At 72.9% G+C, this 107,731-nt stretch carries 93 protein-coding genes, 1 tRNA gene and 1 pseudogene; 36 read left to right on the top strand and 59 right to left on the bottom strand.

Features of this window, described 5'->3' with window-relative positions; translation table 11 throughout:
• Both ACZ7RU_RS05480 and ACZ7RU_RS05475 read left to right on the top strand, forming a co-directional pair.
• Positions 1–2,534, top strand: a pseudogene (locus ACZ7RU_RS05480) (hypothetical protein); the annotation flags it as partial.
• Positions 2,535–2,651: 117 nt separating this feature from the next.
• Positions 2,652–3,581 carry a coiled-coil domain-containing protein gene (locus ACZ7RU_RS05475; RefSeq protein WP_387750353.1) on the top strand — a complete coding sequence of 310 codons (930 nt, stop codon included), beginning with the start codon at positions 2,652–2,654 and terminating at the stop codon, positions 3,579–3,581.
• A 111-nt stretch (positions 3,582–3,692) separates the two neighbouring features.
• Here the strand turns inward: ACZ7RU_RS05475 and ACZ7RU_RS05470 are convergent, their stop codons facing one another.
• Together ACZ7RU_RS05470 and ACZ7RU_RS05465 are read right to left on the bottom strand one after the other, a co-directional pair.
• On the bottom strand, positions 3,693–4,013 hold the full coding sequence (locus ACZ7RU_RS05470; RefSeq protein WP_387750350.1) for a hypothetical protein: 321 nt from the start codon (positions 4,011–4,013) through the stop codon (positions 3,693–3,695).
• On the bottom strand, positions 4,010–4,807 hold the full coding sequence (locus ACZ7RU_RS05465; protein ID WP_470339612.1) for an alpha/beta fold hydrolase: 798 nt from the start codon (positions 4,805–4,807) through the stop codon (positions 4,010–4,012). Before ACZ7RU_RS05465 ends, ACZ7RU_RS05470 begins: the two co-directional genes overlap by 4 nt.
• Before the next feature lie 185 nt (positions 4,808–4,992).
• Here ACZ7RU_RS05465 and ACZ7RU_RS05460 point away from each other — a divergent pair, with 185 nt between their 5' ends.
• Both ACZ7RU_RS05460 and ACZ7RU_RS05455 read left to right on the top strand, forming a co-directional pair.
• Entirely contained in the window at positions 4,993–5,997 is a 1,005-nt protein-coding gene (locus ACZ7RU_RS05460; protein ID WP_470339611.1) for an ABC transporter ATP-binding protein, read from the top strand.
• 1 nt (position 5,998) lies between these two features.
• Positions 5,999–6,766: an ABC transporter permease gene (locus tag ACZ7RU_RS05455; RefSeq protein ID WP_470339610.1), complete on the top strand. Its 768-nt coding sequence runs from the start codon at positions 5,999–6,001 to the stop codon at positions 6,764–6,766.
• A gap of 20 nt (positions 6,767–6,786) precedes the next feature.
• Here the strand turns inward: ACZ7RU_RS05455 and ACZ7RU_RS05450 are convergent, their stop codons facing one another.
• Entirely contained in the window at positions 6,787–7,110 is a 324-nt protein-coding gene (locus tag ACZ7RU_RS05450) for an ATP/GTP-binding protein (protein WP_470339609.1), read from the bottom strand.
• A 390-nt stretch (positions 7,111–7,500) separates the two neighbouring features.
• Here ACZ7RU_RS05450 and ACZ7RU_RS05445 point away from each other — a divergent pair, with 390 nt between their 5' ends.
• Complete coding sequence (locus ACZ7RU_RS05445; RefSeq protein WP_470339766.1) at positions 7,501–8,649, top strand: LLM class flavin-dependent oxidoreductase; 1,149 nt, start codon at positions 7,501–7,503, stop codon at positions 8,647–8,649.
• A gap of 76 nt (positions 8,650–8,725) precedes the next feature.
• Here the strand turns inward: ACZ7RU_RS05445 and ACZ7RU_RS05440 are convergent, their stop codons facing one another.
• Entirely contained in the window at positions 8,726–9,118 is a 393-nt protein-coding gene (locus ACZ7RU_RS05440) for an SCO5389 family protein (RefSeq protein ID WP_470339608.1), read from the bottom strand.
• A gap of 481 nt (positions 9,119–9,599) precedes the next feature.
• Here ACZ7RU_RS05440 and nucS point away from each other — a divergent pair, with 481 nt between their 5' ends.
• Positions 9,600–10,259: an endonuclease NucS gene (gene nucS / locus ACZ7RU_RS05435; RefSeq protein WP_030057515.1), complete on the top strand. Its 660-nt coding sequence runs from the start codon at positions 9,600–9,602 to the stop codon at positions 10,257–10,259.
• 4 nt (positions 10,260–10,263) lie between these two features.
• On the opposite strand, the gene ACZ7RU_RS05430 is transcribed toward nucS, so the two are convergent.
• The 5 genes from ACZ7RU_RS05430 to ACZ7RU_RS05410 form a co-directional block, all read right to left on the bottom strand.
• Positions 10,264–12,546, bottom strand: a complete 2,283-nt coding sequence (locus tag ACZ7RU_RS05430; RefSeq protein WP_470339607.1) for an ATP-binding protein — start codon at positions 12,544–12,546, stop codon at positions 10,264–10,266.
• Positions 12,547–12,798: 252 nt separating this feature from the next.
• Positions 12,799–13,128 carry an STAS domain-containing protein gene (locus ACZ7RU_RS05425; protein WP_470339606.1) on the bottom strand — a complete coding sequence of 110 codons (330 nt, stop codon included), beginning with the start codon at positions 13,126–13,128 and terminating at the stop codon, positions 12,799–12,801.
• 352 nt (positions 13,129–13,480) lie between these two features.
• On the bottom strand, positions 13,481–14,350 hold the full coding sequence (locus tag ACZ7RU_RS05420; RefSeq protein ID WP_470339605.1) for a 3-hydroxyacyl-CoA dehydrogenase family protein: 870 nt from the start codon (positions 14,348–14,350) through the stop codon (positions 13,481–13,483).
• Between the two features lie 222 nt (positions 14,351–14,572).
• On the bottom strand, positions 14,573–15,223 hold the full coding sequence (locus ACZ7RU_RS05415; RefSeq protein ID WP_470339604.1) for a response regulator: 651 nt from the start codon (positions 15,221–15,223) through the stop codon (positions 14,573–14,575).
• Positions 15,220–16,437, bottom strand: a complete 1,218-nt coding sequence (locus ACZ7RU_RS05410; RefSeq protein WP_470339603.1) for a sensor histidine kinase — start codon at positions 16,435–16,437, stop codon at positions 15,220–15,222. The genes ACZ7RU_RS05415 and ACZ7RU_RS05410 overlap by 4 nt, the downstream gene beginning before the upstream one ends.
• Before the next feature lie 148 nt (positions 16,438–16,585).
• Here ACZ7RU_RS05410 and ACZ7RU_RS05405 point away from each other — a divergent pair, with 148 nt between their 5' ends.
• A complete protein-coding gene (locus ACZ7RU_RS05405; RefSeq protein ID WP_470339602.1) occupies positions 16,586–17,206 on the top strand; it encodes a hypothetical protein in 621 nt (206 codons plus the stop codon).
• A gap of 76 nt (positions 17,207–17,282) precedes the next feature.
• On the opposite strand, the gene ACZ7RU_RS05400 is transcribed toward ACZ7RU_RS05405, so the two are convergent.
• The 26 genes from ACZ7RU_RS05400 to ACZ7RU_RS05275 all read right to left on the bottom strand — a co-directional run bounded on the left by ACZ7RU_RS05400 (position 17,283) and on the right by ACZ7RU_RS05275 (position 45,390).
• Positions 17,283–17,855, bottom strand: a complete 573-nt coding sequence (locus tag ACZ7RU_RS05400) for a cob(I)yrinic acid a,c-diamide adenosyltransferase (protein WP_470339601.1) — start codon at positions 17,853–17,855, stop codon at positions 17,283–17,285.
• Between the two features lie 110 nt (positions 17,856–17,965).
• Complete coding sequence (locus tag ACZ7RU_RS05395) at positions 17,966–18,466, bottom strand: DUF2550 domain-containing protein (protein ID WP_396303046.1); 501 nt, start codon at positions 18,464–18,466, stop codon at positions 17,966–17,968.
• 148 nt (positions 18,467–18,614) lie between these two features.
• Complete coding sequence (locus ACZ7RU_RS05390; protein ID WP_030057524.1) at positions 18,615–18,998, bottom strand: F0F1 ATP synthase subunit epsilon; 384 nt, start codon at positions 18,996–18,998, stop codon at positions 18,615–18,617.
• Positions 18,999–19,184: 186 nt separating this feature from the next.
• Positions 19,185–20,630 carry a F0F1 ATP synthase subunit beta gene (atpD, locus tag ACZ7RU_RS05385; RefSeq protein ID WP_470339600.1) on the bottom strand — a complete coding sequence of 482 codons (1,446 nt, stop codon included), beginning with the start codon at positions 20,628–20,630 and terminating at the stop codon, positions 19,185–19,187.
• 2 nt (positions 20,631–20,632) lie between these two features.
• Entirely contained in the window at positions 20,633–21,547 is a 915-nt protein-coding gene (locus tag ACZ7RU_RS05380; RefSeq protein WP_470339599.1) for a F0F1 ATP synthase subunit gamma, read from the bottom strand.
• 32 nt (positions 21,548–21,579) lie between these two features.
• Entirely contained in the window at positions 21,580–23,154 is a 1,575-nt protein-coding gene (gene atpA / locus ACZ7RU_RS05375) for a F0F1 ATP synthase subunit alpha (protein WP_387750308.1), read from the bottom strand.
• 156 nt (positions 23,155–23,310) lie between these two features.
• Positions 23,311–24,126 (bottom strand): F0F1 ATP synthase subunit delta, encoded by an 816-nt coding sequence (locus ACZ7RU_RS05370; RefSeq protein WP_470339598.1) that lies wholly within the window; start codon positions 24,124–24,126, stop codon positions 23,311–23,313.
• A complete protein-coding gene (locus ACZ7RU_RS05365; RefSeq protein ID WP_387750302.1) occupies positions 24,123–24,683 on the bottom strand; it encodes a F0F1 ATP synthase subunit B in 561 nt (186 codons plus the stop codon). Before ACZ7RU_RS05365 ends, ACZ7RU_RS05370 begins: the two co-directional genes overlap by 4 nt.
• Positions 24,684–24,718: 35 nt before the next feature.
• On the bottom strand, positions 24,719–24,955 hold the full coding sequence (gene atpE, locus ACZ7RU_RS05360) for an ATP synthase F0 subunit C (protein WP_031074289.1): 237 nt from the start codon (positions 24,953–24,955) through the stop codon (positions 24,719–24,721).
• 91 nt (positions 24,956–25,046) lie between these two features.
• Positions 25,047–25,859, bottom strand: coding sequence for a F0F1 ATP synthase subunit A (atpB, locus tag ACZ7RU_RS05355; RefSeq protein WP_317620169.1), 813 nt, complete (start codon positions 25,857–25,859; stop codon positions 25,047–25,049).
• A gap of 285 nt (positions 25,860–26,144) precedes the next feature.
• Positions 26,145–26,588 (bottom strand): hypothetical protein, encoded by a 444-nt coding sequence (locus ACZ7RU_RS05350; protein ID WP_470339597.1) that lies wholly within the window; start codon positions 26,586–26,588, stop codon positions 26,145–26,147.
• Positions 26,589–26,886: 298 nt separating this feature from the next.
• The gene (locus ACZ7RU_RS05345) at positions 26,887–28,176 is read right to left on the bottom strand and encodes an MraY family glycosyltransferase (protein WP_470339596.1); all 1,290 of its coding nucleotides are present in this window, start codon (positions 28,174–28,176) and stop codon (positions 26,887–26,889) included.
• Between the two features lie 172 nt (positions 28,177–28,348).
• Complete coding sequence (locus tag ACZ7RU_RS05340) at positions 28,349–29,629, bottom strand: serine hydroxymethyltransferase (protein WP_470339595.1); 1,281 nt, start codon at positions 29,627–29,629, stop codon at positions 28,349–28,351.
• A gap of 116 nt (positions 29,630–29,745) precedes the next feature.
• Positions 29,746–30,387, bottom strand: coding sequence for an arsenate reductase/protein-tyrosine-phosphatase family protein (locus ACZ7RU_RS05335; RefSeq protein ID WP_049658080.1), 642 nt, complete (start codon positions 30,385–30,387; stop codon positions 29,746–29,748).
• Between the two features lie 32 nt (positions 30,388–30,419).
• A complete protein-coding gene (locus ACZ7RU_RS05330; RefSeq protein WP_470339594.1) occupies positions 30,420–31,067 on the bottom strand; it encodes an L-threonylcarbamoyladenylate synthase in 648 nt (215 codons plus the stop codon).
• A gap of 180 nt (positions 31,068–31,247) precedes the next feature.
• Positions 31,248–32,114 carry a peptide chain release factor N(5)-glutamine methyltransferase gene (gene prmC, locus ACZ7RU_RS05325; protein WP_359899971.1) on the bottom strand — a complete coding sequence of 289 codons (867 nt, stop codon included), beginning with the start codon at positions 32,112–32,114 and terminating at the stop codon, positions 31,248–31,250.
• 63 nt (positions 32,115–32,177) lie between these two features.
• The gene (prfA, locus tag ACZ7RU_RS05320; RefSeq protein ID WP_470339593.1) at positions 32,178–33,257 is read right to left on the bottom strand and encodes a peptide chain release factor 1; all 1,080 of its coding nucleotides are present in this window, start codon (positions 33,255–33,257) and stop codon (positions 32,178–32,180) included.
• Positions 33,258–33,388: 131 nt separating this feature from the next.
• Entirely contained in the window at positions 33,389–33,610 is a 222-nt protein-coding gene (gene rpmE / locus ACZ7RU_RS05315; RefSeq protein WP_329927982.1) for a 50S ribosomal protein L31, read from the bottom strand.
• A 317-nt stretch (positions 33,611–33,927) separates the two neighbouring features.
• Positions 33,928–35,004: an LCP family protein gene (locus ACZ7RU_RS05310; RefSeq protein WP_470339592.1), complete on the bottom strand. Its 1,077-nt coding sequence runs from the start codon at positions 35,002–35,004 to the stop codon at positions 33,928–33,930.
• 140 nt (positions 35,005–35,144) lie between these two features.
• Positions 35,145–37,256 carry a transcription termination factor Rho gene (gene rho / locus ACZ7RU_RS05305; RefSeq protein ID WP_470339591.1) on the bottom strand — a complete coding sequence of 704 codons (2,112 nt, stop codon included), beginning with the start codon at positions 37,254–37,256 and terminating at the stop codon, positions 35,145–35,147.
• A 604-nt stretch (positions 37,257–37,860) separates the two neighbouring features.
• Complete coding sequence (thrB, locus tag ACZ7RU_RS05300) at positions 37,861–38,799, bottom strand: homoserine kinase (protein ID WP_470339590.1); 939 nt, start codon at positions 38,797–38,799, stop codon at positions 37,861–37,863.
• A gap of 365 nt (positions 38,800–39,164) precedes the next feature.
• Complete coding sequence (thrC, locus tag ACZ7RU_RS05295; RefSeq protein WP_470339589.1) at positions 39,165–40,265, bottom strand: threonine synthase; 1,101 nt, start codon at positions 40,263–40,265, stop codon at positions 39,165–39,167.
• A gap of 10 nt (positions 40,266–40,275) precedes the next feature.
• Positions 40,276–41,568, bottom strand: coding sequence for a homoserine dehydrogenase (locus ACZ7RU_RS05290; RefSeq protein WP_470339588.1), 1,293 nt, complete (start codon positions 41,566–41,568; stop codon positions 40,276–40,278).
• A gap of 138 nt (positions 41,569–41,706) precedes the next feature.
• The gene (lysA, locus tag ACZ7RU_RS05285) at positions 41,707–43,098 is read right to left on the bottom strand and encodes a diaminopimelate decarboxylase (protein ID WP_470339587.1); all 1,392 of its coding nucleotides are present in this window, start codon (positions 43,096–43,098) and stop codon (positions 41,707–41,709) included.
• Positions 43,099–43,189: 91 nt separating this feature from the next.
• Complete coding sequence (gene argS, locus ACZ7RU_RS05280; protein WP_470339586.1) at positions 43,190–44,851, bottom strand: arginine--tRNA ligase; 1,662 nt, start codon at positions 44,849–44,851, stop codon at positions 43,190–43,192.
• A gap of 83 nt (positions 44,852–44,934) precedes the next feature.
• Positions 44,935–45,390, bottom strand: a complete 456-nt coding sequence (locus ACZ7RU_RS05275; protein ID WP_470339765.1) for a response regulator transcription factor — start codon at positions 45,388–45,390, stop codon at positions 44,935–44,937.
• A gap of 175 nt (positions 45,391–45,565) precedes the next feature.
• Here ACZ7RU_RS05275 and ACZ7RU_RS05270 point away from each other — a divergent pair.
• Positions 45,566–45,637, top strand: a tRNA-Arg gene (locus tag ACZ7RU_RS05270).
• 159 nt (positions 45,638–45,796) lie between these two features.
• On the opposite strand, the gene ACZ7RU_RS05265 is transcribed toward ACZ7RU_RS05270, so the two are convergent.
• The 4 genes from ACZ7RU_RS05265 to ACZ7RU_RS05250 all read right to left on the bottom strand — a co-directional run bounded on the left by ACZ7RU_RS05265 (position 45,797) and on the right by ACZ7RU_RS05250 (position 50,867).
• On the bottom strand, positions 45,797–46,822 hold the full coding sequence (locus tag ACZ7RU_RS05265) for a trypsin-like serine peptidase (RefSeq protein ID WP_470339585.1): 1,026 nt from the start codon (positions 46,820–46,822) through the stop codon (positions 45,797–45,799).
• Between the two features lie 126 nt (positions 46,823–46,948).
• A complete protein-coding gene (locus tag ACZ7RU_RS05260) occupies positions 46,949–47,167 on the bottom strand; it encodes a PfkB family carbohydrate kinase (RefSeq protein WP_470339764.1) in 219 nt (72 codons plus the stop codon).
• 135 nt (positions 47,168–47,302) lie between these two features.
• Positions 47,303–48,931: an MFS transporter gene (locus ACZ7RU_RS05255; RefSeq protein ID WP_470339584.1), complete on the bottom strand. Its 1,629-nt coding sequence runs from the start codon at positions 48,929–48,931 to the stop codon at positions 47,303–47,305.
• A gap of 211 nt (positions 48,932–49,142) precedes the next feature.
• Positions 49,143–50,867 carry a DUF885 domain-containing protein gene (locus ACZ7RU_RS05250; RefSeq protein ID WP_470339583.1) on the bottom strand — a complete coding sequence of 575 codons (1,725 nt, stop codon included), beginning with the start codon at positions 50,865–50,867 and terminating at the stop codon, positions 49,143–49,145.
• Positions 50,868–50,986: 119 nt separating this feature from the next.
• Here ACZ7RU_RS05250 and ACZ7RU_RS05245 point away from each other — a divergent pair, with 119 nt between their 5' ends.
• Entirely contained in the window at positions 50,987–51,745 is a 759-nt protein-coding gene (locus ACZ7RU_RS05245; RefSeq protein ID WP_470339582.1) for a TetR/AcrR family transcriptional regulator, read from the top strand.
• Positions 51,746–51,846: 101 nt separating this feature from the next.
• Here the strand turns inward: ACZ7RU_RS05245 and ACZ7RU_RS05240 are convergent, their stop codons facing one another.
• The 8 genes from ACZ7RU_RS05240 to ACZ7RU_RS05205 all read right to left on the bottom strand — a co-directional run bounded on the left by ACZ7RU_RS05240 (position 51,847) and on the right by ACZ7RU_RS05205 (position 59,819).
• Positions 51,847–52,698, bottom strand: coding sequence for a fumarylacetoacetate hydrolase family protein (locus ACZ7RU_RS05240; RefSeq protein WP_470339581.1), 852 nt, complete (start codon positions 52,696–52,698; stop codon positions 51,847–51,849).
• A gap of 251 nt (positions 52,699–52,949) precedes the next feature.
• Positions 52,950–54,164: a serine/threonine-protein kinase gene (locus ACZ7RU_RS05235; protein WP_470339580.1), complete on the bottom strand. Its 1,215-nt coding sequence runs from the start codon at positions 54,162–54,164 to the stop codon at positions 52,950–52,952.
• Between the two features lie 112 nt (positions 54,165–54,276).
• On the bottom strand, positions 54,277–55,257 hold the full coding sequence (locus ACZ7RU_RS05230) for an ABC transporter substrate-binding protein (RefSeq protein ID WP_470339579.1): 981 nt from the start codon (positions 55,255–55,257) through the stop codon (positions 54,277–54,279).
• 46 nt (positions 55,258–55,303) lie between these two features.
• Positions 55,304–56,056 (bottom strand): amino acid ABC transporter ATP-binding protein, encoded by a 753-nt coding sequence (locus ACZ7RU_RS05225; protein ID WP_470339763.1) that lies wholly within the window; start codon positions 56,054–56,056, stop codon positions 55,304–55,306.
• Positions 56,057–56,109: 53 nt separating this feature from the next.
• Entirely contained in the window at positions 56,110–57,123 is a 1,014-nt protein-coding gene (locus ACZ7RU_RS05220; protein ID WP_470339578.1) for an amino acid ABC transporter permease, read from the bottom strand.
• A gap of 26 nt (positions 57,124–57,149) precedes the next feature.
• Positions 57,150–58,097 carry an ABC transporter substrate-binding protein gene (locus ACZ7RU_RS05215; protein ID WP_470339577.1) on the bottom strand — a complete coding sequence of 316 codons (948 nt, stop codon included), beginning with the start codon at positions 58,095–58,097 and terminating at the stop codon, positions 57,150–57,152.
• Positions 58,098–58,107: 10 nt separating this feature from the next.
• Complete coding sequence (locus ACZ7RU_RS05210) at positions 58,108–58,662, bottom strand: GNAT family N-acetyltransferase (protein WP_470339576.1); 555 nt, start codon at positions 58,660–58,662, stop codon at positions 58,108–58,110.
• The gene (locus tag ACZ7RU_RS05205) at positions 58,659–59,819 is read right to left on the bottom strand and encodes an LLM class flavin-dependent oxidoreductase (protein ID WP_470339575.1); all 1,161 of its coding nucleotides are present in this window, start codon (positions 59,817–59,819) and stop codon (positions 58,659–58,661) included. Before ACZ7RU_RS05205 ends, ACZ7RU_RS05210 begins: the two co-directional genes overlap by 4 nt.
• A gap of 603 nt (positions 59,820–60,422) precedes the next feature.
• On the opposite strand from ACZ7RU_RS05205, the gene ACZ7RU_RS05200 reads away from it, so the two are divergent.
• On the top strand, positions 60,423–61,376 hold the full coding sequence (locus ACZ7RU_RS05200; protein WP_470339574.1) for an amino acid ABC transporter permease: 954 nt from the start codon (positions 60,423–60,425) through the stop codon (positions 61,374–61,376).
• The gene (locus tag ACZ7RU_RS05195; RefSeq protein WP_470339573.1) at positions 61,373–63,301 is read left to right on the top strand and encodes an FAD/NAD(P)-binding protein; all 1,929 of its coding nucleotides are present in this window, start codon (positions 61,373–61,375) and stop codon (positions 63,299–63,301) included. Before ACZ7RU_RS05200 ends, ACZ7RU_RS05195 begins: the two co-directional genes overlap by 4 nt.
• 69 nt (positions 63,302–63,370) lie before the next feature.
• Here ACZ7RU_RS05195 and ACZ7RU_RS05190 read toward each other — a convergent pair whose 3' ends face one another.
• Complete coding sequence (locus ACZ7RU_RS05190) at positions 63,371–65,218, bottom strand: serine/threonine-protein kinase (protein WP_470339572.1); 1,848 nt, start codon at positions 65,216–65,218, stop codon at positions 63,371–63,373.
• Positions 65,219–65,422: 204 nt separating this feature from the next.
• Between ACZ7RU_RS05190 and ACZ7RU_RS05185 the strand changes: the two genes are divergently transcribed.
• Positions 65,423–67,702, top strand: coding sequence for an FdhF/YdeP family oxidoreductase (locus ACZ7RU_RS05185; protein WP_470339571.1), 2,280 nt, complete (start codon positions 65,423–65,425; stop codon positions 67,700–67,702).
• Positions 67,703–67,789: 87 nt separating this feature from the next.
• Here ACZ7RU_RS05185 and ACZ7RU_RS05180 read toward each other — a convergent pair whose 3' ends face one another.
• Positions 67,790–69,352 (bottom strand): C40 family peptidase, encoded by a 1,563-nt coding sequence (locus tag ACZ7RU_RS05180; protein WP_470339570.1) that lies wholly within the window; start codon positions 69,350–69,352, stop codon positions 67,790–67,792.
• A 338-nt stretch (positions 69,353–69,690) separates the two neighbouring features.
• Here ACZ7RU_RS05180 and ACZ7RU_RS05175 point away from each other — a divergent pair, with 338 nt between their 5' ends.
• Positions 69,691–70,869 carry an inorganic phosphate transporter gene (locus ACZ7RU_RS05175; protein ID WP_470339569.1) on the top strand — a complete coding sequence of 393 codons (1,179 nt, stop codon included), beginning with the start codon at positions 69,691–69,693 and terminating at the stop codon, positions 70,867–70,869.
• Between the two features lie 26 nt (positions 70,870–70,895).
• Entirely contained in the window at positions 70,896–71,150 is a 255-nt protein-coding gene (locus ACZ7RU_RS05170; RefSeq protein ID WP_470339568.1) for a hypothetical protein, read from the top strand.
• Positions 71,151–71,271: 121 nt separating this feature from the next.
• Here the strand turns inward: ACZ7RU_RS05170 and ACZ7RU_RS05165 are convergent, their stop codons facing one another.
• Positions 71,272–72,771: an MDR family MFS transporter gene (locus tag ACZ7RU_RS05165; protein WP_470339762.1), complete on the bottom strand. Its 1,500-nt coding sequence runs from the start codon at positions 72,769–72,771 to the stop codon at positions 71,272–71,274.
• 212 nt (positions 72,772–72,983) lie between these two features.
• The gene (locus ACZ7RU_RS05160; protein ID WP_470339567.1) at positions 72,984–73,433 is read right to left on the bottom strand and encodes a MarR family winged helix-turn-helix transcriptional regulator; all 450 of its coding nucleotides are present in this window, start codon (positions 73,431–73,433) and stop codon (positions 72,984–72,986) included.
• Between the two features lie 125 nt (positions 73,434–73,558).
• Between ACZ7RU_RS05160 and ACZ7RU_RS05155 the strand changes: the two genes are divergently transcribed.
• Positions 73,559–74,593, top strand: a complete 1,035-nt coding sequence (locus tag ACZ7RU_RS05155; RefSeq protein WP_470339566.1) for an ABC transporter permease — start codon at positions 73,559–73,561, stop codon at positions 74,591–74,593.
• A 163-nt stretch (positions 74,594–74,756) separates the two neighbouring features.
• On the opposite strand, the gene ACZ7RU_RS05150 is transcribed toward ACZ7RU_RS05155, so the two are convergent.
• The 4 genes from ACZ7RU_RS05150 to ACZ7RU_RS05135 all read right to left on the bottom strand — a co-directional run bounded on the left by ACZ7RU_RS05150 (position 74,757) and on the right by ACZ7RU_RS05135 (position 80,006).
• Positions 74,757–75,965 (bottom strand): ROK family transcriptional regulator, encoded by a 1,209-nt coding sequence (locus tag ACZ7RU_RS05150; protein ID WP_470339565.1) that lies wholly within the window; start codon positions 75,963–75,965, stop codon positions 74,757–74,759.
• A gap of 18 nt (positions 75,966–75,983) precedes the next feature.
• The gene (locus ACZ7RU_RS05145; RefSeq protein WP_470339564.1) at positions 75,984–76,535 is read right to left on the bottom strand and encodes a GtrA family protein; all 552 of its coding nucleotides are present in this window, start codon (positions 76,533–76,535) and stop codon (positions 75,984–75,986) included.
• Between the two features lie 89 nt (positions 76,536–76,624).
• The gene (lon, locus tag ACZ7RU_RS05140; protein ID WP_470339563.1) at positions 76,625–79,021 is read right to left on the bottom strand and encodes an endopeptidase La; all 2,397 of its coding nucleotides are present in this window, start codon (positions 79,019–79,021) and stop codon (positions 76,625–76,627) included.
• Positions 79,022–79,238: 217 nt separating this feature from the next.
• Positions 79,239–80,006, bottom strand: a complete 768-nt coding sequence (locus ACZ7RU_RS05135; RefSeq protein WP_470339562.1) for a rhomboid-like protein — start codon at positions 80,004–80,006, stop codon at positions 79,239–79,241.
• Between the two features lie 559 nt (positions 80,007–80,565).
• On the opposite strand from ACZ7RU_RS05135, the gene ACZ7RU_RS05130 reads away from it, so the two are divergent.
• From ACZ7RU_RS05130 to ACZ7RU_RS05100, 7 genes are all read left to right on the top strand, one after another.
• The gene (locus ACZ7RU_RS05130) at positions 80,566–81,303 is read left to right on the top strand and encodes a response regulator transcription factor (protein ID WP_030057574.1); all 738 of its coding nucleotides are present in this window, start codon (positions 80,566–80,568) and stop codon (positions 81,301–81,303) included.
• Positions 81,304–81,395: 92 nt separating this feature from the next.
• Positions 81,396–82,583: a sensor histidine kinase gene (locus ACZ7RU_RS05125; RefSeq protein ID WP_470339561.1), complete on the top strand. Its 1,188-nt coding sequence runs from the start codon at positions 81,396–81,398 to the stop codon at positions 82,581–82,583.
• Positions 82,584–82,816: 233 nt separating this feature from the next.
• On the top strand, positions 82,817–86,560 hold the full coding sequence (locus ACZ7RU_RS05120; RefSeq protein WP_470339560.1) for a multifunctional oxoglutarate decarboxylase/oxoglutarate dehydrogenase thiamine pyrophosphate-binding subunit/dihydrolipoyllysine-residue succinyltransferase subunit: 3,744 nt from the start codon (positions 82,817–82,819) through the stop codon (positions 86,558–86,560).
• A 250-nt stretch (positions 86,561–86,810) separates the two neighbouring features.
• Positions 86,811–88,781, top strand: a complete 1,971-nt coding sequence (locus tag ACZ7RU_RS05115) for a serine/threonine-protein kinase (RefSeq protein WP_470339559.1) — start codon at positions 86,811–86,813, stop codon at positions 88,779–88,781.
• A 46-nt stretch (positions 88,782–88,827) separates the two neighbouring features.
• Positions 88,828–89,007, top strand: a complete 180-nt coding sequence (locus tag ACZ7RU_RS05110) for a DUF6104 family protein (RefSeq protein WP_470339558.1) — start codon at positions 88,828–88,830, stop codon at positions 89,005–89,007.
• A gap of 208 nt (positions 89,008–89,215) precedes the next feature.
• On the top strand, positions 89,216–90,124 hold the full coding sequence (locus ACZ7RU_RS05105) for a DUF4097 family beta strand repeat-containing protein (RefSeq protein WP_470339557.1): 909 nt from the start codon (positions 89,216–89,218) through the stop codon (positions 90,122–90,124).
• 1 nt (position 90,125) lies between these two features.
• A complete protein-coding gene (locus tag ACZ7RU_RS05100; RefSeq protein ID WP_470339556.1) occupies positions 90,126–91,160 on the top strand; it encodes a PadR family transcriptional regulator in 1,035 nt (344 codons plus the stop codon).
• A 105-nt stretch (positions 91,161–91,265) separates the two neighbouring features.
• On the opposite strand, the gene ACZ7RU_RS05095 is transcribed toward ACZ7RU_RS05100, so the two are convergent.
• Together ACZ7RU_RS05095 and ACZ7RU_RS05090 are read right to left on the bottom strand one after the other, a co-directional pair.
• Positions 91,266–92,228 carry a zinc-binding dehydrogenase gene (locus ACZ7RU_RS05095; protein ID WP_470339555.1) on the bottom strand — a complete coding sequence of 321 codons (963 nt, stop codon included), beginning with the start codon at positions 92,226–92,228 and terminating at the stop codon, positions 91,266–91,268.
• Between the two features lie 227 nt (positions 92,229–92,455).
• Positions 92,456–93,649 (bottom strand): NAD(P)-dependent malic enzyme, encoded by a 1,194-nt coding sequence (locus tag ACZ7RU_RS05090; RefSeq protein WP_470339554.1) that lies wholly within the window; start codon positions 93,647–93,649, stop codon positions 92,456–92,458.
• A gap of 583 nt (positions 93,650–94,232) precedes the next feature.
• Between ACZ7RU_RS05090 and ACZ7RU_RS05085 the strand changes: the two genes are divergently transcribed.
• The 5 genes from ACZ7RU_RS05085 (at position 94,233) to ACZ7RU_RS05065 (ending at position 99,036) form a co-directional block, all read left to right on the top strand.
• Positions 94,233–95,156, top strand: coding sequence for an ABC transporter substrate-binding protein (locus tag ACZ7RU_RS05085; RefSeq protein ID WP_470339553.1), 924 nt, complete (start codon positions 94,233–94,235; stop codon positions 95,154–95,156).
• Between the two features lie 422 nt (positions 95,157–95,578).
• Complete coding sequence (locus ACZ7RU_RS05080; protein ID WP_470339552.1) at positions 95,579–96,505, top strand: ABC transporter substrate-binding protein; 927 nt, start codon at positions 95,579–95,581, stop codon at positions 96,503–96,505.
• Between the two features lie 37 nt (positions 96,506–96,542).
• A complete protein-coding gene (locus ACZ7RU_RS05075) occupies positions 96,543–97,517 on the top strand; it encodes an amino acid ABC transporter permease (RefSeq protein ID WP_470339551.1) in 975 nt (324 codons plus the stop codon).
• Positions 97,514–98,317: an amino acid ABC transporter ATP-binding protein gene (locus ACZ7RU_RS05070; protein ID WP_470339550.1), complete on the top strand. Its 804-nt coding sequence runs from the start codon at positions 97,514–97,516 to the stop codon at positions 98,315–98,317. The genes ACZ7RU_RS05075 and ACZ7RU_RS05070 overlap by 4 nt, the downstream gene beginning before the upstream one ends.
• A gap of 137 nt (positions 98,318–98,454) precedes the next feature.
• Positions 98,455–99,036: a CGNR zinc finger domain-containing protein gene (locus ACZ7RU_RS05065; protein ID WP_387750169.1), complete on the top strand. Its 582-nt coding sequence runs from the start codon at positions 98,455–98,457 to the stop codon at positions 99,034–99,036.
• Between the two features lie 10 nt (positions 99,037–99,046).
• Here ACZ7RU_RS05065 and sodX read toward each other — a convergent pair whose 3' ends face one another.
• A complete protein-coding gene (gene sodX, locus ACZ7RU_RS05060; protein WP_470339549.1) occupies positions 99,047–99,505 on the bottom strand; it encodes a nickel-type superoxide dismutase maturation protease in 459 nt (152 codons plus the stop codon).
• Positions 99,506–99,682: 177 nt separating this feature from the next.
• Between sodX and sodN the strand changes: the two genes are divergently transcribed.
• From sodN to ACZ7RU_RS05020, 8 genes are all read left to right on the top strand, one after another.
• The gene (sodN, locus tag ACZ7RU_RS05055; protein WP_045699892.1) at positions 99,683–100,078 is read left to right on the top strand and encodes a superoxide dismutase, Ni; all 396 of its coding nucleotides are present in this window, start codon (positions 99,683–99,685) and stop codon (positions 100,076–100,078) included.
• A 330-nt stretch (positions 100,079–100,408) separates the two neighbouring features.
• Complete coding sequence (locus tag ACZ7RU_RS05050; RefSeq protein ID WP_470339548.1) at positions 100,409–101,488, top strand: FecCD family ABC transporter permease; 1,080 nt, start codon at positions 100,409–100,411, stop codon at positions 101,486–101,488.
• The gene (locus ACZ7RU_RS05045) at positions 101,485–102,309 is read left to right on the top strand and encodes an ABC transporter ATP-binding protein (RefSeq protein ID WP_470339547.1); all 825 of its coding nucleotides are present in this window, start codon (positions 101,485–101,487) and stop codon (positions 102,307–102,309) included. Before ACZ7RU_RS05050 ends, ACZ7RU_RS05045 begins: the two co-directional genes overlap by 4 nt.
• A 22-nt stretch (positions 102,310–102,331) precedes the next feature.
• The gene (locus ACZ7RU_RS05040; protein ID WP_470339546.1) at positions 102,332–103,324 is read left to right on the top strand and encodes an ABC transporter substrate-binding protein; all 993 of its coding nucleotides are present in this window, start codon (positions 102,332–102,334) and stop codon (positions 103,322–103,324) included.
• An 88-nt stretch (positions 103,325–103,412) separates the two neighbouring features.
• On the top strand, positions 103,413–103,796 hold the full coding sequence (locus ACZ7RU_RS05035) for a nuclear transport factor 2 family protein (RefSeq protein ID WP_470339545.1): 384 nt from the start codon (positions 103,413–103,415) through the stop codon (positions 103,794–103,796).
• 10 nt (positions 103,797–103,806) lie between these two features.
• Positions 103,807–104,283: a GNAT family N-acetyltransferase gene (locus ACZ7RU_RS05030; protein WP_470339544.1), complete on the top strand. Its 477-nt coding sequence runs from the start codon at positions 103,807–103,809 to the stop codon at positions 104,281–104,283.
• Positions 104,284–104,471: 188 nt separating this feature from the next.
• Complete coding sequence (locus tag ACZ7RU_RS05025; RefSeq protein ID WP_470339543.1) at positions 104,472–104,882, top strand: ATP-binding protein; 411 nt, start codon at positions 104,472–104,474, stop codon at positions 104,880–104,882.
• Between the two features lie 183 nt (positions 104,883–105,065).
• Entirely contained in the window at positions 105,066–106,097 is a 1,032-nt protein-coding gene (locus tag ACZ7RU_RS05020; RefSeq protein WP_470339542.1) for an RNA polymerase sigma factor SigF, read from the top strand.
• A gap of 60 nt (positions 106,098–106,157) precedes the next feature.
• Here ACZ7RU_RS05020 and ACZ7RU_RS05015 read toward each other — a convergent pair whose 3' ends face one another.
• On the bottom strand, positions 106,158–106,586 hold the full coding sequence (locus ACZ7RU_RS05015) for a hypothetical protein (protein WP_470339541.1): 429 nt from the start codon (positions 106,584–106,586) through the stop codon (positions 106,158–106,160).
• Positions 106,587–106,636: 50 nt separating this feature from the next.
• On the opposite strand from ACZ7RU_RS05015, the gene ACZ7RU_RS05010 reads away from it, so the two are divergent.
• On the top strand, positions 106,637–107,608 hold the full coding sequence (locus ACZ7RU_RS05010; RefSeq protein WP_470339540.1) for a diacylglycerol/lipid kinase family protein: 972 nt from the start codon (positions 106,637–106,639) through the stop codon (positions 107,606–107,608).
• Positions 107,609–107,731 lie beyond the last annotated feature (123 nt).

Here is a 107,731-nt window from a genome sequence, read left to right as displayed (position 1 = left end):
AGCGCGAGACCACCCAGCAGCGCGAGGCCGCCGAGGCCTACGCCGACCGCGTCCGCACCGAGGCCGAACAGCACGCCACCGACCTCACCGAGCGCACCGCGGCCGAGACCGCCGAGGTCCGCGAGGCCGCCGCCCGGTACGACGCCGAGGTCCGCCAGGCCGCCGACGCCTACGACGTCCAGGTCCGCGAGGCCGTCGACGCCTACGCCGCCGAGCAGCGCACCACCGCCGACACCTACGCCGCGGAGACCCGGGCCGAGGCCGAGCAGGCCGCCGGGGAGCTGCGGGCCGTCGCCCAGCGCGAGACCACCCAGCAGCGCGAGGCCGCCGAGGCCTACGCCGACCGCGTCCGCACCGAGGCCGAACAGCACGCCACCGACCTCACCGAGCGCATCGCGGCCGAGACCGCCGAGGTCCGCGAGGCGGCCGCCCGGCACAGCGCCGAGGTCCGCGAGGCCGCCGACGCCTACGCCACCGACGTCCGCGAGCAGGCCGACGCCTACGCCGCCGAGCAGCGCACCGCCGCCGACGAGGTCCTGGAGCGCGCCGAGGCGACCGCCGAGCAGCGCCGCGCCGAGGCCGCCAAGGACGCCAAGGCCACCCGCGAGAAGGCCGCCGCCGAACTGGCCCTGGCCAACGAGCAGGCCGGGACCGTCCGGGCCGAGGCCGGCCGCGAGCTGTCCGAGGCCCGCGCCACCGCCGACGGCATCCGCGCCGAGGCCGCCGCCGAACTGGAGCAGGCCAAGGCCGACCGCGCCGAGCTGGTCGCCGCCGCCAAGGCCGAGGGCGCCGAGCTGGTGGCGGCCGCCGAGGAGGAGGCCGCCGAGGTCCGCCAGTCGGTGGCCGGCATGCACGAGGCCGCCGCCGAGCAGATCGCCGCGCTCAGGTCCGCCGCCGAGCAGGAGGCCGCCGAGGTCCGCGAGGCCGCCGAGCAGCACGCCACCGAGCTGCGCGTCCTCGCCGAGCGCGAGACCACCGAGCAGCGCGAGGCCGCCGACGCGTACGTCGCCGAGCTGCGCGCCCTGGCCGAGCGCGAGACCGCCGAGCAGCGCGAGCTCGTCGAGCGCGAGACCGCCGACCTGCGCGCCCGCACCGAGGCCGAGACCACCGCCCTGCGCGAGCAGACCGAGCTGGAGCTGGCCGCCGAGCGGGAGGCCGTCGAGAACGAGCTCGGCCGCCGGCGCGCCGAGGCCCTGGCCTACGACGAGCAGCTCCGCGCGGACGCCGAGGCCGAGCTGCGCGCCGCCCAGGAGGCCGCCGAGCAGCTGCGCGCCGACGCCGAGGCGCAGGCCGCCCGTACGGTCGCCGAGGCCGAGGCCCAGGGCGCCCGCAGCATCGCCGACGCCGAGGAGCTGTCGGCCGGCCTGCGGGCCGAGGCCGAGGAGTACGCCCTCGCCACCCGCACCCTGGCCGACGATTACGACTCCGCCACCCGCGCGCGCGCCGACGCCTACGACGCGGAGACCCGGGAGGCCGCCGAGCAGTTCGACAAGGCCACCCGCGAGCAGGCCAAGTCCGTTCTGGAGAAGGCCTTCGCGGACGCCGAGGCGCTCGGCGAGGACGCCCAGACCACCGCGCTGGCGACCACCGCCGCCGCCGAGGAACAGGCGGACGCGATGGTCGCCGCAGCCCGCAAGGAGGCCGACCGGCTGGTCGCCGCCGGCGAGGCGGCCGGTCAGGCCGAGGTCGAGAAGGGCCGCTCCGACGCGGACGCCCTGCTCGCCGAGGCCCGCCGGGACGCGACCGCGATCCGCGAGCGCGCCGAGGAGCTGCGCGAGCGCACCGACGCCGAGGTCGAGGCCCTGCACGAGCGCGCCCGCAAGGAGAACGCGGCGGCCATGAAGTCGGCCGGCGAGCGGGTGGACGCGCTGGTGACGGCCGCCCAGGAGCAGCTGACCGAGGCCGAGGAGCAGGCGGTGGCCACCGTCGCCGAGGCCGAGGACCGCGCGGCGGCCCTGGTCGCCGCGGCCGAGGACCGCGCGGCCGAGCTGACGTCGGAGGCGTCCGCGGAGGCGAGCAAGGTCCGGATCTCCGCCGTCCGCAAGGCCGAGGGCCTGCTGAAGGAGGCGGAGACCAAGCTCGCCGACTCCACCAGCCGCGCCGAGGCGCTCATCGTCAAGGCCGAGGCCAAGCTGCGGTCGTCCGAGGCCGAGGCCGAGGAGCGGCTGGACGCCGCCGCCGCCGAGGCGGAGAAGCGGCTGCGGGACGCCGACGAGGCCGCGGACGAGCAGCTCGAGCTGGCGAAGGCGGAGGCCGAGCGGCTGCTCGCCGAGGCGAAGGCCGAGGCGAAGCGGGTCACCGACGAGGGCCGGCGCGAGCTGGACGAACTGGTGCGCCGCCGCAAGGACATCAACACCGAGATCTCCAGGGTGCAGGACGTGCTGTCCGCCCTGGAGGCGTTCGAGGCACCGTCACCGGTCGCCCAGGCCAACGGGGGAAGCAACACCAAGAAGGACGGGGGTGCCAAGGCCGGTGCCGGAGTTGGCTCCCCCCGGTCGGGTGGCAATCGCTCCAAGAGCTCACCACCCGATTGAGCGGACATTGGCGGTCATTGTCCGTGAGAGAACGGCGTACAGCCGTCGACACTCCGGTACCGTGTCAGGATTCCCTCAACCACCTCAGCGGTTTGACGACAGGAAGCCCAGAACCCCATGAGCGACAGTCACTCCCCTCACGGCTTCGACCTGGTGCGCCGTGGGTACGAGCGCGCCCAGGTCGACGAGCGGATCACCAAGCTGGTGGCCGACCGTGACAGTGCCCTGACCCGGATCAGCGCGCTGGAGAAGCGCATCGAGGAACTCCACCTGGAGACCCAGACCGCTCAGGCGGCGGTCGTCGAGGCCGAGCCCTCCTACGCCGGTCTCGGCGCCCGGGTCGAGAAGATCCTGCGGCTCGCCGAGGAGGAGGCCAAGGACCTGCGCGACGAGGCGCACCGCGCCGCCGAGCAGCACCGCGAGCTCGCCGAGGCCGCCGCCCAGCAGGTCCGCACCGAGGCCGAGAACTACGCCAAGGACCGCAAGGCCAAGGCGGAGGACGAGGGGCTGCGGATCGTCGACAAGGCCAAGAGCGACGCCGCCCAGCTGCGCGCCGAGGCCAACAAGGACGCCCAGAACAAGCGCGAGGAGGCGGACGCCCTCTTCGAGGACACCCGCACCAAGGCCGCCCAGGCCGCGCTGGAGTTCGAGACCAACCTGGCCAAGCGCCGCGAGCAGTCCGAGCGCGACCTGGCCGCCCGTCAGGCCAAGGCCGAGAAGCGTCTGGCCGAGATCGAGCACCGGGCCGAGCAGCTGCGCCTGGAGGCCGAGAAGCTGCGCACCGACGCCGAGCGCCGCGCCCGTCAGACCGTCGAGACGGCCCAGCGCCAGTCCGAGGACATCGTGGCCGACGCCAACGCCAAGGCGGACCGCATCCGCAGCGAGTCCGAGCGCGAGCTGGCGGCGCTCACCAACCGCCGCGACAGCATCAACGCCCAGCTGACCAACGTCCGCGAGATGCTGGCGACGCTGACCGGCGCGGCCGTCGCCGCCGCCTCGCTGCCGAACGACGACACCATGGGCGTGCCCGCCCAGCAGTCGCGCTGACCCGGTCAGGACCGGGTGGCACCACAGGCCCTCACCCACCCGGGTGAGGGCCTGTCGGCTGTCGCCCCGTCATCACCTCGGGCACTTCTGCGTCCTGCCGAGGACGGGGCCCTACCGGGGGTAGGCGCCGTCCGGCCGCTGGTGCCCGCTGCTGAGCTGGTTGCCCTCGTCGTCCGAGACGGTGCCGAACCAGGAGGTGCACCAGACCGACACCGAGTCCGGCCAGTACTGCACCTCGAAGGGGTGCCCGGGCCCGTAGTCGCCGTACGAGGTGACGATGAAGGTCTCCCCCGGGCGCATCCAGTAGTCCTCGCCGAGGGGTTCGAGGGTCAGTTCGAGCAGCCCCTCGCCCCGGTTGGTCAACGGCATCCGGCCGGTCACCTCCAGCGCCGAGAAGTCCCAGGCCGCCGCGTCCTGGCTCTCCTGGCTCATCCGGCGGCCACCCGGGCGAGCAGGGTGCGCACGGCGGCGTCGAAGGCCTCGGGCGCCTCCAGGGCGCTCAGGTGGCCCACCCCGGGCAGGACGGTCAGCTCGGCGTCCGGGCGGGCCCGCAGCATCGTCCCGGCCTCCTCCGGCGCCACCAGGGCGTCCTGGGCGCCCGCCACGATCGCGACCGGCACCCGCAGCCCGGCCAGCACGTCCAGGGAGTCCGGGCGGGCCGCCATGGCCCGCTGGGCCCAGGCGACGGCGGCCGGCGGCGCGGCGGCGACCATCGCCTCCACCCGCTCCACCAGGTGCTGCGAGTCCGGTCCGAGCTGTCCGGCCGCGACGTGCTCGTCCAGCAGCAGTCGCACGCTGTCCCGCGCGGTGACGGCGGCGGCGATCCGCTCCCGGTTGGCGCGCGCCGCGTCGGTGTCGGCGGTGGCCCGGGTGTTGGCCAGCAGCAGGCCGGACAGCCGGTCGGGGTGGCGGCGGGCGAAGGCCAGCGCCACGTAGCCGCCCATGGAGAGTCCGCCGACCACCGCGCGCTCGATCCCGGCCGCGTCCAGCAGCAGCGCGAGGTCGTCCGCGACCGGGTCCAGCGAGGGCTCGTCGTCGCCCAGCGCGGTACCGCCGAACCCCCGCTGGTCGGGGGCGAGCACGCGCGCTTCGTCCCCGGTCAGGCCGGGCAGCGCGTCCAGTTGGGACGACCACATCGAGGCGTTCAACGGAAAGGCGTGCAGCAGCACGAGTGGTGTTCCGGTACCGCTCTCGCGGACCGACACTGCGGAGGGGAGCTGGGTCATGCGTCCAACCTATTCCGGCACGCCCGGCGGGCCCACTCAGCGGGCCGCGATACCCCCTTTGTCCCCAAGGGCCGTCCGACAGTTCCCGCCGGGCACGCGACGCCGGGGCGCGCACCTCGCCGCGCGCTGATCCGCCGCCAATTGTCGGACATGTCCTAGCCTGGCAAGGAACTGAGGGAGCGCGAATGATCGAGTTGCACGACCTGACAAAACGTTACGGCAAGACGCTCGCGGTGGACCGGCTCAGCTTCCAGGTACCCCGGGGCGTGGTGACCGGCTTCCTCGGCCCCAACGGCGCCGGCAAGTCCACCACCATGCGCATGATCCTCGACCTCGACCGCCCGACCGCCGGCCGGGTCACCATCGACGGCAAGCGCTACGGGCAGCTCAGCGAGCCCCTCAAGTACATCGGCGCGCTGCTGGAGGCCAAGGCCGTCCACCCCGGCCGCACCGCCCGGGACCACCTGCTCTGGCTCGCCCAGAGCAACCGCATCCCCGAGCGCCGGGTGGACGAGGTGCTCGCCCTGGTCGGCCTCACCCCGGTGGCCCGCAAGCGGGCCCGCGGCTTCTCCCTCGGCATGGGCCAGCGCCTGGGCATCGCCTCCGCCCTGCTCGGCGACCCGGAGATCGTCATGTTCGACGAGCCGGTCAACGGCCTGGACCCGGAGGGCATCCTCTGGATCCGCAACCTGATGAAGCGCCTCGCCGCCGAGGGCCGCACGGTCTTCGTCTCCTCCCACCTGATGAGCGAGATGGCCGTCACCGCCGACCACCTGGTGGTCATCGGCCGGGGCCGGCTGCTCGCCGACCTGTCCATGCCGGACTTCATCCGGCGCAACTCCCGCTCCGCGGTACGGCTGCGCAGCCCGGAGCCCGAGCGGCTGCTGGACGTGCTGGCCGAGGCCGGCCTGCGGCACGAGCCGGGCCCGGACGGCTCCTACGAGGTGGTCGACGGGGACATCGCGCGGCTCGGCGAACTGTTCGCCCGGAACGGCGTGGTGCTGCACGAGCTCAGCCCGCAACAGGCCTCGCTGGAGGAGGCGTTCATGCAGATGACGGCCGACTCGGTGGAGTACCACGCGGGCGACGGACCAGGCCGGGACGCGGCCGGCGCGCCCACCGGGTGGGGCGCCGGCTGGAAGGCGGACGGTGCCCGGCAGTCGGGCACCGCACGGCAGGAGGAGAACTGAGATGACGTCCTTCCCGGCGATCCTGCGCTCCGAGTGGACGAAGATCCGCAGCGTCCGCTCGACGGTCTGGACGCTCGCGCTGACCTTCGTCGTCACGGTCGGCATCGGCGCGCTGCTGTCCCTGCTCACCAACAGCAACTTCACCGAGTTCCGCCGGCACGACGAGTCCCCGTTCGACGCCACCGGGACGTCCTTCTCCGGCATCATGCTCGGCGAGCTGGCGATCATCGTCTTCGGCGTGCTGGCGATCGGCAACGAGTACAGCAGCGGCATGATCCGGGTCACCCTGGCCGCCGTTCCGCAGCGGGCCACCCTGCTCGCCGGCAAGGCGACGGTGCTCGGCGCACTGGCCCTCGCGGTCTCGCTGGTGACGGCCTTCGTCACCTTCTTCGCCGGCCAGGCGCTGCTCGGCTCGCACTCCACCACCATCGGCGAGCCGAACGTGCTGCGGGCGGTGTTCGGGGCCGCGCTGTACCTGACGATGCTCTGCCTGTTCTCGGCGGGCGTCACCACGATGCTGCACAACCAGACGCTCGCGCTCGGCGTGCTGGTGCCGTTCTTCTTCCTGCTCTCGCCGATCCTCTCGGCGGTGCCGAAGGTCAAGACCCTGGCCCACTACTTCCCCGACTACGCGGGCTCGCGGATGCTCCTGGTGTACGAGCAGCACGACCAGCCGTACGGGCCGTGGACCGGCTTCCTGATCTGCCTCGCCTGGACGGCGGCGGCGCTGGTCGGCGGCGCGCTGGTGCTCAGGAAGCGCGACGCGTAGCCGCCCCGGCGGAGGGACCGTCAGTACCGCGGAGCGCCGCGGCCCCGCAGCAGGTTGGAGGCCCGGCGCTCCCGCGCTCCCCAGCAGGCCCGGTGCCAGTGCCGCCGGTCGTCCACCCCCGCGCCGTGCAACGGCCAGGCCACCACGTGGCCCGTCCCCGGCGGGATCTCCTGGTCGCAGCCCGGGCAGCGGTAGAACCGCCCCGCCGTCCCGGCGACCGTCTGGACCACCCAGTCGTCGCCCTGGTAGCTCTCGGTGCGGCGCAGCGAACCGCCGAGCGGAGCGGCCGGCTCCGCGCTCTCGCGGGGGGCGGCGCTCTTGATCCGGTTGCGGCGCGGCGACACGGCGGACTCCCTCTCCTGCTGGGCTCTGGATCGTTCCAGCCTACGGCCGGCCGGGCTACCGCACGGCCACTACCACGGCTCCGTCCAGCACTTCGGGGTTTTTGCCGAGATCCACCCGATCATCGGGGAAATCCGGGGTTCCGCGTGCCATTGGCACATGACATCGGATACCCACGAGGGGAGAAGGCGGGGCCCGCAGACCCTGCGCGCACCCGAGGAGGCCCAACGATGAGCAAGACCAGCGCCCGTGCCGAGAGCGGTCGGCCCGTCGGGGTCCGGCCGCCCACCGCCGGTCCGACGCTTACCGCCGTCCCCCCGGTGACGGCCGTGGCGGGCGGGCCGCTGCCCGCGACCCAGCGGGCGGGCGCGCTGCCCCCGGCCACCGGCCCGCTGCGGGTCGGACTGTTCCAGCTGTCCGCGCAGTTCCCCGGGCAGAGCCACGGCGAGGCGCTGGAGCGCACCGTCCGCTCCGCCGTCGAGGCCGAACGCGCGGGCCTGGACAGCGTCTGGCTGGCCGAGCACCACTTCGTGCCGTACGGGGTGTGCCCGGACGCCGCCACGCTGGCCGCGATGCTGCTCGGCCGCACCCGCCGGATCGGCGTCGGCACGGCGGTCAGCGTGCTCTCCACCCGCCACCCGGTGGGCCTCGGCGAGCAGGCGGCGCTGCTGCACCTCACCTCCGGCGGGCGGTTCACGCTCGGGGTGGGGCGCGGCGGGCCGTGGATCGACCTGGACGTGTTCGGCGGCGGCGTGGACGCCTTCGAGAAGGGCTTCCCGGAGCGGCTGGACCTGCTGCTGCGCTGGCTGCGCGGCTCCCGGGTCGGCGCGGACGGCCCGCAGTTCGCCTTCCCCGAGGTCGCGGTGGTGCCGCGGGCCGCCGAACCGGTGCGGCGGCCGGGCCTGAGCAGCTGGCTCGGCCTCGGCGAGCGGTCCGGGCCGGTGCGCTTCCCGCGCCAGCGCCGGGACGACGAGGGCCTCGGCGAGGAGCTCACCACCGCCGGACTGCCGGTGGCCGGCCCGCCCGTGGTGGTCGCCTGCACCTCGCCGGGCGGGGTGCGGCTGGCCGCCGAGCGCGGCCTGCCGATGCTGCTCGGCATGCACTCCGGGGACGACGACAAGCTGCGGATGCTGGAGCTGTACCGGACCGCCTGGCTGGCCGCCGGGCGCGGCGAGGAGCAACTGCGCCGGATCGGCCGCCAGCACGTCGCGGCCGGGGTGGCCCAGGTCGACGACCGCGCCGCGGCGGCCCGGTCCACGCTGCTGAACGCGATGCCCGGCTGGTTCGAGTACGGGCTCGGCGCCCACCGCACCGTGGACGGCCGCGAGCGCAGGATGCGCGACCCGCGCCAGTACACCGAACTGCTCTGCGACCTGCACGCGGTGGGCACGCCCCGGCAGTGCGCCGACCGGCTGCTGGCCACCGCCGAGCGCACCGGCATCCGGCGCTTCGCCCTGCTCGCCGAGGGCAGCGGCGACCAGGAGGCCACCCTGCACAACATCGCCCGACTCGGCTCCGAGGTGCTGCCGCAGCTGGGCTGAGCGGGCGGGGGGCGGACCCGGGCCGCCGCCCCTCCCCCCGCACCGGGGGACGGGGGCGGCCGGAGCCGCAGCCGGGTCAGCAGTCCCGCAGTTCCTCGGACTGGTTGAGCAGCTGCTCCCGGACCGAGGTGAAGCGGTCGTACCGCGCCTCGTTGGGCTCCGACGGCAGGAACACCGCCACCCGGTGACAGTTCTGGAAGGCCAGCCGGACCCCGAAGTGGCGCTGGAGGGCGCCCCGGATGGCGTCGCTGGCAAGGGCGCGCAGCAGCTGGCCGCGGGCCTGCTCGCTGGGCGGTGGTACCTGGTTGTCGGCGAAGTCGGTGCCGTCGACCTTCGCCTGGGCGACCAGCGAGCTGATCAGGTCCCAGGCGTACGGCAGCGAGACGCGGACGCAGTCGACGAATTCCCGCTCGTCGACCTCGCCCCGCTGGGCCTTCTCCAGCAGAGCCGGTGAGACGTCGAGCGACATGGATTCTCCTCTCGCGGTCCACCCGCGCGGCGCCCGGGTGGTCGTGCGTAGGTCAAGCTCACAGTGAGGGTGGCGAATGCGCGTGAGGCGTCCGGAACACCGAGGGACAGGGGTTTCCGGCGCCTTCGCGACCGCGGTGGCACCACGGGACGTGACGCCCTGGACACCGAACGCGCTCAGAACAGCGTGGCAGTCAACGGCGTGGCAGTCCGGTCATTCCTGCGGATTGCTTCGGAAATATGTTGCGGTGCACCAGATTGGCCGGATCCCGTCGGATCGTTCATCTGAAGTCTCCATCCCCGTTGACAGCGATCCCGCGAGCGTGCCGTCACACAACGTAGCGACTCGTGGGTGGGGGCGCCAGACCTCGACGGGGCGGCAGCGGGACCACAGGTCCTCCATGGTGGCCGGGTTCGCGCTTTCTTCACCCTGCCGTCGCGGAATCGCATCAACTGGCCCCGGTGGGCTAGCGTGGTCGACCGTGCGTCTCGTAATTGCCCGCTGCTCAGTCGACTATGCCGGTCGGCTCTCCGCCCATCTGCCCTCCGCCACCAGGCTGATCCTGGTCAAGGCCGACGGCAGCGTCAGCATCCACGCCGACGACCGCGCCTACAAGCCGCTCAACTGGATGTCCCCGCCGTGCGCCCTCAAGGAGGCCGACGGGGTCTGGACGGTGGAGAACAAGGCCGGCGAGAAGCTCATCATCACGCTGGAGGAGGTGCTGCACGACTCGTCCCACGAGCTCGGGGTCGACCCGGGCCTGATCAAGGACGGCGTGGAGGCACACCTCCAGGAGCTGCTCGCGGACCGGATGGAGGTGCTCGGTGCCGGCTGGTCGCTGATCCGCCGCGAGTACCCCACCGCGATCGGCCCGGTCGACATCCTCTGCCGCGACTCCGACGGCGCCACGGTCGCCGTCGAGATCAAGCGCCGCGGCGAGATCGACGGTGTCGAGCAGCTCACCCGCTACCTCGAACTCCTCAACCGGGACCCACTGCTGGCCCCGGTCAAGGGCGTCTTCGCCGCGCAGGAGATCAAGCCGCAGGCCCGCGTGCTGGCCACCGACCGCGGCATCGGCTGCGTGGTGCTGGACTACGACGAGCTGCGCGGCATCGACGACGACAAGCTCAAGCTGTTCTGACCGCTCAGGACGGCCCCGGGGTGGTCGGACTGCCCGTCCCGCTCGGGGTCGTCGGCGACCCGGACGTGGTCGGTGACGACGGCGAGGTCGCCGGAGACGTCGGGCTGTGGCTCGTCACCGGCGGCTGCGACGGCTGCCCGGTCTGCTGAGGCGGCTGCGGCTGGCCCGGCTGCGGGGCCGGCGGCTGCGGCTGGCCCGGCGCGGGCGGCTGCGGCTGCTGCGGTGCCGTCGATCCGCCGGCCCCCGGCGAGGAGCTCGGCTTCCTCGTCGGCGAGGCGCTCGGCGAGTGCGAGGCGCTGCCGCTCGCGGACGGCTCCGGGCCGCTCCCCTGCCCCGCCGTCGGGCCGGCCTGCCCGGCACCGGCCGTTCCCGGCCCGGCGCTGCCGGAGGACTGCGGGAACGGCGGGTCCTGGGTGCCGCCGCCGTCCAGCCGGCCGCTGTGCGGGTCCCTCCCCTTGACCTCCTCCGGTCCGCTGAAGCTCATCGCCACCGCCGTACCGAGCACCCCGAGGGTGAGCACCACGGTGGAGACCACGGCCGCCCGGCGCCGCCTGCTGGACTTCAGCCGGGCCGGCACCCGGGCCGCGATCTTGCGGATCACCGGCGCGCGGCCGGGCGCCGCCGCGGCGGGCGCGGCGGCCGACAGCTGCCGGCCCTCGGCGCGCAGCAGGTCGAGCATCCGACCGGCGGCGGCCACCCCGCGCTGCTCGCCCGCCGTGCTCCGCAGGGTGAGCGCGGTCTCCAGTTCGGCGACGGCCCGGGACGGCTGCTGGACGCAGATCGCGTGGACGCCCGCCTCGTGGTGGAACCAGGCCTGGTCGACCGCCGAGCCGGTGCGGCGGGCCGCCTCCAGACCGAGCTGGAGCACCCGCTCCCAGGCGCCCCAGCGCAGCGACAGCGCCAGTGCGGGCGCCGCCGCGCGGGCGAGCCGGACCACCGCGTCGTGGCGCCCGGCGGTGCGGTCGGCGAGCAGCACCCCGATCATCACCTCGGCCTCGGCGGCGATCTGCTCCAGCGTCACCGAGCTGTGCCCGACCCACCAGGCGAAGTGCTGGGCGGCGCCGTCGACGCAGCCGCGGGCGGGCCAGTGCGGGAGGAGCAGTTCGAGCGCGCCGGCGGTCAGCCGGTGGTGCCCGCCGATGGACACCGCCAGTCCGGCGTCGGCGAGTTCGGCGAGGGCGGCCTCGCCCTGCCCGACGTCGATCAGCGCCGGCAGGTGCGGCGCGGTGGGGCACTCGCCGCCGAGCGCGACGGCGAGCCGCAGCACGGCCTGCGCGGGCTCGCTCAGCCCCTCGGCGAGCCGGACCGCGGGCGAGGCGGTCTCCGCCACCGAGGGCAGCGGGACGGTGCCGCGCAGCGCGTTCTCCCGGATCGCCGGGTCCGGGTCGTGGCGGGGCTCGGCGACGGCGCCGAAGACGTCCAGCCGGTCGTCCTCGGCGGCGACCAGGGCGTCCACCGAGACGTCCCGCTGGCGCAGCAGCGCGGCGGCCTGGACGAAGCGCAGCGGCAGGCCCTCGGACTCGAACCAGAGGTCCACCGCCCAGGCCTTCTCGTCGACGTCCAGCGGCCGACCGGCCAGCCGGGCGGTGAGGGCGAGGCAGGCGGAGCGGGAGAGCCCGGCCACCAGGTGGTCCTGGAGCCGGGAGCCGGCCGGCAGCGGCGGGCTGTCCGGGGCGACGGAGATCAGGAAGGCGCAGCCGGGGGCGGCGGCGAGCAGTTGCTCCAGCTCGGCGCCCGAGGGCTCGGCGGCGTCGATCACCACGATCGCGCCGACCTCGGCGAGGTGCGCGGCCAGCTGCCCGGGGTCGGGGCGGTAGCCGGGGGCGTGGTGGGTGGCCGCGAAGAGGTCCTGGAGCAGGTCGGGGACGGTCCGGCGATGGCCGCAGAGCTGCACCACGCCGCCGGGGGCGAGGTCGGCGGCGGCCGCGGCGACGGCCGACAGCAGCGTGCTGCGGCCCGAGCCGGCCTGGCCGACCAGGCGTATCGAGCGGCCCTCGGCGAGCAGGCCGAGCAGTTCGGCGATGTCGGCCTCGCGGTCCAGCATCGGCAGGTCGGCGGGCCCGGCGCCGAGCGCCAGCGGGCCGACCGCGCGGCCGACGCCGCCGACCGGGCCGCGGGCGGGCTCGCTGCGTTCGATCCGGCGCGGACGCGGCCGCCACTCCTCGGGACAGGTCCGGGCCTCGGAGCCGTCCGGGGCGCCGACGCCCACCAGCAGGCCGCCGGAGACCAGTTCACCGCCACGGGTGCGGACGGCCTCCTGCCGGAACTCCCCGGATGGCTGTGCCACGTTCTGCTCCGCATCGTGCTCGGCCGGCGGCGCCCCGCGCCGCCCGGCTGACGTCCCGGTAGCGGCCGCGGCCGGGCTGGAGGCAGCCCCGGCGGCCGTCTTCTGACGGGCAGACTCTCGCACATTCGGCCCCGGCCGTGCAGAGGGGGCCGCGGCGGACGGCCGGCCGGTGGCACTGACCAGGGACGTTGCGCGGGCGGGGCGGCGGGTGCTCAGGCGCTCGGTCCGGTGCGCGGCGCGCGGAGCAGAGGTCTAGAGAACGACCCCGTGCGCCTCGGCGACGCCGGTGACTCCGTCGACGGTCAGGATGCGGTGCAGCTTGGTGGCCACCAGCAGCCGCTGGAGCTGGGCCGGGACGGAGCGCAGCACCAGCCGGCGGCCGATCCGGCCGGCCCGCCGGTGGGTGCCCATGATCACGCCGAGGCCGGTGGCGTCCCAGAACTCCAGCCGGGCGAGGTCGAGTACGAGGTCGCCGAGGCCGCCGTCCACGGCCTGGTGCAGGCGGGCCCGCGCGTCGGCGGCGGTGCGCACGTCGAGGCGGCCTTCGATGGCCAGCGCCGTGTGGTCGCCGGTGATGCGCATGCTCTCCTCCTTCGCCTGGACGGCCTGGTGCGGGGCGGGTCCGCCCCGGCCGTGCCGGGTGCGGGAGTGACGGGTGCATCCGGGAGGGCCGCGGCCCCACGTCCGGACCCGGGCGGAATGCCGGGTTCCCTCATCTGACGGTGAACCGGCTCCGCAGGTTGCTGGTTCCGGCCAGATCTGAGGCAACTTCACCCGTCCGAGGGAATATACGCAGGTCGGCCCCATACCTACGCTCGATTACCGCCCAAATCACCCGTCTGCGATACCGGGCGTGAGGAAACTCACCCGACCCGGCGGAGCGGGCCGTACGATGCTCGATCGCACGGCCCACCGGTCGTTCGGCGCCGTCGGCTCACTTGCCTTCGTACGGGTAGAAGCCGCGGCCGCTCTTGCGTCCCAGGTCACCGGCGGTGACCATGCGGGCCATGATCTCCGGGGCGGCGAACTTCTCGTCCTGGGTCTCGGTGTAGATGTTGCGGGCGGCGTGCAGCAGGATGTCCACGCCGGTCAGGTCGGCGGTCTGGAGCGGGCCCATCGCGTGGCCGAAACCGAGCCGGCAGGCGGTGTCGATGTCCTCGGCGGTGGCCACGCCCGACTCGTACAGCCGGGCGGCCTCGACGACCAGCGCGGTGATCAGGCGGGTGGTCACGAAGCCGGCGATGTCGCGGTTGACCACCACGACCTCCTTGCCGACGCCCTCGGCGTAGGCGCGGGCGGCGGCCATCGCCTCGTCGCTGGTCTTGTAGCCGCGGACCAGCTCGACCAGCTTCATCATCGGGACCGGCGAGAAGAAGTGGACGCCGACGACCGACTCCGGGCGCTGGGTGGCGGCGGCGATCCGGGTGATCGGGATGGCGGAGGTGTTGGAGGCCAGCACGGCGCCGTCCTTGGCGAGCTTGTCGAGCTCGCGGAAGACGCCCTCCTTGACCTCCAGCTTCTCGAACACGGCCTCGACCACGATGTCGGCCTCGGCGACGGCGCCCAGGTCGGTGGTGGTGGTGATCCGGCCCAGCGCGGCCTCGGCGTCCTCGGCGCTCAGCTTGCCCTTGGAGACGAACTTCTCGTACGAGGCACGGATGCCCGCGAGGCCGCGCCGCAGCGCCTCCTCGGTGACGTCCCGCAGCACCACCGGGTGCCCGGCCTGCGCGGACACCTGGGCGATGCCGGCGCCCATCAGGCCGGCACCGATCACGGCGATCTGCTTGCTGGACGCATTGCTCATGGCTGGGTCTCCCGATGCCGTCGCCGCCCCGCGGGCGGGCCCTGAAGGCGGCTCAGGGCAGGGGTCACCGCCCGCAGAGCCGCGTCACTCTGGCCGGACTCTAGTGCCCAAATCCCCCGTGCAATAGCAATCGGGAGTGTGATCTGCAACCGACCTGGTCAGACGGCCGGACTAGCGGCCGGACTGCCGGTCGGACGGTCGGATCGCAGGACGGTCGGACGGTCAGATGGTCAGCCCGAGGTCCTGGGCCAGGATCGCCGCCTGCACCCGGCTGCGCAGCCGCAGCTTCGCCAGGATGCGACTGACGTGCGTCTTGGTGGTCGCCTCCGCCATCACCAGCCGGGTCGCGATCTCCCCGTTGGACATCCCGGCCCCGATGCAGGCCAGCACCTCCCGCTCGCGGCCGGTCAGCGCCCCCACCGCGGCCCGGGCCTCCGGTCCGACCGGCCGCTCGGGGCGGGCGAAGGTCCCGATCAGCCGCTTGGTCACCGACGGCGCCAGCATCCCGTCCCCGCGCGCCACCGTGCGGATGCCCTCGATCAGGGTGTCCGCCTCCAGGTCCTTGAGCAGGAACCCGGAGGCGCCGGCCCGCAGCGCGCCGTAGACGTACTCGTCCAGGTCGAAGGTGGTCAGCACGAGCACCTGGCCGGCCCCGGCGGCGACCACCTCGCGGGTCGCCGAGACGCCGTCCAGCCGGGGCATCTGCACGTCCATCAGCACCACGTCCGGCCGCAGCTCCAGCGCCAGCCGGACGGCCTCCTCGCCGTCGGCGGCCTGCCCGACCACCTCGAACTCCGGCTCGGCGCGCAGGATCATCACCAGCGCCGCCCGTACCGCCGCCTGGTCCTCCGCCACCAGCACCCGGATCGTCATGCCCGTTCCTCGCTCCCCTGGGCGCGCGGCAGCACCGCGCGCACGCTCCAGTACCCGTCCTTCGGCCCGGCCTCGAAGCTGCCGCCGAGCAGCCCGGCCCGCTCCGCCATGCCCACCAGTCCGGCCCGGGCGCCGGGCAGTTCGCGGCCCGGCCCGCCCCGGTACGGACTGTCGACGGCGATCCGGAGTTCCCCGGGCGCGAACTCCAGCCGCAGGCTGACCAGTCCGGGCCCGGCGTGCTTCAGCGCGTTGGTCAGCGACTCCTGGACGATCCGGTAGGCGGCCAGCCCGACCGGTACCGGCACCTCGCCGCGCTCGCCGCGCTCCTCCAGCTCGAAGTCCAGCCCGACGTCCCGGCCGGCCGCCCGGGCCTTGGCCAGCAGGGCGTCCACCGCGGCCAGGTCGGGCGCCGCGTAGGACTCGTCCACCTCTCCCCCGCCGCTGTCCCGGAGCAGTCCGATCATGCGACGCATTTCGGCCAATCCCTGGACGCTGTTCTCCCGGATCACCGCCAGCACCTCCACCAGCGGATCGTCCGCGGGCAGCTTCCGGCGTCTGGCCACCGACTGGGCGCCGGTGGCGTGGATCGCGATCGCCGACAGGTGGTTGGCCACCACGTCGTGCAACTCCCTTGCCATCCGGGCCCGTTCGGCGCCGATGGCCTCCCGCCGGTCCATCTCCGAGAGCAGCGCGGTCTGTTCCGCGCGCAGCCGCTCGGCCTCCGCCTGCTCACGGTGCTTGCGCACCACGTCGCCGGTCCACACCGGGCCCAGGAAGACCAGCGCGCTGATCACCACCACCAGCAGCGCGAAGGAGGTGCCGCCGTAGACCGCCGCCAGGGCGGACAGCGCCAGCACGGTCGCCCCGCCGGTCAGGTGCAGCACCCGGGACATCCGCGGGCTGCCGTAGATCACCGCCGCGTACAGCAGGTCGGTGTACATGATCAGCGTGGCCGCCAGGTTGCCGAGGAACACGCTCGCCACGAAGACCAGCCCGCCGACCGACACCGCCAGCACCGTCCTGGTCCGCCGGACCAGCTCCAGCCCCGCCATCACCAGCAGCGGCGGCACCACCGCCCACGGCGGCACCCGGCCGGCCTGGTCGTACGCCTTGAAGACGATCAGCACCGCGCCGCCGAGCAGCCCGCAGAGGGCGATCAGCTGGTCCTGGCGGCGCGGGGAGAGCGCGGGGAACGGGAGGGGCACGCTCCCCATCCCACCATCCCCGGCACCCGCCCGGCTCCGGTCCACGGAGGAGCCCGCTACATCGAAAGGTGCAGCACCGGACGGCACCGCGCGACGACGACACCGGCGCGCCGCCGCACGAGGCTGGAAGCACCACCGAAACGTCCGGGAGCAGAACGTGATCGTCACTCTCATCGTCGCGGCCGAGATCTCCTTCTGGATCCTGCTCGGCCTCGGCCTCGCCACCCGCTACCTGCTCCGGTGGCGCCGCACCAGCACCGCGCTGCTGGTCGGCCTGCCGGTGGTGGACCTCACCCTGTACGCGCTCACCGTCCTCGACCTGCGCGGCGGCGCCGTCCCGAGCTGGACGCACGCCCTGGCCGCGAGCTACGCGGGCTTCTCGATCGGCTACGGCCCCTCGCTGGTCCGCTGGGCCGACCGGCACTTCCTGTACCGCTTCGCCGGCGGCCCCAAGCCGCTGCCCTCGCCCAAGTACGGCCCGGAACGGACCAGGTACGAGTGGCAGATCGCCGGCCGGACCGTCGTGTCGGCTGCCATCACCCTGAGCCTGATCTCCCTGCTCGTCCCGCTCTCCGCGGGCTCCGCGCACTTCGGCACCTTCACCCAGTGGTACGTCAGGCTGGGCATCGTGTCCGTGGTCAACGTGGCCGTGGCGGCCTGCTACTCGCTCTGGCCCAAGGAGCCGCCGGCCGGCGTGCAGGTCGAGAACGGCCGGGTGGTCACCGGGAAGGCCCTCGTCGGCACCGCCCCCGGCCACCCGCCGACCGACCGGCCCTGAGACACCGGAAGGCCCGCCGCCGGACTCCCACGGGGGGAGCCCGGCGGCGGGCCCTTCGACGTCCGGGGACGGATCCCTAGCGGTTCTCGCCCGGGACCCAGAGCACGTCGCCGCGCTCCTTGTTGGCCACCCGGGCCAGGATGAACAGCAGGTCCGACAGCCGGTTGAGGTACTTCGCGGTCAGCGGGTTGACGCTGTCGCCGTGCTCCGCGATCGCCGACCAGGTCGAGCGCTCGGCCCGCCGCACCACCGTGCAGGCCAGGTGCAGCTGGGCCGCCCCGACCGTGCCGCCGGGCAGGATGAAGCTGCGCAGCTTCTCCACCCGCGCCAGGTACTCGTCGCAGTCCGCCTCCAGCCGGTCGATGTAGGACTGCAGCACCCGCAGCGGCGGGTACTTCGGGTCCTCCACCACCGGGGTGGACAGGTCGGCGCCGACGTCGAACAGGTCGTTCTGGACCCGGACGAGCACCGCCGCCATGTCCTCCGGGAGCTCGCCGACGGCCAGGGCCACGCCGATCGCGGCGTTGGCCTCGTTGGCGTCCGCGTAGGCGATCAGTCTCGGGTCGGTCTTGCTGGTCCGGCTCATGTCGCCGAGCGCGGTGGTGCCGTCATCGCCGGTACGGGTGTAGATGCGCGTCAGATTGACCATGCGGCCAGACTAGCCGCCAGGTTAGGCGGCGTTAACCCCGTCTCGGAACACCGCTACGCGACGTTGTCCCCCAGCCTCCGGCCGGGAGGTGCCCCCACCGAGTCCCGTCGCTACGCGACGTTCACTCGCTGCCCGGGCGGAGCCGCCTCCAGCCAGGCCAGGAAGCCGGTCAGCGCGTCCTCGCTCATCGCCAGTTCCAGCGGCGCCCCGTTGTGCAGGCAGCGCAGCACCACCGAGCCGGAGAGCAGCGCCAGCTCCTCCTGGCCCTCCGGGTAGCGCCGGCCGAGCACCTCGATCTCCCGGCGCGGCAGCAGCTTGCGCGGCCGCGGGGCGTACGAGAAGACCCGGAACCACTCGATCGAGTCACCGCTGTACCGGCCGATACCAAAAACCCACCCCTTGCCGTCGGTCGGGGGGACCGGGGCGGAGGTGGGCTTGCCGTTCTCGTCGAGGTCGGGCTGCGTCGAGGCGTCGGCGGGCATTTTCAGCCGGTAACTGCAGTCGAAGGTGCCGCCGACCCGCTGGATCAGGCGGCGCCTGACCGCGAAGGCCATCAGCCCGATCACACCCAGGGCCACGACCGCCGCACACACCACAAGCGCGAGGACCATGCTCACCCACCTCCTCGCTACCCGCGTTCCCCGTAGCGGTCGTATCAAGCGACCGCCCTGACCTACCAACTACGACGACAGTCCCGGGGTCACGCTCACGCGTCCCCGGGACCGTCGGTCGACCCCGCTAAGCCGGGGTCCGGCGCACTCAGGCGTGGGCCTTGAGGCCGCGCGCCGCGAACAGACGGACCTCGGCGCGCCGCTCGGCGTGCTCGTCCAGGTCCGACTTGGCCTTCTCCAGTGCGCGCTCGGCACGCGCGACGTCGATCTCGTCCGCCAGCTCGGCGATCTCCGCGAGCAGAGACAGCTTGTTGTCGGCGAAGGAGATGAAGCCGCCGTGCACCGCGGCGATCACGGTGCCGCCGTCCACCGTGCGGATGGTGACCGGACCGGTCTCCAGCACGCTCAGCACCGGGGTGTGGCCCGGCATGATGCCGGTGTCACCGGAGGCCGTACGGGCGACGACGATGGTGGCCGCACCGGACCACACCTTGCGGTCGGCTGCGACCAGCTCGACGTGCAGCTCAGCCAACGTGGGCTCCTAGGCTCATGCAACGCCCGATTACTCGGGAGTTTCGGTAAGAATAACGGCCCCGCGCCCCCGGCATGAAACCGGCGGCACGGATTTGACCGGAATCACAGCCGATGCGCCGCGAGGGGTGGTCCCCAGGCTCGGGGGCCACCCCTCACGGTCACGCACAGCTGCTACCGGCCGCGATTACTTCTTCGCCAGCTCGGCGGCGTTCTTCTCGAGGTCCTCGATGCCACCGCACATGAAGAAGGCCTGCTCCGGGATGGAGTCGTACTTGCCGTCCGCGATCGCGTTGAAGGCCTCGATGGTCTCCGACAGCGGCACGGTCGAACCCTCGACACCGGTGAACTGCTTCGCCACGTAGGTGTTCTGCGAGAGGAAGCGCTCGATGCGACGGGCGCGGTGCACCGTGATCTTGTCCTCTTCGGACAGCTCGTCGATACCGAGGATCGCGATGATGTCCTGGAGGTCCTTGTACTTCTGCAGGATCCCCTTGATACGGATGGCCGTGTCGTAGTGGGTCTGCGCGATGTACCGCGGGTCGAGGATGCGGGACGTGGAGTCCAGCGGGTCGACGGCCGGGTAGATGCCCTTCTCCGAGATCGGACGCGACAGAACGGTGGTCGCGTCCAGGTGGGCGAAGGTGGTGGCCGGCGCCGGGTCGGTCAGGTCGTCCGCGGGGACGTAGATCGCCTGCATCGAGGTGATCGAGTGACCGCGGGTCGAGGTGATGCGCTCCTGCAGGAGGCCCATCTCGTCGGCCAGGTTCGGCTGGTAGCCCACCGCGGAGGGCATGCGGCCGAGCAGGGTCGACACCTCGGAACCAGCCTGGGTGAACCGGAAGATGTTGTCGATGAAGAGGAGCACGTCCTGCTTCTCGACGTCACGGAAGTACTCCGCCATGGTCAGCGCGGACAGCGCGACGCGCAGACGGGTGCCCGGCGGCTCGTCCATCTGGCCGAAGACCAGCGCGGTCTTGTCCAGAACGCCCGAGTCGACCATCTCGTCGATGAGGTCGTTGCCCTCACGGGTGCGCTCACCGACACCGGCGAACACCGACACACCACCGAAGTTCTCGGCGACGCGGTAGATCATCTCCTGGATCAGAACGGTCTTGCCGACACCGGCACCACCGAACAGACCGATCTTGCCACCGGTGACGTACGGGGTGAGGAGGTCGATGACCTTGATGCCGGTCTCGAACATCTCGGTCTTGGACTCGAGGTCCTTGAACTCCGGGGCCTTGCGGTGGATCGGCCAGCGGACCTGGACCTGCGACTCGAACTCGTCCTTGTCGACGTTCAGCACGTCACCGAGGGCGTTGAAGACCTTGCCCTTGGTGATCTGGCCGACCGGGACGGAGATCGCGGCACCGGTGTCGGTGACCTGCGAACCGCGGACCAGGCCGTCGGTCGGCTGCATCGAGATGCCGCGGACCATGCCGTCGCCGAGGTGCTGGGCGACCTCGAGGGTCAGGGTCTTCCGACCCGTGCCGTCGGGGTTGTCCACCTCGACGTGCAGGGCGTTGTACATCTCCGGAATCGCGTCGACGGGGAACTCCACGTCGACGACCGGGCCGATGACCCGCGCGACGCGGCCCGTCGCCGTGGTCGGCTCAACTGTGGTGGTCATACTCATTCGCTCCCGCGGCTGGCGTCGGCCAGCGCGTTGGCGCCACCGACGATCTCGCTGATTTCCTGGGTGATCTCGGCCTGGCGGGCCGAGTTGGCAAGCCGCGTGAGCGACTTGATGAGCTCGCCGGCGTTGTCCGTCGCGCTCTTCATCGCACGCCGACGAGCGGCGTGCTCGGAAGCGGCCGACTGCAGCATCGCGTTGTAGATCCGGCTCTCGACGTACCGCGGCAGCAGCGCGTCCAGGACGCCCTCCGCCGACGGCTCGAAGTCGTACAGCGGGAAGATCTCCGCCTTGGCCGGCGTCTGGTCGCTGAGCTGGACCTCGTCCAGCTTCAGCGGCAGGAGCCGCGCCTCGACCGCGTTCTGCGTCAGCATGGACACGAACTCGGTCGAGACCAGGTGGAGTTCCTCCACGCCGCCCGTCTCGGCCGTGAAGGCCTCGATCAGGTCGGCCGCCACGGTCTTCGCGTCGCCGTAGGTCGGCTTGTCCGAGAAGCCCGTCCACGAGCCCGCGATCGTCAGACCGCGGAACGTGTAGTACGAGACGCCCTTGCGGCCGACGATGTACGTCACCACGTCCTTGCCCTCGGCCTTCAGGCGCTCGGTGAGCACCTGGGCGGCCTTGATGGCGTTGGTCGAGTAGCCGCCGGCCAGGCCGCGGTCCGCCGTGATCAGCAGGACTGCGGCGCGCTTGGCGTTCGGGTTCTCGGTGGTGAGCGGGTGCTTGGCGTTGGACCGGGTGGCCACCGCCGTCACCGCCCGGGTGAGCTCATCGGCGTACGGAGTGGAGGCGGCCACCGCGCGCTGCGCCTTGACGATGCGCGACGCGGAGATCATCTCCATCGCCTTGGTGATCTTCTTCGTCGCGGTGACAGAGCGGATCCGGCGCTTGTAGACCCGAAGCTGTGCTCCCATGGGTCGTTACGTCCTTTCCCTCGCTACCGGACTCAGGCCTGCTCGGAGAGCAGCTTGCCGTCAGCGGTCTGGTAACCCTGCTTGAAGGCCTCGATCGCGCTGGTCAGCGCGTCGATGGTGCCGTCGGCCAGCAGACCGGTCTCGACGATGCCGGCGAGCAGGTCCTTGTGCTGCAGGCGGACGTGGTCCAGGAACTCGCGCTCGAAGCGGCGGATCTCCGCGACCGGGACGTCGTCCATCTTGCCGTTGGTGCCGGCCCAGATGGAGACGACCTGCTCCTCGACCGGGAACGGCTGGTACTGGCCCTGCTTCAGCAGCTCGACCATGCGCGCACCGCGCTCCAGCTGGGCCTTGGAGGCCGCGTCCAGGTCGGAACCGAAGGCGGCGAAGGCCTCCAGCTCGCGGTACTGGGCGAGGTCCAGACGCAGGCGGCCGGCGACCGAGCGCATGGCCTTGATCTGGGCGGAGCCACCGACGCGGGAGACCGAGATGCCGACGTTCACGGCCGGGCGGATGCCGGCGTTGAACAGGTCGGACTCCAGGAAGATCTGGCCGTCGGTGATGGAGATGACGTTGGTCGGGATGTACGCCGAGACGTCGTTGGCCTTGGTCTCGATGATCGGCAGACCGGTCATCGAGCCGCCGCCCAGGGCGTCGTTCAGCTTGGCGCAGCGCTCCAGCAGGCGGGAGTGCAGGTAGAAGACGTCACCCGGGTAGGCCTCGCGGCCCGGCGGGCGGCGCAGCAGCAGGGAGACGGAGCGGTAGGCCTCGGCCTGCTTCGACAGGTCGTCGAAGATGATCAGGACGTGCTTGCCGGCGTACATCCACTCCTGGCCGATGGCCGAACCGGTGTACGGGGCGAGGTACTTGAAGCCGGCCGGGTCGGAGGCGGGAGCGGCCACGATGGTGGTGTACTCCAGCGCGCCGGCCTCCTCCAGGGCGCCGCGGACGGACGCGATGGTGGAGCCCTTCTGGCCCACGGCGACGTAGATGCAGCGGACCTGCTTCTCCGGGTCGCCCGAGCGCCAGTTGTCACGCTGGTTGATGATCGTGTCGACGGCCACCGCGGTCTTGCCGGTCTGGCGGTCGCCGATGATCAGCTGGCGCTGGCCGCGGCCGATCGGGGTCATCGCGTCGATGGCCTTGATGCCGGTCTGCAGCGGCTGCTTGACCGACTTGCGGGCCATGACGCCGGGGGCCTGCAGCTCCAGGGCGCGACGACCGGTGGCGGCGATGTCGCCCAGGCCGTCGATCGGGTTGCCCAGCGGGTCCACGACGCGGCCGAGGTAGCCGTCGCCGACCGGAACCGAGAGGACCTCGCCGGTGCGGCGCACGGTCTGGCCCTCTTCGATGCCGCCGAACTCACCGAGGACGACGACACCGATCTCGCGGGTGTCGAGGTTCAGCGCGAGGCCGAGCGTGCCGTCCTCGAACTTCAGCAGCTCGTTCGCCATGACCGAGGGCAGGCCCTCGACATGCGCGATGCCGTCCGCCGCGTCAGTGACCGTGCCGACCTCTTCCACAGAAGCGGCGTCCGGCTGGTACGACTGGACAAAGTCGGCCAGCGCGTCCCGGATCTCCTCCGGACGGATCGTAAGCTCCGCCATCAGGCTTCCCTGCTCTCCTAGTTTGCGATCCTCGGCCCGCCATTGAGGGCCGCAAGTATTCGACTCTCGGCCGGGTCTTCCGAACCGGCCGTACGATGTGCCGGCTCCTTGGGGAGCCGGTTTCCCGACCGAGGGTCGGATGTGCTGCTCCGGTGCTCAGCCTTCGAGCGACTGGCGAGCGCCCTCGAGGCGGCTCGACACGGTGCCGTTGATGATCTCGTCGCCGATCTGCACCCGCACGCCGCCGACGACCTCGGGGTCGACGTCGATGTTCAGGTGGACCTGGCGGCCGTACATCCGGGCCAGAGCACCGGACAGGCGCTCCTTCTGGGTGTCCGACAGCGGCACCGCGGTGGTGACCAGGGCCACCACCCGGCCGCGACGCGCGGCGGCGAGCTTCGAGTAGGACTCGAGACCCTGCTCCAGGCTACGGCCACGCGGCACGTTGACGAGGGCGGTGACCAGCCGGACGGTGCCGGCGTGGGCGCGGCCGCCGAGCAGCTTCCTGATCAGCGCGGCCTTCGCGACGGCACCGGCCTTCGGCTCGGTCAGCGCGGCGCGCAGCTCGTGCGAGCCGCTCACCACCCGGCCGAAGCGGAAGAGCTCGTCCTCGACGTCGTCCAGGGCGCCGGTCTTGTCCGCGGCGATGATCTCGGCGTAAGCGGCGAGCTCCTCGGTCGCGTCCACCAGGTCGCGCGAACCCGACCAGCGGGAGCGGACCAGACCGGAGACCAGGTCCACCGCCTCGCCGGAGACCTGGCCGGTCAGCAGCGAGGTGACCAGCTGGGCCTTGTCCTGGCCCGACCGGGAGGGGTCGGTCAGGACGCGGCGCAGCGACACCTCACGGTCCAGCACGGCCGTGACGGCGGTGAGCTCCTCGGCGAGCTTGGCCGCGTCCACCGAGGTGGAGTCGGTCAGGCTCTCCAGGTTCTGCCGGCCGGCGGCGAGGGCCTCACGGCTGGCGCCGATCACTTGGCCGCACCCTGAGCAACGGCGGCCTTGGCCTCCAGCTCGTCCAGGAAGCGGTCGATGACGCCGCTCTGGCGGGTGTGGTCCTCGAGGGACTCACCCACGATGCGGGACGCCAGCTGGGTGGCCAGCGAGCCCACGTCCTGACGCAGGGCGGCAGTCGCCTGCTTCTTGTCCGCCTCGATCTGGGCGTGACCGGCGGCGACGATGGCCTCGCGCTGGCGCTGGCCCTCCTCGCGCATCTCGGCGAGCTGGGCGGCACCCTGCTCGCGAGCCTGCTCGACGATGCGGGCAGCCTCGTGGCGCGCCTCGGCGAGCTCGGCGCGGTACTGCTCAAGCAGGGCCTGGGCCTCCGCCTGGGCGGCCTCGGCGCGCTCCATCCCGCCCTCGATCGCGTCCCGGCGCTCCGACAGCACCTTCTCGATGCTGGGGAGGAGCTTCTTGCCGAGCAGACCGAAGACGATGAAGAAGCAGAGCAGGCCGATGATGATCTCGGGCCACGCGGGGAGGAGAGGGTTCATCTTCTCCTCGGCCGCGAGCTGGACGATCGCCATGCTCATATCTGGACCTTCCTCAGAAAGGGTCTACGGCGGGATTACTTGTTGCCGAAGACGAACGGCATGACGATGCCGATGAGGGCGAGCGCCTCGGTCAGCGCGAAGCCGATGAACATGTTGGAACGGATGAGACCGGCAGCCTCGGGCTGGCGGGCCATGGCCTGGACACCGTTGCCGAAGATCAGACCGACGCCGATGCCGGGGCCGATGGCGGCGAGGCCGTAGCCCAGCGAGGCGACGGAACCGTAGACAGTGCCCTCAGCGAGGATGCTCATTGACGTTGTCCTTTGCAGGGTGGTGAACCGGTGGTGATTGGCCACCGGGCGATCCGGGAGGTGGTTCTCGGCGGGGCCGCGGCCCCGGGGCTCAGTGCGCCTCTTCCAGGGCACCGGCGATGTAGCTGCTGGCCAGCATCACGAAGATGTAGGCCTGCAGGAACTGGACCAGCAGCTCGAAGGCGGTCAGGGCGATGGTCACCACGAAGGAGACCGAGCCGTAGAGCGCACCCAGGGTCGGGCTGAGCAGGTACCAGGAGGCGATGGAGAACATCACGATCAGCAGGTGGCCGGCGAACATGTTCGCGAAGGCTCGGACCGCGAGCGTGAAGGGGCGCACGAGGACGTTCGAGAAGAACTCGATCGGCACCAGGATGAACATGACCCAGCCGGGGATGCCCGAGGGCCAGCAGAGGTTCTTCAGACCGCCGACGAAGCCGTGCTTCTTGAAGGTCAGCGTCATGTAGGTGAGCCAGACGATCGCCGCGAGGCCCGCCGGGAACGCGATCGCCGCCATCACCGGGAACTGGGCGAACGGGATGATCGACATGATGTTCATCAACCAGATGAAGAAGAACATCGAGACGAGCATCGGGACGTACTTCTCGCCCTTCTTGCCGATCGTCTCCAGCACGATGGAGCGCTTGACGAAGTCGTAGCCGATCTCACCGACCAGCTGCAGCTTGCCGGGGACCAGTCGCGGCTTGGCGAAGGCGGCCCAGAAGAAGCCGACCACCAGGAACGCGACGATGAACGACAGCAGCATCGGCTTGTTGAACTCGACGCTGCCGATCGAGAAGATCGGCTTGAACTGGAACTCGTTCAGACCCGGGGCCGGGAAGCCGCAGCCAGCGTCCCCGAAGTGGCAACTGCCTGAGGCGAGGGACGTGAGTTCAGCACTCACCACGGACTCCTTCGTCGTGACGCATGGATACGGCAACCTCGGTGTGTCGGCGTGGCCTGAGGCCACGGAGCGGCACTGGAACTTGATGGGTTTCTCGCCGACCCCGCGCGCCGGTGCGCCGCACCACAGCGGGATCATCGAAGACTGCCCGGATCAGGGGGGCGATCCGTCCGCTGTTCGGACAGACCTGGCCTCTTCCCGTACTCCGTTGTTGCGACGGACGATAGCAGCCCGTCAGCGCGGCATAAACACCGCCCCCCTCGTTGGGAGGACAGTCGGGCCTCGTCACTGTTGACGCCCCTTGTCGGAGGGCTTGTCGCCCTTCTTTTCGGAGGCGTCGGGGTCGACGTAGAAGGTCTTGGCCTTGAGTGCGCCGCGCACCTGGAAGCCCGTCCAGACCAGGGCGCAGCCGAGCAGGGTGAAGGCGAACGCCTGCCGGTTGAAGAGGTCGGTGTCCTTGAAGACCGCGAGCACGATGCCGACCAGCAGGATCTGCGTGGTGTACACGAGCAGCGCCGCGGCCATCATGATCTGGGGGTTCGACCGGGTCAGCCGGTCGAGCGCGACCTGGCCGAAGCTGAAGAAGGCCATCACCAGCAGCGCGCCGAACAGGGCGCCGAGCAGCCCCTTCCCACCGGCGACGGCGAAGGAGATCGCCATGGCGATGATCCCGGCGACCGCAGTGGGAATCGCGGCGCCTCGGAGGATCCGGGCGTCGTTGGACGGCATGTCGGCAGCTCCGGCGGCATGTCGATGTGGCGGGGGACGGGCACAACGGGTGGCGGGTGACACCGGACCGAGGCATCGCCGCGGGCCGCCCATCGGAACGGCGGGCCCGGGGAGGGAGACCGACAGGGACGGAAGTCATCCACCTGTCAGGTCTTTCGGCGTGTTCTCGGTACTCGTGAACGGTATCACAAACTATTTGATGAGAGCTTTACCATGAATATGTGGCACCTGTCACACCAACGGCGCAATGGTTCCGCCGTTCGAGTGAACGCTCTCTGACGGGACACCAACTCCCTTGTCAGTGGCGGCCGGTGGCCTTGTGGTGGGAGCCGGCCGCGGTGGAGCCCAGGTCGGAGTCCCGGCCGGCTTCACCGAGGAGTTGCTTGTCCTTCGCCGACAGTTCGGCCATCGGACCGGTCCGCTGCCGGCGGTAGCGCGGGGGGACGAAGGCCTGCACCGCCCGCGGGGCGCGCGGCCGGAACCGCGGGATGAGCAACACCACCAGGCCGACCAGGCAGAGCCCGGCCAGCGCCAGGACGACGGTGCGGCCGGTGTTGGTCACCGAGAAGGCCACCGAGCCGAAGGCGATCAGCGCGGCCCAGAAGTACATGATCAGTACGGCCCGGCTGTGCGAGTGGCCGACCTGGAGCAGCCGGTGGTGCAGGTGGCGCTTGTCCGCGGCGAACGGGGACTGGCCGGCCCAGGTCCGGCGGACCACCGCGAGCAGCAGGTCCGCCAGCGGCAGCGCGATGACCGTCAGCGGCAGCAGCAGCGGGATGTAGATCGGCACCAGGGCGTGCACGGCGGCGGTCTGCGAGCCGGTCTCGTTGCTGATCAGGTCCGGGTCGACCCGGCCGGTGATGGAGATCGCGGCGACGGCCAGCATCAGGCCCAGCATCATCGAGCCGGAGTCGCCCATGAAGATCCGCGCGGGGTGCATGTTGTGCGCCAGGAAGCCCAGGCACATGCCGATCAGCAGCACGCTGAACAGCACGGCGGGGGCCGCGTCGGAGATCGTGTAGCCGTACCAGAGCCGGTAGCTGTACAGGAAGAAGGCCATCGCGGCGATGCAGACCATGCCGCCGGCCAGGCCGTCCAGGCCGTCGATGAAGTTCACCGCGTTGACCATGACGACGACCAGGACGACCGAGATGACCATGCCCTGGGTCGGGCTCACCGCGACCGGGCCGACACCGGGCACCGGGAGGGTGATCACCGTGACGCCCTGCCAGACCATCACACCGGCGGCGATCATCTGCCCGCCGAGCTTCACCAGCGCGTCCACGCCCCACTTGTCGTCGAGCACCCCGAGCAGGAACATGATCCCGGCGCCGGACAGCAGCGCGCGGATGTCGGTGCCCTGGGAGAACACCTTGCTCAGGTTGTCGAGCTGCGAGGCGACCAGGATGCCCGCGCACAGTCCGCCGAACATCGCGATGCCGCCGAGCCGCGGGGTGGGCTCGCGGTGCACGTCGCGGGCGCGCACCGGCGGCATGGCGCCGGCCGCGATGGCGAACTTCCGGACCGGGCCGGTCAGCAGGTAGGTGACGGCGGCCGTGCAGAACAGCACCAGCAGATACTCACGCACCACTGGCCTCCTGCATCACTGTCGAACGGGAAGGTACCGAAGGTACTCCCCTGCCGTCCCGGGGTTCGAGGTGCGTCGCCACGGCACACACCTTATTGAGTCGGACGCCGGGACCGTGCATCGCGGTTCGCCCTCCCGGGTAGGAGATCCCGATACCCGCGGAGGCCCCCCGTCAGGCCGGGCGGGCGAAGGCCAGCGCCAGCTCCCGGACCCGCGCCGCGGCCGGGGCGACCGCGCCCCCGGCGAGCACCCGGGCGATCAGCCCGGCGATCTCGGCCAGTTCCGGCTCCCCCATCCCCTGGCTGGTCACCGTGCCCGTGCCCAGCCGGATGCCGGAGGCCTCGGCGACCGGCGCCGGGTCGTACGGCAGCGCGCACTTGCCGAGCAGCAGCCCGGCCGCGGCGCAGCGCCGCTCGGCCTCCGCACCGGTGACGCCGAGCGGGCTCACGTCGGCGGTCACCAGATGGGTGTCGGTACCGCCCGTCAGCGGGCGCAGGCCGGCCTCCGCGAGCCCCGCGGCGAGCGCCCGGGCCCCGGACACCGTCCGCTGCGCGTACGTCCGGTAGGCGGGCGCGGAGGCCTCCGCGAGGGCCACCGCCTTGCCGGCGACCTCGTTCATCGCCGCGCCGCCCTGGCTGAACGGGAAGACCGCCCGGTCGATCCGCTCGGCCAGCTCCGCGGTGCACAGCAGCAGTCCGCCGCGCGGACCGCGCAGCAGCTTGTGGGTGGCCGCCACGGTGACGTCCGCGTACGGCACCGGGGAGGGCGCCACCCCGGCCGCGATCAGCCCGGTGGTCTGCGCGACGGAGGCGATCAGGTAGGCGTCCACCTCGTCGGCGACCTCCCGGAACGCCGCCCAGTCCGGGTGCCGGGGGTGCGAGATCGAGCCCGCCACGATGGCCTTGGGGCGGTGCTGCCGGGCCAGGTCGCGGACCTGGTCGAGGTCGATCAGCCCGTCGGCCTCGCGCACGCCGTAACCGGTGAAGTCGAACCAGCGCCCGGAGAAGTTGGCGCGCGAGCCGCAGCTGAGGTGGCCGCCGTGCTCCAGCGACATCGCCAGCACCCCGTCACCGGGCCGCAGCAGCGCCGCGTACGCCGCCAGCATCGCCGAAGTCGCCGACCGGGGCTGGACGTTGGCGTGCGGGGCGGCGAACAGCTCGCGGGCCCGGTCGATCGCCAGCAGCTCGGCGGCGTCCGCCAGCGCGCAGCCGGTGTGGTGCCGGCGGCCCGGGTAGCCCTCGGCGTACTTGTCGATCAGCGGGCCGGTGAGGGCCGCCAGGACCGCGGGGCTGGTGAGGTTCTCCCCCGCCAGCAGCTGGATCGTCTCGGCGCGCCGCTCGGCCTCCGCGGCCAGCAGGTCGGCCAGCTGCGGGTCGGCGCGGTGCAGTGCCTCGGACGCCCAGGGGCGTCCGGTCGTCGCGGTCGGGCCGGTCGCTGCATCGGTGACGGTCATGGCGGGGCTCCCGGGCGCTGCGGGGACTGTGTCACCCAGCGTAGGACCGCTGCCGCCGCCCGGCCCGCCGAACCACGGCCGGACGGCCCCGTTCGGCGCCGGGCGCCTCGGGTCGGTCAGCGCGGCGCGGGGACGCCGGTGAGCGCGGTGACCACCGGGTCGACCGCGTGGAATATCTCCTCGCCGCAGTTGCGGAACATCCCGATCGGCGCCCCGTACGGGTCGTCCACCTCGTCCGACTCCGGGGTGGCGGCCAGCAGCCAGCCGCGCAGCGCGGCGGCCGCCCGGACCAGCGCGCGGGCCCGCTCGGTGACGTCGGCGCCGCGCCGGGGGTCCGGCAGGGTGCCCGGGTCTATCGTCCGCACCAGGCGGGTGAACTCCTTCAGCGTGAAGGTGCGCAGCCCCGCCTCGTGGCCCATCGAGATCACCTGGGCGCGGTGGTCCAGCGTCGCGGTGAGCACCAGGTCGGCCTCGACCACGTGCTCGTCCAGCAGCTCGCGGCCGGTGAAGCCACCGCTGTCGGCGCCGTACTCGTCGAGCACGGTCGCGGCGTGGTCCTCCATCGGCGCGCCCTCGTGGCCCCAGGTGCCGGCGCTCTCGACCAGGATCCGCCCGGCCACCCGGGGGCTCAGCCGGGTGTCCAGCTCACGCCGGGTCAGCCGCTCGGCGATCGGCGAGCGGCAGATGTTCCCGGTGCAGACGAACAGGATCCGGAAGTGGTCCAGCGGCCTGGGGCCCACGCTCAGGTACGGCGCTATGCCCGGCCCGGCGTGGAGCGAGGCGGTGGGCGTCAACTGCCGGCCTCCAGGTCGGGGACGACCTCCCTCAGCTGCTCGACGCTGATCGCACCGGCCCGCAGCAGAACCGGGACCTTGCCGGTGACGTCGACGATCGACGAGGTGGCGGAGTCCTCGGCCGCCCCGCCGTCCAGGTAGACCGAGATCGCGTCGCCGAGCTGGGACTGCGCCTCGTCGCAGGTCAGCGGGGAGGACCCGCCGATCCGGTTGGCGCTGGAGACGGCCAGCGGGCCGGTGGCGTTCAGCAGCTCGATGGCGACCGGGTGCAGCGGCATCCGGACCGCGACGGTGCCGCGGGTGTCGCCGAGGTCCCAGCGCAGCGAGGGCTGGTGCCGGGCGACCAGGGTGAGCCCGCCGGGCCAGAACGCGTCGACCAGCTCCCAGGCCTGCTCGGAGAAGTCGGTGACCAGGCCGTGCAGGGTGGTCGGCGAGCCGACCAGCACCGGGGAGGGGGTGTTGCGGCCGCGGCCCCGGGTGGCCATCAGCTCGCCGACGGCCTCCGCGGAGAAGGCGTCCGCGCCGACCCCGTACAGGGTGTCGGTGGGCAGCACGACGAGTTCGCCGCGGCGGATGGCCGAGGCGGCCTCGCGCAGACCGGTGGTGCGGTCCCCGGCATCGGCACAGTCGTAGCGGCGGCTCATCGGTGCGGTCCCCTTCCGGAGTGGCTCATGGCGGTCACTACGGCCCTCACTGCGGTCACAGCGCGGCCTTGCGCGCTCTGGTACAGCGTTCGGTGTTCACGACCCGACCCTCCGGGCCGTCGTACTGCGCTCGACGGTTCACGACCCGACCCTCCGGGCGGTCGTACTGCGCTCGACGGTTCACGACCCGACCCTCCGGGCGGTCGTGAAGCGGGGCCGGTTGTTGAGGTCGCGGTGGTCGGCGGTGTCCGTCCAGCCGTGTTCCTCGTTGAAGATCCACGGCACCTGGCCGCCCTGCTGGTCGGCGTGCTCGATCACCACCGCGCCGCCCGGGCGCAGCAGTCGGGCCGCGACCCGCTCGATGCCGCGGATGGTGTCCAGGCCGTCCTCGCCGGAGAACAGGGACATCTGCGGGTCGTGGTCGCGGGCCTCCGGCGCCACGTACTCCCACTCGGTGAGCGGGATGTACGGCGGGTTGGAGATGACCAGGTCGAAGCGGCCGTCCCAGGAGCGGTCGTCCTCGAAGGCCCTGGTGGCGTCACCGGCGTGCAGGGTGACCCGGGCGCGGTCGGGGCTGGCCTCGATGTTGCGCCGGGTGTACTCCAGCGCGCCCTCGTCCAGTTCGAAGGCGTGCACGGTCGAGCGCGGCAGCTCCTGGGCCAGGGCGAGGGCGATCGCGCCGGAGCCGGAGCACAGGTCCACCACCAGCGGCTCGGCCACGTCCATGTCGCGCACCGCGTCTATCGCCCACTCGACGACCGTCTCGGTCTCCGGCCGGGGCACGAACACCCCGGGGCCGACCTCCAGTTCGAGGTAGCGGAAGAACGCCCGCCCGGTGATGTGCTGGAGCGGCTCGCGCGCCTCGCGGCGGGAGACCGCCTCCCAGTAGCGGGCGTCGAAGTCGGCGTCCTTCACCGTGTGCAGCTGGCTGCGCTTGACGTTGTGGACGTAGGCGGCGAGCTCCTCCGCGTCGAAGCGCGGCGACGGCACGCCGGCCGCGGCCAACCGCTGGGTGGCCTGGGCCACCTCGGCGAGCAGCAGGTTCATCCGTACGACCTCTTGTTTCTGCGCTCCGGCTTCGGGCGAAGCGCGGGCTGGGGCGCGCCGGTCTCAGTTCTCTTGGGCGGCCGCGGCGAGCTTGGCCGCCGCGTCCTTGTCCACGCAGGACTGGATCACCGCGTTCAGTTCGCCGTCCAGGACCTGGTCCAGGTTGTACGCCTTGAATCCGGTGCGGTGGTCCGAGATGCGGTTCTCGGGGTAGTTGTACGTGCGGATCCGCTCGGAGCGGTCGACCGTACGGACCTGGCTGCGGCGCGCGTCCGAGGCCTCCCGCTCGGCCTCCTCCTGCGCGGCGGCCAGCAGCCGCGACCGCAGGATGCGCATCGCCTGCTCCTTGTTCTGGAGCTGGCTCTTCTCGTTCTGGCAGGACGCCACGATACCGGTCGGCAGGTGGGTGATCCGGACCGCGGAGTCGGTGGTGTTGACCGACTGGCCGCCGGGGCCGGAGGAGCGGTAGACGTCGATGCGGAGGTCGTTGGCGACGATCTCGACCTCGACCTCCTCCGCCTCGGGGGTGACCAGGACGCCCGCCGCGGAGGTGTGGATGCGGCCCTGCGACTCGGTGGCGGGGACGCGCTGCACGCGGTGCACACCGCCCTCGTACTTCAGCCGGGCCCAGACGCCCTGGCCGGGCTCGGTGCCGCCCTTGGTCTTCACGGCCACCGAGACGTCCTTGTAGCCGCCGAGGTCGGACTCGTTGGAGTCGATGATCTCGGTCTTCCAGCCGACCCGCTCCGCGTAGCGCAGGTACATCCGGAGCAGGTCGCCGGCGAACAGCGCAGACTCCTCGCCGCCCTCGCCCGCCTTGATCTCCAGGATGACGTCCTTGTCGTCGCTCGGGTCGCGCGGCACCAGCAGCAGCCGCAGCTCCTCGGTGAGCTCCTCCCGGCGCGCCTCGGAGTCCTTCATCTCGGCGATGAACTCCGGGTCCTCGGCGGCGAGTTCGCGCGCGGCCTCGATGTCCTCGCCGGCCTGTCGCCACTGCCGGTAGACCCGCGTGATCGGGGTCAGCTCGGCGTACCGCTTGGCCAGCTTGCGGGCGTTGGCCTGGTCGGCGTGGACGGACGGGTCGGCCAGCCTCGTCTCGAGGTCGGCGTGCTCGACGAGGAGCTCTTCGACTGCCTCGAACATGGGGGTGGCCTTCTTCCCGGGGACTCGGAAACGTGTGGGGGGTGGGGAACTCGCGGGGGACGCGAACGGCGCCGGCCCCCGACGCCCCCGACAACAGTACGGGGGCGCCGGGAACCGGCGCCGAGTGAGCGCTAGGCCTTCGCGCTGTGCTGCTTGCCGAAGCGGGCCTCGAAGCGGGCCACGCGGCCACCGGTGTCGAGGATCTTCTGCTTGCCGGTGTAGAACGGGTGGCACTGCGAGCAGACCTCGGCGCGGATCTCGCCACTGGTCTCGGTCGAGCGGGTCACGAACTCGGCGCCACAGGTGCAGGTCACACGGGTGACCACGTACTCGGGGTGAACGTTGGACTTCAAGGGGGCTCCTAGGTTTCGGGAGGGCACCGGGTCGGCGGCGTGGAGCGCCGCACGTGAACCGGGACCGACGGACCAGTCTGCCAGGACCGGCCGCATCTTCCCAAACCGGGTCGCGTTCCGGGATATTCCGGGCCCCCTCAGCGCGCCGCGGTGGCCTTCGGGCGAATGGCGACCGCCCCGACCGTCGGCACCGGGTCAGAGCGCCCCGGAGGCGAGCGGGCGAGCCCCCGCCCCGAGCCGAAGGGGCGCGCCGGTGCCGAAAGGGAGAAGCGAGGGAGCGAGGAACGAGCGAGGGAGCGCCGACCGTCGGCGCCGGGTCAGAGCGCCCCGGAGGCGAGCGGGCGAATAGCAGCGGGGTTCTCCGGCTGCGCGGAGACGACCGGCGGGGGGAACGGCCGGTCGGCCTTGAGCGCCGCCCAGACCTGCCCGGCCTGCGGCTGCTGCGGCACCACCCGGTTGGGGTCGCCGGGGGCCGCCGCCACCGGCAGGGTGACCATGCTCAGCTGGTCCGGGCCGATCCCCTTGAGCTCCTGGGCGAGCCCCACCAGCGCGTTCACCGAGCCGAGCGCGGAGTCGGTGGTGATGCTGCTGGTCACGGTGTCGCCGAGCGACCACAGCTTGACCGGGTTGGTGAGCAGCCCGCTCCCCCCGACCTGCTTCAGCAGGGACCGCACCATCTGCTTCTGGAGCTCGATCCGGCCGAGGTCGCTGCCGTCGCCGACACCGTGCCGGGTGCGCACGAAGGCCAGCGCCTGCTGTCCGTCGAGGTGGTGCTCGCCGGGCGGGAGGTCGAGCCCGCTGTCCTTGTCGTGGATGGCCACCGTGGTGGTCACGGTGGCCCCGCCTATCGCGTCCACGACCCGGGCGAAGCCGGCGAAGTCGATCTGCAGGTAGTGGTCCATCCGCAGCCCGGTGAGCTGCTCGGTGGTCCGGACCGCGCAGGCCGCCCCGCCGCTCTCGAAGGCGCTGTTGTACATCGCGCGCTTGGCGCCGGGCACCGTCCGGCCGCTCGCGTCGGTGCAGTCGGGGCGGGCGACCAGGGTGTCGCGCGGGATCGAGACGATCTGGGCGCGGGAGTGGTCCTGGGTGATGTGCACCACCATCGCGGTGTCCGAGCGGGCGGTGTCGCCGGTGTCCCCGCCGGCGATCGAGCCGTTGGCGCCGGCCCGCGAGTCGGAGCCGAGCACCAGGATGTTGAAGGAGCCGTCGGTGGCGGCCGGCGGACGGGCGTCGCCGAGCCGGGCGTCGATGTCGACGCTCCTGATGTTGCCGTTGAACCTGAAGTAGGCGAAGAGGGCCGCACCGGCGCCGAGGACGACGAGCGCGGCGAACGCGCAGGCCGCCGTCCGCAGGAGCCTGCGGCGGCGACTCGGGACCCTCTTGTGTTCGGCCATACGGTCCAGGGTAAATCGGACAAGGCCCTCCAAACGCCCTCAAGTTGTCCCGACTCCGGAACAAACCGGGCCGGACGCACGGAACCCCGGACCGCTCGCGCGATCCGGGGTTCCGTGCTCCGACAGCCGTCCGGCTACGGTCAGTCGCCGGAGCCGGGGGTGGTCTTGGCGATCTGCATCAGGAACTCGGCGTTGCTCTTGGTCTGCTTCATCTTGTCCAGGAGCAGTTCGATCGCCTGCTGCGAGTCGAGCGCGTGCAGCACCCGGCGCAGCTTCCAGACGATGGCCAACTCCTCGCTGCCGAGCAGGATCTCCTCCTTGCGGGTGCTGGAGGCGTCCACGTCGACGGCCGGGAAGATGCGCTTGTCCGAGAGCTTCCGGTCGAGCTTGAGCTCCATGTTGCCGGTGCCCTTGAACTCCTCGAAGATCACCTCGTCCATGCGCGAGCCGGTCTCGACCAGCGCGGTGGCCAGGATGGTCAGCGAGCCGCCGTTCTCGATGTTGCGCGCGGCGCCGAAGAACTTCTTCGGCGGGTACAGCGCGGTCGAGTCGACACCACCGGACAGGATGCGGCCGGAGGCCGGCGCGGCCAGGTTGTAGGCACGGCCGAGTCGGGTGATCGAGTCCAGCAGGATGACCACGTCGTGGCCCAGCTCCACCAGGCGCTTGGCGCGCTCGATGGCCAGCTCGGCGACGGTGGTGTGGTCCTCGGCCGGGCGGTCGAAGGTCGAGGAGATGACCTCGCCCTTCACCGACCGCTGCATGTCGGTGACCTCTTCCGGACGCTCGTCGACCAGGACGACCATCAGGTGGCACTCGGGGTTGTTGTGGGTGATCGCGTTGGCGACCGCCTGGAGCACCATGGTCTTGCCGGTCTTCGGCGGCGCGACGATCAGACCGCGCTGGCCCTTGCCGATCGGCGACACCAGGTCGATGATCCGGGTGGTCAGCACGCCCGGGTCGGTCTCCAGGCGCAGCCGCTCCTGCGGGTACAGCGGGGTGAGCTTGTTGAACTCGGGGCGGCCGCGGCCGCTCTCCGGGTCCATGCCGTTGACGGAGTCCAGCCGCACCATGGCGTTGAACTTCTCGCGGCGCTCGCCGTCGCGGGGCTGGCGCACCGCACCGGTGATGGCGTCACCCTTGCGCAGGCCGTTCTTGCGGACCTGGGCGAGCGAGACGTAGACGTCGTTCTGGCCCGGCAGGTAGCCGGAGGTGCGCACGAACGCGTAGTTGTCGAGGATGTCGAGGATGCCCGCGACCGGGATCAGGACGTCGTCCTCGCCGATCTGCGGCTCGGCGGGGCCGGCCTCGAAGCCCTCGCGGCCACGGCGGCCACGGCGGTCGCGGTAGCGCCCGCGCCGGCCGCGGCGGCCCTCGCCGAACTCGTCGTCGTCGTAGCCGCCCTGCTGGGACTGCGGCTGCTGGGCCTGCTGGGCCTGGCGGCCCTGCTGCTCGGCCTGGCCGCCCTGCTGCTGGCCGCCGCCCTGCGGGGACTGGCGGTCGGTGCGGTCGGTGCGGTCGCGGCGGTTGCGGCGGTCGCGGCGCGACTCGCGGCTGTCGCCGTCCTGGGCCTCGCCGCCCTCCTGGCGCTCGGTGCGCTCGGGGCGCTCGGTGCCGTCGCGGCGCTCACGGCGCTCACGGCGGTCGCGACGGCTCTCGCGGCTGTCCTCGCGGCCCTCGAAGCCGCGGGTCTCGGCCGGGCGGCCCTCGGCCTGCTTCGGCTCGGCGACCGCGACGGTGGTGGCGTCGGCGCCGGCCTCCGCGGCCGGGGCGGTGGGCGCTCCGGCGGCCGAGGTGGCCCGGCGGCGGGTGCGCTCGCTACGGGCGGGCGCGGCGGTCTCGGCGGCGGCCTGGACCGGGATCTCGATCTGGGTCTGCGGCTCGGCGGCGGCCGGGGCCTCGGCCTCCGCCTTGGCGGCGGCGGCCTTGGTGCGGCGGGCCGGCTTCTCGGCCGGGGCCTCGGCGTCCGCCTTGGCGGCGGTGCGCTTGGCGGCCGGGGCGGTGCCACCGGCGGCGAGCAGCGGGTCCCCGCCGCTCTTCTCCTTGATGGTCTCGATCAGCTGGCTCTTGCGCATGCGTCCGGTACCGGTGATGCCAAGGTCCGCGGCGAGCTTCTGGAGCTCGGCCAGGACCATGCCGTCCAGGCCCGCGGCGGCACTGCGGCGGCGCCGCGCCGGGGCAGCGGGGGCGGCGGCTGCGTCCGACGCATCGGCGTCCGGGCGCGCGCCCATCAGATCGGTGGAGTCGCTCACTAAGGGTCCTTCCCTGGAGCGGACGTCGGCCTGTCTGGCTCGGCGACCGGTTGTGCTGTCCTGACCAACGCTCGACTGCGTCGGTCCGAGGCGGTGGTCCCTCGAATGGCGGGAGCCCGTCGAGGGAGAGCTACGTACGAGGTGCGGTGCATGAAGCACGGTGGTGCTGAGTGGCGCGTGGGCCGGTCGTGTGTCGACCTCCCCTGAGGGCGTAACCCCCACGCTCCCTGCGAATCCCGGGCCCCCGTCGCGTGACGGTGGCCCGCGCTCCGCCCGTCCTGTGCCTCCAGGTGGGAGGCCGCGGGTGGGAGTCAGGTGCCGTCACGGCTTCGGGATGCGGCCGCATGTCGCGCAGGCAGGCTGCGTACGCGCTGCGGTGGGCTCCCGGAGAATCGTCGCCCCGTGCATCGCCGGGGCTCCACTGCCGTGGAGCGCTGGGATCGGGACGCGGCGCACCTAGCCCCGGAGGGCACCTGGTGCAGCAATGAGGTTAACACTACCGACCCCCTCAGACATTCCCCGGCCTCGCGCTTGCCAATCGTGTCCGTCCGACCCGGCTCGGCAGGGTGCCGCCGCCGGGCCCGAAACGGTGTGTTCGGGCTGCTCAGACGTCCAGCGGGAGCACGACGGCCCCGGCCCGGTCGACGTCCAGCCGGTGTGCGGCGAACGCCGGGTCGCCGCCGTGACCGTGGTGCCCGGCGAAGGAGAGCACCTTGTCGGTGCCCGCCTCGTCGGTGAGCGCCAGGACGGTCGGGCCGGCCCCGGAGATGACCGCGGGGACGCCCTCGGCGCGCAGCGCGCCGACCAGGGCGGCGCTGTCCGGCATGGCGGAGGCGCGGTAGTCCTGGTGCAGCCGGTCCTCGGTGGCGGCGAGGAGCAGCTCGGGGCGGCGGGTGAGCGCCTCCACCAGCAGTGCGGAGCGGCCGGCGTTGACGGCCGCGTCGGCCAGCGGGACGGTTCTCGGCAGCAGTCCGCGCGCGGTCTCGGTGAGCACCTCGCCGGCCGGCACGAACACCACCGGGACGACCTGCTCGGACGGCTCCAGCGCGACCGCCTTGGCCGACTCCTCGTCGGTCCAGGCGATGGTGAAGTTGCCGCGCAGGCAGGCCGCCACGTTGTCGGGGTGGCCCTCCAGCTCGGAGGCGAGGGCCAGCAGGGCGTCGTCGTCCAGCGCGGACGGGCCGCCGATGGTCACCGCGCGGGCGGCCACGATGCCGGCGCAGATGGCGGCCGAGGAGGAGCCGAGGCCGCGGCCGTGCGGTATCCGGTTGGCGCAGACCACTTCGAGGCCCCGCGGCTGGCCGCCGAGCCGGTCGAAGGCGGCGCGCATCGAGCGGACCAGCAGGTGGCGCTCGTCGCGCGGCAGCGTCTCGGCACCCTCACCGGCGATGTCGACGGAGAGGCCGGAGTCGGCGACCCGGACGACCACGTCGTCGTACAGACCCAGCGCGAGCCCGAAGGCGTCGAAGCCCGGGCCGAGGTTGGCGCTGGTCGCGGGAACCCTGACCCGGACGGCGGCGGCACGGAACGCAGGACCGGCCATGCGGTGGACTCTCCTGGGGAAATCGGGCGGCGCGGAGCGCGTCGTCGGTGCGAGGGTGGGGGAACGGACCGCGGCCCCTCCGGGGCGGGCGGTCGCGACGGTCGGCGCGGCCCGGACCCGCCGGGCCCGGGGCATGTGCCACACGGCCGAAGCCAGAGTATCGAAGAGAGGTTCCCGAGCGGTACACCCCGTGGGCCTTCGATCTGGTGTGTTGCCGGTTCTGGCCGGAATGCACACCCCTCCCGGCCTGGGAGGGGGGCGGAAACGCATCGCCGCGCGCGGCCCCGATTGACACAAAAGTGTCAGTGCGGAATTCCGACGGGCCGACCCCCGAAAGGGTCGGCCCGCCGAGTCGTCAGGCCCCGTTACCGGTCGAGCAGTCCGAGGCTGCGGGCGGCCGCCTCCGGGTCGATCGGGACGACCTGCGGCTGCGGCGCGCCGGCCACCGCCCAGTCGGGGTCCTTCAGGCCGTTGCCGGTCACGGTGCAGACGATCCGCTGGCCCGGGTCGACCAGGCCGGCCTCCGCCTTGGCCAGCAGACCGGCCACCGAGGCGGCCGAGGCGGGCTCCACGAAGACGCCCTCCTGCGAGGCCAACAGCCGGTAGGCGGACAGGATCTGACGGTCCGTCACCTTGTCGATGAGGCCGCCCGACTCGTCCCGCGCGGCGAGCGCGAAGTCCCAGGAGGCCGGGTTGCCGATCCGGATCGCGGTGGCGATGGTCTGCGGCTTGAGCACCGGCGCACCGTCCACGATGGGGGCCGAGCCGGCGGCCTGGAAGCCCCACATCCGCGGGGTGCGGGCGGCCATGCCGTCGGTGGCGTACTCGCGGTAGCCCTTCCAGTACGCGGTGATGTTGCCCGCGTTGCCGACCGGCAGGACGTGGATGTCGGGGGCGTCGCCGAGCATGTCGACGATCTCGAAGGCCGCGGTCTTCTGGCCCTCGATCCGCACCGGGTTCACCGAGTTGACCAGCGCCACCGGGTACTTCTCGGACAGTTCACGCGCCAGGGTGAGGCAGTCGTCGAAGTTCCCGTCGACCTGCAGGATCCTGGCGCCGTGCACCAGCGCCTGGCCCATCTTGCCGAGGGCGATCTTGCCCTGCGGGACGAGCACCGCGGAGACCATCCCGGCCCGCACCGCGTACGCGGCGGCGGAGGCCGAGGTGTTGCCGGTGGAGGCGCAGATGACCGCCTGCGCGCCCTCCTCCTTGGCCTTGGAGATGGCCATCGTCATCCCGCGGTCCTTGAAGGAGCCGGTCGGGTTGGCGCCCTCGACCTTGAGGTAGACATCGCAGCCCGTGCGCTCGGAGAGCACCTGGGCGGGGACCAGGGGCGTGCCGCCCTCCAGCAGGGTGACCACCGGGGTGGCCGCGGTGACCGGCAGGCGGTCCCGGTACTCCTCGATCAGGCCGCGCCACTGGTGGGTGTGCGCGCCTCGGACGACGTTCTCGGCAACGGCGTTCATGGCTGGTTCCTTATTCCCCTTCGACCCGCATGATGCTGGCCACGTCCCGCACGCTGTCCAGCGCGCGGAGCTTGTCGACCGTCGCCGACAGCGCGGCGTCGGTGGCACGGTGGGTGACCACGACGAGCGAGGCGTCGCCGTCGCGGCCCTGCTGGCGCACGGTGTCGATGGAGACGCCGTGCTCGGCGAAGACGGACGCCACCTGGGCGAGCACGCCCGCACGGTCGTCCACGTCCAGGCTGACGTGGTAGCGGGTGACCACCTCGTCCATCGGCTTGGCCGGCAGCTGCGTGTACAGCGAGTCACCGGGACCGGTGGCACCGGCCAGCTTGTTGCGGCAGACCGCGACCAGGTCGCCGAGCACCGCGGAGGCGGTCGGCGAGCCGCCCGCGCCGGGGCCGTAGAACATCAGCCGGCCGGCCGCCTCGGCCTCGACGAACACCGCGTTGTACGCCTCCCGGACGGACGCCAGCGGGTGCGAGAGCGGGATCATCGCCGGGTGGACGCGCGCGGTGACGGACGCGCCGTCGGCGGCCCGCTCGCAGATCGCGAGCAGTTTGACCACGCAGCCCATCTCCTTGGCCGAGGCGATGTCGGCCGCGGTCACCTCGGTGATGCCCTCGCGGTAGACGTCCGCCGCGGTGACCTCGGTGTGGAAGGCGATGCCGGCCAGGATCGCGGCCTTGGCGGCGGCGTCGAAGCCCTCGACGTCGGCCGTCGGGTCGGCCTCGGCGTAGCCCAGCGCGGTGGCCTCCTCCAGCGCCTCCGAGTAGCCGGCGCCGGTGGTGTCCATCTTGTCGAGGATGAAGTTGGTGGTGCCGTTGACGATGCCCAGCACCCGGTTGACCTTGTCGCCGGCGAGGGACTCGCGCAGCGGACGCAGCAGCGGGATCGCGCCCGCCACCGCGGCCTCGTAGTACAGGTCGACTCCGGCCGCGGCGGCCGCGGCGTGCAGCTCGGTGCCGTCCTTGGCGAGCAGCGCCTTGTTGGCGCTGACCACCGACGCACCCTGCCGGAAGGCGGAGAGGATCAGCGATTTGGACGGCTCGATGCCGCCCACCACCTCGACCACCACGTCGATGTCGCCCCGGTTGACCAGGGCTTCGGCGTCGGTGGTGATCAGGTGGTCGGGGACGCCCGGGCGGGTCCGCCCGGCGCGGCGGACCGCGATCCCGGCCAGCTCGACCGGAGCACCGATGCGAGCGGCGAGGTCGTCGGCCGTCGTCGTCATGATGCGCGCCACCTCGGAGCCCACCACACCACAACCCAGCAACGCCACCTTCAGCGGGCGCGTACGCATCATCCGACTCCGCTCTGCATTCATCTGCTTCGGTAATTTCCGGCGGGTTTTCCTGGACCGCCGGAAACTTCGGTCCGTACCAGTCTCCGGGACTTTCCGTACGGATCTACGGTCGTTCCATGATCTGAGACAAGGATTTCGTCATCCGATATCCAGACGCAGGAGATCCTCCTCCGTCTCGCGCCGGACGATCACCCGCGCCGCACCGTCCCTGACGGCGAGCACGGGGGGCTTGAGGGCGTGGTTGTAGTTGCTCGCCATCGAGCGGCAGTAGGCGCCGGTGGCGGGCACCGCGACCAGGTCGCCCGGGGCCAGGTCGGTCGGCAGGAAGGCGTCCCGGACGACGATGTCGCCGGACTCGCAGTGCTTGCCGACCACCCGCACCAGCATCGGCTCCGCGTCGCTGGTGCGGGACACCAGGGCCACCGAGTACTCGGCGTCGTACAGCGCGGTGCGGATGTTGTCGGACATCCCGCCGTCCACGCTGACGTAGGTGCGCAGGCCCTCCAGCGGCTTGACGGTGCCGACCTCGTACAGCGTGAACGCCGTCGGGCCGACGATCGCCCGGCCCGGCTCCACGCTCAGCCGGGGGGTGTCCAGGTTCGCGGCGGCGCATTCGCGGCGCACGATCTCGGCCAGCGCGGCCGCGATCTCGGCCGGCTCGCGCGGGTCGTCCTCGCTGGTGTAGGCGATGCCGAGGCCGCCGCCGAGGTCGATCTCGGGCAGCTCGACGCCGTGCTCGTCGCGGATCCCGGCCAGCAGGCCGACCACCCGGCGGGCGGCCACCTCGAAGCCGGCCATGTCGAAGATCTGCGAGCCGATGTGCGAGTGGATGCCGCGCAGCTCCAGGCTGTCGTGGCGGAGCACCCGGCGCACCGCCTCGGCGGCCGCTCCCCCGTTGAGGGAGAGCCCGAACTTCTGGTCCTCGTGCGCGGTGGCGATGAACTCGTGGGTGTGCGCCTCCACGCCGACGGTGATCCGGATCAGCACCGGCTGGCGCACGCCCTGGCGGGCGGCGATCGAGGCGAGGCGCTCGATCTCCTCGTAGGAGTCGACCACGATGTGCCCGACGCCGGCCTTCACCGCGTGCTCGAGCTCGTCCACCGACTTGTTGTTGCCGTGCAGCGCGATCCGCCGCGGCGGCATCCCGGCGGCCAGCGCGACGGCCAACTCGCCCGCGCTGCACACGTCGAGGTTGAGGCCCTCCTCGTGCAGCCAGCGCACGACGGCCTTGGAGAGGAACGCCTTGCCGGCGTAGTAGACGTCCGCGCCGGTGCCGAAGGCGTCCCGCCAGGCGCGCGCCCGGCTGCGGAAGTCCTCCTCGTCCAGCACGTAGGCGGGGGTGCCGAACTCGTCGGCCAGCCGGCGGACGTCGACGCCGCCGACGGTGGCCACGCCCTCGGCGTTCCGGGCGACGGTGCGCGACCAGACCTTGGGGTCGAGCGCGTTCAGGTCGGCGGGCGGGGCCTGGTAGTGGCCCTCCGGCAGCACGTCCCCGTGCCGGGGTCCTGCGGGGTGTGCGGAACGACTCATGCTTCCCAGTCTCCTTCGAGACCTATGGCGAGGGGCGGCGACGGTCCTCGTTGACCGTCAGCCGCCCCCGCAGTGCGCTTGGGGGTGGTGCCTACATCCGCTCGGGCGCCGTCACGCCCAGGAGCGTGAGGCCGTTGGCGAGCACGGTGCGCGTCGCCTCGACCAGCCAGAGGCGGGCGCGGTGCGTGTCGTTGAGCTCCTCGTCGCCCTTGGGCAGGAACATGCAGTTCTCGTACAGGCGGTGGTATTTGCCCGCGAGCTCCTCCAGGTAGCGCGCGACCCGGTGCGGCTCGCGCAGCTCGCCGGCCGTGGCCAGCACGCGCGGGAACTCCGCGAGGTGGCCGAGCACGTCGGACTCCCACTCGGTGGCGAGCAGCTCGGGCCTGAACTGCTCGACCGTGCCCTTGTCGACGCCCAGCTCGGCGGCCTTGCGCGCCACGCCGCACATCCGGGTGTGCGCGTACTGGACGTAGAAGACCGGGTTCTCGTTGGTCTGGCTGGTCAGCAGGTTGATGTCCAGCGTGATCGTCGAGTCCGTGGAGGAGCGCGCCAGGGTGTAGCGGGCGGCGTCCACGCCGATCCACTCGACCACGTCGTCGATCGTGATGATGTTGCCGGCCCGCTTGGACATGCGGACCTCTTCGCCGTCGCGAAGCATCTTCACGAACTGGCCGATCTTCACCTCGATGTTGTGGTTCATGTCGTCGCCCGCGCAGGCCGAGATGGCCTTGAGGCGGTTGACGTAACCGTGGTGGTCGGCGCCCAGCATGTAGAGCGCGACCTCGGCGCCGCGGTCCCGCTTGGACAGGTAGTACGCGGCGTCGGCGGCGAAGTAGGTCTTGTCGCCGTCGGCCTTGATCAGGACGCGGTCCTTGTCGTCGCCGAAGTCCGTGGTGCGCAGGAAGACCGCGCCCTCGCTCTCGAAGACGTGGCCCTGCTCGCGCAGCCGGTCGATGGCCTTCTCGACCGCGCCGGAGTCGTGCAGCGTCTTCTCCGAGAACCACACGTCGAAGTGGGTGCCGAACTCGTCCATCGAGCGCTTGATCTCCGCGACCATGAGCTTGAGGCCCTCGGTGCGGAAGACCTGGAGCTGCTCGGCCTCGGGCAGGTCGAGCACGCCCGGGATCGCGTCGGTGAGCGACTTGGCGATGTCGACGATGTACTCGCCGACGTACCCGCCCTCGGGCACCTCGCGGCCGTTCGCGGCGGCCTGCAGCGAGGCGGCGAACTTGCCGATCTGCACACCGGCGTCGTTGAGGTAGTACTCGGTGGTGACGTCGGCGCCGGAGGCCCGCAGCACGCGCGCCAGCGAGTCGCCGACGGCCGCCCAGCGGACGCCGCCGATGTGGATCGGGCCGGTCGGGTTGGCGGAGACGAACTCCAGGTTGATCTTCAGGCCCTTGAGGGCCTCGTTGCGGCCGTAGGCCTCGCCCGCCTCGACGACGGTGCGCGCCAGCGCACCGGCGGTGGCGGTGTCCAGGGTGATGTTCAGGAAGCCCGGACCGGCGATGTCGACCCGGGCGACGCCGGTGATCCCTCGCAGACGGCCGGCCAGCACCTCGGCAACGGCTCGCGGCGGCTTGCCGGCCGCCTTGGCGAGCTGGAGGGCCACGTTGGTCGCGTAGTCGCCGTGGTCCCTGTTCTTGGGCCGCTCGACCGTCACGTGCTCGGGCACGGCGACGGCCAGCTCGCCCGCCTCGACGGCGGTGCTCACTGCGGCCTGGATTGCCTGGGAAAGGTCTGCGGGGGTCACGACGCCAAGCGTAGGCGAGACGGGGTGCCCGCCCGCCACCCGGTTTACCGGTTGAGACGTCGGGGCGCCGTCGTTACGGGGTCTCAGCCGCGATCGCTGCGCTCTGTTCGCTCAGGGCGAACTGTGTCGGGCGGTCCGGCGGCCCGGTCGCCGAACGGCTCGCCGGGGTGGCCCTTGAGCCGCATCAGGCGTCGGACCAGCGCCACCAGGTCGGCCGGGTCGAAGGGCTTGCCCAGGTAGCCGTCCACCCCGACGGTCTCCCCCAGGTCGAGGTCCGCCGGGGTGCAGGCGCTCACGATCGCGATCGGCAGCCGGCTGGTGTCCGGGGTCGCGCGCAGCCGGGCCGCCGTCCGCAGGCCGTCCAGCCGCGGCATCATCACGTCCAGCGTCACCACGTCGGGCTGCACCCGGCGGATGACCTCCAGGCACTCGGCGCCGTCGGCGGCGGTCACCACCTCGAAGCCTTCGAGCTCCAGGTTGACCCTGATCAGCTGGCGGATCACCTCGCTGTCGTCCACCACGAGGACCCGCCCGGACACTCCCGACACCTCACCGAGGGTATCGGCGGCCCCGCCGCCCCGTCCGGCCTTTGGGCACTTCCGCCGAGGCCCGCCGGCACCGCCCGGACGCTCTCCGGGAAACCCGTGCACGGACCATGCCCGAAGCCTGATAGTGTTCTCACGTCGGAAGCGCGAGCGGCCGACAGGCCAGTAGGCCCCCGTAGCTCAGGGGATAGAGCACCGCCCTCCGGAGGCGGGTGCGTAGGTTCGAATCCTACCGGGGGCACTCTTTGCGAGAGTGCAACTGAGGCCCAGATCAGTGGAGTTGATCCACGGATCTGGGCCTTCGTCATGTTCCGGGGCCGGTTGCGGCCGACTGGGGCCGGGCTGCTCCGGGCCGGGCCCCGGCCGGTCGGGGCCCGGCTCGGGACCGGGCCCCGCGGGCTCAGGAGGCGGCCGTCTCGGCCTGGGCGTACAGGTCCGCGATGGTGTGGTCGAAGTAGGCGCTGTACGAGACGTCGTCGGTGTCGCCGCCCTGCTGGTAGCCGCCTATCGTGCCGATCACGTCGCCGGTGGCGGTGTTGATCCACGGGCCGCCGCTGGTGCCGGACGGGTAGGCCGGGCACCGGACGACCCGCTGGTACTCGCCCTGCCGGGCGGTGGTGTCGGTGCACAGGAGCGGCGTCTCGGAGGTGGCGGGGTAGCCGTAGAGCCGGACGGTGGCGTCGAACGGCTCGTCCGTGCCCAGCCGGTTGCCGCCGACCACGTCCTCGACGTTGCGGCCGTCGCTCGGAGCCGTCTCCAGGATCGCGAAGTCCTCGTCCACCTCGCCGTTCCGGGACCAGCCGTCGGTGGTGTGGATCGCGGTCACCCGCCAGGTGCCGTACGGGGCGGAGCCGTCGCGGTAGCCGGGCGCGAAGGTGACGCCGTCGGTGCCGCTGAGGCAGTGCGCGGCGGTCAGCAGCAGGTTGCCGGTGGCGCTGTGCAGCACGCTGGCGGTGCAGAAGTGGTCGCCTGCGGCTACGGCGCCGCTGAACAGCGCACCGACGGTCCCGGTCTCGCGGTCGCCGGCCGGGGCCGGGCCGGTGGTGCCGAGGGCGGCGTCCCGGGCGGCGGGGGTGGCCGTCGCGGTGGCCTGGTCGGTCGGCACCGGGTCGGTCGGCGCCGGGTCGGTCGGCACCGGGTCGGTCGGCACCGGGTCGGAGCTCGGGGTGGCGGCCGCGGACGGGGTGGGGGCCGCGGACGGGGTGGGGGCCGCGACCGGGGTGGCCGCCGTCCGGTCGGTGGCCGGGGCGGGCGCGGCGGCGGCCCGGCTGCTGCGGGCCGCCTTCCCGGCGGCCGTGGCGTCGGACAGGTCCAGGCCGTGCGTCCCGGTCAGCACGGCGGCGACCGCCACCGCGGACAGCGCGGTGAGCAGGGACGGGGCCAGCAGTCTGCGGCGGCGCGACCTCTGGCGGCGGTGCTTGCCCATGCCTGTTTCTCCTGCCGGGGCGATCGGGGGCGGCGTTCGGTCAACGACTATGGCGCCTCGGCCTGGAAAGGTCGTGACGGGCGCCTCGGAGTTCGATGAGAAATCCGTCGCCCCCTGCCCCCGGGGTCACCGGGCGGGCAGCACCGCGTCCGGTTCGGCGGCTCCGACGAAGGCGGTGTGCGTCCCGGCGGAGGTGCGGGCGTGGGCCCCGGCCACCGTACCGGCCCGGGCGCGGTCCGGCGGCGGGCGGCCCCGGAACCAGGCGTACAGGATGCCGGTCACGAAGGCGTCCCCGGCGCCGCCGTTGCTGTCCACCACCGGGCGGCCCGGGTCGACGGCCGGCAGGTGGCGCGGCCGGGGGTCGTCCGGGGTGAGCGGGTCTCGTACTCGGACAGCACGGCGGCGCCTCCTTGGCCCCTGGACGGTGGCCAGGAGTCAAGCAGGCGCCGGAGGTTGACCGCAGGACCTTGCTGCCGGTCTTCAGTCGGCCGGCGGCCGCTCCACCCCCGTCTCCGCCCGGACCTCGCTCGCGGGCCGGACGTTGGCCCGGACGTCGGCGGCGGCCGCCGCCCGCAGGTCCGTCGGCCGGCCGTCCACGGCGGGTACGGCCGCCGCCTCGGGCTCCGCCGCACCACCCTCGACACCGGTGGCCTCGCCCGGCGCCGGCCGGTGGTCGATCATCAGCACCGCGACCAGCGCGGCCAGCAGCAGCACGCCCATCGCCACCCAGGTGGCGACGACGTAGCCGTGCACCGCCCCCTGGGCCCGGACCGCCGGGTCGGCGGCGACCCGGGTGGCCAGGAAGCTCGCGGTGGCACTCGCCGCGACCGTGTTCAGCAGCGCGGTGCCGACCGAACCGCCCACCTGCTGGGCCGAGTTGATGGTGGCCGAGGCCGCGCCGGCCTCGTTCGGGGCGACCCCGAGGGTGGCCAGGCTCATCGCCGGCATGAACACCAGGCCCATGCCGAAGCCGATCAGCAGCTCGGCGGGCAGCACCATGGCGGCCCACGGGCTGTCCACCCGCATCTGGGTCAGCCAGGCCATGCCGCCCGCGGCGAGCAGCAGACCCGGGCCGACCAGGTTCCGGGACGGCACCCTGGTCATCAGCCGGGCCGCGAAGCCCGTCGAACTCAGCACGATGGCGACCGTCATGGGCAGGAAGGACAGTCCCGACATGATCGGCGAGAAGTGCTTGATGGCCTGGAGGTAGTAGGTCAGGAACAGGAACGTGCCGAACATCCCGACCATCGCCAGGCCGATCGAGAGCGCGCCGCCGCCGCGGTTGCGGTCGGCGACGATGTGCAGCGGCAGCAGCGGGTGCGCGGTGCGCCGCTCGACCAGGACGAACGCCGCGAGCAGCGCCACGCCCAGGACCAGGGAGCCGAGCACCAGGCCGTCGCCCCAGCCCCGGGTCACGGCCTCGGAGGTGCCGTAGACGATCGCCAGCAGGCCGCCGCAGCCGAGCAGCGCCCCGGGCAGGTCCAGCCGCGTCCGGCGGCCCTTCCCGACGTGGTCGCGGTGCAGCACGGTGAACGCCGCGAAGGCGGTGACGGCGGCGATCGGCACGTTGACGAACAGGCACCAGCGCCAGTCCAGGTACTCGGTCAGCAGACCGCCGGCGATGAAGCCGATCGCGGAGCCGCCGCCGGCGATCGCGCCGAAGATGCCGAAGGCCGTACTGCGTTCCCGTGGATCGGAGAAGGTCGTGGAGAGCAGCCCCAGCGCGGAGGGGGCGAGCAGGGCGCCGAACGCACCCTGGAGGGCACGGGCGCCGAAGAGCATGGCCGGGCCGACCGCCGCGCCGCCGAGGGCGGAGGCGAGGGCGAAGCCCAGCAGGCCGACGGTGAAGACGCGCTTGCGGCCGAAGAGGTCGCCCAGCCGTCCGCCGAGCAGCAGCAGACCGCCGAAGGCGAGCGTGTAGGCGGTGATCACCCACTGCCGGTCGGCGTCCGAGATGCCCAGGTCCCGCTGGGCGGACGGCAGTGCGATGTTCACGATGGTGATGTCGAGCACGATCATGAGCTGGGCGGTGGCGATGACCGCCAGCGCCCACCAGCGGCGAGGGTCCGCGTCCTCATGACCGTGACCGGTTGCGGTGTACGCAGTCACTGGTCGGAGCCTTTCCGGAGTGGGGCGGAGAGGTCACGCAGTCGCCTTCCAGCGAAACTCCGCTCCGGACGGATCGCAAGGAAAAACCTCACCAAATCGGTCCTCCCGGACAAAAGGACCAGGCCCCCGGGACTCCGGACCGAGTCCCGGGGGCCTGGTTCCACGCCCGCCGGCGCGGCTCCGCCGCACGTGTTCCAGAGCGCCGCGTGGATCAGAGCGCCGAGAGCTCCTCGACCAGGTCGTCCAGCCCCAGCGAGCCCTGCGAGAGCGCCGCCATGTGCCAGGCCTTGAGGTCGAACTCCTCGCCGCGCGCCTCGTGCGCCGCCTTCGCCGCCGCCCGTCCGCGCAGCCAGGCGCGCTCGCCGAGCTTGTAGCCGATCGCCTGGCCGGGCAGGCCCAGGTAGCGGACCAGCTCGCTGTCCAGGAAGTCGGCGGACAGTCCGCAGTACAGGCCGAAGAACTCCCGGGCGTGCTCGGGGCTGACCGGCTCGCCCGGCTTGTACGGGGAGTCCGCCGGGAAGTCCATGCCCACGTGCATGCCGATGTCGACGATGACCCGCAGCGCGCGCATCATCTGCGCGTTGAGGTAGCCGAGGCGGTGGCCCGGGTCGGTGAGGTAGCCGAGCTCGTCCATCAGGCGCTCGGCGTACAGCGCCCAGCCCTCCAGGTTGGCGCTCACCCCGCCGAGGCTCACCTGGTAGGTGGAGAGCCGGTCGGCGACGTAGTTCCACTGCGCGAGCTGGAGGTGGTGGCCCGGCACGCCCTCGTGGTACCAGGTGGAGACCAGGTCCCAGACCGGGAAGCGGTCCCGGCCGAGCAGCGGCAGCCAGGTCCGCCCGGGGCGGCTGAAGTCCAGCGAGGGCGCGGTGTAGTACGGCGCGGCGGCGCTGCCGGCCGGGGCGATCTTCGACTCGACCCGGGTGACCGGCTCGGCCAGGTCGAAGTGGGTGCCCTGGAGGTCCCGGACGGCCTGGTCCATCAGGCCCTGGAGGTACTCCCGGGCGGCCTCGGCGCCCTCGATGGCCGGGCCCTCGGTCTCCAGCCACCGCATCGCCTCCAGCGGGCCCGCGCCCGGCAGGACCTTCCCGGCCTCGGTCTCCATCTGCGCCAGCAGGTCGTGGAACTCGCTCCAGGCCCAGGCGTAGGCCTCGTCGAGGTCCAGGTCGGCACCGGTCCAGTAGCGCACCCAGCGGACGTAGCGCTCCCGGCCCGCGGTGTCCGGGGCACCGGCCACGGCCGGGCCGTACACGTCGCGCAGCCAGTCGCGCAGTTCGGCCAGCGCCTCGGCGGCGGCCACCGCGTGCTTCGACAGCTCGGGGTGCAGCGACTCCGGCGCGCCCTGGACGAACCGTCCGAACCAGGCACCGGGGACCCGCTCGTCGGCGGGCGCGTCCTCGCCCAGCCACTCGGCGAACTGCCCGAGCACGGTGGCCACCTGGCGCGGGCCAGACAGCAGACCGCGCTCGACGCCCTCGGCCAGCGTCCGCCGGTACTGCTCGAACGCCACCGGGATCTTCGCCAGGCGGCGGCCGACCACCTGCCACTCGGCCTCGGTGTCGGTGCCCATCAGGGTGAAGGACTCCCGCAGGTCGTGCACCGGGGAGCCGAGGTTGCGCAGCGAGCGGAAGCTCTCCCCCGCCTCGTGGACGGCGAGTTCGGCGGTCAGCCGCTCGCGCAGCAGGCGGGCGCAGCGGCGCTCCGCCTCGTCCTCGGCGGCGCCGGCCCGCTCGGCCTCGTCGAGCTTCGCCAGGGTGCGGCGGGCGAGGTCGGCCACGGCCTCGGGGCCGGCCGGGGAGAGGTCGGGCAGCCGGTCGTCATCGAGGTTGACGCCGAGGTACACCGCGGTCAGCGGGTCGAGCTCGGCCAGTTCGCGGACGTGGTCGTCGGCGATGCGGCGAGGGGTGGCGCCGTCGGCGGTGATCAGTTCTTCACGCATTCGGACATCATTTCGTGGCGCGGCGGCTTTGCAACCCCTTTGCGACCGGGGTTCGCCGGCGAAAATCCGTTCGGCGCGACAGGACCCGATCCGTCCGGCGCCCATTACGCTTGGCCGCCATGGAAGCCAGCCCCACTCCGGCCGCCGGCCAGGGCCCCGGCCCGGCCGCACCCGAGCTGCGTCCGCGCCGCACCGGCTACCGGCGGCTGCCGGTCCAGCAGCGGCGCGAGCAGCTGATCGCGGTCGCCCTGGAGCTGTTCGCCACCCGGCCGCCCGAGGAGGTGGGCCTGGACGACGTCGCCGCGGCCGCCGGGGCGTCCCGCCCGCTGGTGTACCGCTACTTCGCGGGCGGCAAGCAGCAGTTGTACGAGGCCGCGCTGCGCACCGCGGCGGACGAGCTGACCAGCCGCTTCGCGGTACCGGTGCGCGGGACGCCGTCCGAGCAGCTGTCGGCGGTGCTGGACGGCTACTTCGCCTTCGTGGCCGAGCACGACGCGGGCTACTCGGCGCTGCTGCGCGGCGGTTCGGTGGTGGAGACGGCCCGCACCTCGGCGATCGTGGACGACGTCCGGCGGGCGGCGCTGCGGCGGACCCTGCGCCACCTGGGCGTGCGGGAGGCCGGGCCGCGGCTGACGCTGCTGGTGCGCTCGTGGATCGCGGTGGTGGAGGGTGCCTCGCTGAGCTGGCTGGACGAGGGGCGCGCGCTGCCGGTGGCGGAGCTGCGCGACTGGTTGGTGGACCAGTTCACCGCGATGGCGGCGGCAACGGCGCTGCACGACCCGCAGACGGCCGAGGTGCTGGCGGGGGTGCTCGCGCTGGAGGGGCCGCGGCCGGAACGGGCGGCGCGGCTGCGGGCGGTGCTGGGCGGCGCGTCGTAACGGCGCGCTTCGTCGCCGGCGCTTCGTGGCAGCGCGCGCTCCGTCGCGGCGCCGCGCAGGCCCTCCCGACCCCGTGCCAAGGGTCGGGGCGGCCTCGGCCCTCAGGCCTTGCCGAGCACCTGGCGCTGGCGGCCGAGCCCGTCGATCTCGATCTCGACCACGTCGCCCGGGGCGAGGTACGGCGTGCCGGGACGGCCCAGGGTCACACCGGCCGGGGTGCCGGTGATGATCACGTCGCCGGGCTCCAGCACCATGAACCGGCTCGCGTAGCGGACCAGTTCGAGCACCGGGAAGATCATCTCGGCGGTGCTGCCGTGCTGCCGCTGCTCGCCGTTGACCCAGAGCCGCAGGGTCAGCGCCTGCGGGTCCGCCACCTCGTCGGCGGTGACCAGCCAGGGCCCGAGCGGGGTGAAGGTCTCCGCCGACTTGCCCTTGTCCCACTGGCCGCCGCGCTCGAACTGGAAGGCCCGCTCGGTGACGTCGTTGGCGATCGTGTACCCGGCGATCACCGCGGCCGCCTCGGCGTGCGAGTCCAGGTAGCGGGCGGGGCGGCCGATCACGACCGCCAGCTCGGCCTCGTAGTCGGTCTTCTCGCCATCGCGCGGCACCAGCACCTCGTCGTACGGGCCGACCACGGTGGAGCCCGGCTTGAGGAAGACCACCGGCTCGGCCGGGATCGCGGCCCCGGCCTCGGCCGCGTGGTCGCGGTAGTTGAGCCCGATGCCGACCACCTTGCCCGGCCGGGGCACCGGGGCGCCCACCCGCAGGCCGTCGAGGTCCACCACCGGCAGGAGGCCGGCGGCCGCGTCCCGGGCCAGCGCGGCCGGGTCCAGCCCGGCCAGGAAGGCCCCGTCGAGGTCGCGGGCCCGCCCCGAGAGGTCGTACGCGGTGCCGTCCTCGCCCAGGACGACCGGGCGCTCGGCGCCCCGGGGTCCGACGCGCAGCAGCTTCATCGATCCGTCACCAGCCTTTCGTCGCAGCTCACCGGGGCGGCGCGGACGCCGCTCCCGAGTCCGGCAACGAGGTATACCAACGCGCCGGGCCGCAGGACCAGACCGTCCCGATGGGCGAAATCCTCCCGGTTGCCGGGCCGGCCGCGGCGTCGGCTCGGCGGCCCGCACGGTTGACACCGGCGGGCGTCCGGCGTCCGCGAGGCGGCAGCGCAGGGGGCGGCGGCGTGCGGGGCACGGCGACCCGGGGCACCTCAGTCGCCCTGCGCCCCGCCGCCGAGCAGCACCGCCAGGGCCGGCCCCCCGCGGGCCCGCCCCGGCCCGAGCCGGGCGGTCTCCCGCTGCCAGTGCGCGAGGTCGCGCCGCGCGTCCGCCCGGGCCTCCGGGCCGGCGCCGGGCGCCTGGACCAGCTCGTCCAGCAGGGCGACGGCCGCGCCCGGGCTGCCGTCCCGGGCCAGCCAGAGGGCCAGGTCGTGGCAGGTGCGCAGGGTCCGCGGGTCCTCCGGGCCGCAGATCCGGGCGAAGTCGGGGACGAGCGCGGTGAGGATCTCCACCGCCTCGGCCGCCTCCCCGTCCTCCCCGTGCCGCCAGGCCCGGTCGGCCCGCCGGCGCAGCTGCTCCGGGCTGGGGTCGTCCGGGCGCAGCATCCCGGGCCGGACGCCGCGCAGCCGCTCCAGCACCTCGACGGCGCCGGTCGGCCGCTGGTCGGGCCGCTTGGCGAGCAGGTCGGCGATCAGCCCGGCCAGCGCCGGGTCCTTGCTGCGCACCCGGGACGGGACCTCCTCCAGGTGCTTGTACATGTACTCGGCGACCGAGGCGGCGCGGAACGGGCGCGAACCGGTGCAGACCTCGTACAGCATGACGCCGAGCGCGTACAGGTCGGCCCGGCCGTCCACCGCGCCGCCGGACCAGCACTCGGGCGCCAGGTACGGGACGGTGCCGATCACGTTGCCGGTGGAGGTGAGCCGGACGGTCTGGGTGACCAGTCGGGCGATGCCGAAGTCCAGGACCTTGGCCCGCTCCCCCTCGTCCACGATCATCACGTTCTCGGGCTTGATGTCCCGGTGGACGATCCCCGAGCGGTGCGCGGCCTCCAGCGCCTTGCACACGTGCCGCATCCAGCGCAGCGCCTGCTCGGGGTCCGGCCGGGTGTCCTTGAGCACCTCGGACAGCGCCCGGCCGCGGACCAGTTCCATCACCAGGTACGGGATCTTCCCGGAGCCGGTCTCGGTCCAGCCGTAGTCGTACACGGTCACGATGTGCGGGTTGTTGAGGCCGCCGGCCGTCCGGGCCTCGCGGACGAACCGGCTGACGGCCTCCCGGTCGGTGGCGTGCTCCGCGAGCAGCACCTTGACCGCGACCTCCCGGCCGATGGTCGTGTCGGTCGCCCGCCACACCACGCCGAAACCGCCCCTGCCCAGCTTCTGCTCCAACCGGAAGCGACCGCCGAGCACCCCGCCCTTCTCCATGCCGTCCCCCAACCCGCCCGCGCCGGCCCGGCGTTCGCCGCCGGACCGGCCACCATAGCGGCGGGTGGGAACGAACAGGTGAACGGGCCCGGGCGGGCCTGCTCCGGTGCCGTCACGGCTTGGGCAGCCCGGGCGGGTTGATCTCGGAGCCGCGCACGGCCTCGCCGTCCAGGCCCCAGCGCTTGAGCACCTGCCCGTACGTGCCGTTCCGGATCACCTCGTCGATCGCCCCGCTCAGCGCCCTGACCAGCCCGTTGTCCTTCCTGGTGGTCGCCGCGATCTTGCCGAGGACGTCCGCGCCGCCGCCCGAGTAGGTGCCGACGACCTCGGTCTCGCCGGTCTGCACGGCGTGGAAGGCCACGCTGGGGTTGGGGCCGGTGTAGACCTCGATCCGGCCGGAGGCGAGCGCCAGGTAGTACTCGGTGCCCTGGAAGTACTTGAGGTCGATCGGCTTGAGGCCGTTCCTGACGTTCTCCTCGCTCCAGGAGACCAGCAGCTTCTCCTGGTTGGTGCCGGTGGCGACGCCGACCGACCGGCCCGCGAGGTCCCGGGCGCCGGCGACCTTGAGGCCGCTGCCCTTCCTGGCCTCGAAGCCCAGGACGTCCAGCCGGTAGGTGGCGAAGTCGTACTTCTCCTTGCGTGCCTCGGTGACGGTGATGTTGGAGACGCCCACGTCGTACTTGCCGCTGTCCAGGCCGACGAAGATGTTCTCCCAGGAGACCGGGTGGAACTCGACCTCGAGGCCCAGCACGTCGCCGATCAGCGAGGCGAGGTCCGGTTCGACGCCGATGACGGTCCGGTCGTCGTCGGCGTAGAAGTCCAGCGGCGGGGTGGTGCCGATGGAGTCGACCACGCTCAGCGTCCCCTTCTTCCTGATCTCCTCCGGGACCAGCGCGGCGATCGCGGCGACTTCGGGCGTGGTGACCCGGTTCTGGTTCGGCGACAGGTTCACCACCGTGCCGTCCGGCGCGGTGCTGCCCCTGGCCGGGGCGGGTTCCGCCGCCGCGCCCGCACTGCTGCCGCAGCCGGCCAGGGCGAGGGCGGCGGCGAGCGCTCCGGCGGCGGTCACGAGGGCGCGACGGGGTAGGGGCATGGCGGAACTCCTGCTCGGTGAAGGGGGTTTGAGGGGGAGGGGCGGGTCAGAGGACCTTGGCCAGGAAGGCCCGGGTGCGCTCGTGCCGCGGCCGGTCCAGGACCTCGGCGGGCGGGCCCTGCTCGACCACCACGCCGCCGTCCATGAAGACCACGGTGTCGGCGACCTCCCGGGCGAAGCCGATCTCGTGGGTGACCACGATCATCGTGGTGCCGCTGCTCGCCAGGTCCTTGATGACGTCCAGCACCTCGCCGACCAGCTCCGGGTCGAGCGCCGAGGTGGGCTCGTCGAACAGCAGCACCTTGGGCTCCAGCGCCAGCGCCCGGGCGATCGCCACCCGCTGCTGCTGCCCGCCGGACAGCTGCCGGGGGTAGGCGGCGGCCTTGTCGGCCAGCCCGACCCGCTCCAGCAGCGCCAGCGCCGTCGCCCTGGCCTCGGCCCTGGGGCGGCGCAGCGCGGCGACCGGCGCCTCGACCAGGTTCTCCAGCACGGTGAGGTGCGGGAACAGGTTGAAGTTCTGGAACACGAAGCCGATCCCGGTGCGCTGGCGCAGCACCTCGCGCTCCCTGAGTTCGTACAGCTTGTCGCCGGAGCGCCGGTAGCCGATCAGCTCGCCGTCGATGGCGACGTGGCCGCGGTCCAGCTTCTCCAGGTGGTTGATCGCGCGCAGCAGGGTGGACTTGCCGGAGCCGGACGGGCCGAGCACCACGGTCACCGAGCCGGCCGGGACGTCCAGGTCGACGCCGCGCAGGACCTCCAGCCGGCCGAAGCTCTTGTGCAGGCCGCGGACCCGCACCATCGGGGCGGCCGGGGCCGGACCGGCCGGCGCCGGGTCGGGCTTCGTCAGGGTGGTCACGACTGTCCTCCGGAGGTACGGGCGGCGGCGGGCCGGATGCGGTCCGGCAGGCTCCGGGCGATGGCCCGGACGCGCTGCCACGGGGTGGACGGCGGGGTGCGCCGGGCGCCGCGGGCGAAGTGGCGCTCGACGTAGTACTGGCCGATCGAGAGCACGGTGGTCAGCAGCACGTACCAGACGGTGGCGACCATCAGCAGCGGCACCACCCGGCCGGTGCGGCCGTAGATCACCTGCGCCTGGTAGAAGAGCTCGCCGATGGCCATCACGTAGACCACCGAGGTGCCCTTGAGCAGCGAGATCACCTCGTTGGCGGCGGCCGGCAGGATGCCCCGCATGGCCTGCGGCAGCACGATCCGCCAGCCCTGGCGCCAGGGCGGGATGCCGAGCGCGGCGGCGGCCTCCCGCTGGCCGGCGTCCACCGCGATGACGCCGCCGCGGATGATCTCGGCGGCGAACGCGGCCTGGTGCAGCCCGAGGCCGAGCACCGCCGCGCCGAGCGCGCCGAGCACCCCGACGGTCTCGACGTCGCCGAAGGTCGGGCCGAACGGGACGCCGATCCCGAACCGCTTGTACAGGTAGGAGAGGTTGAACCAGAACACCAGCTGGACGATCAGCGGGATCGAGCGGAACACCCACACGTAGGCCCAGGCGATGGACCGCAGGATCGCGCTGCGGGACAGCCGCATCGCGGCCACCACGGTGCCCAGCAGGAAGCCCAGGACCGTGCCGTAGGCGGTGAGTTGGAGGGTCCGTCCGATCGCCCGGAGGATGGTGTCGGCGGTGAAGTAGAGCCGGAAGGTGGCCCAGTCCCAGCCGGGGTTGGTGGCCAGGCCGTGGGCGAACTGGGCGAGCACGACCAGGGCGGCGATCCCGGCGGCCCAGCGCCAGGGGTGCCGGGCGGGGACGGTCCGCAGGCCGTCCAGGGCGTCGAGGTCGAGGGCGGCCGTCGGCCGGTGGGCCGGAGCCGCCGGGGCGGCGGTGGTCTCGGTGGTCTCGGTGGTGACGGTCATCGGGGTCTCCTCGGAGGGGCCGGCGCTCAGCCGTGCTCGGGCGGGCTGATCTGCGACTCCTTGATCGCCGACTCGGCGACCCCCCACTTGCGCAGGATCCGCTCGTACGTCCCGTCCTTGATCAGCTGGTTGACCGCCGCCTGGAGGGCCGGGGCGAGCTTCGATCCCTTCTTCAGGGCGAAGCCGACGTCGAGGCGGTGGAACTCGCCGAGGAAGCGGGTCCCGGAGGCCTCCTGCGCGGCCTGGTGGCGCAGGCCGTTGATGGTGGACATCTCGACGTCCACCCGGCCCTGCTGGAGGCTGGTCAGCAGGGCGCCGCTCTCGCTGAACGCCTTGACCTCGTACGGCTTGCGCCCGGCGTCGGCGCAGGCGTTCCGCCGGCTGTTGAGGGTGGTCTCGAAGGTGGTGCCGGCGCCGGTCCCGATGGTCAGTCCGCACAGCTGGAGCAGGTCGGTGACCGGCTGGATCGCGGTGTTGTCCTTCTTCACGGCGAAGCCCTGGCCGTCGTCGATGTAGGTGACGAAGTCGATGGTCCTCAGCCGCGCCGCGGTGACCCCGAAGTTGCCGGTGCCGACGTCGTACTTCCCGCTGTCCAGGGCGGGCAGGATGGTCTCGAAGGCGGCCTCCTCGCGCTGCACGGTGAGACCGAGCAGCCTGGCGACCGCGTCGGTGAAGTCCACGTCGATCCCGGCCGGCTTCCCGCCGGCCCCGTCGGCGTGGAACGCGGTCGGCGGCGAGCCGAAGGCCGAGCCGAACTTCAGCGTGCCGGCCCGGCGGACCTCCTCGGGCAGCAGCGCGGCGGCGGCCTCCGAGCGGGTGAGGCCGGAGACGAGGTCCTCGGCGGCGGCGGTGGCGGCCGGACCGCCCGGCCCCGCCGCACCCGCGATCTTCGGGTCCGATCCGCAGGCGGCCAGGGCCAGGACCGGCAGCAGGGCGGCGGTCGCGAGCAGGCGGCGGGCGGTGCTGGTTCTCACGGGAGGCCTTTCAGGAGGTCGGGGCCGGAACGGTCGACTGCCGTCCGCTGGTCGCCGGTTGCTTCGCGGGGCGGCGCTCCGCGGACGCCGGCAGCCGCTTCTCGAACGGGAGCGGGCCGATGGTCAGGGGGTCGGCCGAGACGTCGAACAGAGGGGTGTAGCCCGAGGCCAGGTAGAGGCCCCTGGCCTCGGGCTGGCGCGGGCCGGTGGTGAGGTACAACCGCGTGTAGCCGGCCGCGGCCGCCGTCCGCTCCAGTTCGGCCAGCACCCGGCGGGCCAGGCCGCGGCGGCGGTGCGCGGAGTGCGTCCACATCCGCTTCACCTCGGCGGTGAGCCCGTCGTAGCGCTTGTACGCGCCGCCGGCCACCGGTTCGCCGTCCTCCAGCAGGAGCAGCAGCACCCCGTGCGGCTCGGCGAAGGCCTCGGCCGGGTAGCGGGTCATCTCCTGGCGGCCCTCTGGGCCGTACCGGGTGACGTACTCGTGGGTGAGCTCGCGCAGCAGCGGTTCGGCCAGCGGGTCGTCGACGGCCACCGTACGGAACCCGGACCGGGCTGCCGCGCTCACGCCTGCGCCGCGATCAGCTGGTGGCGGTCGCGCTCGGCCCGCTCGGCCCGGGCGGCCGCGGCGGCGTCCCGCTTGGCGACCTCCTCGCGGACGATCGGGATGACGTACCGGCCGAAGTCGATCGCGTCGTCCAGCAGGTGGTAGCCGCGCGCGGAGAGGATGTCCACGCCGAGGTCGTAGTAGTCGAGCAGTGCCTGGGCGACCGTCTCCGGGGTGCCCACCAGCGCGTTGGAGTTGCCCGCCCCGCCGGTGGCCGCGGCGGTCGGGGTCCACAGCGCGCGGTCGTAGCGCTCGCCGGCCTCGGCGATCTCGATCAGCCGCCGGGAGCCGGCGTTCTCGGGCCTCGCGGTCTCCGGCGCTGACCCCGGCGCGGCCCCCGGCCGGCCGGCGCCCCGGCGGGCCCGGATCGCGGCCACCGTCCGGTGCGCCTTCTCCCAGGCCAGTTCCTCGGTCGGCGCGATGATCGGCCGGAACGCCACCTGGATCCGCGGCACGTCGGTGCGCCCGGCGGCCCGGGCCGCCTCCTTCACGCGCTCGATCTGCTCGGCGGTGCGGGCCAGCGGCTCGCCCCAGAGGCAGTAGATGTCCGCCTCGGCGCCGCCGGCCGCGTAGGCCGCCTCCGAGGAGCCGCCGAAGGAGACCGCCGGGCGCGGTTGCTGGACCGGGAAGACGTCCGAGACGAAGTCGTTGAAGCGGTAGTACGGGCCCTCGTGGTCGAAGGGCTCGCGGCTCGTCCAGGCCTTCTTGACGATGCCGATGTACTCGCGGGTGCGCTCGTAGCGCTGGTCCTTGGTCAGGAAGTCGCCCTCGCGCTGCTGCTCGTGGTCGTTGCCGCCGGTGATGAAGTGCACGGTCAGCCGGCCGTCGCTGATCCGGTCGAGGGTCGCGAAGGTCTTGGCCGCGAACGTCGGGTAGGAGACGTTCGGCCGGTGCGCCAGCAGGATCCGCAGGCGGTCCAGGTGCGAGGCGAGGAAGGCCGCCGCGGCCGCCGGCTCCGGGGCGCCGGCCGCGTACGCGAAGAGCACCCGGTCCCAGCCGTGGTCCTCGTGCGCCCGGGCCAGCCGCAGGGTGTAGTCGCGGTCGAAGGCGGCGGTGGTGCGGGCGGTGGTCTCCGAACCGTCGCCGGTGGCGGCGATGCCGAGGAATTCGACGGGCATGGCGGAACCTTTCGGGGTGGGCGGAAGTCCGACGGGCCGCGGGCGGGCAGCCCGGAGGCGGCCGCGGCGGGGCGGCCGTCGAGCGGGTGAGGGCGCGGGGAGTGCGGGAGGGGACTGCCGGAGCGCAGTGCGAAGTCATCGGCGGCGGCCAATGCCTGACAGATCGTCAGTCGGCGACGGGCGGGCCCGGGCCACGACGGGGCGAACCGAGGGAGGCTCCCCGCGGGGAGATCAGGCCGGACGGGCGGCCCGCTGCCGGGTCAGCCGCGACACGCCGCGGACCACACCCGACCGAAGTCGATGTGGTCGCGGGTGACCAGGGGCTGCTCGGCGTACATGGCCCCAAGTTGAGCAGTCGGCCGATCGGTACGTCAACCATCCATCATTGCCGCACTGTTGCGATCTCCTGTCACTTCTCCGAAGGCCGCCGCAGGACCGCTCCCGCCCTCCCGGTCACCCTTGACAGCCGTCGATCGCGCATGCGTACGATCGACGCGGAGTGCAGTGCCTGCGCCGGCCGTGTTGAGGGACACGGGCCGCGCCCCGCGTACGTGACCACCGCCGTACCCCTCCCCGCCCGCACTCCGCCCAGGAGCCGCCGCCATGGCCACCCCGCAGGACGTCCTGCCCGCCCCCTCCGCACTCGACCGGCCCGCCGCGCCACCCGCCCCCGAGGCCCGGATCGTCGCCCGCCGCAAGCCCGGCCAGTGGGCGGCCGCCGCCGTCGCCCTGCTGCTGGCCGCGATGGCGGTCAACTCGGTGATCCGCAACAAGGCCTTCCAGTGGAGCGTGGTCGCCGACTGGTTCACCGCGCGGTCCGTACTCGACGGGCTCGCCCTGACCCTCTGGCTGACCGCCGTCACCCTCGCCCTCGGCTTCCTGTTCGGCACCCTCCTCGCCACCATGCGGCTGTCCGCCAACCCGGTGCTGCGCACCCTCGGCTGGGGCTACGTCTGGGTGTTCCGTTCCACCCCGCCGCTGGTGCAGCTGCTGTTCTTCTTCAACATCGGCGCGCTCTACCCGACCCTCGGCCTGGGCATCCCGTTCGGCCCCGAGTTCGTCACGGTCAGGACCGTCAACCTGATGGGCCCCACCCTGACCGCCGTCATCGGCCTCACCCTGCTGGAGACCGCGTACGCCGCCGAGGTGATCCGCGGCGGCATCCTCTCCGTGGACCGCGGCCAACTGGAGGCGGCGTCCGCGCTCGGGCTCGGCCGGTGGCGGGTGCTGCGCCGGATCGTGGTGCCGCAGGCGATGCGGGCGATCGTGCCGACGGCCGGGAACATGCTGATCGGCGCGCTCAAGGGCACCAGCATCGTCAGCGTGCTGGCCGTCTCCGACCTGCTCTACTCGGTGCAGCTGGTCTACCTCCAGTCGTACCAGGTCATCCCGATGCTGATGGTCGCCACCCTCTGGTACCTGGTGGTCACCACCCTGCTGTCCATCGGCCAGTACTACGTGGAGCGGCACTTCGCCCGGGGCGCCACCCGCGACGGCCTGCCGCCCACCCCGTTGCAGCGGGCCCGCACGGCCGTCGCCCGGGTGGTGCGGGCATGACGCGCCTGGTCATCGTCGGCGCCGGCCCGCGCGGCACCGGACTGCTGGAGCGGATCGCCGCCAACGCCGCCGAACTCCTGCCCGCCGACCGGCCGTTGGCGGTCCACCTGGTCGACCCGTACCCGCCGGGCGCGGGCCGGATCTGGCGCCACGACCAGTCCCCGCTGCTGCGGATGAACTCGATGGCCGAGGACGTCACCATGTTCACCGACGAGCGCTCCACCCTCGAAGGGCCGGTCCGCCCCGGCCCCTCGCTCGCCGAATGGGCGCCGCGGCAGCAGGAGTTCGCGCCCTACCGGGAGGTCGCCGACCCCAGCGTCCGAGCCGAGCTGCGCACCCTCGCGCCCACCGACTTCCCCACCCGCCGGGCCCAGAGCGCCTACCTGGACTGGGTGTTCCGCCGCGCCGTCGCCGAACTGCCCGCGCACGTCACGGTCACCGTCCACCGCGACACCGTCCGGCGGATCGAGGGCCCCGCCGACGGCCCGCAGACCGTCCACCTCACCGACCGGACGCTCACCGCCGACCACGTGGTGCTCGCCCTCGGCCACCTCGGCTCCGCCCCGCACCCGCGCTTCGCCGCCGACGCCGACTTCGCCGCCCGGCACGGCCGCTTCCACCTGCCGCCCGCCTACTCCGCCGACGTGGCCGCCGAGTTGGCCGCCCTCGCCCCCGGCGAGCCGGTGGTGCTGCGCGGCCTCGGCCTCGCCTCGGTGGACCTGGTCACGCTGCTCACCGAGGGCCGCGGCGGCCGCTTCGAGCCCACCGGCGACGGCCCCGCGCTGCGCTACCTCCCGTCCGGCCGCGAACCGGTGCTCCACCTCGGCTCCCGGCGCGGCGTCCCGTACCACTCCAAGACCGGCTACCGCCTCCAGGGGCCGCCCGCGCCGCTCCCCCGGTACTTCGACGCGGCCGCCGTGGACGCCGTGCTCGCCACCGGCGGACCGCTCGAACTGCGGCGCGACTTCTGGCCGTTGATGGCCAAGGAGGTCGGCTTCGGGCACTACCACGAGCTGTTCCACGCCCACCCCGAGCGCACCGCCCTGCCCTGGCCGCAGTTCCTCGCCCGCTACGACCGGCACGGCTGGTACAGCCCCGGACTCGCCGCCCTGGTCGCCGAGGCCGTCCCCGACCCGGCCGACCGGCTGGACTTCGAACGGCTCGACCGCCCGCTGGCCGGCCTCGAACTGGGCACCGACGAGGAGCTCCAGGCGCACCTGCGCACGTACGTCGCCGCCGACGCCGACCGCCGCGCCGACCCCGCGCACAGCGCCGACCTCGGCGCCTTCCTCGCCCTGCTCTCGCTGTTCGGCCAGCTCCCCCGGGTGATGTCGAGCGGCCGGCTCACCGCCCGCTCGACCGCCGAGGAGGTGGACGGGTGGTTCTTCGGCTACTTCGGCTTCCTCGCCTCCGGCCCGCCCGGCTTCCGGCTGCGCCAGCTGCTCGCCCTCTCCGAGGCCGGGGTGGTGCGCTTCCTCGGCGCGGACCTACGGGTCGAACGGGACGAGGCGAGCGGCACCTGGCGGGCCTCCGGCGCCACCGTGCCCGGCCACACCGTCACCGCGACGGCGCTGGTCGAGGCGTACCAGCCCGCCCACGCGCTGGCCCGCACCCTGGACCCGGTGCTGCGCGAGCTGCACCGCACCGGACGGATCGTCGAGGAGGTGGTCACCGACCCGGACTACACCCACCGCTCCGGCCTGGTCGCCGTCGCCCCCGCCGACGGCCGGCTGCTCGACCCGGCCCTCGGCGGCGCCCCGCACCCGCGCCGCACCGCCCTCGGCCCGCACACCAGCCTGCGCGCGGCCGCCGCCTTCGCCCGCCCGCGCACCGACGCCCCGGGCTTCCGGCAGAACGACGCCGCCGCCCGCGCCCTGCTCCGGGCGCTGGCCGCCCTCCCGGCCGCCCCGGCGCTGGCCGCGTGAGCGCCGGGAGCGCCAGGGCCGCCGGAACCACTGGAGCCCCCGGGACCGCCGGGACCGCGGCGGGGGCGCTCAGGCGCCGAAGATCTCCTCCACCAGGTCCTCGTCCGAGACGTGGTCCGGGGCGTCGAACACCACGTCCGCGACGCCCTTCAGACCGATCCCCCGGTCCAGCGCGTCCATGCAGGCCCGGGCCTCCTCGTCGCCGGCGAAGTCCCACACCCGCAGCCGGCGCACCAGCACCAGCGCCTCCATCGGGCTCATCCGCGGCGTCCGGCGGCGCTGTCCCGCCGCCTTGCGGCCGGCCGGGGCCAGCTGCTGCTGCTGGTAGCCGGCCAGGTCCTGCCAGGCCTGCACGGTGCTCGGGTGGTGCTCGCCCAGCACCCGGGCGAGGTCCGGCAGCAGCCCGCGCAGCTGGACCACCGCGCCCTGCGGGTCGCCCCGGTTGGCCTGGTGCAGCGCGAGGTCGTGCCGGGCCTTCAGGACCCGGGGGTCGTACGGGCCCCAGGCGGCGTGCAGGTCGGGCAGCAGTTCGTTCATCAGCCGGATCGTGGTGACCGGGGCACCGCTCTCGCCGACGCACCAGACCAGGTGGTAGCGGGCACCGAGGGTGTCCGGGTCGAGCGGGCCGAGCGCCGAGCGCATGTCGGCCGCCAGGGCGGTCAGCAGCCGGATCGCGCCGTCCAGGTCCCCGGTCCGGCTGAGGTACCAGGCGAAGTCCCGCCAGGTGCACAGGGTGTCCCGGTCGCTCGCGCCGAGCGCGGTCACGCACTCCTGGGCGAGGGCTTGCAGGAGCATCGCCGACTCACCGGCCGTCGTGGCCCGGTAGGCGGCCGACCGGCGCTCGCGCAGCCCGGCCCGGACCGCCTCGGCCGGCGGCGCGGCCGTCACCGGGGGCGTGGTCAGCGGCGGCAGCACCGCCGGGACGGCGGGCGGCGCCACCGGCGCCACGGGCGGCACGGCGGGCACTGGGACGACCGGCGGAACACTCGGCGGGACGCTCGGCGGAGGCGGCACCGCCGAGGCCGGGCGCTCCACCACCGTCGGCACCGGCGCCGGTACGGCCGCCCGGTCGCCCTGCCACCCGGCCGGCTCGGCCAGCTCGGCCAGCCGCCGCTCGACCGTACGGGCGTCGGCCGGCCGGTCCGCCGGGTCCTTCGCCAGCAGCTCGGCGACCAGCCCGGCCACCTGCGGGGGCAGCCCGAACTGCGCCGGGTCCAGCGGCGCGGGCGGCTCGTTGAGGTGCTGGTACATCAGCACCGGCGTCGAGTCCCCGCCGAACGGCCGCGCCCCGGTGAAGAGTTCGACCAGGACGCAGCCCAGCGCGTAGAGGTCGGCCCGCCCGTCCACCCGGCCGCCGGTCCAGCGCTCCGGCGCCATGTACGCCGGGCTGCCGACGATCGTCCCGGTGGTGGTCAGCCCGCCCGCACCGGTGTCCAGCTGGGCGATGCCGAAGTCCAGCACCTTCGGGTGCCCGGCGTCGGTGATCATCACGTTGTCCGGCTTGATGTCCCGGTGCACCATGCCCGCGTCGTGCGCGGCCGCGAGCGCGCCGCTGATCTGCCGCCCCCAGCGCAGGCTGAGCGCGGGCTCGGGCACGCCCGCCCGCAGCACCTCGGTCAGGGTGCGGCCGGTGAGCAGTTCCATCACCAGGTAGGTGACCTCCTCGCCGCCGAGGTCGCACTGCCCGAGGTCGTGCACCGTGACGATGTGCGGGTGCGAGAGGTTGCCGGCCGCACCGGCCTCCCGGACGAACCGCAGCGCGGCCTTCGCCCGGCCCCCGCCGTGGTGCCCGATGACCTTGACCGCCACCGGCCGCCCCATCCGGGTGTCCCGGGCCCGCCACACCACCCCGAACCCGCCCTGCCCGAGCTTGTCCACCAGCTCGTACCGGCCGTCCAGGACGTCCCCGACTCGCACGCGCCCTCCCCTCCCGCCATGACGCCCAGACTCTACCGACGGCCGCCCCTCGTCGCGGAGACGGTCCGCCCCCGTCGCGGAGCCCGCCTTCCCGCCGGTCCGCGGCGCCGGCCCTCCCCCCGTCACGGCGCAGGTGGAAGGATGAGCCGTGGGCCCCGCGACGGTGCGGCGGCCCGGACCAGCAGAGCCCCGAGGAGAGCGGCCATGGCCAAGCAGGCCCCGCAGAGCGACCCGGCCCAGGACGCCCCCGAGGTGTCCGCGCCCCAGCACGCGGCCGCCGGGCTGCCCGCCGTCGGCCACAGCCTGCGGATGGCCGCCGAGCAGATGGGTGCCCGCCGCACCCTGGCCACCCTGCTCAAGGTCAACCAGCAGAACGGCTTCGACTGCCCGGGCTGCGCCTGGCCCGAGCCGGACAAGCCGCACACCGCCGAGTTCTGCGAGAACGGTGCCAAGGCCGTCGCCGAGGAGGCCACCGAGCGCCGCGTCCGCGCCGAGTTCTTCGCCGCCCACCCGGTCGCCGACCTTGCCGAACGCTCCGGCTACTGGCTGGGCCAGCAGGGCCGGCTGACCCAGCCGATGCTGCTCGACGAGGGCGCCACCCACTACACGCCGGTCTCCTGGGACGACGCCTTCGCGCTGATCGCCGAGGAGCTGAAGGCCCTGGACACCCCGGACGGCGCCGCCTTCTACACCTCCGGCCGGACCAGCAACGAGGCCGCCTTCGCGTACCAGCTGTTCGCCCGCCGGCTCGGCACCAACAACCTGCCGGACTGCTCCAACATGTGCCACGAGTCCTCCGGCTCGGCGCTCACCGAGACGCTCGGCGTCGGCAAGGGCAGCGTCAGCCTGAAGGACCTCTACCAGGCCGACCTGATCATCGTGGCCGGCCAGAACCCGGGCACCAACCACCCCCGGATGCTCTCCGCGCTGGAGCGCGCCAAGCGGGCCGGCGCCACCGTCGTCAGCGTCAACCCGCTGCCGGAGGCGGGCCTGGAGCGGTTCAAGAACCCCCAGCACGCCCGCGGCCTGGTCGGCCACGGCACCAAGCTGACCGACCTCTTCCTGCAGATCCGGCTCGGCGGCGACCTCGCGCTGTTCCGCGCGCTGAACCGGATCATTCTGGAGCGGGACGGCGTGGACCACGAGTTCGTCGCCGAACACTGCCACGGCTTCGAGGAGTTCGAGGCCCAGGCGCGCGGGACCGACCGCGACGAGGTGCTCGCCGCGACCGGCCTGCCCTGGGAGCAGATCGAGGAGCTCGGCCGGCTGGTGCTGGACTCCAGGAGGATCATCGTCTGCTGGGCGATGGGCCTCACCCAGCACAAGCACGCCGTGCCGACCATCCGCGAGGTGGTCAACTTCCTGCTGCTGCGCGGCAACGTCGGCCGTCCCGGCGCCGGCGTCTGCCCGGTGCGCGGGCACAGCAACGTCCAGGGCGACCGGACGATGGGCATCTTCGAGCGCCCCACCACGGCCTTCCTGGACGCGCTGGGCAAGGAGTTCGGCTTCGAGCCGCCGCGCGAGCACGGCCTCGACTCGGTGGACACCATCCGCGCGATGCGCGACGGCAGGATCGGGGTGTTCTTCGCGATGGGCGGCAACTTCGTCGCCGCCACCCCGGACACCGAGGTGACCGAGGCCGCGATGCGCCGCTGCCGGCTGACCGTCCACGTCTCCACCAAGCTCAACCGCTCGCACGTGGTCACCGGCGCCCGCGCCCTGATCCTGCCGACGCTGGGCCGCACCGACCGGGACGTCACCGCGCACGGCGCCCAGTTCGTCACCGTCGAGGACTCGATGGGCCAGGTGCACGCCTCGCGCGGCGGCCTGCGCCCGCCCGCGCCCGGCCTGCTCTCCGAGACCGCGATCGTCTGCCGGCTCGCCCGCAGCGTGCTCGGGCCGCAGGACACCGTGCCGTGGGAGGACTTCGCCACCGACTACGACACCCTGCGGGACCGGATCGCCCGCGTCGTCCCGGGCTTCGAGGACTACAACGAGAAGGTCCGCCGCCCCGGCGGCTTCACCCTGCCGCACGGCCCCCGGGACACCCGCACCTTCCCGACCGCGACCGGCAGGGCCAACTTCACCGTCAACCCGCTGACCGCCCCGGAGGTCCCGCCGGGCCGGCTGCTGCTCCAGACCCTGCGCTCGCACGACCAGTACAACACCACCGTCTACGGCCTCGACGACCGCTACCGGGGCATCAGGGGCGGGCGCCGGGTGGTCCTGGTCAACCCCGCGGACGCCGACGAGCTCGGGCTCGCCGACGGCCGGTACGTCGACCTGGTCAGCGAGTGGAGCGACGGCGTGGAGCGCCGCGCCCCGCACTTCCGGGTCGTCCACTACCCCGTCGCCCGCGGCGGCGCGGCGGCCTACTACCCGGAGACCAACGTCCTGGTGCCGCTGGACTCCACCGCCGACATCAGCAACACCCCCACCTCCAAGGCCGTCGTGGTCCGCTTCGCCCCCGACAGCGGCGAATAGGAGCGACGGGCCGCCCCCGGGCAGCACGGAGGCCGCCCCGCGTCACCGGACGCGGGGCGGCCTCCTCATGTTCTCCGCAGGGCCCGGTCAGTGCGTCGGCGTGCCCAGCGGCAGCGTGGCCGTGGCGGTGCCCGGGGCCGAGGCGCTCGCCGAGCCGGTGCCGCTCGGGCTCCCCGTCGGGGTGCCCGTCCCGGTCGGGGTGGGCGTGCCGGTCCCGCTCGGGGTGCCCGGCGTGCCGGTCGGGGTCGGGGTGCCCGTCCCGGTCGGGGTCCCGGTCGGCGTGGTGGTCGGCGTGGTGGTCGGCGTGCCGGTCGGGGTGGAGGTCGGCGTGCCCGGGTCGGTCGGCGTGCCGGTCCCGTCCGGGGTGCCCGGCGTCCCGGTCGGCGTGCCCGGCACGGGCGGCGTCACCGCACCGCCCGGGGCCGGCGCGGCCGGCACCTGGCCGGCCGGGCTCGGCACGATCGGCGTGACGGAGTCCCAGCCCGCCGGGAGGTCGGGCACCTTCCAGGTGCCGCCGGCCTCGTCCGCCGCGCCGGACGGGTCCGGCCGGACGGCGCCGAGGATCGGCATCGAGCCGATCGGCGAGATCTTGATGAAGGCCCCGGGCCGCGGCGCCTGCACGATCAGCCCGCCGCCGATGTACATCCCGATGTGCGAGGCGTCCTGGAAGTACACCACCAGGTCGCCGGGCCGCAGCTGGTCGAGCGCCACGTGCGGCAGCTGCGCCCACTGCTCCTGGCTGGTGCGCGGGATCGGCCTGCCGGCGTGCAGCCAGGCCTGCGAGGTGAGGCCCGAGCAGTCGTAGGCGTCGGGGCCGGTGCCGCCCCAGAGGTACGGCTTGCCCACCTGCGCCAGCGCGAAGGTGATGGCCGCACGCCCCTGGAGGGAGGGCGTGCGCTCCCCCTTGCCGAGCGCCCCGGAGGCGAGGAACGCGAGCTGCGCCTCGTCCGCCTTGGCCTTCTCCAACTGCTCCAGCTCGGCCCGCTGGGCGCCGGTCAGCGAGGAGACCATCTGCTCGACGCCGGCGAGGTCGGCGGCCGCCTTGGCCTTGGCCGCGTCCTGCTGGGCGACCAGCGTCCGGGAGGTCGTCAGCGCCTCCTCGGTCTGCTTCTTCAGCCCGTCCAGCGCGTCCCGGTCGCTCTTCAGCCTGTCCAGGAACTCCGACTGCGAGCGGCTGGCCGAGGCGAGCAGCTCGGCGATGACGACCGCCTCGTACGGGTCCTTGGAGAGCAGCAGCTCGGCGTAGGCCGAGGCGGCCCCGTTGCGGTACTGCGCGGCGGCGAGCTGCGAGGCGATGTCGGTGCCGGCGTCGACCTGCTTCTGCTGGCGCTCCAGCCGGCCCTGGAGGTCGGTGAGCGAGGTCTGCTGCTCCGCCACCTTGGCGACGGCGCCGTTGTACTGCTCGGTGGCGGCCTCGGCGCTCTGGTAGAGCGCGTGCAGCTGGTCCAGCAGCGGGCCGAGGGTGGCCTTGGCGGCGGCGAGCGGGTCCGCGACGACCTGCCCGGTGCCCGGGTCGGGTGCGGCCCAGGCGGCCTGGGCGCCCGTCGGCAGGGCGAGGGACGCGACCGCGAGGACGGCTCCGCAGCGCAGCGCCGCCCGCACCCAGGGCCGTATCCGGGCCGTCTCCGTTCCCTGTACCGCCCCGCCCATGGCTGGTCCTCCCCGCCGCGCACTGCCCCTGTCCCGGCTTCCCGGATCCCGCAGATCCTCCCACGGGTTACTCGCCGGAAACAGGGCGCGGGCGGACCGGGAGGTTAATTCTCGACCGGCCTGTGAGTCAGCTCTCAGCAAACCGGGTCGAACCGCCATCTTCTTCGCTAATCTCCAGTTCAGGGCGCCCGAGGTCACCCTTGTGAAAGCCGACGGTCACCGCGAGTCAACCGACGGAACCACGATTCCCGGCCCAGTTCACCTTCCGTTTACCAAGCGGACCTACGGTCGCGACAGTCATCAACGTCCGGTGCGACAACTACGACGATTGTTTGGGTATGGAACACATCTCGTTCCTGGTGGCCGTTGTGATCATCACGGCGCTCGCCTTCGACTTCACCAACGGGTTCCACGACACCGCCAACGCGGCCGCCACCGCGATCGCGACCGGGGCCCTTCGTCCGAAGGTCGCGGTCACCATCGCGGCCCTGCTCAACTTCGCCGGCGCGTTCCTGTCCGTGAAGGTCGCCACCACCATCTCCGGCGGCATCGTCAACGAGAAGGCCGGCGTCCATCCCGAGATCATCTTCGCCGCACTGGCCGGAGCGATCCTCTGGAACCTGCTGACCTGGCTGCGCGGCCTGCCGTCCAGTTCGTCGCACGCCCTGTACGGCGGCCTGATCGGCGCCACGATCGTCGGCGTCGGCATGAACGGCGTCAACTTCGACACCGTGGTCACCAAGATCCTCATCCCGGCCGTCGCCTCCCCGTTCGTCGCCGGACTGGCCTCCTGGGGGGCCACCAAGCTGGCCTACGCGATCACCCGCAAGGGCAACGCCGCGACCACCGAGAAGGGCTTCAAGACCGGCCAGGTCTTCTCCTCCTCGCTGATCTCGCTCGCCCACGGCACCAACGACGCCCAGAAGACGATGGGCATCATCACCCTGACCCTGGTCTCGGTCGGCGCCCTGCCGCACGGCGCGCTGCCCCCCACCTGGGTGATCGTCTCCGCGGGCGCCGCGATCGCGCTCGGCACCTACATGGGCGGCTGGCGGATCATCCGCTCGATGGGCAAGGGCCTGGCGGACATCCGCCCGCCGCAGGGCTTCGCCTCCGAGTCGGCCGCCGCCACCGTCATCCTGACGTCCTCGCACATGGGCTTCGGCCTCTCCACCACCCAGGTCTGCTCCGGAGGCATCATGGGCGCCGGCCTCGGCGGCCCGAAGGGCGAGCTGCGCTGGAGCCTGGTCCGCCGCATGGTCTACACCTGGGGCCTGACCCTGCCGGCCGCCGCGGTGGTCTCCGGCGGCGCTGCCCTGCTGGCCGAGCAGGGCAGCTGGGGCGTCGCCCTGGTCGGCGTCCTGCTGGTGGCCGGCGCGGCCGCGATGTGGCTGATCTCCCGCCGCCAGCCGGTCGGCGCGGACAACGTCAACGACGTCGACATCACCCCGGTCGAGGTCGCACCGACCGCGGCCGTGAACACCCCCACCCCCGCCTCGACCACGGTCGCGGCCTGAGCGCCTCGGGCTGAGGAGCACTCACCATGCACATCAAGTGGAACGCCCTGGCCCAGACCGCCGGGGCCAGCTTCGGCATCACCGTCGCCGTGGTCGCCGCCTTCGCGCTCGGCATCCTGGCGCTGTCCCGCCGCGAGGCCGCGGTGAGCGCCGCCGCCGAGGGCGGGGCCGCCACCGGGACCGCGGGCGGCGGCAGGCTCGCCCTGGCCGGCGCCTGTGTCTGCTTCGCCCTGTGCGGCGGGGCCGTCCTCTACGGACTGTCGCTGATCGCCGGCAAGTAGCCGCCGCGTCCGCCACCCGCACCGCATCGCGCACCGCGCGCACGGCAACGGGCCGGGGAGTGTCTCCACACTCCCCGGCCCGTTTCGCGTATCCCGGCGGCCGACCGGTCCCGCCGGCCGGTCAGCCCTCCTGGGTGGTGGTCTTCAGCACGGTCTCCCGGATGAAGAGCACGGTGACGAAGGCCAGCGCCGCGAACGGGGCGGCCCACAGGAAGACGGTGCCGACGCCGTGGCCGAAGGCGTCCGTCACCAGCGGCACGATCGGGGCCGGCAGCTTCGACAGGTCCGGGATGCCGCCGCCGGACGCCGCGGGCGACGCCGGGACGTGCGCCGCGGCCAGGTTCTCGGCCAGGTAGTGGCCGACCTTGTTGGTCATCAGCGCGCCGAGCGCGGAGACGCCCATCGCGCCGCCCATGGTGCGGAAGAAGGTGACCACCGAGCTGGCCGCGCCGAGCTCGTGCCGGGGCACCGTGTTCTGCACCGCGAGCACCAGGTTCTGGCTGGTCAGGCCGAGGCCGACGCCGGTGATCGCCATGTAGACGGAGAGCAGCACGTAGTCGGTGTCGGCCCGGGCGGTGCCGAGCAGGCCGAAGCCGACGGCGAGCAGCGCGGTGCCGGAGACCAGGTAGGCCTTCCACCTGCCGTACTTGGTGATCAGCCGGCCGGCCACCGCGGAGGAGACCGCCAGGCCGAGGATCATCGGCAGGGTCATCAGGCCGGCCACGGTCGGGGACTTGGCGCGGGCCAGCTGGAAGTACTGGCTGAGGAAGGTGGTCGCGCCGTACATCCCGACGCCGACCAGCACGCTGGCCAGCGCGGCCAGGGTGACGGTGCGGTACTTGAAGAGGCTCGGCGGGATGATCGGCTCGGCCGCGCGGTGCTCGATCACGACGGCCAGGACGCCCAGCAGCAGGCCGCCGCCGACCATGGCCGCGGTCTGCCAGGACAGCCAGGCGTAGTTCTTGCCGGCCAGGGTGATCCAGATCATCAGCAGGCTGACCGAGGCGGTGATGACCACCGCGCCCAGGTAGTCGATCTTCGCCCGGCGCTTGACCACCGGCAGCTTGAGGGTGCGCTGCACCACCAGGATCGCGATCAGCGCGAACGGGATGCCGACGTAGAAGCACCAGCGCCAGCCCAGCCAGGGGGTGTCCACGATGACGCCGCCGATCAGCGGTCCGCCGATGGTGGCGAGCGCGAAGACGGCGCCGAAGTAGCCGCTGTACCGGCCGCGCTCGCGCGCCGGGACCATCGCGGCCAGGCAGATCTGGCCGAGCGCCACGACGCCGCCGGCGCCGATGCCCTGGAGCGCGCGGCAGGCGATCAGCTCGCCGGTGTTCTGCGAGAGACCGGCCAGTGCCGAGGTGCCGATGTAGATCACCAGGGCGATCTGGAGCAGCAGCTTCTTGCTGACGAGGTCGGAGAGCTTGCCCCAGATCGGGGTGGAGGCGGTGAGGCTGAGCAGGGCGGCGGTGATCACCCAGGTGTACGCGGACTGGCCGCCGTGCAGGTCGGCCAGGATGTGCGGGAGGGCGTTGGAGACGACGGTCGAGGAGAGCACGGCCACGAAGAGGCCGAGCAGCAGGCCGGAGAGGGCCTCCATCACCTGCCGGTGCGTCATCTGTGGACTGTCGGTCGCGGCGGCGGTTCCGCTCGCGGCCTCGGTGGTCACGGTCATCTGGGTCCTTCGGCGAGGCGTGCGGGATACGCGGATCATGAAAGTTCGTTGCCGTAAGCAACCATAAGACGGGATGGTTGAATTAGGCAACTTTCTTCAAGGGAAAGTAAAGCCCGCCCCCGCGGACCGCGGGCACCGCGCCGACGACCCCCGGATCACTCGGCCGGCGGCTCCTCCAGCACGTCGTTGAAGCGGTGCAGCAGCTCGGCGAAGCGGGTCACGTCCTCCGGTGACCAGCCGCCCATCACCTCGCGCACCCGCCGCATCCGGGCGTCGTGGGCGCCCAGGTAGCGCCGTCGGCCGTCCTCGGTGAGCGAGACCAGCGCGGCCCGGCGGTCCAGCGGGTCGGTCTCCCGGGCCACCAGGCCCAGCTCCTCCAGCGTCCGGATCTGCCGGCTCACCGTCGCCTTGCCGACCGAGAAGTGCACGCCGACGTCGGTCACCCGCACCGGCCCGGCCTGCTCGATGTAGCCGAGCAGGCTGTACGCCATCCCCTCCAGCCCGGGGTGCACCCGCCGTGAGAGTTCCGCCACTCTGGCCCGGCCCCGCCGGAACATCAGCGCGACCTCGCGCTCCACCGCCACCAGGGCTTCCTCGTCACTCACCGCGCCAGTATCGCGCAGCGACACGCGCCGCGGTCCGGCGCGGGAGGTGCGACAACCCAACTACTTCATGGTATGAAGTATCGGTTCTGAAGGACCGTTTTTCCCCATTACGCAAGGAGATGTGGATGGCAGCCCCGGAGCAGGGTTTCCTCGCCGAACTGAAGAACGCGGTCACCCCGCGCGCGGCACTGCTCGTGATCGGCGTGCTGCTGCTCCAGCTCGGCTTCATCGCCTCCTACATCGGTGCGCTGCACAAGCCGGCACCGCAGAACCTCTCCATCGCGGTGGTCGCCCCGCCGCAGGTCACCCCCAAGCTGGTCGGCGCGCTGGAGTCGGTGCCGAACGACGCCGTCAGGGCCGTCACCGCGCCGGACGCCGAGACGGCGACCCGGCAGATCAAGGACCAGAAGATCTACGCGGCGCTGGTCGTGGACCCGGCCGGCACCCAGGACACCCTGCTGGTCGGCGGCGCCCGCGGCCCGTCCGCGGCCAAGGCCGCCGAGACCATCACCACCTCGATCGACCAGAGCCAGGGCCGCACTGTGAAGGTCCAGGACGTGCTGCCGCTCGCCGAGGGCGACACCAACGGCCTGTCCGCCTTCTACCTGGTCATCGGCTGGTGCGTCGGCGGCTACCTGGTCGCCTCCATCCTGGGCATCAGCGCGGGCTCCAAGCCGGCCAACGTCCACCGCCTGCTGATCCGCCTCGGCGTGCTCGCGGTGTACTCGATCGGTGCCGGCCTGCTCGGCACGCTGATCGCCGGGCCGGTGCTGGACGCGCTGCCGGGCTCGATCCTCGGCCTGAGCGCCGTCGGCGCGCTGGTGGTGTTCGCGGTCGGCGCCTTCACCATGGCGCTCCAGTGCCTGTTCGACGTCGTCGGCATCGGCCTCGCGGTGCTGGTCTTCGTCGTGCTCGGCAACCCGAGTGCGGGCGGGGTCTACCCGGCGCCGATGATGCCGCCGTTCTGGCGGGCGATCAGCTCCTGGATCCCGAACGGCGCCGGCACCAGCGCGGCCAAGTCGGTCGCCTACTTCGGCTCCTCCAACCTGGGGCTGCCGATCCTGGTCATGGTGGTCTGGGCGCTGATCGGCATCGGTGTCGCGCTGCTGGCCGTCGTGCGGCGCTCCCGGGGCGGCGAGCCGGTCTCCGTCGAGGCCTGAGCCGCCCGCAACCGACCGTCGCCCGAGCCCCCGGCCCCCACGGCCGGGGGCTCGGGCGCGTTCCGGGGCCGTCCGGACGGAGGAGCCCGGGCCGTTCCTGTGCCGCCCGGCCGTTCCTCCCGGGCGGTCCCGGAACGGCCTACCCGGGCGGTCCCGGAACGGCCTACCCGAGCGGCCCCGGGTCGGCCACGATGGCCCGGACGACCCGCACCGCCGCGCCCAGCAGCGGGCCCCGGCGGCCCAGCCGGGAGACCGTCAGCCGGTCCTCGGCCCACGGCCGCACCGCCACCCGGGCGGCCAGCTCGGCCCGCATCGCGGGCAGCAGCCAGGGCGCCAGCCGGGCGTAGCCGCCGCCCAGCACCACCCGGGCCGGATCCAGCAGGTTGACCGCGCCGGCGGCCGCGGTGCCGAGCGCGGCGCCGGCCCCGGCCAGCGCCGCGAGGGCGCCCGCGTCCCCGGCTTCGGCACGGTCGGCGAGCAGCGTCACCCAGTCACCCCGGGCGCCGGTCAGGCCGGCCGCCCGCAGCACCGCCGCCTCGCCCGCGTACTGCTCCAGGCAGCCCCGCGCCCCGCAGGCGCAGCCCGGTCCGTCGGGGTGGACCGGCACGTGGCCGAACTCCCCGGCGAAGCCGCCCGCCCCGCGCAGCAGCCGGCCGCCGACCACGATCGCGGCGCCGACCCCGGCCTCGGCGGAGACGTACAGGAAGTCCTCCGGGCCCTCGCCCAGCCAGCGCTCGGCCAGTCCGCCGAGGTTGGCCTCGTTGTCCGCCTCGATCGGCAGCTCGCCCAGGCCTCCCCCGGCCGCCCGCAGCGCCGGGCGCAGTGCGGCGGCCAGCGGGACGTCCCGCCAGCCCAGGTTGGCGGCCCGCTGGAGCACCCCGCCGGAGCCGCCGACCAGCCCGGGCACGGCCAGGGTGAGTCCGGCCGGGCGCAGCCCCGACTCGGTGACGGCCCCGTGCAGCAGGTCGGCGAGCTCGGCCAGCACGGCGGCGGGCTCGCGGCCGTGGTTGGAGACCTCCCGGCGGCGCCAGGCCCGGACCTCCCCGCGCAGGTCGACCACGCAGGCGCCCAGGTGCCGCACCCCGATCTCGGCGCCGAGGCCGCCGGGCCCGGCCGGGTTGAGGCCGAGCGCGGTGCCGGGACGGCCGACCTTGCCGCTGGGCGCGGCGGGGCCCTCCTCGACCACCAGGCCGGCGGCGATCAGCTGTTCGGCGAGCGAGGAGACGGCGGCCCTGGTCAGCCCGGTCCCGGCGGCGACCTCGGCGCGCGAGCGCGGTCCGTCGGCGATCGTCCCGAGCACCAGGGCCAGGTTGGCCCGGCGCATCCCCTGCTGGCTGGCGGGCCCGGTCCGGACGGGGTCCGGCTCGTGCATAAGGCTCACCTCGCCCCTTTACGGCACATCCCGTGGCATCTCGGGTGCAGCGTAACCGGCTTCCGGGGGCGCCGCCGTCGGCACCGAAACGGGCCCGACCGGGGCGAAGACCCACCGCCGCATCGCCCAGTAGCGGAACAGCATCGCCGTGAAGGTGCCGAGGACCATCCCGCTGAGGAAGTCCGCGACCTCCTGCTGGAAGGCGCCGACGTACGGCTCGCGCAGGTCCAGCAGGTACCGGGAGACCACCAGCGGTACGTCGTTGACGCCCACCGCCACCGCGCTGACCAGGACGAACATCAGCACCTCACGCTGCCGGCCGGCGGCCCGGAAGGCCCACCGCCGGTTCAGCACGTACGAGACGACGGTGCCGAGCACGGTGGCGACGGTCAGCGCGACCACCGGCTTGTGCTCCAGCACGGTGAACTTGAGCTCGAAGTTGACCACCGTGGTGAGCACAAAGCAGCCGCTCCCGACCAGCAGGAACTTCACCAGCCGGCGGTGCCGCACCAGGAAGGGGCGCAGCCGGTCGGGCACCCGCGCCAGGGCGCGCTGCGTGGGGGACGGCATCTCCGCAGTCTCGCACGCGGGGATGCCGCCGGCCCTCCAGGCCGCCGCCGGCGGCCCCGCGGGTCGCCGGCGACCCGCGGGGCGACCGGTCAGGCGGCCACCAGCACCGAGGCCGCGGCCGGCTCCAGCGCCAGCTCCAGCACCTCCCGCACGTCCGCCACCGGGTGGACGGTGAGCCGCTCCAGCACCTCGGCCGGGACGTCGTCCAGGTCGGCCTCGTTGCGCCTGGGGATGATCACCGTGGTGATCCCGGCCCGGTCGGCGGCGAGCAGCTTCTGCTTCACCCCGCCGATCGGCAGCACCCGCCCGGTCAGCGACACCTCGCCGGTCATCGCCACGTCGGTGCGCACCTTGCGGCCGGAGAGCAGCGAGGCCAGCGCGGTGGTCATGGTGATGCCGGCGCTCGGCCCGTCCTTGGGGATGGCCCCGGCCGGGATGTGCAGGTGCACGCCGCGGTCCCGCAGCGAGGTGACCGGCAGCTCCAGCTCGGCCCCGCGCGAGCGCAGGTAGGAGAGCGCGATGTGCGCGGACTCCTTCATCACGTCGCCCAGCTGCCCGGTGAGGGTCAGCCCGGTGCCGCCGGTCTCGGCGTCGGCCAGCGAGGCCTCGATGTAGAGGACGTCGCCGCCGGCACCCGTCACCGCGAGGCCGGTGGCCACGCCGGGGACGGCGGTGCGGCGCTCGGCCGGCTCCTGGGCGGACTCCGGCACGTGGTGCGGCCGGCCGATCAGGGCGCGCAGGTCGTCCGCGCCGACCGCGGCGGGCAGCTCGCGCTCGCCCAGCTCGGCCTGTGCGGCGATCTTGCGCAGCACCCGGGCGATCGAGCGCTCCAGGGTGCGCACGCCCGCCTCCCGGGTGTACTCCCCGGCGAGCCTGCGCAGCGCCGGCTCGTCCACGGTGACCTCTCCACCGGCCAGACCGGCCTTCTCCAGCTGGCGCGGGAGCAGGTGGTCGCGGGCGATGACGACCTTCTCGTCCTCGGTGTAGCCGTCCAGCCGGACCAGCTCCATCCGGTCGAGCAGCGGCTCGGGGATGGCCTCCAGCACGTTGGCGGTGGCGAGGAAGACGACGTCGGAGAGGTCGAGCTCGACCTCCAGGTAGTGGTCCCGGAAGGTGTGGTTCTGCGCCGGGTCCAGCACCTCCAGCAGGGCGGCGGCCGGGTCGCCCCGGTAGTCGGAACCGACCTTGTCGATCTCGTCCAGCAGGACGACCGGGTTCATCGAGCCGGCCTCCTTGATCGCCCGCACCAGCCGGCCGGGCAGCGCGCCGACGTAGGTGCGCCGGTGGCCGCGGATCTCCGCCTCGTCCCGGACTCCGCCGAGCGCGACCCGGACGAACTTCCGGCCCATGGCGCGGGCCACCGACTCGCCGAGCGAGGTCTTGCCGACGCCGGGCGGGCCGACCAGGGCCAGCACCGCGCCGCCCCGGCGGCCGCCGACCAGCCCGAGCCCCTGGTCGGCCCGGCGCTTGCGGACGGCCAGGTACTCGACGATCCGCTCCTTCACGTCGGCCAGCCCGGCGTGGTCGGCGTCCAGCACCGCGCGGGCGCCGGCGATGTCGTACTCGTCCTCGGTGCGCTCGTTCCAGGGCAGCTCCAGGACGGTGTCCAGCCAGGTGCGGATCCAGGAGCCCTCGGGCGACTGGTCGGAGGCGCGCTCCAGCTTGTCGACCTCCTTGAGCGCGGCCTCGCGGACCTTCTCGGGCAGGTCGGCGGCCTCGACCCGGGCGCGGTAGTCGCCCTCCTCGTCGGCCGCCTCGCCGTTCAGCTCGGCCAGCTCCTTGCGGACGGCCTCCAGCTGGCGGCGGAGCAGGAACTCCTTCTGCTGCTTGGCCACGCCCTCCTCGACGTCCTTGCGGATGGTGTCGTTGACCTCCTCCTCGGCGAGGTGGTCGCGCAGCAGGCTGAGCGCGTACTCCAGTCGGGCGACCTGGTCGGCCTCCAGCAGCACCTTGAGCTTCTGCTCGGCGGTGACGAAGGGCGCGTAGCCGATGTTGTCGGCGAGCTCGCCGACGCCCTCGATCTGCGCCACCCGGTCGACGATCTGCCAGGCGCCGCGCCGGCGCAGCCACTGGGTGGACAGCGCCTTGTACTCCTTGACCAGCTCGGCGGCCCGGCCGGCCACCGGGGTGCCCACCGAGGACTCCCGGAACGGCGTGGTCTCCACCCAGAGGGCGGCGCCGGGGCCGGTGGTGCCGACGCCGATCCGGACCCGGCGCACGGCGCGCACCAGCGCGGCCGGGTCGCCGTCGGCCAGTCGGCCGACCTGCTCGACGGTGGCCAGCGTGCCGGCCGCGGCGTACGAGCCGTCCACCCGCGGGACCAGCAGGACCTGCGGCTTGCCGGTGCCGGCGGCGGCCCGGGCGGCCTCGACCGCGGCGCGCACCTCGGTGTCCTTCAGGTCCAGCGGGACCACCATGCCCGGCAGGACGACCTCGTCGTCGAGCGGCAGCACGGGCAGGGTGAGCGGTGTGGACGACGATGCCATGATCTCTCCCTAGTCAGTGAACTTGAGTCGACCTGACTAAGGCCTGACGGCGGCCGGATGTTCCCGGCCCTCAGTTCGCCGTGAGCGAACACGAATCGCCCCGGAAGGTGCCGCGACCGACGCCGTCAAAAAAGTCCTGGAAGCACACCGGGCGCACCTTGAGGAATCCTGGGCGCACGATCCACGAGCCCGGGAGACCCCCGACCGGGCGACGCCGTCAACGCGCCGTCCACACCCGCGCGGGCGCACCGCCGGTGGCCGTCACCGCGGCCGGACGCGGCCGGGGCGGACGCCGCTCGGCCCGGCGCAGCCAGCGCCACAGCGCGACCCCGGTCAGCACCGCGGCCGGGTGTCCCACCCCGGTGATCACGTCCTTGTCGGTGGCGATCTGCTCGGCGATCATCAGCCCGGCGCCGCCCAGCGCGAGCAGCCGCCCCTGCCAGGAGAGCAGCCCGGCCACCGCGCCCAGGCAGGCGAGCACGCCGTAGCTGACCCCGATGTCCAGGTGGTCCATCACCTCGGGCGCCATCCGCCCGGTCTCCACCGCGGTGATCACCACCCCCTGGGAGAGCAGCGTCGCCGCGACGTGCCCGGCCGCGAACACCGCCGCCGCCCGGGCCGGGCCGACCCTGCGCTCCAGCGGGGCGAGGGTGAGGGCGAATCCCCACAGGTACGGCATCCACACCTCGCCGGCCACCCAGAACCCGCTCAGCACAAGGGCGCGCAAAGGATGCTGGAGCAGGTTGTGCCCGTCCGAACTGGAGGCCTCCCGCAACCGCTGGACGAGTTCCGGATCGGCGACCTTCGCGAAGGTCGTGGTGGCTCCCACGACGGCGAGGTACCCGAGGGTGAAGGGTGTCCTGCGGGGTGTCGGCACCCGTTCCAGCAGCCACTCCAGGACACCGGTGCGCAGCCCGAGGCGGAGCATCCCGTACGGCGCCCCCGCGGTCCCGAACCCGTCGGCACCCCGCCCGCGTCCCGCCATGCCGCCTCCGCTCGCGCCGCAGCCACCGGCTCCTCGCCAGGTGCCCAACGTACCGGCGCGCGCCGCGGATTCCGCCCGGTCGGGTGTTGTCGTGGCCACGGTACGTCGAGGTTCTGGGAGCCACCTGGGAAAAGCCCGTGAAGACCGTCGCCGTAGCGGACCGCCGAATTCCCCGAATTGGTCCAGACCTTCTTCCCGACAGGGCCGCAGCAGGGCCTCTGACCGGCGACTTGGCGCCAACTGGACTGCATACGTACCGTTACGCAGTGAAAAATCGCCGGGTAAGGTATCGGCCCGTGCCCACTCGTGCAGTGGGTCCGAGGGCGGCCCGACAGCCGGCCCACGGGCCGGAAACGTCCGGTCCACCTGCCGGGAAGCATCCGCTGTCCGTACGCTGCGAAGTGCGCGGGAGAAGTGGGCGGCCGACCATCCGTCCTCGGCTCCCGATCGCGCGACGGGACGGCGGACCCGGCACAGTCCACGACGGAACAAGACTACGAGCGGAGCCCGCCATCCCCACAGGTGGCCGGCCCGCAGCCCTGGGGGCGGTGGCGTGACCGTGACAGAAATTCAGCAGGACAACCACAACACCGGTGGCACTGTGAGCAGCCAGCGCAGAGTCCTGGTGGTGGAGGACGAGCCCACGATCGCCGAGTCGATCGCCGCCCGGCTGGGCGCCGAGGGCTTCAAGGTCGCCGTGGCCCACGACGGCCCCGGCGCGGTCGACGGCTTCCACACCTGGCAGCCGGACCTGGTGGTCCTCGACATCATGCTGCCCGGCTTCGACGGCCTGGAGGTGTGCCGCCGGATCCAGGCCCAGCGCCCGGTGCCGGTGCTGATGCTGACCGCCCGCGACGACGAGACGGACCTGCTGGTCGGCCTCGGCGTGGGTGCGGACGACTACATGACCAAGCCGTTCTCGATGCGCGAGCTGGCCGCCCGCGTCAACGTCCTGCTGCGCCGGGTCGAGCGCGCCCAGCAGGCCGCCCGCACGCCCGCGCTGGGCAGCCTGCGGTTCGGCGAGCTGGAGATCGACCACGTGCAGCGCCGGGTCCGGCTGGCCTCGGGCGACGTCCACCTGACGCCGACCGAGTTCGACCTGCTCGCCTGCCTGGCCGCCCAGCCGCGCGCCGTGCTCACCCGCGAGCAGCTGCTGGCCGAGGTCTGGGACTGGACCGACGCCTCCGGCACCCGCACCGTGGACAGCCACGTCAAGGCGCTGCGCCGGAAGATCGGTGCCAGCTGGATCCGCACCGTCCACGGCGTCGGCTACGCACTGGAGGCCCCGCTCTCCTAGGGGTCGCGCGGACGACGGGCCACCGGGGGGCCCGTGTCCGGGACGACGCCGTGCCACCACGCGGGGGGACGACGCGGGGACCACAGGGGACAATGACCTTTCCACAGCAACGCAACGGGGAATCCGACGGCGCGCGGCCGCAGAACCTGGCCACCCGCGCCGCCCGCCGGGTGTGGGCCGACATCCGGCCGCTCGACCCGGTCCGGTCGATCAAGGGCAAACTCGCCCTGCTCGTGATCGTCTCCGTGTTCCTGGCCACCGGGATGGTGGTCGTGGCGATCCGGTCCGAGACCCAGATCCGGATCATCATGGTCTTCTCCATGATCGCCTCACTGCTCTTCATGCAGTTCCTCGCGCACGGGCTGACCGCCCCGCTGCGCGAGATGACGGCCGCCGCCCGCGCGATGGCCTCCGGCGACTACAGCCGCCGGGTCGAGGCGGGCTCGCGCGACGAGATCGGCGAGCTGGCCGCCGCCTTCAACGCCATGGCCGCCGACCTCCAGGCCGCCGACCGGCACCGCCGCGAGCTGGTCGCCAACGTCTCGCACGAACTGCGCACGCCGATCGCCGCGCTGCGCGCCGTGCTGGAGAACGTGGTGGACGGCGTCGTCCAGCCCAATCCGGCCACCCTCGGGGCGGCGCTGGAGCAGACCGAGCGGCTCGGCCGCCTGGTCACCCACCTGCTCGACCTCTCCAAGATCGACGACGGCGTGGTCGCCCTGGACGCCCGCCCCTTCGAGGTGCGCGAGTTCCTGGACGGCGTGCTGCGCGGGGTCACCGTGGACGGCGCGACGGCCGGCGGCGCCTTCTCCCGGCGCGGGGACGTACGACTGGCCCTGGAGGTCAGCCCGACCGGCCTGACCGGCGTGGCGGACCCGGAACGGCTCCACCAGGTGGTCGCCAACCTGGTCGACAACGCCTGCAAGCACTCCCCGCCCGGCGGCACCGTGACGGTGCGGGCGAGACCGGAGGGCGAGGAGGGCGGCCTGCTGCTGGAGGTCGAGGACGAGGGCCCCGGCATCCCACCGGCCGACCGCACCCGGGTCTTCGAGCGGTTCAGCCGCAGCGGCACCGCGACCGCCGCCGGGCCGGGCGCCGACGGCGGCACCGGACTGGGCCTGGCCATCGCCCGCTGGGCGGTGGACCTGCACGGCGGACGGATCGCGGTGGCCGAGTCCCCGCGCGGCTGCCGGATCGAGGTCCGGCTGCCCGGGCGGCGCCAGGACGACGGTCAGGACATTTGTCACAGATCCGACACAACGGCCTACGAAGATCGTTAGAGGATTCGGCCGAGTTTTTGTCCGGTTTGGCCCCGGTATGGACCCTGTTCGGCGTCGATCGGTTCCCCTCAGATACGGCTTTCTAACGCACTTTTTCAGCCAAAGTGCAGGTCAGCACTGTGATCTGGGCGACGCCTGGGCCCCGGGGACTGCGCGATCACTGGTCAGGGGCGTAGCCTTAATCCCCGCTGTCCAAACATCCCAAAAGGAAGCGGAAGAGGGCGGTTGCCGCCGTGTCGCCACAGTCCCCTGAAACCCCCAACAGCTCGGCAAGTTCCACTGGCTTCGGCCCCAACGAGTGGCTCGTCGACGAGATCTACCAGCAGTACCTCCAGGACCCGAACTCGGTCGACCGAGCCTGGTGGGACTTTTTCGCCGACTACAAGCCCGGTACCGAGGTGACCCCAGTGACCCAGGCCGCGACCCAGGCCGGCCCCGCGCCGACCCCTGCCGCTGCCCCCGCGCCCGCCGCTGCTGCTCCGGCCGCGCCCGCCACCGCCCCGGCCGCTCCGGCCCCGGCACCGGCTGCCGCTCCGGCTCCGCTCGCCGCCGCGCCCGCCGCACCTCCGGCCCCCAAGGCCGCCGCCCCGGCGCCGGCCGCGCCCGCCGCCGCCGGCCCCGAGCTGGTCCAGCTGCGCGGCCCGGCGAAGGCCGTCGCCACCAACATGGACGCCTCGCTGGAGGTGCCGACCGCCACCTCGGTCCGCGCCGTGCCGGCGAAGCTGTTGATCGACAACCGCATCGTCATCAACAACCACCTGCAGCGCGCCCGCGGTGGCAAGGTCTCCTTCACCCACCTGATCGGCTACGCCCTGGTCCAGGCCATCAAGGCCGCCCCGGGCATGAACTACAGCTACAAGGTGGAGGACGGCAAGGCCTTCCTGGTCAAGCCGGAGCACGTCAACCTCGGCCTGGCCATCGACCTGGTCAAGCCGAACGGCGACCGCCAGCTGGTCGTCGCGGCCATCAAGAAGGCCGAGACGCTCGACTTCTTCGGCTTCTGGCAGGCCTACGAGGACATCGTCCGCCGGGCCCGCGCCAACAAGCTGACCATGGACGACTTCACCGGCGTCACGGTCTCGCTGACCAACCCCGGCGGCATCGGCACCGTGCACTCCGTGCCGCGCCTGATGCAGAACCAGGGCACCATCGTCGGCGTCGGCGCCATGGAGTACCCGGCCGAGTTCCAGGGCTCCGCCCCGGAGACCCTGTCCCGCCTGGGCGTCTCCAAGATCATGACGCTGACCTCGACCTACGACCACCGCGTCATCCAGGGCGCGGCGTCCGGCGAGTTCCTGCGCGAGATCCACCGCCTGCTGCTCGGCGAGAACGGCTTCTACGACGAGATCTTCGAGTCGCTGCGGATCCCGTACGAGCCGGTCCGCTGGGCCACCGACGTCGCCACCACCCACGACGACGAGGTCAACAAGACCGCGCGCGTCATGGAGCTGATCCACTCCTACCGGGTCCGCGGCCACCTGATGGCCGACACCGACCCGCTGGAGTACAAGCAGCGCAAGCACCCCGACCTGGACGTCACCACCCACGGCCTCACCCTGTGGGACCTGGAGCGCGAGTTCGCGGTCGGCGGCTTCGGCGGCCAGAAGATGATGAAGCTCCGCGACATCCTCGGCCTGCTGCGCAACACGTACTGCCGCACCGTCGGCATCGAGTACATGCACATCCAGGACCCGAAGCAGCGCAAGTGGCTGCAGGAGCGCCTGGAGAAGCCGTACTCGAAGCCCGAGCGCGAGGAGCAGCTGCGGATCCTGCGCCGGCTGAACTCGGCCGAGGCGTTCGAGACCTTCCTGCAGACCAAGTACGTCGGGCAGAAGCGCTTCTCGCTGGAGGGCGGTGAGTCGCTGATCGCCCTGCTGGACGCGACCATCGACGCCGCCGCCGAGCACCGCCTCGACGAGGCCGTCATCGGCATGGCCCACCGCGGCCGCCTGAACGTGCTGGCCAACATCGTCGGCAAGCCGTACGGCAAGATCTTCGGCGAGTTCGAGGGCAACCTCGACCCGAAGTCGATGCACGGCTCCGGGGACGTCAAGTACCACCTGGGCGCCGAGGGCACCTTCACCGGCCTGGACGGCGAGACCATCAAGGTCTCGCTCGCCGCGAACCCCTCCCACCTGGAGGCCGTGGACCCGGTCGTCGAGGGCATCGCCCGCGCCAAGCAGGACATCCTGGACCAGGGCGGCACCACCTTCCCGGTGCTGCCGATCCAGATCCACGGCGACGCGGCCTTCGCCGGCCAGGGCGTCGTCGCGGAGACCCTGAACATGTCGCAGCTGCGCGGCTACCGCACCGGCGGCACCGTGCACGTCGTGGTGAACAACCAGGTCGGCTTCACCGCCGCCCCGGCGTCCTCGCGCTCCTCGATGTACTGCACCGACGTGGCCCGCATGATCGAGGCCCCGATCTTCCACGTGAACGGCGACGACCCGGAGGCCGTGGTCCGCGTCGCGCGGCTCGCCTTCGAGTTCCGCCAGGAGTTCCACAAGGACGTGGTGATCGACCTCATCTGCTACCGCCGCCGCGGTCACAACGAGGCCGACAACCCGTCGTTCACCCAGCCGCTGATGTACGACCTGATCGACAAGAAGCGCTCGGTGCGCAAGCTGTACACCGAGGGCCTGATCGGTCGCGGCGACATCACCATGGAAGAGGCGGAGCAGGCGCTCCAGGACTTCCAGGGCCAGCTGGAGAAGGTCTTCGCCGAGGTCCGCGACGCGGCCCAGACGCAGACCGTCGGCACCAACGGCAAGCCGGTCGCCGACTTCCCGGTCAACATCCAGACCGGCATCTCCGAGGAGATGGTCAAGCGGATCGCCGCCTCCCAGGTCAACCACCCGGACTGGCTGACCGTCCACCCGCGCCTGCTGCCGCAGTTGCAGCGCCGCGCCGCCTCCGTCGAGGACAACACCATCGACTGGGCGATGGGCGAGACCCTCGCCATCGGCTCGCTGCTCATGGAGGGCCACCCGGTCCGCCTGGCCGGCCAGGACAGCCGCCGCGGCACCTTCGGGCAGCGGCACGCCGTCCTGATCGACCGCAAGACCGGCGAGGACTACACCCCGCTGCAGTACCTGACCGAGGACCAGGCCCGCTACACCGTCTACGACAGCCTGCTGTCGGAGTACGCGGCCATGGGCTTCGAGTACGGCTACTCGCTGACCCGCCCGAACGCGCTGGTCATGTGGGAGGCGCAGTTCGGCGACTTCGTCAACGGTGCGCAGACCATGGTGGACGAGTACATCGCCTCCGCCGAGCAGAAGTGGGGCCAGCACTCCGGCGTCACCCTGCTGCTGCCGCACGGCTACGAGGGCCAGGGCCCGGACCACTCGTCCGCCCGCCCGGAGCGCTTCCTGCAGATGTGCGCGCAGGACAACATGACGGTCGCCATGCCGACGCTGCCGTCGAACTACTTCCACCTGCTGCGCTGGCAGGCGCACAACCCGCACCACAAGCCGCTGATCGTCTTCACCCCGAAGTCGATGCTGCGCCTGAAGGCCGCGGCGAGTGCGACCGAGGAGTTCCTGTCCGGCTCGTTCCGCCCGGTCATCGGCGACACCACCGTCGACCCGGCGCAGGTCCGCAAGGTGGTCATCACCGCCGGCAAGTTCTACTACGACCTGGACGCGGCCCGCACCGAGCGCGGCGTCACCGACACCGCGATCGTCCGGGTCGAGCGGCTCTACCCGCTGCCGGTGGCCGAGCTCCAGGAGGAGCTGGCCCGCTACGGCGACGACGTCCAGTTCGTCTGGGCGCAGGAGGAGCCGGCCAACCAGGGCGCCTGGCCGTTCATCGCGATGAACCTGGTCGACCACCTCCAGGTCGTCATCGGCCGCAGCGGCGGCGACGCCCGTCTGCGCCGGGTCGCCCGCACGGCGGCCTCGTCCCCGGCGGTCGGCTCGGCCAAGCGGCACGCCGCCGAGCAGCAGGCCCTGGTCGAGGAGGTCTTCGCGCTCTGACGCGCCGAAGCCCCGCGCTCTCGACGCCCGCGGCCCCGCCCTCCCCACCGGGAGGGCGGGGCCGCGGGCGTTCCGCGGTCCACGGCGCCGCCATGCCAAGGTCCCAGCTCTGCAACCAAACCGGAACCGCTGTGCGCGAGCCCCTGACGGGTCGATAGGTTATGCCTCGCCACTCGGCAGCCCGGCGCCCGTCGACGCGTCCGGCCGCCGCGGCCGTACCACCTCACCGCACTCCCAGGGGGATCACCACATGACCGCCGACACGCCTAGGGACGCCGGCAAGCTCCCACCGGTCTTCCAGCCGCTCCTCCCGGACGACCCCCGGGAGGTCGGCGGCTACCGGCTGTTCGCCCGGCTGGGCGCCGGCGGCATGGGCCGGGTCTACCTCTCCTACACCCCGGGCGGGCGCCCGGTCGCGCTCAAGGTGGTGCGCCCGGAGTTCGCCGAGGACGGCGAGTTCCGCCGCCGCTTCGCCCAGGAGGTCAGCAACGCCCAGCGCATCCACGGGCTCTACACCGCGCAGGTGATCGACTCCGGCGGCCTGGACAGCGACGCCCCCTGGCTGGTCACCGCGTACGTCCCGGGCCCGTCCCTGCAACAGGTGGTGCGCGAGAACGGCGCGCTGCCGGTGCGCACCGTGCTGCTGCTGATGGGCGGCATCGCCGAGGCCCTCCAGGCCATCCACAGCGTCGAGGTGGTCCACCGCGACCTCAAGCCCGCCAACGTGCTGGTCGCCGGGGACGGCCCGCGGGTGATCGACTTCGGCATCGCCCGGGCCGCCGACGCCACCGCGCTGACCGGCACCGGCTACCGGATCGGCTCCCCCGCCTTCATGTCCCCCGAGCAGGCCCAGGGCCGCCCGGTCTCCCCGTCCACCGACGTCTTCGCGCTCGGTGCCCTGGCCGCGTACGTGGCCGGCGGCACCGCGCCGTTCGGCGACGGCCCGGACACCGCGGTGCTCTACCGGGTGGTGCACGAGGAGGCGGACCTCACCGCCGTCCCGGCGGACCTGCGCGAGCTGATCCAGCGCTGCCTGGCGAAGTCGCCGGAGGACCGGCCCACGCCCGCCGAGATCATCCGGATCGCCCGCAACCACCCGGAGGTCGGCGGCCAGCTGCGGTTCGGCGACGACTGGCTCCCGCGCGAGGTCAACACCGAGATCACCCGGCGCTCCGACCTGCCCAAGACCCCGCCCACCCCGCTGCCGGCCGCGCCGGCCACCCCGCCGGCCCCGCTGCCCGCGATGCCGGCCACTCCCCCGCCGCCGACCGGCGCGCACCCCCACCCGACCTACCCGACCCACCCGGCCACCGCGGTGCAGCCGCCGGCGCCGCCGCTCGGCTTCACCCCGCCGCCGGTCGGCTCGTACGGCGCCCCGCAGCCGCCCACCGAGTCGCCGACCGCGCCGGTGCTGCCCGCCCCGCCGACCGTGCGGGTCCAGCCGGAGCCGCCGTCCTACGACACCCCGCCGCCCGGCCCGGTGGTGACCGCCGACCCGGCGCCCGCGCCGGAGCCCAAGCGCAAGGGCGGGGTGTCCTGGAAGGTCCTGCTCACCGTCGCCCTGGTGATGGCGGTCGGCGGCACCGCGGGCGGCGTGGTGCTGGTGAAGAAGCTGGACGACGGCGACAAGAAGGGCCACTCCTCCGCGCAGCAGAACACCGCCGCGACCGACGGCCCGGCGGCCCCGACGCCCACCCCGACCCAGACCTCGGCCGGTCCCAGCGCCTCCGCCACCTCGGGTTCGGTGACCGCCGCCACCCCGAAGCCCGGCCAGAGCACCGTCTCGGCCCCGGCCCGGCCGACCGGCTACTCCCCGATGCTGGACAAGAAGTCGCTGGCGATCCCCAGCGCGGAGTACTCCTCCGACGCCTACCGGATCGATCTGGACTCGGGCACCGTGGTGCCCCGCTCCACCGACCTCAAGTGGGGCTTCGGGGTCACCAACAACAGCAGCGGCAGCAAGGCCAACGCCTTCTCCAGCTACGGCGACAACAAGTCGGACTTCGCGGTGATCACCGAGCCGTCCGTCACCGCCGAGCAGTGCACCGCCGCGATCGACTCCCGTCCGGACACCGACCTCTCGTACAACCGGGTCGCGCCCGGCCGCCTGCTGTGCGTCCGCGACCGGGTCACCCGCAACGTCGCCGTCCTGGTGATCGAGCAGGCCGACCCGACCACCGGGGCCGCCAAGGTCACCGTCAGCACCTGGCGGGCCAGCTGACCGGACTATCCTGACCAGGTCAATCCCCACCGGACCGGAGCGAACCGTGTACTTCACCGACCGAGGCATCGAGGAGCTGGAGAGCCGGCGCGGCGAGGAGGAGGTCACCCTGGGGTGGCTGGCCGAGCAGCTGCGCACGTTCGTCGACCTCAACCCGGACTTCGAGGTCCCGGTCGAGCGGCTGGCCACCTGGCTGGCCCGGCTCGACGACGAGGACGACGAGTGACCCGGTGACGGCCGTCGTGAGGCCCGGGAGGCAACCGCCTCCCGGGCCTCGCGCGTGTCCGGGTACGGATCCCCGGGCCCGTAGGGGAGACCTCGGGGACGGATCGGGGTCGGGATCGGGGCCGGGGCGCTTGACTCTGCCAGCACGCGATATATCGTCTTTGGAAGAGAACGCGATACATCGCGATCGGCAATGGGAGGCGGCAGAGATGAGCCAGTGGACGGTCGAGGGCCCCGAGAGGATCACCTTCGACGAGCCGGTGCGCGCGCTGCACGTGCGGACCATCGAGGGCACCGTGAACGTGGTGGCGGCCGAGGGCCCGGCCCGCCTGGAGGTCACCGAGCTGGTCGGCGAACCCCTGCACGTGACGCTGGTGGACGGCGTCCTGACGGTCACCTACAAGGACATCAACAGCTGGGGCGAGTTCGGCGACCGGTTGAAGTCGGTCGGCTCGGTGAAGGACCTCTTCGGCTCCTTCAAGCGCAAGCGGATCGCCGGCGTGACGGTCACCGTCCCGGCCGAGGTCGAGGTCAGGGTCGGCACCGTGTCCGCCGACGCCACCGTCAGCGGGGTCGACGGGCACGTCTCGGTGCAGAGCGCCAACGGCGACACCACCCTCGCCGGGGTGACCGGCCGGATCGAGGCCGCCACCGTCACCGGTGACGTGGACGCCCAGGCCGTCGGCGGCCGGCTCAAGGTCAACACCGTCTCCGGGCAGCTCACCGTGATCGCGGGCACCGCCGACCGGATCCAGGCCAACACCGTCACCGGCGCCGTCACCCTGGACCTCGACGTGGCCGGCGAGACCGACGTCAAGGTCAACACCGTCAGCGGCGCGGTCGTGGTCCGGATCCCCTCCCTGGCCGACGCCACCGTCGAGGCCGGCTCCACCAGCGGCGACGTCTCCAGCACCTTCGAGGAGCTGCAGATGAGCAGCACCTGGGGCGCCAAGAAGATCTCCGGCCGGCTCGGCGAGGGCCGCGGCAGCCTCAACGTCACCACCGTCTCCGGCGCGGTCACCGTGCTGCGGCGCCCCGACTCGGAGGAGGAGGGCCCGGTGGTGGTCAAGGAGCTCCCGGCCGGCCCCGGCACGCCGAACCTCAGCAAGGAGGCCTGAGATGACCCCCGTGTTCGGCCACGGCCGCCTCCGCCTGTACCTGCTGAAGCTGCTGGACGAGGCGCCGCGGCACGGCTACGAGGTGATCCGGCTGCTGGAGGAGCGGTTCCAGGGCCTGTACGCCCCCTCGGCCGGGACGGTCTACCCCCGGCTGGCCAAGCTGGAGCAGGAGGGCCTGGTCACCCACAGCACCGAGGGCGGCCGCAAGGTGTACCGGCTGACCGACGCCGGACGCGCCGAACTCGAAACCCGGCAGAGCGAGTTGGACGAGCTGGAGGTGGAGATCCACGACTCCGTGGCGCAGCTCGCCGGGGCGATCCGCGAGGACGTCCGGGACAGCGCCAAGGACCTGCGCGAGGAGCTGTGGCACGCCGCCCGGCAGGCGCCCCGGCCGGAGCGCGCCGAGGGCGGCGACCCGTGGGCCGGCCCCTGGGGGGACAACGAGTCCTGGCAGCGCGCCAAGGAGGAGTTCGCCCAGTTCAAGCAGCAGGCCAAGGAGCAGGCCAAGCGCGCCCGGGAGCAGGAGAAGGCCGCCAAGGCCAAGGCGAAGGCCGCCGAGGCGGAGGCCCGCCGGCTGCGCGAGCAGGCCAAGGCCTCCCGCACCGCCGCCCAGCAGGAGGCGCTGCGGATCAAGCGCCGGGTCGAGCAGCAGGTCCGCGAGCACGCCGCGAAGGGCGACTGGCCGACCGGCCTCGCCGAGGGCCTGTCCGAGCTGACCAAGGGCCTGGCCGGACTGGCCGACGCGGCCCGCTGGGGCCACGGCGCGCAGGAGCCGTCCGCCGGGGACGCCGAGCGGGTCACCGTGACCCGGATCGACCTGGACGAGGACGGCGCCGGCACCCCGGCCGACCTGCCGTCCTGGGCCCGTACCGACCCGGCCGGGGACCCGGCCCGCGAGCTGGAGCGGCTGCTCGACCGCTTCCGCGACCAGGTCCGCGACGCGGCCCGGGACGGCGGGGTGAGCGCGGACAAGCTGGCCGAGTCCCGTGCGGTGCTCGGTGCCGCGGGCGAGCGGCTGAAGCGGCTGCTCGGCTGAGCCGGCGGTCCGGCGGGTGACGGCCCGGTGCCCCCGTGGGGGAGGCACCGGGCCGCCGCGCGCTGCGGACGCGTCAGCGCGTCGGAGCGTCAGCGCGCCGGGGCGTCAGGGCTGGAGGACGATCTTGCCGAAGACGTCGCCCTCGGCGAGCCGGGCGAAGCCGTCCCGGGCCTCGGCCAGCGGCAGCACCGAGTCGATCACCGGCCGCACGCCGGTGTTGGCGCAGAACGCGAGCAGTCCGGCCAGCTCGTCCTTGGTGCCCATGGTCGAGCCGACCACCTTGAGCTCCAGGAAGAAGATCCGGTTCAGCTCGACGGAGCTCGGGTTGGCCCCGGAGGTGGCCCCGGAGATGACGATGGTGCCGCCCGGGCGCAGCGACTTCACCGAGTGCGACCAGGTCGCGGCGCCGACCGTCTCCAGCACCGCGTCCACCCGCTCGGGCAGCCGGGCTCCGCTCTCGAAGGCCGCGTCGGCGCCGAGCTCCACCGCCCGGGCGCGCTTGGCCTCGTCCCGTCCGGTGACCCAGACCCGCAGGCCGGCCGCCTTGCCGAGGACGATCAGCGCGGTCGCCACCCCGCCGCCCGCGCCCTGCACCAGGACGGTGTCACCGGGCTTGACCCCGGCGTTGGTGAACAGCATCCGGTAGGCCGTCAGCCAGGCGGTGGGCAGGCAGGCGGCCTGCTCGAAGCTCAGCCCGGCGGGCTTGGGCAGCAGGTTCCAGGTGGGCACCGCGACCCGCTGGGCGAAGGTGCCCTGGTAGCGCTCGGTCAGGATGGACCGCGGCTCGTCCGGGCCGACCCCGTGGCCGCTCTGGCCGATCACCGAGTGCAGCACCACCTCGTTGCCGTGCTCGTCGACGCCGGCGGCGTCGCAACCGAGGATCATCGGCAGCTTCTCGGCGGGCAGGCCGACCCCCCGCAGCGACCAGAGGTCGTGGTGGTTGAGGCTGGCGGCCCGGACGGTGACCACGCTCCACCCGGGACGGGCCTGCGGCTCGGGGAGCTCGCCCAGTTCCAGCCCGCTCAGCGGGTCGGCGGCGTCGATACGTGCGGCGTAGGCAGCGAACATGCCCCGGACGATAGCCGCGACGGCCGGGGCCGGGAACCACGCGGAGGTGTGACGCGTGTCCCGGCGGTGAACCCCCCGCTCGCCTCCGGGCGCTCCGGCCCGCTGCCGACGGTCTCCCCCAGCCTGGCGGCCGGGAGGTGCCCCGAGGCTCCGGCAGCGGCGCGCCCTTCGGCTCGGGGTGCGCGGGGGAGCGGCCGTCGTGGCCGGCGCGCTCCCCCGTCGGACCGTCAGATCCGCGCCACGCCCTCGGCCCGGGCGGCCTCGGCGACGGCCTTGGTGACCGCCGGCGCGACCCGCTCGTCGAACGGCGAGGGGATGACCTTCTGCGGCGTCAGCTCGTCGGCCACCACGCCGGCCAGCGCCTTGGCGGCGGCCAGCTTCATGCCCTCGGTGATCCGGGACGCGCGGACCTGGAGGGCGCCCGCGAAGATGCCCGGGAAGGCCAGCACGTTGTTGATCTGGTTCGGGAAGTCGCTGCGGCCGGTGGCGACCACGGCGGCGTACTTGTGCGCGACCTCGGGGTGGATCTCCGGGGTCGGGTTGGCCATCGCGAAGACGAACGCGCCCTCGGCCATGGTCGCGACGACCTCCTCCGGCACGGTGCCGCCGGAGACGCCGATGAAGACGTCGGCGCCGGCCAGCGCGTCGGCCAGCGAGCCCTTGAGGCCGGTGCGGTTGGTCTGCCCGGCGATCTCGGCCTTGACGTCGGTGAGGTCGCCGCGGCCCTCGTACACCACGCCCTTGCGGTCGCAGACGGCCACGTCGCCGATGCCGGCCGCGACCAGCATCTTGGCGATGGCGATGCCGGCCGCGCCGGCGCCGGAGATGACGGCCCGCAGCGAGCCGATCTCACGGCCGGTCACCTTGGCGGCGTTCCACAGGGCGGCGGTGCTGACGATCGCGGTGCCGTGCTGGTCGTCGTGGAAGACCGGGATGTCCAGGGCCTCCTGGAGCCGGCGCTCGATCTCGAAGCAGCGCGGCGCGGAGATGTCCTCCAGGTTGACGCCGCCGAAGGAGGGCGCCAGCCGGACCACGGTCTCGACGATCTCGTCGACCCCGGTGCAGGCGAGCGCGATCGGCACCGCGTCCACGCCGCCGAACTGCTTGAACAGGATGGCCTTGCCCTCCATGACGGGCAGCGAGGCCTGCGGGCCGATGTCGCCGAGGCCCAGCACGGCGGTGCCGTCGGTGACCACCGCGACGGTGTTGGACTTCCAGGTGTAGTCGTTGACCAGCTCCGGCTGCTCGGCGATGGCCGTGCAGACCCGGGCGACACCGGGGGTGTAGGCGAGGGACAGGTCGTCCGCGTCGCGCACCGGGACGGTCGCCCGGATCTCCATCTTGCCGCCGCGGTGCAGCGCGAAGACCGCGTCGACCGGATCGTCGGTGTCCTGGGTGCTGCTGATGATCTCCGCTGCCACGATGACCTCTTCGTCATTGTCTGGCGAGGACGCGCGGCCGACGGACAGGACGACCCGGCCGGAAACCGGAAACCGGGTACGCCGAAGCGGACCCGGGGTCAGGGTCGGGGCGCTGCCGTCGGGCGGCGCCCTCGGATGAGGGTTTTATGGGGTCTTGTGTTGTCCGCGTTGTGCTTCGGGGCCGAGCGTAGGTCGGACAAAGGCATCGCACCTATGCCTTTTCGTCCTCGTCGCGTGCGGTTCATCGCCGCGCTGTCGGGTCACAGCGGCCCGGCGTCGGAAGCACCGGGCTCCGGCGGCGGCAACGGCGTGAGCGCACGCGCACCCACAGGGGTGAACACAGATCGAAGGGGAATCGGTGCCCCGGATACGGAGCCGCGTGAGGACTTCCGTTCCCGAGCACCCCGAGCCTGTCGGGGCTCGTCGGTCTGGTTCGAGCGTTCGGGGGTCACCCGGTAGGGAATTCTGACACACCCGCCGCCGGGCCCGGCAGGCCGGGATGGCAGGATCGCTTGTCCGCCATTCCGCGTACACCCGCGCGACACCATGGCGGCCGCACGCCCGTCCCACAGGAGTCGCCCTCATGCCTCACGTCCGCCACGCCCGTCGTCCGATCCCGGCCGGCGCCGTCCTGGCCACCACCGGAGCCCTGCTGCTGACCGGCTGCGGCGGCGGGCAGGCCGCCTCGGACGACCCGGTCAAGGACCTCCGCGACAAGCTGCCGAAGGCCCAGCGGTCGGCCGGCACGCTGCGGATCGGCATGGACGTCAACTACGCCCCGGTGGAGTTCCGCGGCCCGGACGGTAAGCCGACCGGCCTGGACCCGGACCTCGCCGCCGCCATGGGCCGGATCCTCGACGTGCGGGTCGAGTTCGTCGACACCCCCTTCGACAAGCTGATACCGAACCTCCAGGCCAAGCAGTACGACGTGGCGATGTCGGCGCTCAGCGACACCCGCCAGCGCCGGGACGCCCTGGACGAGGCCGGCAAGAAGACCGGCCCGGGCGTGGACTTCGTCGACTACTTCATCGCCGGCACCTCGATCGTCGTCCCGAAGGGCAACCCCAAGGGGATCAAGACCCTGGACGACCTGTGCGGCAAGACCGTCTCCCTCCAGCAGGGCACCACCCAGGACGAGATCGTCACCCGTCAGGTCGCCGTCTGCGCCCGGGCCGGCCGGCCGCTGACCCCCCGCAAGCTGGACACCGACACCAAGGCGCTGGCCGAGGTCGCCTCCGGCGCGGCCGCGGCCGGGCTGAACGACTTCCCGGTGGCCGCCTACGCGGCGAAGACCACCGACGGCGGCGCCCGCTTCGAGCTGACCGGCGGGCAGTCCACCTCCAACCCGTACGGGATCGCGCTGCGCAAGGACGACGAGCCGCTGCGCGACGTGCTGGCCAAGGCGATCGACCAGCTGATCCGCAGCGGCGAGTACGACAAGATCCTGGCCAAGTGGAACGTCAGCGCCGGCGCGGCGCAGAACGCGGTGGTCAACGGGGGCATCTGAGCAACCGGGCGGCGGGCCTCCGGGAACGGCACAGAGGGATCTGCATACTTATGCGCAGAGTGACAGGGGCACGGGATAAGTCCGAATAGCGGACAGCGCGGCCCCTCGTTATCCGATTTTGATCTGGATGAGGGACATCTGACCGTCATCAGATGGCAGGATTCCCCCCATCTCGGATCGAGCCGGCCACAGGTCGAGGTCGTTCGGTCAACGTCCACCTCGGCGGAGGGTGGCGGAAGCAGTACCTCGTAGAACCCCGGGCGGCTCACCCCCGCGCCCGGGCCACTGCACGACCCGGCCTGCACGTACGACGACGTACGGCGACACGCACCCGTACCGAGCCGCGCGGCTCGCCGTTCCGGTGCGCCGCTCCCGCGGCGCGCTCCGCCCGACCTCTCTCCCCCAGGATGGAGATCCCCCTCATGACCACCCGTACCCGGCGCAACCGGCTCTTCGCAGCCGGTGTGGTCGCCGCCTCCGTCTCCCTCGTGCTGACCGGTTGCAGCAGCAGCGGCAAGAGCGAGAGCGGCGCGCCCAACGCCTCCACGACCGTCAACGAGGTCAAGGCCGACCCCAAGCTGGCCGCGCTCGTCCCGGACGACGTCAAGGCCGCCGGCAAGCTCGTGGTCGGCGCGGACGCCTCCTACGCGCCGGACGAGTTCAAGGACGACAGCGGCAAGATCATCGGCATGGACGTCGACCTGGCCAACGCCATCGCCGCCAAGCTCGGGCTGAAGGCCGAGGTCCAGGACTCCGGCTTCACCGCGATCATCCCGGGCATCCAGGCGAACAAGTTCCAGCTCGGCATGTCGTCCTTCACGGACAACAAGGAGCGCGAGCAGATCGTCGACATGGTCACCTACTTCAACTCCGGCAGCGCCGTCGCGGTGAAGAAGGGCAACCCGGAGAAGATCGACCCGAAGGACCTCTGCGGCAAGAAGGTCGCCGTCCAGACCGGCACCACCCAGGCCGACGAGATCAAGGACACCCGCGACCCGGACTGCGCCAAGGCCGGCAAGCCGGGCGTCCAGAACGGGGGCGACAAGTTCGACCTCCAGACGGACGTCACCAACGCGGTGGTCTCCGGGCGCGACCAGGCGCTGATGGCCGACTCCCAGGTCGTCGACTACGCGATCAAGCAGTCCGGCGGCCAGCTGGAGAAGGTCGGCGAGACCTACGGCACCGCCCCCTACGGTGTCGCCCTGGCCAAGGGCTCCAAGCTCACCCCGGCCGTCCAGGGCGCCGTCCAGTCGCTGATCGACGACGGCACCTACAAGCAGATCCTCACCAAGTGGGGTGTCGAGGCCGGCGCCATCGAAAAGTCGGCCGTCAACGGCGCCGTCAGCTGACCCTCGTACGCTCCATCTTCTCCCCCGAGGCCACACCGTGAACTCTTTGGACAAGGGGACGGCGGAGAAGGGGCGGCCTGAGACCATCAAGGCCGTCCCCGTACGCCACCCCGGACGCTGGGCGGGCGCCGTCGTCATCGCCGTACTCGCGGCGATGCTGCTGAGCGCCCTCTTCACCAATCCCGCTTTCAAGTGGGACATCGTCGGTCAGTACCTGTTCCACGACAGCATCATGCACGGCCTGCTGGTGACGCTGGAGCTGACCGTGCTCGCCATGCTCATGGGTGTGGTCGGCGGCATCATCCTCGCGGTGATGCGCCTGTCCCCGAACCCGCTGCTGGCCGGCGTCGCGTGGGTCTACATCTGGATCTTCCGCGGCACCCCGGTGCTGGTGCAGCTGGTGTTCTGGAACTTCCTCGGCCTGATCTGGGCCAAGCTGTCGATCGGCGTCCCGTGGGGGCCGGAGTTCTGGTCCGAGCAGACCAACGTGCTGATCCCGACCTTCGTCGCCGCGCTGCTGGGCCTCGGCCTCAACGAGGCCGCCTACATGGCGGAGATCGTCCGCGGCGGCATCCAGTCGGTGGACGAGGGCCAGAGCGAGGCCTCGCACGCGCTCGGCATGAGCCGGTTCCAGACGATGCGCCGGATCGTCCTGCCGCAGGCCATGCGGGTGATCATCCCGCCGACCGGCAACGAGACCATCTCGATGCTCAAGACCACCTCGCTGGTCTCCGTGATCTCCCTGGAGGAGATCTTCCGGGCCGGCCAGGTCATCTACTCCCGGAACTACCAGAACATCCCGCTGCTCATCGTGGTGAGCCTCTGGTACCTGTTCTTCACCTCGGTGCTGACCATCGGCCAGTACTACATCGAGCGCCACTACGCCCGAGGCTCCAACCGCACCCTCCCGCCCACCCCGCTGCAACGGCTGCGGGGCCTGTTCGCCGGGAAGCCCGCCCCGAAGACGAACGCCGACGTCGTCCCGGGGCTCGAGGGAGGTGGTCACGTATGACCGATCTGACCAAGTCCCCCGCCGGCGCCACGGCGTCCGCCGAGCCCATGGTGCGCGCCGAGAACGTGCACAAGTCCTACGGCCTGGTGGAGGTGCTCAAGGGCATCGACCTGGAGGTCAAGCAGGGCGAGGTGTTCTGCCTGATCGGCCCCTCCGGCTCCGGCAAGTCGACCTTCCTGCGGTGCATCAACCACCTGGAGAAGATCAACGGCGGCCGCCTCTGGGTGGACGGCGAACTGGTCGGCTACCGCCAGAAGGGCGACCGGCTGCACGAGCTCAGGGACCGCGAGGTCGCCCTCAAGCGGCGCGACATCGGCATGGTCTTCCAGCGCTTCAACCTGTTCCCGCACATGACCGCCATCGAGAACGTCATGGAGGCGCCGGTCCAGGTCAAGGGCGAGAGCAAGGCCGAGGCCCGCGAGCGCGGCATGGCCCTGCTGGAGCGGGTCGGCCTCGCCGACAAGGCGAAGAACTACCCCTCGCAGCTCTCCGGCGGCCAGCAGCAGCGCGTGGCGATCGCCCGCGCGCTGGCCATGAAGCCGAAGCTGATGCTCTTCGACGAGCCCACCTCGGCGCTCGACCCGGAGCTGGTCGGCGACGTCCTCGACGTCATGCGCGGCCTCGCCGAGGAGGGCATGACCATGGTGGTCGTCACCCACGAGATGGGCTTCGCCCGCGAGGTCGGCGACGCGCTGGTGTTCATGGACGGCGGTGTGGTGGTCGAGTCCGGCAACCCCCGCGAGGTGCTCACCAACCCCCGGCACGAGCGCACCAGGGCCTTCCTGTCCAAGGTGCTCTGAGCCCGTACCACCGGCGCCCGGCAGACCCGTCCTGCCGGGCGCCGCCCCTTTCCCCGCCCGGGTAATAGGCTGGAATCCCCACCCGGGTAATAGGCTGGAGGCAGTCAGCCCGTTACCGAATTTCTGGAAGGACCCCTGTGGAGCTCGCCGCCTACGCCGACCTCGCCGTTCGGCTGGTGAACACCGAGGAGCCCGAGCGCGGCACCGACGCGCTGACCTCCGTGGAGGCGGTGCGCGCCCTGTTCTCCGACTCCTCGCGGGCCGCCGCCCTCGCCGACGAGTCCGACCTGCCCCGGCTGCGGGCGGTGCGGACCCGGCTGCGCGGGGTCTTCGAGGCCGCCGCCGACGGGGACGAGATCCGCGGCGTCGACCTGCTGAACAGCCTCCTCATGGAGTACCCGGTCAGCCCGCTGATCTCCGGGCACGACTACCTGGACGACGCCGGGCGGCCGCGCTGGCACCTGCACCTGGCCGACAACTCGCCCACCGCCACCGCGCACTTCAGCGCGGTCGCCTGCATGGGCCTGGCCGTCCACCTGACCGAGCTGGGCGCCGACCGGCTCGGCATCTGCCAGGCCGCGCCCTGCCGCAACGCCTACCTGGACACCTCGACCAACCGCTCCCGCCGCTACTGCTCGGACCGCTGCGCGACCCGCGCCAACGTGGCCGCCTACCGGGCCCGCAAGCGCCAGGAGGCGGAGGCGGCGGCCCGCGAGTAGCCCTGGTCGGCTACACCTCGTCCACCCAGGCGCCCAACCGGCGGGCCAGGCCCGGCACCCGGGCCAGCCGCGGGGTGAGCAGCAGCCGCTCCAGCCGGCGCCCCGGCGCCAGCCAGGCCGGGCTCGGGCGCAGCCGCAGCAGCACCCGGCCGAGCACCAGTTCGTCCGGGACGGCGCCGTAGCTGCGGCTGTCGCTGTCCACCGGACGGTTGTCGGAGAGCAGCCACCAGCCGGCGGCCCGGCGCTCGGCGGCCCGCTTGACCACCAGCAGGTCCTGCTGGAAGGGGTGCCGGAAGAGCACCACCGCCCCCGGCCGGATCGGTGCGCCGTAGCGGACCAGCAGCTGGTCGCCCTCGCGCAGGGTCGGGACCATCGACGGCCCGGCCACGTCGACCAGTCCGAACGGCAGCGCACCACCCCGGTCCCGTTCGCCGGCTCCGGCGCCCTCCGGTCGCGTGCTCCGCGCCACGACTCCTCCTCCCGCTCCGCCCGTCCCCAGTCTGCCGTACGGACCGTCACCGCTTCGATGTCCGGATTACCCCGGTTCCGGGTCCGTCTTTTGCCCTAGGCCCGCCGCCCGACCGCGAAACCGCGAGGACGGAAGGGTAATCTCGGGCGCGGGAAGACGATCTAAGGAAGGACTCCCATGTTCTCTCGTCTGTTTGCACCGCGCGCCACCGCCCACGCCCACTGCGACCTGCCCTGCGGCGTGTACGACCCGGCGCAGGCCAAGCTCGAGGCCGAGTCGGTCAAGGCCACCCAGGAGAAGTACCAGGCCAACGAGGACCCGCACTTCCGCGCCCGCGCCATCATCATCAAGGAGCAGCGCGCCGAGGCCGTCAAGCACCACATCTCGGTGCTGTGGAGCGACTACTTCAAGGCCCCGCACTTCGAGAAGTACCCGCAGCTGCACCAGCTGATCAACGACACCCTGAAGGCCGCCTCGGCCGCCAAGGCGTCCACCGACCCGGCCACCGGCCAGGCCCTGCTGGACCTGATCGCCGAGGTCGACAAGATCTTCTGGGAGACCAAGCAGGCCTGAGCCTGACGCGTCGCCACCCGACCGCCCCCGTCCGCACCGCCGGACGGGGGCGGTCGCGCGTTCACCGCCCACCCCGGGCCGGTAAGGGTTGCCTGCCCTGAGTGGCTGTTATGCTGCCAGGGCGTCCGAGGGGGAAGTCCGGTGCGAATCCGGCGCTGACCCGCAACGGTGAGCGCGGCCCGTACCAGCCCGTACGGCCGCGCCAGCCCGATCGCCCTCGGCCGCTGACCTCCCGACAACTCGCCGCGGACTGCGAGGGGAACGGCGCCCCGGCACACCTGCGGTCCGCGCCCGCCCCGGCGCACCCACGGCCCGAGGCAAGGCGCCCCCGTGAACCGCGCACCCGCAGACCGTGCAGCCGGCCCGCCCGTCCGTCGCACACCCGTCGCCCCGCTCGCCGCAGGCCTCGCCGTCGCCCTGCTGCTGTCGCTGGTCTGCGGGGTCGCCCTGGGCTCCTCCGGCCTCGGCCTGCCCCGGGTGCTGCGGCTGCTGGGCGCCGGGCTGACGGGCGGTCGGCTGGACGCGGGCGAGGCGGCCGCGTACGCGATCGTCTGGGAGATCCGGCTGCCGCGCACCGTGCTGGCCGCCGTGGTCGGCGCCGGGCTGGCCGCCTGCGGGGTCGCCGTCCAGGCGCTGGTGCGCAACGCGCTGGCCGACCCCTTCGTGCTCGGCGTCTCCTCCGGCGCGGCCGTCGGCGCCAACGCCGTCCTGCTGTTCGGGGCCTTCGCCTCGCTCGGGGTGTGGGCGGTCTCCGCCTCCGCCTTCGGCTCCGCCCTGGCCGCCATGACGCTGGTCTACCTCGCCGCCCGCACCGCGTACGGGCTCACCCCGCTGCGCCTGGTGCTCACCGGGACCGCGCTGTCCTACGGCTTCTCCGCCACCACCACCCTGATGGTCTTCGCCGCCGACCGCGGCGAGGCCGCCCGGGACGCCATGATGTGGCTGCTCGGCAGCCTCGGCGGCGCCACCTGGGGCAAGGTGCCGATCGCCGCCGTCACGGTGCTGGCCGGCCTCGCCTACCTGACGTCCGCCGCCGGGCGGCTGGACGCGCTCGCGATGGGCGACGAGACCTCCGCCTCGCTCGGCGTGGACCCGGACCGGCTGCGCCGCGAGCTCTTCGTGGTGACCGCCGCCGTCACCGGCACCGTGGTCGCCGTCAGCGGGGCGATCGGCTTCGTCGGGCTGCTGATGCCGCACCTGTCGCGGATGCTGGTCGGCGCCGGGCACCGCCGGGTGCTGGTGGTCGCGCCGCTCGCCGGGGCGCTGCTGCTGGTCTGGGTGGACATCGCCTCGCGCACCCTGCTGGCGCCCGCCGAACTGCCCGTCGGGGTGTTCACCGCGGTCCTCGGCGTGCCCGCCTTCCTGGTGATGATGCGCCGCCGCGGCCAGGCCTTCGGAGGCAACCGGTGACCGACGTGATCGAGGCGGCGGCCGGGACCGGCCCGACCCGCGCCCAGGACCTCGCCGTCGACGCCGTCTCGGTGGAACTGGCCGGCACCCGGCTGGTCCACGAGGTGAGCCTGGCGGCCGCCGCCGGGCAGGTGGTCGGGCTGATCGGGCCGAACGGCAGCGGCAAGTCGACCCTGCTGCGCTGCGTCTACCGGGTGCTGGAGCCGGCCGGCGGCGTGGTCCGGCTGGCCGGCGACGACCTGCACGCCCTCACCGCCCGCGAGAGCGCCCGCCGGGTGGCCGCGCTGACCCAGGAGCACTCCGCCGAGTTCGACTTCACCGTCGCCGAGGTGGTCGCCATGGGCCGGCTGCCGCACCGCCGCGGCTTCGGCGGCCCCGCCGAGGGGGACGCGGAGCGCTGCGCGGGGGCGCTGCGCAAGGTGCGGGCCGAACACCTCGCCGAGCGGGGCTTCCTGAGCCTGTCCGGGGGCGAGAAGCAGCGGGTGCTGTTCGCCCGCGCGCTGGTCCAGGAGCCGCGCCTGCTGGTGCTGGACGAACCCACCAACCACCTCGACATCGCCCACCAGTTGGAGGTGCTGGCCCTCGCCCGCGAGGCCGGCCCGACGGTGCTCACCGCACTGCACGACCTCAACCTCGCGGCGGGCCACTGCGACCTGCTGTACGTGCTGCGGGCCGGCCGGATCGTCGCCTCCGGTCCGCCCCACGAGGTGCTCCGACCCGCCCTGCTGGCCGAGGTGTTCGGCGTCCGGGGCACCCCGGTGCGGCACCCCGGGACCGGCGCCCTCCAGCTGCTGTTCGACCGCCTCGACCACTCCGCCTGATCCGTCCCCCGGAGGAACCACCGTGCGCACCAAGGCCGTTGCCATCACCACCCTGCTCGCCCTCGGACTCGTCGGCTGCGGCGCCGAGATCGCCCCGAAGGAGGCCGCCACCGCCTCCGCCCACTACCCGGTGACGGTGCGCAACTGCGGCGACGAGCTCACCTTCGACCGGAAGCCCGCCCGGGCGGTGACCAACGACGTCGGCATCACCGAGCTGATGCTCTCGCTCGGCCTCGCCGACCGGATGGCCGGCTACGTGATGCCCGACGACAAGGGGAGGATCGACCAGGTCGCCTGGAAGGACGGCTACCAGCAGGCGAAGTGGCTCTCCAAGCAGCAGATCACCAAGGAGATCGCGCTGGACGCCAAGGCCGACCTGGTCTTCGCCGGCTGGCACTACGGCTTCGACGAGGGCCGGGGCGTCACCCCGCAGGCCTTCCGGACGCTGGGCATCGACTCGTACGTGCTCAGCGAGTCCTGCCGCAGCGGAAAGGGCACCGAACGCGGCGTGATGGACCCGCTGGAGGCGCTCTACACCGACCTGGCCAACCTCGGCGAGATCTTCGACGTCAGGGACCGCGCCGACCGGCTGGTCGCCGACTTCAAGGCGCAGATCGCCGCCGTCCCGCAGCCCGAGCGCCGCCCGTCCGTCTTCCTGTACGACAGCGGGCAGGACAAGCCGTACACCGCCGGGAAGTTCGCCGCCGCGAACGAGATCATCGCCAGGGCGGGCGGGACCAACGTGATGGGCGACCTCACCGACAGCTGGGTCACGGCCGGCTGGGAGAGCGTGGTGCAGCGCGACCCGGAGGTGATCGTGATCAACGACTACGGCGACACCGGCGCCGAGGAGAAGCGGCGGTTCCTCACGTCCTTCCCGCCGCTGGCCGGGGTGGCCGCGATCAGGAACGACCGGATCTTCGTGATGGACTACGTCGACCTGGTGGAGAGCCCGCGCAACCCGGCGGCGATCAGCGCGCTGGCCGGCTACCTGCGCACCGTGCCGGCCCGCTGACCGGCCCGGGTCTCGCTCCTCCGGGCACGGACCGCCGGGCGTACGCTCAAGGTACGAGCCGACGGAACCCGACCGGAGGAGCGAGACCATGACCACCACGGCGGCCTCCGCCGCCTTCGACACCCGTGCACTGCGCGAGGGCATCGAGCGCCGCGACGCCGAGGTCCTCCTGGCGCTCTACGCCGAGGACGCCGAACTGCGCGTGGTCGATCGCAAGACCCAGCCCAGCCACCCCCTGGTGATGCACGGGCGGGAGGAGATCGGCGCCATGCTGGACGACGTCTACAGCCGCGAGATGACCCACAGACTGGAACAGGTGGTGGTCCAGGGCGACCACGTCGCGTTCCTGGAGTCCTGCCGGTACCCGGACGGCGTCCGGGTGCTGATGTCCTCGATGGCCGGTCTGCGGGACGGCCGGATCGTCGACCAGACCTCCGTCCAGGCCTGGGACGAGACCGGTCCCGAGCAGTAGGCTCACAGGCATGATCCGCACCGCCGTCGCCACCGACGTCCCCGTCATCCATGCCATGGTCCGCGAACTCGCGGACTACGAGCAGGCCCTGCACGAGGCGAAGGCCACCGAGGAGCAGCTGCACGAGGCCCTGTTCGGCGCCGACCCGGCCGTGTTCGGGCTGGTCGCCGAGGACGACGCCACCGGCGAACCGGTCGGCTTCGCGCTCTGGTTCCGCAACTTCTCGACCTGGCGCGGCACCCACGGGATCTACCTGGAGGACCTGTACGTCCGTCCCCGGGCGCGCGGCGGCGGCCACGGCAAGGCGCTGCTGCTGGAACTCGCCCGGATCGCCGTCGAACGCGGCTACTCCCGGGTCGAGTGGTCGGTCCTGGACTGGAACCAGCCCTCGATCGACTTCTACAAGTCGATCGGCGCGGTGCCGATGGACGAGTGGACCGTGTACCGGCTCACCGACGGGGCACTGGCCGCCGCCGGACGGCGCTGAACGGCTCTCCGGAGTCCGGAGAAAGGGTCTGCCACCCTGCGTCGCAATGCCTTACCATGAGTAACTCCCGAACCGGGGTGCGGAAGGCAGAGCGATGGCGGATCCGCGACGCCGGACCCCCTCCAGGGGTAGCAAGCGGTAACAAGCGGGGTACCAAGAAAGTACAGCGCGTCACCCAGGAGGCAAGGGTGTCCCAGATCGACGGCGATCTCGGTGTTCAGGACTTCGTGGAGGTCCGGCTGCCCGCAGCGGGGGCCTACCTCTCCGTCCTGCGAACAGCGACGGCCGGGCTGGCCGCCCGGTTGGACTTCACGCTCGACGAGATCGAGGATCTGCGGATCGCGGTCGACGAGGCCTGCGCCATCCTGCTCCAGCAGGCGGTGCCGGGCTCCGTGCTGTCCTGCGAGTTCCGGCTGGTCGGTGACTCGTTGAAGGTCACCGTCTCCGCCCCGACCACCGACGGCAAGGCCCCCGAGCGGGACACCTTCGCCTGGACGGTGCTCTCCGCCCTGGCCGGCGAGGTCGACTCCTCGGTCGCTGAGGACAGGACCGTGTCGATCAGCCTGCACAAGAAGCGCGGCGGGTCCTCCGCCCACTAGCCGGGCGACCGAACCGCACGACCGAGCAGCACCGAGCAGCACCCGCGCAAGGGCCGTCCGCCGCTCCCCCGCCCCGGGGCCCGACGGACGGTTCCCGGTACCGCCACCCACGCGGTACGACCAACGAGACGATTCCGGGGCCAGTCGGCCCCGGTGCTCCCGGAACGGAACGGGGGAATGGCCGTGAGTGATCTGGACCGTACCGGCCTCGCGACGGCGGGACCTGCCGTACCGACCCAGGCGAGCGTTCCCGGCCTCGCCGCCAACGACGAAGCGCACCCGAAGGACGCCCAGCGGATGAGCCACCCCACCGAGCCGACGTCCGAGCCGACGCCTGCCGCCGCGCCCCCGCCGGACCCGGTGGACCCGGCAGCCCCGGCGGCCGGGACGGACGCGGCGGCCGACACCGAGCCCGAGCTGCACGGCGCGGTGCCAGTCCAGGGCTCGCACCGCTCCGGCGCCCCGGACCGGGAGGCCGCCCGCGCGCTGTTCGTCCGGCTGTCCGCGCTGCCCGAGGGCTCCCCGGAGCGGGTCGAGCTGCGCAACCAGCTGGTGCGGATGCACATCCCGCTGGTCGAGCACCTGGCCCGGCGCTTCCGCAACCGGGGCGAGCCGCTGGACGACCTGACCCAGGTCGCCACCATCGGCCTGATCAAGTCGGTGGACCGCTTCGACCACGAGCGCGGGGTCGAGTTCTCCACCTACGCGACGCCGACCATCGTCGGCGAGATCAAGCGGCACTTCCGCGACAAGGGCTGGGCGGTGCGCGTCCCGCGCCGGCTCCAGGAGCTGCGGCTGTCGCTCACCACGGCGACCAGCGAGCTCTCCCAGCGGCACGGCCGCTCCCCCACGGTGCACGAGCTGGCCGAGCACCTGGGGATCTCCGAGGAGGACGTCCTGGAGGGCCTGGAGTCCGCCAACGCGTACTCCACGCTGTCCCTGGACGTGCCGGACAGCGACGACGAGTCGCCGGCCGTCGCGGACACCCTGGGCGCGACCGACGAGGCGCTGGAGGGCGTCGAGTACCGCGAGTCGCTCAAGCCGCTGCTGGCCCAACTGCCGCCCCGGGAGCAGAAGATCCTGGTGCTGCGGTTCTTCCGGAACATGACCCAGTCGCAGATCGCCGCCGAGGTGGGGATCTCCCAGATGCACGTCTCCCGGCTGCTCGCCCGGACCTTGGCCCAGCTGCGGGAGAAGCTCCTGGTGGAGGAGTAGGACTGACGGCCGCTCAGCTCCCGCTGGGCGGCCGCACCGGCGACCGGCGGCCCCGCGCGCTCAGCTCTCCTGCTGGGCGTACAGGGCCGCCGTCGACTTCGGGTTCAGCAGGCAGCAAATGCCCACCAGACCGAGCACGCCGACCAGGACGCCGACCGCGACCATCGCGCCGCCGCTCTGGAACATGTAGTAGGCGACCGGCAGGCAGATCGAGTTGGTCAGCACCGCCGGACTGCGGCCCCAGCGGCGCTCCTTGAGCAGCGCGAGGGCGGCCAGCACCGGCAGCACGCCGAGCAGCACGATGACCGCTCCGCCGAACTCGTTCAGGGCCAGCTGCTTGGCCTCGCCGGACAGCGCGGCCACCATGTCCCAGACGCCGACGACGGCCAGGGCCGCGCCCTCCAGGGCCGTGATGGCGGCGCCCAGGGTCAGGGAGGCCGGGCGGCCGGAGCCGGCCGAGGGTGCGGGTGCGGAGGTTTCTGCGGTCACTCCAGCAGGGTAGCCGCCGGTTGGTCCGTACCGACCCGTAGGCTTTCCCCATGCGCGCTCTCCTGGTCGTGAACCACAAGGCCACCACCACCAGTGGCCGGACCAGGGACGTGCTGATCCACGCCCTGCGCAGCGATCTCAAGCTGGAGGTCGCCGAGACCCAGTACCGGGGCCACGCGCGCGACCTGGCCCGCGAGGCGACGGAGGACGGCACGGTCGACCTGGTGGTGGCGCTGGGCGGGGACGGCACCGTCAACGAGGTGGTGAACGGGCTGCTGGCGCACGGCCCGGGCGAGAAGGTCCCGCGACTGGCCGTGGTGCCGGGCGGTTCGACCAACGTGTTCGCCCGCGCGCTGGGCCTGCCCAACGACCCGGTGGAGGCCACCGGCGCCCTGCTGGACGCGCTGGAGCACGGCCGGGAGCGGCCGATCGGGCTGGGCAAGGCGATGACCGAGGGGCTGCCGGACCGCTGGTTCACCTTCACCGCCGGCCTCGGCTTCGACGCCGGGGTGGTCGGCCGGGTCGAGGAGCAGCGCAGGGCCGGGCGCAAGTCCACCCACGCCCTGTACGTCGGCCAGGCGCTCCGGCACTACTTCACCCAGCGTGAGCAGCGCCGTTCCGGCCCGGTCTCCCTGGAACTGCCGGGCCGCGAGCGGGTTCCGGGCCTGGTCCTGTCGATAGTCAGCAACACCTCGCCCTGGACCTTCCTCGGCAACCGTCCGGTCTACCCCTCGCCGCTCGCCTCCTTCGACACGGACCTGGACGTCTTCGGCATCACTCGGATGACGGCGTTCGGCACAGCTCGAACGGTCCGTCAGATCCTGCGGTCGCACACGCCTTCGAGTGACGACGCCCCTCCGGCAGGCCCCTCCGGGAAGCACGTCGTCTCCTATCACGACGTCAGACACTTCACCTTGGTTTCGGAGGAAGCGGCACCGTTCCAGGTCGACGGGGACCATCTTGGAGACCGGAGTCGCGTCAGTTTCACAGGCGTACGGCGGGCACTGCGTGTGATTGTGTGACCGGAAGGGGGGTTCCTCCTTCTTCTCGAACGCACAAGCCCCCTTCACTCCATAGAAGTACTGGCTGTGAGCTAGGCGACACCGAAGAATCCAAAATTCCTCCCCGAAGGGGGTTGTATCCGA

The sequence above is a fragment of the Kitasatospora sp. NPDC114501 genome, from assembly GCF_055633695.1.
This window is presented reverse-complemented; position numbering and strand designations above follow the sequence as displayed.

Excerpts from the sequence above, each read along its gene's own strand:
- ACZ7RU_RS05475 (WP_387750353.1), top strand. The coding sequence starts at position 2,652 with ATGAGCGACAGTCACTCCCCTCACGGCTTCGACCTGGTGCGCCGTGGG.
- ACZ7RU_RS05470 (WP_387750350.1), bottom strand. The coding sequence starts at position 4,013 with ATGAGCCAGGAGAGCCAGGACGCGGCGGCCTGGGACTTCTCGGCGCTG.
- ACZ7RU_RS05465 (WP_470339612.1), bottom strand. The coding sequence starts at position 4,807 with ATGACCCAGCTCCCCTCCGCAGTGTCGGTCCGCGAGAGCGGTACCGGA.
- ACZ7RU_RS05460 (WP_470339611.1), top strand. The coding sequence starts at position 4,993 with ATGATCGAGTTGCACGACCTGACAAAACGTTACGGCAAGACGCTCGCG.
- ACZ7RU_RS05455 (WP_470339610.1), top strand. The coding sequence starts at position 5,999 with ATGACGTCCTTCCCGGCGATCCTGCGCTCCGAGTGGACGAAGATCCGC.
- ACZ7RU_RS05440 (WP_470339608.1), bottom strand. The coding sequence starts at position 9,118 with ATGTCGCTCGACGTCTCACCGGCTCTGCTGGAGAAGGCCCAGCGGGGC.
- ACZ7RU_RS05425 (WP_470339606.1), bottom strand. The coding sequence starts at position 13,128 with ATGCGCATCACCGGCGACCACACGGCGCTGGCCATCGAAGGCCGCCTC.
- ACZ7RU_RS05420 (WP_470339605.1), bottom strand. The coding sequence starts at position 14,350 with ATGAGCAATGCGTCCAGCAAGCAGATCGCCGTGATCGGTGCCGGCCTG.
- ACZ7RU_RS05415 (WP_470339604.1), bottom strand. The coding sequence starts at position 15,223 with ATGACGATCCGGGTGCTGGTGGCGGAGGACCAGGCGGCGGTACGGGCG.
- ACZ7RU_RS05410 (WP_470339603.1), bottom strand. The coding sequence starts at position 16,437 with ATGGGGAGCGTGCCCCTCCCGTTCCCCGCGCTCTCCCCGCGCCGCCAG.
- ACZ7RU_RS05400 (WP_470339601.1), bottom strand. The coding sequence starts at position 17,855 with ATGGTCAATCTGACGCGCATCTACACCCGTACCGGCGATGACGGCACC.
- ACZ7RU_RS05395 (WP_396303046.1), bottom strand. The coding sequence starts at position 18,466 with ATGGTCCTCGCGCTTGTGGTGTGTGCGGCGGTCGTGGCCCTGGGTGTG.
- atpD (WP_470339600.1), bottom strand. The coding sequence starts at position 20,630 with ATGACCACCACAGTTGAGCCGACCACGGCGACGGGCCGCGTCGCGCGG.
- ACZ7RU_RS05380 (WP_470339599.1), bottom strand. The coding sequence starts at position 21,547 with ATGGGAGCACAGCTTCGGGTCTACAAGCGCCGGATCCGCTCTGTCACC.
- atpA (WP_387750308.1), bottom strand. The coding sequence starts at position 23,154 with ATGGCGGAGCTTACGATCCGTCCGGAGGAGATCCGGGACGCGCTGGCC.
- ACZ7RU_RS05365 (WP_387750302.1), bottom strand. The coding sequence starts at position 24,683 with ATGAGCATGGCGATCGTCCAGCTCGCGGCCGAGGAGAAGATGAACCCT.
- atpE (WP_031074289.1), bottom strand. The coding sequence starts at position 24,955 with ATGAGCATCCTCGCTGAGGGCACTGTCTACGGTTCCGTCGCCTCGCTG.
- ACZ7RU_RS05350 (WP_470339597.1), bottom strand. The coding sequence starts at position 26,588 with ATGCCGTCCAACGACGCCCGGATCCTCCGAGGCGCCGCGATTCCCACT.
- ACZ7RU_RS05340 (WP_470339595.1), bottom strand. The coding sequence starts at position 29,629 with ATGACCGTCACCGATGCAGCGACCGGCCCGACCGCGACGACCGGACGC.
- ACZ7RU_RS05330 (WP_470339594.1), bottom strand. The coding sequence starts at position 31,067 with ATGAGCCGCCGCTACGACTGTGCCGATGCCGGGGACCGCACCACCGGT.
- prmC (WP_359899971.1), bottom strand. The coding sequence starts at position 32,114 with ATGAACCTGCTGCTCGCCGAGGTGGCCCAGGCCACCCAGCGGTTGGCC.
- prfA (WP_470339593.1), bottom strand. The coding sequence starts at position 33,257 with ATGTTCGAGGCAGTCGAAGAGCTCCTCGTCGAGCACGCCGACCTCGAG.
- ACZ7RU_RS05310 (WP_470339592.1), bottom strand. The coding sequence starts at position 35,004 with ATGGCCGAACACAAGAGGGTCCCGAGTCGCCGCCGCAGGCTCCTGCGG.
- thrB (WP_470339590.1), bottom strand. The coding sequence starts at position 38,799 with ATGGCCGGTCCTGCGTTCCGTGCCGCCGCCGTCCGGGTCAGGGTTCCC.
- thrC (WP_470339589.1), bottom strand. The coding sequence starts at position 40,265 with ATGAACGCCGTTGCCGAGAACGTCGTCCGAGGCGCGCACACCCACCAG.
- ACZ7RU_RS05290 (WP_470339588.1), bottom strand. The coding sequence starts at position 41,568 with ATGATGCGTACGCGCCCGCTGAAGGTGGCGTTGCTGGGTTGTGGTGTG.
- lysA (WP_470339587.1), bottom strand. The coding sequence starts at position 43,098 with ATGAGTCGTTCCGCACACCCCGCAGGACCCCGGCACGGGGACGTGCTG.
- ACZ7RU_RS05265 (WP_470339585.1), bottom strand. The coding sequence starts at position 46,822 with ATGGGCAAGCACCGCCGCCAGAGGTCGCGCCGCCGCAGACTGCTGGCC.
- ACZ7RU_RS05250 (WP_470339583.1), bottom strand. The coding sequence starts at position 50,867 with ATGCGTGAAGAACTGATCACCGCCGACGGCGCCACCCCTCGCCGCATC.
- ACZ7RU_RS05245 (WP_470339582.1), top strand. The coding sequence starts at position 50,987 with ATGGAAGCCAGCCCCACTCCGGCCGCCGGCCAGGGCCCCGGCCCGGCC.
- ACZ7RU_RS05240 (WP_470339581.1), bottom strand. The coding sequence starts at position 52,698 with ATGAAGCTGCTGCGCGTCGGACCCCGGGGCGCCGAGCGCCCGGTCGTC.
- ACZ7RU_RS05235 (WP_470339580.1), bottom strand. The coding sequence starts at position 54,164 with ATGGAGAAGGGCGGGGTGCTCGGCGGTCGCTTCCGGTTGGAGCAGAAG.
- ACZ7RU_RS05230 (WP_470339579.1), bottom strand. The coding sequence starts at position 55,257 with ATGCCCCTACCCCGTCGCGCCCTCGTGACCGCCGCCGGAGCGCTCGCC.
- ACZ7RU_RS05225 (WP_470339763.1), bottom strand. The coding sequence starts at position 56,056 with ATGGTGCGGGTCCGCGGCCTGCACAAGAGCTTCGGCCGGCTGGAGGTC.
- ACZ7RU_RS05220 (WP_470339578.1), bottom strand. The coding sequence starts at position 57,123 with ATGACCGTCACCACCGAGACCACCGAGACCACCGCCGCCCCGGCGGCT.
- ACZ7RU_RS05205 (WP_470339575.1), bottom strand. The coding sequence starts at position 59,819 with ATGCCCGTCGAATTCCTCGGCATCGCCGCCACCGGCGACGGTTCGGAG.
- ACZ7RU_RS05200 (WP_470339574.1), top strand. The coding sequence starts at position 60,423 with ATGGCCACCCCGCAGGACGTCCTGCCCGCCCCCTCCGCACTCGACCGG.
- ACZ7RU_RS05195 (WP_470339573.1), top strand. The coding sequence starts at position 61,373 with ATGACGCGCCTGGTCATCGTCGGCGCCGGCCCGCGCGGCACCGGACTG.
- ACZ7RU_RS05185 (WP_470339571.1), top strand. The coding sequence starts at position 65,423 with ATGGCCAAGCAGGCCCCGCAGAGCGACCCGGCCCAGGACGCCCCCGAG.
- ACZ7RU_RS05180 (WP_470339570.1), bottom strand. The coding sequence starts at position 69,352 with ATGGGCGGGGCGGTACAGGGAACGGAGACGGCCCGGATACGGCCCTGG.
- ACZ7RU_RS05175 (WP_470339569.1), top strand. The coding sequence starts at position 69,691 with ATGGAACACATCTCGTTCCTGGTGGCCGTTGTGATCATCACGGCGCTC.
- ACZ7RU_RS05170 (WP_470339568.1), top strand. The coding sequence starts at position 70,896 with ATGCACATCAAGTGGAACGCCCTGGCCCAGACCGCCGGGGCCAGCTTC.
- ACZ7RU_RS05165 (WP_470339762.1), bottom strand. The coding sequence starts at position 72,771 with ATGACGCACCGGCAGGTGATGGAGGCCCTCTCCGGCCTGCTGCTCGGC.
- ACZ7RU_RS05155 (WP_470339566.1), top strand. The coding sequence starts at position 73,559 with ATGGCAGCCCCGGAGCAGGGTTTCCTCGCCGAACTGAAGAACGCGGTC.
- ACZ7RU_RS05150 (WP_470339565.1), bottom strand. The coding sequence starts at position 75,965 with ATGCACGAGCCGGACCCCGTCCGGACCGGGCCCGCCAGCCAGCAGGGG.
- ACZ7RU_RS05145 (WP_470339564.1), bottom strand. The coding sequence starts at position 76,535 with ATGCCGTCCCCCACGCAGCGCGCCCTGGCGCGGGTGCCCGACCGGCTG.
- lon (WP_470339563.1), bottom strand. The coding sequence starts at position 79,021 with ATGGCATCGTCGTCCACACCGCTCACCCTGCCCGTGCTGCCGCTCGAC.
- ACZ7RU_RS05135 (WP_470339562.1), bottom strand. The coding sequence starts at position 80,006 with ATGGCGGGACGCGGGCGGGGTGCCGACGGGTTCGGGACCGCGGGGGCG.
- ACZ7RU_RS05125 (WP_470339561.1), top strand. The coding sequence starts at position 81,396 with ATGACCTTTCCACAGCAACGCAACGGGGAATCCGACGGCGCGCGGCCG.
- ACZ7RU_RS05115 (WP_470339559.1), top strand. The coding sequence starts at position 86,811 with ATGACCGCCGACACGCCTAGGGACGCCGGCAAGCTCCCACCGGTCTTC.
- ACZ7RU_RS05105 (WP_470339557.1), top strand. The coding sequence starts at position 89,216 with ATGAGCCAGTGGACGGTCGAGGGCCCCGAGAGGATCACCTTCGACGAG.
- ACZ7RU_RS05100 (WP_470339556.1), top strand. The coding sequence starts at position 90,126 with ATGACCCCCGTGTTCGGCCACGGCCGCCTCCGCCTGTACCTGCTGAAG.
- ACZ7RU_RS05095 (WP_470339555.1), bottom strand. The coding sequence starts at position 92,228 with ATGTTCGCTGCCTACGCCGCACGTATCGACGCCGCCGACCCGCTGAGC.
- ACZ7RU_RS05085 (WP_470339553.1), top strand. The coding sequence starts at position 94,233 with ATGCCTCACGTCCGCCACGCCCGTCGTCCGATCCCGGCCGGCGCCGTC.
- ACZ7RU_RS05080 (WP_470339552.1), top strand. The coding sequence starts at position 95,579 with ATGACCACCCGTACCCGGCGCAACCGGCTCTTCGCAGCCGGTGTGGTC.
- ACZ7RU_RS05070 (WP_470339550.1), top strand. The coding sequence starts at position 97,514 with ATGACCGATCTGACCAAGTCCCCCGCCGGCGCCACGGCGTCCGCCGAG.
- sodN (WP_045699892.1), top strand. The coding sequence starts at position 99,683 with ATGTTCTCTCGTCTGTTTGCACCGCGCGCCACCGCCCACGCCCACTGC.
- ACZ7RU_RS05035 (WP_470339545.1), top strand. The coding sequence starts at position 103,413 with ATGACCACCACGGCGGCCTCCGCCGCCTTCGACACCCGTGCACTGCGC.
- ACZ7RU_RS05030 (WP_470339544.1), top strand. The coding sequence starts at position 103,807 with ATGATCCGCACCGCCGTCGCCACCGACGTCCCCGTCATCCATGCCATG.
- ACZ7RU_RS05010 (WP_470339540.1), top strand. The coding sequence starts at position 106,637 with ATGCGCGCTCTCCTGGTCGTGAACCACAAGGCCACCACCACCAGTGGC.